The organism is Pseudomonas sp. v388 (genome assembly GCF_003935425.1).
Classification (GTDB): domain Bacteria; phylum Pseudomonadota; class Gammaproteobacteria; order Pseudomonadales; family Pseudomonadaceae; genus Aquipseudomonas.
Genome location: NZ_RHQN01000006.1, coordinates 283,748 through 394,457, shown reverse-complemented (window position 1 = coordinate 394,457; position 110,710 = coordinate 283,748). Strand labels below are relative to the sequence as shown.

Sequence of the window (110,710 nt, the reverse complement as noted above, 5' to 3'; positions counted from 1 at the left end):
GCGTCATCGTCGTGGTCTTCCAGTGCGCGGTCAGCGTACCAAGACTAACGCGCGTACTCGCAAAGGTCCGCGTAAGCCGATCCGCAAGTAATCGCTCCAGCGCAACGACAGGAATTTAGTCATGGCAAAACCTGCTGCTCGTCCTCGTAAAAAAGTTAAAAAGACAGTGGTTGATGGCATCGCCCACATCCATGCGTCTTTTAACAACACCATCGTCACCATTACCGATCGTCAAGGTAACGCTCTTTCCTGGGCTACCTCCGGCGGTTCGGGTTTCCGTGGTTCCCGCAAGTCCACGCCGTTCGCTGCTCAGGTAGCCGCTGAACGTGCTGGTCAAGCCGCGCTGGAGTACGGTCTGAAGAACCTCGACGTTAACGTCAAGGGTCCAGGCCCAGGTCGTGAATCCGCTGTCCGTGCATTGAACGGCTGTGGCTATAAGATCGCCAGCATCACCGACGTGACGCCAATCCCGCACAACGGGTGCCGTCCGCCGAAGAAGCGCCGCGTGTAATCCAGGAGACTGTAAGAAATGGCTCGTTACATTGGTCCAAAATGCAAACTTGCTCGTCGTGAAGGCACCGATCTCTTTCTGAAGAGCGGCGTTCGCGCTATCGAATCCAAGTGCAACATCGAAGCAGCTCCAGGCATCCACGGCCAGCGCCGCGGTCGCCAGTCCGATTACGGTACTCAGCTGCGTGAAAAGCAAAAAGTCCGTCGTATCTACGGCGTTCTCGAGCGTCAGTTCAGCGGCTACTACAAAGAAGCCGCCGGCAAGAAAGGCGCAACAGGTGAGAACCTGCTGCAGCTGCTCGAATGCCGTCTGGACAACGTTGTATACCGTATGGGCTTCGGCTCGACTCGTGCCGAATCGCGTCAGCTGGTTTCGCACAAGTCGGTCAGCGTCAACGGCAAAACCGTTAACGTTCCTTCTTACCAAGTTCGTGCTGGTGACGTCGTCGCTATCCGCGAAAAGGCTAAGAACCAACTGCGTATTGTCCAGGCTCTCGATCTGTGTGCCCAACGTGGCCGCGTAGAATGGGTAGAAGTAGACACTGAGAAGAAATCGGGCGTTTTCAAGAACGTTCCAGCTCGCAGTGATCTGTCCGCCGACATCAACGAAAGCCTGATTGTCGAGCTCTACTCCAAGTAAGGGCTAGAAAATAGGTGCATCCATGCAGATTTCGGTAAATGAGTTCCTGACACCCCGCCACATTGATGTGCAGGTTGTCAGTCCAACCCGCGCCAAGATCACACTCGAGCCTCTCGAGCGTGGTTTTGGCCATACCCTGGGCAACGCGCTTCGCCGCATTCTGTTGTCCTCCATGCCCGGCTGTGCAGTAGTCGAGGCCGAGATTGACGGTGTACTCCATGAGTACAGCGCCATCGAAGGTGTACAGGAAGACGTCATTGAAATCCTGTTGAACCTTAAAGGTCTGGCTATCAAGCTGCACGGTCGAGACGAAGTTACGCTGACCTTGTCGAAGAAGGGTTCGGGGGTGGTTACCGCTGCCGATATTCAGCTGGATCATGATGTCGAGATCGTTAATCCCGATCACGTAATCGCTAACCTGGCGTCTAACGGCGTCCTGAACATGAAGCTCACCGTAGCTCGTGGTCGTGGTTATGAGCCGGCAGACTCGCGTCAAAGCGATGAAGACGAGAGCCGCAGCATTGGTCGCTTGCAGCTCGATTCTTCGTTCAGCCCGGTTCGCCGTATCGCATACGTGGTGGAAAACGCCCGTGTCGAGCAGCGCACCAACCTGGACAAGCTGGTTATTGATCTGGAAACCAACGGTACTCTGGATCCTGAAGAGGCAATCCGTCGCGCTGCAACCATCCTGCAACAGCAGTTGGCTGCGTTCGTCGACCTCAAAGGTGACAGCGAACCAGTGGTAATCGAACAGGAAGACGAGATCGATCCGATCCTGCTCCGTCCGGTTGACGATTTGGAACTGACTGTACGTTCGGCTAACTGCCTTAAGGCGGAGAACATCTACTACATCGGCGACCTGATTCAGCGCACCGAAGTAGAGTTGTTGAAAACTCCAAACCTTGGGAAGAAGTCTTTGACTGAGATCAAAGATGTTCTGGCCTCCCGTGGTCTGTCCCTCGGCATGCGCCTCGACAACTGGCCGCCGGCAAGTCTTAAGAAGGACGACAAGGCTACGGCCTGATCGTCGTAATCACCGAACGTGAGTTTGGTAAGGAATGAACCATGCGTCATCGTAAAAGTGGACGTCACCTGAGCCGTACCAGCTCGCACCGCAAGGCCATGTTTCAAAACATGGCGGTGTCGCTGTTCGAGCACGAGCTGATCAAAACTACTCTGCCAAAAGCCAAGGAACTGCGCCGCGTTGCCGAGCCGCTGATCACCCTGGCCAAGGAAGACAGCGTAGCTAACCGCCGTCTGGCTTTCGACCGTACTCGTTCGAAAGAAGCCGTAGGCAAGCTGTTCAACGATCTGGGCAAGCGCTATGCAACCCGTCAGGGCGGCTACCTGCGCATCCTCAAGTGCGGTTTCCGCGCTGGCGACAACGCGCCTATGGCGTACGTCGAGTTGGTTGATCGTCCTGTCGGTGGTTCTGTAGAAACCGCTGAATAAGACATCAGTTCGAACAAAGAACCGGGCCCTAGGCCCGGTTTTTTGCTTTTCAGGATTGTAAAAATCTATAGCTTAAAAAAACTTAATGAATTTGTAGGCTGTAATAGTTCTGGACAATACTCTCGCTCAAGCCGGGTCACCCGGCAGCACAGCCTGAGGAAGAGAACGCATGAGTCAGAACAAAACCCTTACGACTGCCAGTGGTGCGCCAGTCGCCGACAACCAGAACTCCCGCTCGGCGGGTCCTCGCGGTCCTTTGCTGCTGGATGATTTTCATCTGATCGAAAAGCTTGCCCACTTCAACCGGGAGAACATCCCGGAGCGTCGTGTGCATGCGAAAGGCTCGGGTGCCCACGGTACCTTCACCGTCACGCGCGACATCAGTGCCTACACCAGCGCCAAGCTGTTTGACACCGTTGGCAAGCAAACTCCAATCTTTCTGCGTTTTTCCACTGTCGGTGGCGAGCGTGGTTCTGCCGATACCGAGCGTGACCCGCGCGGCTTCGCGATCAAGTTTTACACCGAAGAAGGTAACTGGGACATCGTTGGCAACAACACGCCGGTGTTCTTCATTCGCGACCCTCTGAAGTTTCCTGACTTCATCCATACGCAGAAGCGTTTGCCGCAGACCAACCTCAAAAGCGGCCAGATGATGTGGGATTTCTGGTCCCATTCGCCGGAAGCATTGCACCAGGTCACCATTCTGTTCTCGGACCGAGGCATTCCCGATGGCTACCGTCACATGCACGGCTTCGGTAGCCATACCTATAGCCTGATCAGTGCCAAGGGTCAGCGTCATTGGGTCAAGTGGCACTACAAGACTCGGCAGGGTATCAAGAACCTGTCGCCCGCCGATGCAGCCCGTATTGCCGGTACGGACCCCGATTACGCACAGCGCGACCTGTTTACCGCAATCGAGCGTGGGGATTTCCCTAAGTGGCAGGTCTGCATCCAGTTGATGACCGAGGAGCAAGCGGCTAATCATCACGAGAACCCGTTCGACGTGACCAAGACCTGGTCGCAAAAGGAGTTCCCTCTGATCGAGGTGGGTGAACTGGAGCTCAACCGCAACCCGCTCAACTATTTTGCGGAAGTCGAGCAGGCTGCGTTTGGCCCAAGCAATATGGTTCCAGGCGTAGGGCTGTCCCCGGATCGTATGCTGCAGGGACGTGTGTTTGCTTATGCCGATGCCCATCGCTATCGCGTAGGTACCAACCACCAGCAGCTGCCGATCAATTCGCCGAAGAATCCGGTCTTCAGCTACCAGCGTGACGGTGCCATGGCGTTCGGCACCAACGGCGGTTCGGCGCCAAACTACGAGCCGAACAGCTACGCCGACGCACCCAAGCAGGACCCGCGTTACGCTGAGCCTGAGCTGGCTCTGAGTGGTGGCGCAGGTCGTCATGACCATCGTGAAGACACTGACTACTACAGTCAGGCGGGCAAGCTGTTCAACCTGATGAATGCCGACCAGAAAGCGCTGCTGATCAGCAACATCGCCGGAGCGATGGCTGGCGTATCGAGTGATGTAGTCCAGCGTCAGTTGCAACACTTTTACAGGGCCGACGCTGCTTATGGCCAGGGTGTCGCCGATGCGTTGGGCGTCAACCTGGGTTGACTCTAAGTGAGAAACAGAACCGCCCTCATTAGGGCGGTTTTTCGCGTCTGGATGGCCGAAAATCGATGCTCTTTGTCTGTTTATTGCGTTTTTCCCAGTGACCTCTGGCGGCGCATGGTTCAAACTATCGCCTTTCAGCAGGGAGATCTGGTGCGATGCAAGGCCATCCAGACGTAATTGATTACCTCAACACATTGCTCACTGGCGAACTGGCTGCGCGTGACCAATATTTCATTCATTCGCGCATGTACGAGGACTGGGGCTTTGCCAAGCTCTATGAGCGTATCAATCACGAAATGGAAGAAGAGGCGCAACATGCCGATGCATTGATGCGCCGGATCCTCATGCTCGAAGGCACGCCACGTATGCGGCCTGACGATCTGGATATCGGCACCACGGTGCCTGAGATGCTCGCCAGCGATCTGCGTCTCGAATATAAGGTTCGTGCTGCGCTCTGCAAAGGCATCGAGCTGTGTGAACTGCACAACGACTACATCAGCCGCGACATCCTGCGGGTGCAGTTGGCTGACACCGAGGAAGATCACACCTACTGGCTTGAACAGCAGTTGGGCTTGATCAAGTCGATCGGTTTGCCGAACTACCTGCAGTCCCAGTTCTGATCGCAGACCGGTGAAAACGAAAAGCCCCCGCACTTACGTGACGGGGGCTTTTTATTTGGCCGGCTACGCGTTGTAACAGCGGGCTTGCCCGCGAGCGGCATACGCAACAGCGTCATGCGTCGCGGGCAGGCACGCTCTGCATCTCTATCAGGCTTTATCTCGGAGCAGCAGCGGCTTCAGATAATGGCCTGTGTAGGACTGCTTCATCTCGGCAACCTGTTCAGGCGTCCCTGTGGCGATGATCTGCCCGCCCCGCGAGCCACCTTCCGGACCGAGGTCCACCAGCCAGTCGGCTGTCTTGATGACATCGAGGTTGTGCTCGATCACCACCACGGTATTGCCGTGGTCGCGAAGACGATGCAGCACGTCCAGTAGCTGCTGGATATCGGCGAAGTGTAATCCGGTCGTCGGTTCATCCAGGATATACAGCGTCTTGCCGGTATCGCGCTTGGAAAGCTCGCGGGAGAGTTTGACCCGCTGCGCTTCGCCGCCCGACAGGGTAGTCGCCGACTGGCCCAGCTTGATGTACGAAAGCCCGACATCCATCAGCGTCTGCAGCTTGCGCGCCAGTGCCGGAACGGCATCGAAGAACGCTCTGGCTTCCTCGATCGTCATTTCCAGCGTTTCATGGATGTTCTTGCCCTTGTATTTGATCTCCAGGGTTTCGCGGTTGTAGCGCTTGCTCTTGCACACGTCGCACGGCACATAGATGTCCGGCAGGAAATGCATCTCGACCTTGATCAGGCCATCGCCCTGGCACGCTTCGCAGCGTCCACCCTTGACGTTGAACGAGAACCGGCCCGGGCCGTACCCGCGCGAACGGGATTCCGGCACACCGGCGAACAGTTCGCGAATCGGCGTGAACAACCCGGTATAAGTCGCCGGGTTGGAACGCGGTGTCCGGCCAATCGGGCTTTGGTCAATGTCCACGACCTTGTCCAGATGCTCCAGGCCCTTGATGCTGTCGTGGGTGGCCGCTTCCAGCGTGGTTGCGCCGTTGAGCGCAGTTGCACTGAGCGGAAACAGCGTGTTGTTGATCAGTGTCGACTTCCCGGAACCGGAAACCCCGGTCACGCAGGTCAACAAGCCGATCGGGATCTCCAGGTTCACATCACGCAAGTTGTTGCCGCGTGCGCCCTTGAGGCTCAGCGACAGCTTCTTGTTGCGCGGCGTGCGCTTGGCCGGCACCTCGATCTTGACGCGCCCGGACAGGTACTTGCCTGTCAGGGAGTCAGGGTGAGACATGACCTCGTCCGGCGTACCTTCAGCGACGATATGACCGCCATGCACGCCCGCGCCAGGACCGATGTCGACCACATAGTCCGCGAGGCGGATAGCGTCTTCATCGTGCTCGACGACGATCACCGTGTTGCCGATGTCCCGCAGGTGTTTGAGGGTGCCCAGCAAACGGTCGTTGTCGCGCTGATGCAGGCCGATGGACGGTTCATCGAGGATGTACAAGACGCCCACCAGGCCCGCGCCGATCTGGCTGGCGAGGCGGATGCGCTGAGCTTCACCGCCCGATAGCGTGTCCGCGCTGCGATCCAGCGTCAGGTAGTCCAGGCCGACGTTGACCAGAAACTGCAGGCGCTCGCGGATCTCTTTAAGAATCTTGTCAGCGATCTCGCCACGGCGGCCGGTCAGTTTGAGTACGTCAAAATATTCGGTCGCGTCACCGATCGGCAGGCTGGTCACCGCAGGCAAGGTTTTCTCTCCAACCCACACATGCCGCGCTTCGCGGCGCAGGCGGGTGCCGCGGCAATCCGGGCAAGGCTGGGTGCCGAGGAATTTGGCCAGCTCTTCACGCACGGTCGCCGACTCGGTTTCCCGGTAGCGGCGCTCAAGGTTCGGCACGATGCCTTCGAACGGGTGAGCGCGTTTGACGATGTCGCCACGGTCGTTCAGATACCGGAAATCAACATTCTGACTGCCGCTGCCGCTGAGCAGGACTTTCTGCTGATCGGCCGGCAGCTCCTTGAACGGAACCTCCAGGCTGAAACCGTAGTGCTTGGCCAGTGAGCCGAGCATCTGGAAATAGTAGACATTGCGTCGGTCCCAGCCGCGTATTGCGCCTTCGGCCAAGGTCAGCTCGGCGTTTACCAGGCGCTTGATGTCAAAGAACTGCTTCACACCCAGCCCATCGCAGGTTGGGCAGGCGCCCGCCGGGTTGTTGAAGGAGAACAGCTTGGGCTCCAGCTCGCTGATGGCATGGCCGCAGATCGGGCACGCAAAACGCGCGGAAAAGATCGTTTCTTCGCCGGGCTCGTCATCCATCGGCGCCACCAGCGCAATGCCATCGGCCAGCTTCAAGGCGGTCTCGAAAGACTCCGCCAGACGCTGTTGCAGGTCGGCCCGGACTTTGAAACGGTCCACCACCACGTCGATGGAGTGCTTCTTTTGCTTGTCCAGCTTGGGCAGCTCATCAAGCTCGCACAACTTTCCATTGACTCGCGCCCGCACGAAACCCTGGGCGCGCAGCTCTTCGAACACTGACAAGTGCTCGCCCTTGCGCTCGCGAATCACTGGCGCCAGCAACATCAGCTTGCTGCCTTCAGGCTGGGTCAGCACCAGGTCGACCATCTGACTGACGGTCTGGGCTTCCAGGGGAATGTCGTGATCCGGGCAGCGCGGCTGGCCCACTCGCGCGTAGAGCAGGCGCAGGTAGTCGTAGATCTCGGTGATGGTGCCCACTGTGGATCGTGGGTTGTGGGAAGTGGACTTCTGTTCGATGGAAATCGCCGGCGACAAGCCTTCGATGGTATCGACGTCCGGTTTCTCCATCATCGAGAGGAATTGTCTGGCGTATGCAGAAAGCGATTCTACGTAGCGCCGCTGACCTTCCGCATACAGCGTGTCGAATGCCAGCGATGATTTGCCAGAACCGGACAACCCGGTGATGACGATCAGCTTGTCGCGTGGCAGGGTCAGGTCGATGTTCTTCAGGTTGTGGGTTCGAGCCCCACGAATCAGGATCTTGTCCAAAATGGCCTCGCACGGCGGGCGTCGAAAACGTAGGAGTATACGGTCAAACACTGGATGGATGCACACTATCCAGTCCGCGTCGTATCCGTAGATGAAGACTCTGTCATCTACACGCGTCAAAGCGTCGCGATATACCCCGTCAATCGATGGGACTGGTAGAATCGCCGCCGGTTCACACGAGGTTTCTTCATGCACGATCCCCTCAGCGAACGCATGAGTAGCGGTGAGACGCGCGCGGCAGGCGGTCTGGCCCTGGTGTTCGCTTTCCGCATGCTCGGCATGTTCATGGTTTTGCCGGTCCTGGCCACTTACGGGATGGACCTGGCAGGCGCCAGCCCTGCCTTGATCGGTCTGGCCATCGGCGCCTATGGCCTGACCCAGGCCGTGTTGCAGATTCCGTTCGGGATGATTTCCGACCGGATAGGACGTCGCCCGGTCATTTACCTGGGTTTGATCGTCTTCGCCATCGGCAGTGTCGTGGCCGCGAACGCGGACTCGATCTGGGGAGTCATCGCCGGCCGCATCCTGCAGGGCGCCGGGGCCATTTCCGCCGCAGTCATGGCGCTGTTGTCCGATCTGACGCGTGAACAGCACCGCACCAAGGCCATGGCCATGATCGGGATGACCATCGGCCTGTCGTTCGCCGTTGCGATGGTGGTCGGCCCGCTGATCACCGGCACGTTCGGATTGTCAGGACTGTTCATGGCGACCGGCGGCATGGCGCTGCTGGGCATCCTGATCGTGGCGTTCGTCGTCCCGAAGGCCAACGGGCCGTTGCTGCACCGCGAGTCCGGCGTGGCCAGGCAGGCGTTGGGGGCGACCCTGCGTCATCCGGACCTGCTGCGTCTGGATCTGGGTATCTTCGTGCTGCATGCGATGCTGATGTCCAGTTTCGTCGCGCTTCCGCTGGCGCTGGTCGAAAAGGCCGGTCTGCCCAAAGAGGAGCACTGGTGGGTTTACCTCACCGCGCTGCTGATCTCATTCTTTGCCATGATCCCGTTCATCATTTACGGGGAAAAGAAGCGCCAGATGAAGCGCGTGCTGCTCGGTGCCGTGTTCGTTCTGCTGCTCGCCGAGCTATTCTTCTGGGCATTTGGTAACACGTTGCGGGCACTGGTCATCGGGACAGTGGTATTCTTCACAGCGTTCAATTTGCTGGAAGCTTCACTGCCGTCACTGATCAGCAAAGTGTCGCCGGCCGGCGGAAAAGGCACTGCCATGGGAGTTTATTCCACAAGTCAGTTCCTTGGCTCGGCAGCAGGTGGGATACTGGGTGGCTGGTTGTTCCAGCATGGCGGGCTCGATGTGGTGTTCCTCGGTGGAGCAGCCATGGCCGCTATCTGGTTCGCTTTTGCGATGACCATGCGTGAACCGCCGTACGTGACGAGCCTACGCCTGCCGTTGTCGCCACAGGCGCAGCGTGATGCAGGCCTGGCAGAAAGATTGAAGTCCGTAACAGGCGTGACGGATGCCGTGGTGGTTGTCGAAGAGGCAGCCGTCTATATCAAACTGGATACAAAATTATTGGATCGTGCGTCTCTTGAACAGCTGGTCAATCCAGCGCCGCAAGCGTGCGAAGCCTAGGAGAACGTTATGGCCCGTGGGGTTAACAAAGTCATATTGGTCGGCACTTGCGGCCAGGATCCCGAAGTTCGCTACTTGCCTAACGGTAACGCCGTGACCAACCTGAGTCTGGCCACCAGCGAACAATGGACCGACAAGCAGAGCGGCCAGAAAGTCGAAAAGACCGAATGGCACCGCGTGTCGATGTTCGGCAAGGTTGCCGAGATCGCCGGCGAGTACCTGCGCAAGGGCTCTCAGGTCTACATCGAAGGCAAGCTGCAGACCCGCGAGTGGGAAAAAGACGGCATCAAGCGTTACACCACTGAAATCGTCGTCGACATGCAAGGCACCATGCAGCTGCTCGGTGGCCGTCCTCAGCAGGGTGATGCCCAGCAAGGTCAGGGCGGCGGCTACGGTAATGCTGCACCGCGCCCTCAGCAATCGCGTCCCCAGTCGGCTCCGCCTCAGCAGCAGTCGTATTCGCAGCCACAGCGCGACTCGCGTCCGGCTCCGCAACAGCAGGCTCCACAGCCGGCGGCTGATTTCGACAGCTTCGATGACGATATTCCGTTCTGACGGACCGCTCGCCACCAATAGCACCCAAGGCCCTCAAGTCATGACTTGAGGGCCTTTTGCTTTATGGGCGTACCCCTCGAGGTGTTACCCATAGGGACAATCCTGCCGGCAAAACCTTAATCCCGTATTTGCGCGCGCCGCCAGGCCATCGGACTCTGGCCGGTCTTGCGGGTGAAAGTGCGCGTGAAGTGCGACTGGTCGGCAAATCCGCACTCCAGGCTGACCTGGGTGATGGGCATGCCTGATTCGAGCAGTTGCTTGGAGCGTTCTATCTTGGCGTGCAGAAACCAGTCCTGTGGTGAGTAACCGGTGTTCTTCTTGAAGGCGCGGGAAAAATGGCTGCGGGAGAGCGAACATCCCTGCGCGACCTGGCTGATGCTCAGGGGGCGGGTGATGGAGTTCATCATCAGTTCCTTGGCGCGGCGCTCCTGCCAGGGCGCCAGTGCTACGCGTTGTGCAGGATTGCGCTCGGGCGGGCAGAGCGCCAGCAGCTGCACGCCCAAGGCGACGCATTTTTGATACGCCGTTGCCGGGTGCGAGTGCAGCAGGGTGTTTTGCAGGTTGTGTAGTTGAACAAGAAACTGAGGGTCCAGAGACTCATCGGGGGCGGTAACCGTGGGGTGCATGGCGACTCTCCTGAAAAGTGGCAGGAGAAGTCTGACGACCGGCCGTAGCCGAAGTCCTTTGGCAAAGCTTAATAATCCTTAAGCGCAGGAACTTCGAAGGCGCGGCGTAAGGCGTTACGGCTTTTCGGGGCGTGGCTGATGATGCAGAGCGCTTTCGATGGCGCTCAGCAGTACCTCGCCGGTGAACGGTTTGTGCAGGCAGTCGCAGGCGCCGTTACCCTTGGCTTCGACCAGCGACGCTTCGTCCCAGTGGGCCGACATGCAAATCACTGCCGGACGGGTGCCCGCGGCGTTCAGCGCGATCTGCACGTCCGGGCCTTGCAGGCCTTTCATGCGCAGATCCAGAAGCACGCAGGCGGCGGCGTCCAGCTCATCGCATACCAGCAATTCTTCACCGGACACAAAACCCAAGGCACGATAACCGGCCGATTTCAGCAGGTTGACCAGGCTCTTGCGCACCGACAGGTCGTCGTCCACCACACACACGGTAATCATGGCAGCCACGCGAGGGCCGAGTGCTCGGTCAGCGATTGCAACAGGCTCATCGGTAACCCGCGTTCATGAGGTAAGGGCGTGGGCAGGCAGCGCATCGGCCCGCTGACATTGGTTGACCAGATCGATCAGGGTGCGGGCCTGCATTTTCGCCATGACATGCTTCTTGTGTACCTTGGCGGTCACTTCGCTGATGCCCAGTTCATTGGCGAGCTGTTTGTTGCTGATACCGGTCACCAACAGACCGAGCACTTCATGTTCGCGCGGCGTCAGGGATTCGAGCCGTCGTTGCACCGCCTTCAGCTCGCTCCATGCGTCACGCTGGACATGGGCCTGGTGCATGACCTGTCGCAGGGTGCTCAGCAATTGCTCGTCATTGAACGGCTTGGTCAAGAACTCCACCGCACCGGCCTTTATTGCCTGCACCGACATGGGAATGGTGCCGAAGCCGGTCATGAACACGATCGGCCAGGGCCTGCCGCGACGTACCAGCTCGGCTTGCAGTTCAAGCCCGGTTGCCGCCGGCAGGCTGACATCCAGCAACAGGCAGGCCGGGGCGCAGGGCAGGGTGGTTTGCAGGAAGTCTTCTGCCGAGCCGAACAGGACATGTGGAATGCCTTCCGCCCGCAGCAAGCGGCTCAACGCCGTACGTACCGCTGCGTCGTCATCGATGATGTACACCGTGGTGGGCGCGTCGAAGCGTGGCGGCAGTGGCGACAGCGGCGCCTCGCTCACCGGCGGCAAGGCTGGGACTGTCGACAGGAAACCGGAAGACGGCGGTGCGCTCTCGGCCAGCAAGCGGTAGCCACGGCGCGGAACGGTCTGAATGAAGTCCTTGCCGCCCAGCAACTTGCGCAGGTGGGAAATGTGGACTTCCAGATTGTTGTTCTCGACGATGGTGTTCTGCCACACCTGGCTGATCAGCGTGTCTTTGCTGACGATACGACCTTCGGCGCGAATGAGCGTGGCGAGAATATCGAATGCCCGACCACCCATGCGCAGCATCTGCCCGTCACGAAAGGCTTCCCGGCGCTCGAGAGAGACTGAAGCGAGGCCTACTCGGATCATGATGTCGTTTCCTTGCCGGTGCGGAGGCCGTGCCGTCGGTCTCATGTCGGGGGTACAAACTAGATGAAGCCTGTGGGTCGCGCAATTATCCCGGCGTATAGGAGTGATATCAATCCGCCGCCTGGAAACCTGCGGCTTTGGCAAAAGCAGACGCCTTCGCGGAGCAGTCCGCTTCCAGGTCAAGGTGGAAGCGGACCGGGGGCTGGATCAGTCGGCGATGAACGCCAGCAGATCCTCGTTGAGTTGCTGGCCGTGGGTTACGGCGAAACCGTGGGGCGCACCTGGGTAAACCTTCAGCGTCGCGCCCTGGATCATTTCAGCGGCCAGTTTGCCGGTGGCCTCGAATGGCACGATCTGGTCGGCATCACCGTGGATGACCAGCGTCGGAACGTCGATCCTGGCCATGTCCGGACGGAAGTCGGTTTCCGAGAAGGCGGTCACGCAGTCTACGGTCGCCTTGAGCGAAGCCAGCAGGGCGACGTTCAGAGTCTGGGTCATGACGCCGTCGGACACTTTCTGACCTTGCCCAATGCCGTAGAACGCACTGGAGAAATCAGCGATGAACTGCGCACGGTCTTGCAGCAGGCCGGCCTTGATGCCGTCGAACACGGACTTCTCCACACCTTGCGGGTGGTCTGCAGTCTTGAGGAACAGCGGGGTGACCGCACCCAGCAAAGCCAGCTTGGCGACGCGCTCGCTGCCGTGACGGGCAATGTAGCGCGCCACATCGCCGCCGCCCATGGAGAACCCCACCAGGGTCACGTCGCGCAGGTCGAGGTGCTCGATCAGGGCGGCAATGTCATCGGCAAAGGTGTCGTAGTCGTAGCCGGTCCACGGCTGATCCGAACGCCCAAAGCCTCGGCGGTCGAAAGCGATGGTGCGATAGCCGCGGCTGCTCAGGTATTCCATCTGGTATTCCCACATGTCCGCATCCAGCGGCCAGCCGTGGCTGAACAGCACCGGCTTGCCGGTGCCCCAGTCCTTGAAATAGATTTCAGTGCCGTCGCGCGTCGTAAAAGTGCTCATGCGGGTTCCTTTGTCAGTAAGTCATGGGGGCATTGATCGTACGGTAGGTGCGCGGGTTACGGTGCGCCCAGGCAGTATTGACCCAAACAGGCCATGGGAATTGCGCGAATGTGCTTTTCTCAACGGCGCAGACGAATCCAGCACATGCGAACAATTTCCCGCACCGGGCCTTGCGCATACTGTCGTTCGCCCATCCCACAAGAGAGCTGCCGGACATGGCACCTTGCGCATCACGCCTCGATTACCTCCCGAACACCACCGCCGTTCCGGCCACGCTTGCCTGGGGCCTGCTGTTCATGCGCATCAGCGTCGCGGTGCTGCTGTTATGCGTGCATGGCTTGCCCAAGCTGCTGCACTGGAGCCTGGAAGTGCAGCGCATCGAAGACCCGTTCGGCCTCGGCGCCGGCCTGACCCTCGGGCTGGCGGTGTTCGCCGAAGTCGTGTGTCCGCTGTTGTTGATCCTGGGGCTGTACGCTCGGTTGGCCTGTCTGCCGGTTCTGGCGGTGTTGGTTGTCGCGGTGGCGGTCGTGCATCCCGAATGGACGCTTGAACAGGGGCAGTTCGCCTGGCTACTGATCATCCTTTTCGCCGGCCTTGCGCTGACCGGCCCAGGTCCGTTGGTAATCGGTCGACTGCGCTTGCGCAACTGAAACATCGGACACGTATTTTCCTGCCAAACCGAACTTGCCGCGTGATCGGGACTCAGTTTCTTGGGGCCGGGTCGTGCCCGCTGTTCAAACGAGGAGGAAGCTGCGTGGTACCACAGTTGAGAACCCTGATCCTGATAGGCGTGATGTTGTGCGCCGGCAGCTTCCAACTTCAGGCGGCCGATGTTCCTGCGCTGCCAATGGCTGCCGGAGCGCCGGTCGACGACAAGGCCGCTGAAAAGGGCGATGCCAAGGATTCCGCCAAAGAACCTGCCAAGGAGCAGGCAGAAGCGCCTGCGGAAGCCGCGCCGGAACTTATCGTGCAGGGCGGTCTGTTGGGTGCCATCAGTTCAAGCATCGATGACGTTCAAGAGAAACTGAACCTCGATGACAACCTGTGGGATGCCTGGCGCCTGCGCGCCGACCGGGCCGCGGATGAATTGGGCAAACTGGTCAACAAGCGCACCTCGCGTTCGCAATGGAGCGTGATCGGCGATTTCCTTGTGCTTTCAGTGGTGTGGATGGGCGCCTTCGCGGTGCTGACTTCGCTGGGTCGCTTCGTCGCCGTGCGCCTGTGCCGACGGCCGTTCTTTGCAGCCCGCCAGCGTAGCCAGGATCTGCTCAAATACGTCCTGCCGTTCACCTTGCCGGCAGTGGTCTGCCTGCCGTTGACGCTGTACGTCAGTCATTTCATGCCCACGTCCGTGGGCCGTGCGCTGGCGCTGTGCTTCGCTTACGCCACCAGTAGCGGCATTGTCTCGACCTCGGTGTTGCTGTGCGTGATCGTCATGTTCAACGCCGGCCACAAGCGACCGGCAGTAGCCGTGATTCGCCGGTATGCGCCCCGACCGTTGTTCGTCATCGGCTTTCTGGCCGCATTGAGCGATGCCCTCACCAGCCCGCAGATCGCCCGTCAGCTCGGCAGTAACGTGACCACCAGTGTCGCGGTGTTCACCGGTCTGTTCGCCTCGGTGGTGTTCTGCGTGCTGGTGATCAAGATGCGTCGCCCGATCGCGCACCTGATCCGCAACCGTTCCTTGAGCAGCCGGATGGCGCGTCCGGCGCTGCAAAAGTCACTGCAGATATTCTCCAACCTCTGGTACCTGCCGATCCTGCTGATGATTCTGGTCTCGGCAATCAACCTGATCGGCGCGGGCGAGGACAGCCAGGAAGCGCTGCGCTGTGCGCTTTATACAACCATCCTGCTGATCGCCACGGTGTTCCTGAGCACTGTGTTCCAGCAGATCTTCAAACCGGTCGAAGAAGGCGCCGGGCGAGGAGGGCACGTCTACAAGGCTCGCCTGTTGAGCTTGTTGTACGCAGTGCTGCGCATCGTCCTGGCGATTTCCTTCATCGAGATCCTGGGCCGTATCTGGGGCTTCTCGATGTTCGAGTTCGCCCAGCGCAACACCTTGGGCCGAGTCATCAGCGATTCGTTGAGCAGTATCGGTCTGATCTTCATGGTGACGTGGCTGCTGTGGGTCGTGCTCGACACCGCGATTCAGGAAGCGCTCAAGCCACCGGTCAATCATCGCCATGCACGTCAACCCAGTACGCGGATCAAGACCATCCTCCCGCTGCTGCGCAACGCGATCAAAATCATTCTGGTGGTGATCTGTGCGATCACCACCATGGCCAACCTGGGTATCAACGTCGCACCGCTGTTGGCCGGTGCCGGTGTGGTCGGCCTGGCGATCGGTTTCGGTTCCCAGCAACTGGTGCAGGACGTGATCACCGGCCTGTTCATCATCATTGAAGACACCTTCTCGGTGGGCGATTGGGTCGTGCTCAGCACCGGCCACGCGGGTACAGTGGAAAGCCTGACGATTCGCACCGTTCGGCTGCGCGACGGCAAGGGCTTCGTGCATTCGGTGCCGTTCGGCCAGATCAAGGCGGTGACCAACCAGTCTCGACAGTTCGCCTACGCGTTCTTCTCGGTGCAGTTCACCTATGACTCCAATATCGACGATGCGCTGGCGCTCATTCGTGAAACCGGCCAGTCGATCACTGAAGACATCCTGCTCAAGAACAACCTGCAAGGTCCGCTCGAAGTGTTTGGCGTGGACAAGATGGACCTCAACGGCGTGGTGCTCACGGGTCAGTTCCGCACCTCGTCCGGGGGGCAATACGCGGTAGGGCGCGCCTTCAACGAGCGGCTCAAGCGTCTTGTGGATAAGAATCCGAACGTGCGCTTCGCCCAGACTTATCCACAGATGGTGATGAACCCCGCGGCCCTGCAAGGCCAGCCGGCGATTGCGCCACCTGATGGCGCGCCGCCTGCTGGTACCCCGGCGCCGCAGCCGGCTCCGCCAACTCCCGCGCCAGGCACTCCACCCCTGACCAAGCCGAACGGAGCCTGAATCGACCGGCCCTGGCCTGCCAGGGCTTGCAGCGTGGGCCTTCCTCCGTGCGACTGTTGGGAGATAGCGACCAACGTGTTATGTTTGCAGGCGTTTTTCACCCGATTATTCGACTCTGATACCGAGCCTGCTGACCTTATGCGAATGCGCCTTATGCTGTTGGGCGGCGGGAATGCCCTCGGGCAGGCGCTGATTCGTCTGGGTGCCGAGGAAGACATTGGATTCCTCGCACCACGTCCGCCAGAAGATGGCTGGGACGCAGCGAGCCTGACGCAACTGCTCGACGACACCCGCCCCGATGCCTTGATCAACCTTGCCTACTACTTCGACTGGTTCCAGGCGGAGACCGTAAGCGAGACGCGACTGACACACCAGGAACGCTCCGTCGAGCGCCTGGCCGAACTGTGCCAGCACCACAACATCATTCTGCTCCAGCCTTCCAGCTACCGCGTGTTCGATGGTTCGCGGGCCACGGCCTACAGCGAAAAGGATGAACCGGTTCCCCTGGGCTTGCGTGGCCAGGCGCTATGGCGCATTGAACAGAGTGTGCGTGCCGCTTGCCCGCAACACGTGCTGCTGCGCTTCGGCTGGTTGCTCGACGACAGCCGCGAGGGCGTATTGGGGCGCTTCCTGACCCGCGCCGAACGCGCCGAAGAACTGCTGCTGGCCGATGACCGCCGTGGCAATCCGACGCCGGTCGACGATGCCGCTCGCGTGATTCTTTCCGTGCTCAAACAGCTCGATTGCGAGGCGCCCTTGTGGGGCACTTACCATTACGCCGGCCATGAAGCGACCACACCTGTGGCGCTGGGCCAGGCTGTCCTGACCGAGGCGCGGCTGATGCATCCGCTGGCCATCGAGTCGCCCACGCCGCAAGCCCACGCCGCACGCCCCGACGCGGCCGAAGAGCCGCAACACGCGGTGCTGGCCTGCAAGAAAATTCTTCACACTTTCGGCATCAAGCCCCGCGCCTGGCGCGCAGGACTGCCGAGCCTGCTGGACCGGTACTATCGACATGGCTGACGCTCCAATTCTCATCACTGGCGGAGCGGGTTTCATCGGCTCGCACCTGACCGACGCCTTGCTCGCCGAAGGCCATGCGGTTCGCATCCTCGATGACCTGTCGACCGGCAAGCCCGGCAACCTGCAGATGGACCACCCGCGCCTCGAATTGCTCGAAGGCGATGTGGCCGATGCCGCGCTGGTACGCCGCGCCGTCAACGGCTGCAAGGCCGTGGTGCATCTGGCCGCAGTGGCCTCGGTGCAGGCTTCGGTGGATGATCCGGTTCAGACTCATCAAAGCAATTTCATCGGCACGCTCAATGTCTGCGAAGCCATGCGTGACGCAGGCATCAAGCGCGTGGTGTTTGCTTCCAGCGCGGCGGTGTATGGCAACAACGGCGAAGGCGAGTCCATCACCGAAGACACCACCAAGGCGCCGCTGACACCCTATGCGTCAGACAAGCTGGCCAGCGAGCAGTACCTGGATTTCTACCGCCGCCAGCATGGCCTTGAGCCGGTAGTGTTCAGGTTCTTCAATATCTTCGGCCCGCGCCAGGACCCTTCGTCGCCGTATTCCGGGGTGATCAGCATCTTCGCCGAGCGCATTGAGAAGGGTTTGCCGATCACCGTGTTTGGCGATGGCGAACAGACCCGTGATTTCTTCTATGTGGGTGATCTGGTCAAGTTGCTCACCCAGGCGCTGGCGCTACCTGAGGCGGGTGAAGGGGCGATCAACGTCGGCCTGAATCAGGCCACTTCGCTCAATCAGCTGCTGTCGGAACTATCAGCGGTGGTCGGCAAGCTGCCCGATGTGACGTATGCCGAACCACGTTCCGGCGATATCCGTCATTCCCGAGCCGACAACCAGCGCTTGCTGGCGCGGTTCAGACTGGATGAGCCGACCCCGCTGCGGGTTGGGTTGGCACGTTTGTTGGAGCGTTAGTCAACTCATACCTACCCTTGCGACCTGCAGGCAAGACCCGGTGTAATAGCTTTTATAGTTCTGATGGAAGGACAAGCCGGGATTTACTCCCGGTTGTCTGTAGGAAAGTTCAGCGCTATCTGTAATCGTTGTTTTTAAGATTCAAATAGGAAAGAGCAGCTATTAGTATCCGGCGTTCCTTGGCGTGGATAGTTTCGTATGCAGCTCGAAGACGATGAAGAGGTAAGCAGGACAGTTGCGGTCGATAAACTACCCTGCGAATTTCATGTGGATGGATTTGCGGATGAATATGCACTGCATCTGGAGATCCATAACTCTGCACCGGCAAGCGTTGGTGCCCTGATCTGCTGCGCGATACTGCTCATCGTCGGTGCGCTGATAGCACTGCTCGGTGGTTTGACCATCGTGTTCGGCCCCCGTACCGTGACGTACAACGCGCTGACCGGCCCCAGCCTGTCGCAGTTCATTCAACTCTTTCCTGGTCCCATATTCACGGTAGGTGGGCTGATGGTGGGAGTCGCAGCGTTCATCGACAACCATAATGGGAAACCGCCGTTCGCGCCCGAAGTTTACCTGCTGCTCTTCTATGAATTGCAGTTTGCCGAAATGCCGGATGATCCTTCCCGGATTTCCATCGAATACTTGGATGATGGGAAGTTTCGAATAAGTCTGAGTTGCACGTGATCGAAAACGACAAAGGCACCGCGAGGATGCCTTTGTGCGTTTATGGCTTGGTTGTTAGAACTTATAACCCACGCCCACCATATAAACCCATGGATCGATATCCACATCAACCTTCGTCTTGCCAACGCTCAGCGCAGACGGGCCGTCAACTGTGGCTTTGGTGTCGATGTCGACGTACCAGACCGAAGCGTTGAGCAGGACGTTATCGGTGAGCATGTAGTCCATGCCCAACTGGCCGGCGAAGCCAACCGAGTCTTTCAGCTTGAGATCGCTGAACCCTTGGTCTTTGCGAGTGCCGGTCAGGTCGGTATCGAAGAACGTGGTGTAGTTGATGCCCACGCCGGCGTAGGGCTGAAAGCGGGAGGACGGTTCCATCGGGTAGTACTGCAGCGACAGTGTCGGTGGCAACTGCTTGACGTCGGCCAGTTTGCCGTCCAGGCCAGGCCCCAAACCTTTGACCGAAATGGTGTGGCTGAACGGCGTAGCAGCGAGCAGTTCGATGCCGACATGTTCGGTGAGCATATAGGCGAACGTCAGCCCGAGCTGGTTTTCGCCATCGGCTGTGGCTTTGGTGCCGGAAACCCTGGTGCCGTCCAGTTTTACTTCACTGCTGTCTTCGTTGGGCTCTACATGCGCGACGCCCGCGCGAACGATGAAGTCCCCGGGCTGGTAGGCGTGTGCAACAGTGGGGGCAGCGATGGCAAGCGCGATTACCGACGCGCGTAGCAGTAGCGAATTCATGGAGGGCTCCAATGGTCATAAAGTTATGACGCGATGTTAAAGCCCTGTATTTGCAGCCATCTTGATATAGCTCAATGAATGGCCGGAACTGAGGCGATTCAGGATTCGGGTAGCTCGTAGACCAGAATCTTGTCCGCCTGCATCTGGTAACCGGCTTCGGCCAGTTCGCTGGTCGACGATTTGGCCTGCATCGGCCCTTCGATCCAGTAAGGCTGATACAACTCATCCACCTTCACGCCCAGCTCGCTGGTGACATGCACGATCTGGTTCGACGGCGGCGGCGGCACATGGATGCAGGCGCCGAAATAAGGCACCAGGAGAAACTCCGTTACCCGGCCCTCCTCACTGACCTCCAGCGGCACGATGTAGCCTGGCAAGCGTACCTGTTTGCCATCCAGCGCCTTGACCACCGGCGCGTGCGGCTCCGATTGCCTGGCAGCGGGTGCGGCCTCCATGGCCAATGCGTCGGACAGCTTCGACATATCGTGGATGGGAGCGGTCACCGGTGCGACCGCCGGTGCATCGGGCGGGATCATCTCTTCCCAGGTCAGCAGCCGTGGCTCGGCCGCCCATAGTGACGGGCTGGCCGACAGCAGCAGGATGAACAGCAAGCGCCGCATGTTGAAACTCCTCATAAACGGATCGACAAGCCATCGGCCAGCGACTGTCGATAGGCCCGCCATGCTGGCACGATTCCCATCACCAACGCAGCAGCCAGAATACCGGCCAGCAGTGTCCACTCGTATTGGGTGGGTGCCGACAGTGCGAGGGACAAACCGTAATTGTTCTGCACATAGTCATGAGCGGCGAAGATACCCATGTACAGCAGCGCCACGCCATTGACAACGCCGGCCAGCGCCAGGGCGAATGCTTCCAGGACCAGCAGGCTCGCGATGTGCCAAGGGCGCGCACCGACAGAACGAAGAATCGCCATTTCCCGCCGACGCTCATTGAGACTGGTGAGAATCGCGGTCAGCATGCCGATCAGCCCGGTCAGCACCACGAACAGCGAGATCACGAACAAGGCTTTTTCAGCCGTGCCCATCAGGCTCCAGAGTTCCTGTAACGCCACGCCTGGAAGGATGGCCAGCATCGGTTCGCCGCGAAACTCATTGATCTGACGTTGCAGGCCGAAGATTGAAATCTTGCTGTTCAAACCCAGCATGAAGGCGGTGATCGCCTGGGGTTGCAGGTCCATGTTGCGCGCCTGGTCGGCGGAAATGCGCTCGTTGCCTCGGGCGGGCGCGCCGTTGTGCCAGTCGATATGAATGGCTTCCATGCCGCCCAGGCTGATGTGCAGCGTGCGATCCACCGGCGTGCCGGTGGGCTTGATGATCCCGACCACCGTGAACGGTTTGTCGTCGTGCTTGACCAGGCTGATCGCCGCCACGCCATGGGCCAGCACCAGCTTGTCACCCAGCTTGTAATGCAGCGCCTTGGCGACTTCGGAGCCCAGCACGACCTCGAACGGATCGGTCTGGAATTGGCGGCCCTCAGCCAGTTGCAGATGTTGCTGGCGGCCGAACTGGTAATGCTCGAAATAAGCGCTGTTAGTGCCCATTACCCGGTAGCCTCGGTGCGAATCGCCAAGGGAAATAGGAATGGCCCATTTGACCTGTTCGTTCTCGGCAAAATGCTCGTAGCTGTCCCAGCGGATGTTGTTAGTGGCATTGCCTATGCGAAACACCGAGTACAACAGCAGGTTGATCGAGCCGGAGCGGGCGCCGACGATCAGATCAGTGCCGCTGATGGTGCTGGCGAAACTGTTGCGCGCCTCGGTGCGGACCCGCTCGACGGCCAGCAACAGGCACACCGACAAGGCAATGGCGAATGCGGTCAGCAAAGCGGTGAAACGGCGATTGGACAAACTGGCCAGGGCCAAGCGGAACAGATACATCTCAAATCTCCACGGCGACGGCGGCACGGTTGAGTTCAGCCAGCGACAGGTGGCGGTCGAACAGCGGCGCCAGGCTCTGGTCGTGGCTGACGAACAGCAGGCTGGCGCCCGCTTCACGGCATTCGGCGAACAGCAACTGGATGAAGGCTTCGCGCGCATCGGCGTCCAGCGCTGAGGTCGGCTCGTCAGCGATGACCAGTTCGGGCTGGCCGATCAGTGCACGAGCCGCGGCGACCCGTTGTTGTTGGCCGATCGATAGCGCATCGGCACGCCGGTCAAGCAACGCTGCATCTCTCAACCCCAAATGGGCGAGCAATGTTGTCGTCGCGGTTTCGACGCTGCCATGGCGCTGTTTCGCACGTTCGGCGCGGACCTTTGAGAAGTGACAGGGAAGCTCGACGTTTTCCCGAACCGAAAGGAACGGCAGCAAGTTGAACTGCTGAAAGATGTAGCCAGTGTGGTCGACGCGGAAACGGTCACGGGCGCCTGCGGACAGTTGCGACAGATCCTGACCGAGCAGGCGAATGCTGCCTTGAATCGGCTGCTGCACGCCACCCAGCAGACCCAGCAACGTGGTCTTGCCGCTGCCACTGGGGCCTTTGAGGAACAGCGTCTCGCCGGGTTGCAGCTCAAAGCTCGGAATATCCAGCAGCTGCGGATGCCCCGGCCAGTTGAACGTCAGGTCCGACAATTCGATAAGTGCTTGGGTCATGGCCTGTCCAGGGTGTCGGTTGGAAAGTAAAAGACCGGGCAAGGCCCGGTCGGTGCAGCACCGCTGGTGATCAGAACTTCAGCGTGGGATTGGCCGCAATGACTTCAGCGCCGGACTGACCGCCTGGCGAGATCAGCTGAACCTGCAATTTTTTGGTGTCCGGGAAGGTCTTGAAGATGTTGGACAGATCCAGATTCTTCAGAATGGCCGGCGCGTCGCAGACGAACGCATACGAGCCGTGGATTTCGCTGTGCTCGTGGTCGTGTTCCTCGCCTCTGGCATCCTCATGTTCATCCCTGTCGCCGAACAGCGGGCTGGACAGCTTGACCGAGGTCGCCGAGCAGTTTGCCGCATCGGGAATGTTGAACAGCGCATTGGGCTTGAGCAACAGTTCGCGCGCCTGGGTGACCTTGGCTTTGTCCTCGGCGGAAGTGGCCTGGTGCTCGAAACCCACGATGTTCATGGCCGGGCTGTCGAACTGGAATTCCAGCTTCTTGCCTTCCAGCACGACGTCCAGGCGGCCCACGCCATGTTCATGAGCGCCCAGGCTGGCGTGCTCTTCGCCATGATCGTGGTCGTGATCATGCTCAGCGGCATGTGCGACGGCCATTGGCAGCCAGGCGAAGGGAAGGGCGAGAAGCAGACGACGCATAACGAACTCCGGACAAGGACGAAAACTGTAATGTGATCTTATAACAATTATTCTTCGGGAAGATGGCTTTTTTGTTTTCGTTCAGCCTGGAGATTTAGCAGGGTTCCACCTCCGGTCGTCAGAACTCCAGCATGTCGGGCCGATGCCCGGCCGCACTTGCGCGCTTCAGCGTAGCTCCTACGCTCAGGAAGGGGCGCCGAAGCAGGATGCCGGGTGCGTTCCTCGTTACTGGAGCTTCAGGGCACTGCATGTGCCGCATCAAGGAAGAATTCTCATGAGCCACGATCATCGAAACGCGCAGACACTGCGCACCCTCTATCAAGACCTGACCCGGATCGATGAATTCGCCGATCCCGCCATCGTCCTGCACAAGGCCGACCGTGGCGCCGGCGGCGGTCTGTCCATGGCCATCGGCAGGCGGGCAGTGCGCGACCACGAGCTGAATCTGGTCGACAAGGCCCATCAGACGCTGCAAATGGAAGTGCATGACATCATCGCCGACGACCATTTCGGCGCCGTGCTCGGCACCCTTCACGCCACCTGCGAAGGCCAGACCATCGGCATGCCGTTCTGCGGGCTGTGGCGCTTTCGCGACGGCAAGGTCGTCGAACACTGGGAGAACGCCTATGACGCCAGGGTGTTGAACGGTTTCCTGATGGGCGATGAATCCACCGCCATGCGCTGGATCAGTGCATGAGCGTGGGATTACCGCGCCGCCTGTGGGAGCATGTGCGCCTGACAGTCTGCAGGTAGAGATCACATGTTGCGTATCCGTGGAACCGTGGGCCAGTGGCCGGTCGATCTGACCCTGGAGCTGGATGACGAAGACTGGGCGAAGCTGGGCGCGCAGCTCAAACCCGTTGCACCGCAAACCGCTGCAACCCAGGTGCCGGACGGCAAACCCGCCATTCAGGACGACACCGCCTGGCACACGGCAGTGAGCATCCTGCAAGGCGCGGGGCGCATGAGCGGTCCGCAGCTGCTTGCCCAGCTGGAAGGATTGACCGGCAGCACCGCAGCGGGCAAACGCCTGTTGGTGCGTTTGCGCCACAGCGCCCATGTGAAGGTCGACAACGGAGCCGACGCTCCGCTTTACAGCTGGGTCGAATAAGCGGGTTCAGTACAGCGCGGCGAACAGCTTGCGGCGATAAGTGGTGACCAGCGGGTGATCGTTGCCCAGCAGATCGAACACTTGCAGCAGCGTCTTGTGCGGCAGGCCATCGGAGTAGCTGCGGTTGCGGATGAACAGCTTGAGCAGGCCGTCCAGTGCTGCATCGTACTGCTGACGCGACAGTTGCAGGATCGCCAGCTGATGGGAGGCTTCGTCGTCTTGCGGATTCTGCGCCAGGCGCGTCTTCAACTCGGCGGCCTCGGGCAGCGAGGCGGCTTCGGCGAGGAAGGTCAACTGCGCGCGGGCACCGGCCAGTTCGGCCTTGTGCGCATCGCTCTTGACCGCATCCAGCACCGCGCCGGCTTCGCTCAACTCGCCGCGCTCGGCCAGGCAGCGCGCGTACAGGATCAACGCCGCGGCGTTGGTGTTGTCTTCGCCCAGCAAACCCTTGAGCACCGCTTCCGCGTCGGCAAAGCGGCTGTCGGCGAACAGCTCCTGCGCCTGCTTGAGCGGATCGGCGGCCGGCGGTGGTGGCATCACGACGTGCTGATCCAGCAGCTTGCGGATTTCCGACTCGGGCTGCGCTCCGGCGAAGCCATCGACCGGTTGGCCGTCCTTGAACAACACCACGGTCGGCAGACTGCGAATGCCGAAGCGGGCCACGATGTCCTGCTCGATGTCGCAGTTGACCTTGGCCAGCAGCAATTCGCCCTGGTAGCTCTCGGTAATCTGCTCAAGCAGCGGCATCAGCACCTTGCACGGTGCGCACCACTCGGCCCAGAAATCCACCAGCACGGGCTGGTCGAATGACTTCTCGATCACCAGTTGATCGAAGGTCGCGGCGGTTGCTTCGAAAATGTAAGCAGTGTCCTGGCTCATTACGCGTCTCGCAGAATCTGAATGGCATCAACTATAAAGCCCGCGAGGCTTTGCTGAAAGCGATGCCGAGTGTAGCAGGGCGTTTGCCTGCGACAAGGCTGGTACAGACGCAACAGGGCCACGTAGGAACGGACTTGTCCGCGAAGCGGTTGGTGCTTATGCAACAGGGCCATGTAGGAGCGGAGATGATGTATTCAGCGGGTTGCGTGATAAAGACTCACATCCCGAAACTCGTGAGGCTCGGCCAGGTCGGGCAGGGTGTGGGCGTGAAGCATCGCCAGGCGTCGGTAGGCCGGATGCTTGAAATCGCGCACCCGCGAATCGGCCACCAGCGCTTGCCGACCGCGAGTGAGGAACTGGTCGAGCAGTGGCAGGTTGGCCCGGTCGTAAAGCACATCGGCGACCAGAATCAGGTCGAAGCGGTCAGCCTCGGTGAAGAAGTCCGTCGAGTAACCCAGCGTCACGCGGTTGAGCTTGGCGTTGGCGCGGCAGGCGGCAATGGCAAGCGGGTCCAGATCACACGCCACCACCTCTGCCGCTCCGGCACGCAGCGCGGCAATACCTGCCACGCCCGAACCCGCGCCGAAATCCAGCACACGGCGGCCGGCGACCCACTCTGGATGCTGAGCGAGGAATCGCGCCAGGGCCAATCCGCTCGCCCAGCAGAAACTCCAGTAAGGCGGTTCGTCGAGAATGCGCCGGGTCTCATCGGGACTGAAAGCCCGGTCCATGTTGTGGGCATCGATCAGCCACAATTTCAGGTCCGTTCCCGGCAGCTCGGTAGCCACCAGGCGCGCGTCGCCCAGCAGTTCACTGAGAGCGTGCTGAAGCTGTGGCGCAGCGGTCACGGTGCGCTAACGAACTGCAGCGGTCCGAGTGCCTGGGTGGTCGCCTGCTGAATGCGCATCGACGGCAAATGCAGGATCAGTTGCCCGGACTTGCTGGCGCGGCCCCGCAACTCGACCGCTCCGCTGGCTGGAAACGCTTCAGGGTTGAAGCGCAACTGGAAGGGCAGCGACTGACCGTTGCCTTGCAGCGTGGTGCTGGTAAGCAGTTTTTGCGGTCGGCCACGTTCATCGACCACCAGCATGGCCATTTCCACTTCGGCACCGGCAGGCACGCCGAGCAGTTGGCCGCTGATTTCACGCTGGTAGGGTTGCAGCGGACCTGGGCCTGCCGGGACCTTGAGCACCGGTGCGGCAGGTTTGGCTGCTACGGGTGGCGGCGTATCGTTGCTGCTGCAGGCGGCCAGCAGGCCGAACAGACCTAGCAGAACAAGGGGGCGTAGCGTCATGAGAGCTCCACAGAACAAAAAACGAAAGGCTGAGTGACGCCAGAGATGCAGTATTACCGAGCCCGGGTAATTTCACACCGCTTCGATGCGCGTTTATATACCGCAAAGCCCAAGTCTTGTCTTGCGAGCGGGATGCGCTACCATGACGCTCCTCATTTTTTGTTGCCTGCCACCATGCACTGTCCCTTCTGCGGTGCCAATGACACCAAAGTCATCGACTCCCGCCTTGTCGCCGAAGGCGAACAGGTACGTCGCCGTCGCGAATGCCTGGCTTGCGGTGAGCGCTTCACCACGTTCGAAACCGCCGAGCTGGTATTGCCCCGCCTGATCAAACAGGACGGCAGCCGTCAGCCGTTCGACGAAGAAAAGCTACGCGCCGGCATGCAGCGCGCCCTGGAAAAACGCCCGGTCAGCGTCGAGCGCCTGGAAGCGGCGCTGGTGCACATCAAGCACAAGCTGCGGGCCACCGGCGAACGGGAAGTCAAATCCCTGGTGGTGGGTGAACTGGTCATGACCGAGCTGCAAAAGCTCGACGAAGTGGCTTACATCCGTTTCGCTTCGGTCTATCGCCGCTTTCAGGATCTCAACGAGTTTCGTGAAGAGATCGAGCGGCTGGCTCGTGAGCCGGGCAAGGAATGAACGGTTCGCTGACCGAGCAAGGCGCTCTCGACGTCCATTACATGGCGCGGGCGCTGGAGCTGGCGCGCAAGGGTATCTACTCCGCGCACCCGAATCCGCGGGTCGGCTGCGTCATCGTGCGCGGCGGCCGTATCGTCGGTGAAGGCTGGCATGCGCGGGCCGGTGAGCCACATGCCGAGGTTCATGCCCTGCGTCAGGCCGGCGACAAAGCCCGTGGCGCGACCGCTTACGTCACTCTCGAACCCTGCAGTCACCACGGGCGCACGCCACCGTGCGCCGACGCGCTGGTCAATGCCGGGCTTGGCCGGGTCGTCGCCGCCATGCAGGACCCCAATCCCGAAGTAGCGGGGCGTGGTCTGCTGAGGCTGATGAGCGCCGGGATCGTCACCCAGAGTGGCGTGCTGGAAGCCGAAGCGCGGGCGTTGAACAAAGGTTTTCTGAAGCGCATGGAAAAGGGCCTGCCTTACGTGCGGGTCAAGCTGGCGATGAGCCTGGACGGTCGCACGGCCATGGCCAGCGGCGAAAGCCAGTGGATCACCGGCCCCGAAGCGCGCTCCGCCGTGCAGCGCCTGCGCGCGCAGTCCAGCGTGGTGCTGACCGGCGCCGATACGGTGCTGGCCGATAACGCCCGGCTGACCGTTCGCCCTGACGAGCTGGGCCTCAACGCCGAGCTGACCGCTCTTGCGGCCCTGCGTCCGCCGCTGCGGGTGTTGATCGATGGTCGCCTGCGCGTGCCGCTCGACGCGCCGTTTTTCCAGTCGGGCTCGACGCTGGTGGCCACCCAGGCCGCCGCTTCTGCGCGTAGCCGTTATCAGGATGAGGGCCATGAAATCCTGGCGCTGGCCGACAGCTCGGGTCATGTGGATCTGCACAAGTTGCTGCTGGAGCTGGCCTCCCGCGGCGCCAACGATGTGCTGGTGGAGGCCGGGCCGCGTCTGGCCGGCGCCTTCACTCGCCAGGGGCTGGTGGACGAGTTCCAGATATTCATCGCCGGCAAGTTTCTCGGTTCCTCGGCACGACCGCTGCTCGATCTGCCGCTGGCGCAGATGAGCGAGGCGCTGGAACTGAACATCGTAGAAATGCGCGCCGTGGGCAATGACTGGCGAGTCATCGCTCTCCCAGTCAGCGCGTCCGGCGTATAATTCCCGGCTTTCGCCTAGCGCGCAGGCCTTGTTCTCCTGGAGGACCCATGTTTACCGGCATTATCGAATCCATCGGCAGCATCCGCGCCCTGACTCCCAAAGGCGGCGACGTCCGCGTCCACGTGGCCACCGGCAAACTCGACTTGAGCGACGTCAAGCTCGGCGACAGCATTGCGGTCAACGGCGTGTGCCTGACGGCGGTCGAACTGCCGGGTGATGGCTTCTGGGCCGATGTCAGCCGCGAAACCCTGGATGTCACCGCGTTCGTGGACCTCAAAGTCGGCAGCCCGGTCAATCTGGAAAAAGCCCTGACGCCGACCACTCGCCTGGGCGGCCATCTGGTCAGCGGCCATGTCGACGGGGTCGGCGAAGTGATCTCCCGCGAAGAAAATGCCCGCGCCATCCAGTTCCGCGTGCGCGCACCGCGCGAGCTGGCCAAGTACATTTCCCACAAGGGTTCGATCACTGTCGACGGCACCAGCCTGACCGTGAACGCCGTCAATGGCGCCGAGTTCGAGCTGACCATCGTGCCGCACACCCTGGCTGAAACCATCATGGCTGACTACCGTCCGGGCCGTAAGGTCAATCTGGAAGTGGACCTGCTGGCGCGCTATCTGGAGCGCCTGCTGATGGGCGACAAGGCGGCCGAGCCGACCAAGGGCGGGATCACCGAAAGCTTTCTGGCCGAAAACGGCTACCTCAAATCCTGAATTGAAGGGGGTGCCGAGTGGCGCTCAACACTGTCGAAGAACTGGTTGAAGACATCCGCCAGGGCAAGATGGTCATCCTGATGGATGACGAAGACCGCGAGAACGAAGGCGACCTGATCATGGCCGCCGAATGCGTGAAGCCGGAGCACATCAACTTCATGGCGCGCTACGCCCGTGGCCTGATCTGCATGCCCATGACCCGCGAGCGCTGCGAAGCCCTCAAGCTTCCGCTCATGGCGCCGCGCAATGGCTCCGGCTTTGGCACCAAGTTCACCGTCTCCATCGAAGCCGCCGAAGGTGTCACCACCGGCATCTCCGCCGCCGACCGCGCCCGTACCGTTCAGGCGGCTGCCGCCAGGGATGCGAAAGCCGAAGACATCGTCAGCCCGGGCCACATCTTTCCGTTGATGGCCCAGGCCGGCGGCACGCTGGCTCGCGCCGGTCACACTGAAGCCGCGTGCGACCTGGCGCGCATGGCCGGTTTCGAGCCAAGCGGCGTGATCTGTGAAGTGATGAACGACGACGGCACCATGTCCCGCCGCGCCGAACTCGAAGCCTTTGCGCTGGAGCACGACATCAAGATCGGCACCATTGCCGACCTGATTCACTACCGGATGATCCACGAACGTACCGTTCAGCGGATTGCCGAGCAGCCGCTGGACAGCGAACTGGGCAGTTTCAACCTGGTGACCTATCGCGATTCGGTCGAAGGCGATGTCCACCTGGCCCTCACTCTCGGCACCATCAGCGGCGACGAGCCGACCCTGGTCCGGGTGCATAACATGGACCCGTTGCGCGACCTGCTGATGGTCAACCAGCCCGGCCGCTGGAGTCTGCGGGCCGCGATGAGCGCGGTGTCCGAGGCTGGGAGCGGCGTCGTGCTGCTGCTCGGTCACCCTCTCGACGGCGACGTCCTGCTGGCGCATATTCGCGAAACCGCAGGCCAGTTGCCGATCAAGACGCCGACCACTTACAGCACCGTCGGTGCCGGCTCGCAGATCCTGCGCGACCTGGGCGTGCGCAAGATGCGGCTAATGAGTTCGCCAATGAAGTTCAATGCGATATCCGGTTTCGATCTGGAAGTTGTAGAATACGTGCCCTCCGAATAAATACCGGCAGGACCGGCCATGCGAGCGCCGAGTGTTCGCATGGTCCGGCCTGGCAGTTCCGATTCGTGGCCTAAACTCCCTCAAAGTCCGCCGCAGGCTGGCTTGCTCTTTAATACGAGACTCACCCGAATGACCTTGAAGACCATCGAAGGTACTTTCATCGCCCCCCAAGGCCGCTACGCCTTGGTAGTTGGCCGTTTCAACAGCTTCGTCGTGGAAAGCCTGGTAAGCGGTGCGGTGGATGCCCTCGTTCGCCATGGCGTGCGCGAGAGCGACATCACCATCATCCGCGCTCCGGGTGCGTTCGAACTTCCGCTGGTCGTGCAAAAAGTTGCCGAGCGCAAGGAATTCGCAGCCATCGTGGCACTGGGCGCAGTCATCCGTGGCGGCACCCCGCACTTCGAATACGTGGCCGGCGAGTGCGTCAAAGGCATTTCCCAGGTGGCGATGCAGTTCGGTGTTCCGGTTGCATTCGGCGTGTTGACGGTCGACTCGATCGAGCAGGCCATCGAGCGTTCCGGCACCAAGGCCGGCAACAAAGGCGCTGAAGCTGCCTTGTCTGCTGTTGAAATGGTCAGTCTGCTGTCGCAGCTGGAGGCCAAGTGATTTCCGACGATAGCGATCAGTTCAACCCGCGTGATGCCAAGTCGCCCGAGGCTGCCAAAGGCAAGAGCGCCAAGCGCCGCGAAGCGCGTCAGCTGGCGACCCAGGCTTTGTACCAGTGGCACATGGCGGGTCATTCGCTGAATGAAATCGAGGCGCAATTTCGCGTCGACAACGATTTCAGCAACGTCGACGGCGCCTATTTCCGTGAGCTGCTGCATGGCGTGGCCACCAACAAGACCGAGATCGATACCGCTCTGACGCCTTGCCTGGACCTGACCATCGACGAACTCGATCCGGTTGAACTGGCGGTTCTGCGCCTGTCCACGTTCGAGCTGCTCAAGCGCATCGACGTGCCTTACCGCGTTGTCATCAACGAAGGCATCGAGCTGGCTAAAGTCTACGGCTCCACCGATGGCCACAAGTTCGTCAACGGTGTGCTGGACAAGCTGGCTCCGCGTCTGCGCGAAGCTGAAGTGAAGGCTTACAAGCGCTAGGTCGCGCTGTCCTTCCATGGGCGAGTTCGAGCTGATCCGCAATTACTTCGCCGCCGCGCCCTGTGCGCAGGCTGGCGGAGACGTTGCACTGGGGATCGGCGACGACTGCGCCTTGCTGGCGCTGCCAGCCGGTGAGCAGTTGGCGATCTCCACCGATACCCTGGTTGCCGGGGTGCATTTCCCTCAGGTATGTGACCCGTTTCTGCTGGCCCAGCGGGCTCTGGCCGTATCTGCCAGCGATCTGGCTGCCATGGGTGCTCGTCCTGTCGGCTTTACTCTTGCTCTGACGCTTCCGGATGTCGATGCCGACTGGCTGCAGGCGTTCGCCCAGGGTTTGAACACGATGGCGCAAGCGTGCGAGCTGCGCTTGATCGGCGGCGACACCACGCGCGGGCCGCTCAGCCTGACACTTACCGTGTTCGGCGCGGTTCCGGCGGGGCTGGCCCTGACACGCGCCGGCGCACGTGAAGGCGACTTGCTGTGCGTGGGTGGCAATCTGGGTGAAGGCGCCGGTGCGCTGGCGCTGGTGCTGGAACAGCACACGGCGCAGGCGTCTGTCACTGATTTTCTGCTGGCTCGCTACTGGTCGCCGCAACCGCAACTGGCTTTAGGTCAGGCTTTGCGGGGCAAGGCCACGGCCGCGCTGGATATCTCCGACGGCCTGCTGGCGGACTGCGGGCATATTGCCAGGGCGTCGAATGTTCGGCTGGTCGTCGAGCGCGACAAACTGCCTTTGTCGGCGCAACTGCTAACGTTGTTCGACACTTGTGCCGCACAGCAAGCGGCGTTCAGTGGCGGCGACGATTATGTCCTGGCGTTTACATTGCGACACGAAGCGCTGGCCGGGCTGCTCGCGGCGGGCTGGCCGGTGCATGTGATTGGCCGCGTGGAAGCCGGGCAGGGCGTGGCGGTGGTCGACGCGGCCGGGTGCGACGTCACGCCGACGGCGCGCGGTTACCAGCATTTCGGAACGGCGCCTTGACACCGGGGCCGGCCCGACACATCGATTTTCACTATCACAATGGTCAATACTTCACGCTGAGCGTCTGTAGGAACCTGCTGTTACAATGCAGGCCTTGCCAGTCTTCATACTGATTAGGAGCACCCGGTGCCCGTCGTCTTTGTCGCCGCTTCCAAGCTGCCTACCCCTTTTGCGCAATTCACCATGCATGGCTTTCTTGAGTCGGCCACCGGCCGTGAGCACGTTGTCCTGAGTCTGGGTGATATAGCGGATGGTGCCCCTGTTCTTGGCCGCGTGCATTCCGAATGCCTTACTGGCGATGCGCTGTTCAGTCAGCGCTGCGATTGCGGTTCCCAGCTCGAAGCCGCTCTGCGCGCCATTGCCACCGAAGGTCGCGGCGTGCTGCTTTATCTGCGTCAGGAAGGTCGTGGCATTGGGCTGATGAACAAAATCCGCGCCTACGAATTGCAGGACGGTGGTGCCGATACCGTCGAAGCCAATGAACGTCTGGGTTTCGCCGCCGATCAGCGCGACTACGCCATCTGCCTGCCGATGTTGCAGCACCTGGGTGTCGAATCCCTGCGGCTGATGACCAACAATCCGCGCAAGGTAAAAGCCCTGACCGAGATGGGCATAAAAGTGGCTGAGCGCGTGCCGCTGCACACTGGCCAGAATCCGCATAACAAGCTGTACCTGGCGACCAAGGCCGGCAAGCTTGGGCACATGATGGGCAACGAGCATCAGAGCGAGGTCGACCCCGCGTGACACGCGGCCAGGTCCGGCGTCGGCTGGGAGTGGCCTGGTGGCAACTGCTGGGCCTGGCGCTTGCGCCGCTGTTGGTGGTGTGTGTGTTTTTTGATCTGGAGGAACCGCTCATCCCGATGCTGGCGATGCCGATATTCCTCGCCGGCATTGGCTCGATGTTTCTCAGTCTCAAGCCGTTTGGGGCCTACAAGCGGGCACTGAGTGCGACGGGTTCCGCACTGGGCACGACGGAAGAACTTCCGGCCTGGTTGAGGCTGGCGGCAGTGCGCCGAGTCGCTCTGCTGTATGCCGGGCTCCCCGCCTGGATCGCAGCATTCGCCGCTTTCATCGGACTGGAAGCAGTGCCAGTGTGGTTACTGGCGCTTTCGAGTGTGGTGCTGTTTTATCTCTACCGAGTTCCTCGGCAGCTGGGTTGACTGTGTCGCGCCCTATTCGCCAGCAAGACGGATCGCCGCCCGCTGGCGAAGAGTTCTGAGATCAATCAGCCGATCAACACCAGCCGCTCATTGATCGCCGCTTCGATACCGGCGGCATCCAGCCCGCATTCGGCCAGCATCTGTGCCGGCTTGGCATGTTCGACGTAGACGTCCGGCAAGCCCAGGTGCAGCACGGATTTCAGGATGTTTTCCCGAGCCAGGAACTCGCTGACCGCCGCACCGGCGCCGCCCATGATGGCGTTTTCTTCGAGGGTGACCAGCAGCTCGTGGTTGGCCGCTGCATCGCGCACCAGTGCTTCGTCCAACGGTTTGACGAAACGCATGTCGATAACAGTGGCATCGAGCTTTTCAGCCACCACCAGCGCATCGGTCAATTGCACACCAAACACCAGAATGGCGACACCCTGGCCTTCGCGACGGACAATGCCCTTGCCGATTTCCAGCGGGTCCAGACTCTCGTCGATGCTTGCGTTCGGGCCGGTGCCGCGCGGGTAGCGTACGGCAGCGGGACCAGCATGCAGGTAACCGGTGCTGAGCATCTTGCGCAACTCGTTCTCATCGCTCGGAGCCATGATGACCATGCCGGGGATGCAGCGCAGGTACGACAAATCGAAACTGCCGGCGTGGGTCGGGCCGTCTTCCCCCACCAGACCGGCGCGGTCGATGGCGAACAGCACGTCCAGATTCTGGACCGCGACGTCGTGCACCAACTGGTCATAGCCGCGTTGCAGGAAGGTCGAGTAGATGGCAACCACTGGCTTGCTGCCCTCACAGGCCATGCCGGCTGCCAGGGTGACAGCGTGTTGCTCGGCGATCGCGACGTCGAAGTAACGCTTGGGAAAGCGCTCGCTGAACGCCACCAGGTCCGAACCTTCCTTCATGGCAGGCGTGATGCCGACCAGTCGAGCGTCGGCCTTGGCCATGTCGCACAGCCACTGGCCGAACACCGCAGAATACTTCGGGCCACCGGCTTTTTTCGGGGCCGCCACCGGCGCGTCGAGGGGTTCCAGCTTGGTGATGGCGTGGTAGCCGATCGGATCGACTTCCGCCGGCGCGAAGCCTTTGCCTTTCTTGGTCACCACGTGCAGGAACTGCGGCCCCTTGAGATCGCGCATGTTGCGCAGCGTGGCAATGAGCGTCGGCAGGTCGTGGCCGTCGATAGGGCCAATGTAGTTCCAGCCCAGTTCTTCGAACAGCGTGCCGGGAACCAGCATGCCTTTGGCATATTCCTCGGTGCGACGGGCAATTTCCCAGGCACCGGGCAGCCGCGACAGCACCTTCTTGCTGCCTTCACGCATGCTGCTGTAGGTGCGGCTGGAAAGGATCTTGGCCAGATAATTCGACAGTCCGCCCACGTTGCGCGAAATCGACATGTCGTTGTCGTTGAGGATCACCAGCATGTCGGCGGCGACTTCCGGCGCATGGTTGAGCGCCTCGAAGGCCATGCCGGCGGTCAGCGCACCGTCACCGATCACGGCGATGGACTTGCGTTCGCTGCCCTGCAATCGCGCGGCGATCGCCATGCCGAGGGCGGCGCTGATCGAGGTGCTGGAGTGTCCAACGCCGAACGTGTCGTACTCGCTCTCGCTACGGCGCGGGAACGCCGCGACACCGTCCTTCTGGCGCAGTGTCGGCATCCGATCGCGGCGGCCGGTGAGGATCTTGTGCGGATAGGCTTGATGGCCAACGTCCCACACCAGACGGTCATCCGGGGTGTCGAACACGTAGTGCAGAGCGATGGTCAGCTCGATGACGCCGAGGCCGGCACCGAAATGCCCTCCTGTCTGGCCAACGGAGTAGAGGAGTTCCAGGCGCAGTTCATCGGCCAGGGTCTCCAGCTCGGCTTCGCCCAGGCGGCGCAGCCCGTCCGGCGTATTTGCGCGGTCGAGCAACGGCGTAATCGGGCGCTCGCGGGGAATCTCTTTGAACGTCGTGGGCATCAGGCGAATCGTTATAAGTAAAAGAGGCGGCAGTTTACCTTATGCATCGTAAGCTGCCCATGAACCGCGTCAGTACAACGCGCGGGGAGTATCAAGGGTGCAATGTCTGTGACAGGACGGAAGCCGGTTGATTCATCCTGTCTCCGGCAACGGGTCATGATCAGTTACGGCGCTCGACGATATAGCGCGCCAGCTGGCGTAAAGGTTCCGCAGCTTCGTCAAAGGCACTCAGGGCATGCAGCGCCTGATCACGCAATTCCACAGCATAGTCTTTGGCGGCAGCCAGGCCCAGCAACGCCGGGTAGGTTGGCTTGTCGCGTGCGATGTCCGCTCCCTGACGCTTGCCCAGGGTTGCAGTGTCGCTTTCCACATCGAGGATATCGTCCTGCACCTGAAACGCCAGGCCCACGGCGCGGGCGTAAACCTGCAAGGCTTCCAGGCGGATCGGGTCTGCCCGTCCGCTGGCCAGGGCGCCCAGGCGCACACTGGCCTCGATCAGCGCGCCGGTCTTGTGCCGATGCATGTATTCGAGCGCGGTCTGATCCAGCTTGACGCCGACCGAGCCAAGGTCGATGGCCTGACCGCCCACCATGCCGGCCGGTCCGGCGGCTTGCGCCAAGGCGTGCACCATCGCCAGCCGGGTTTCGGCGTCGCGGGAGCTCAGATTCGGGTCGAGCAGGGCACTGAAGGCCATGCTCTGCAGCCCGTCGCCCGCCAGAATCGCGCAAGCCTCATCGAACGCCTTGTGGGTCGTGGGCTGGCCGCGACGCAGATCGTCGTCGTCCATGGCCGGTAGATCGTCATGAACCAGCGAGTAGGCATGAATCAGTTCCACCGCGCAGGCCGCACCATTGGCGTCCTCGGCGACGCCGCCCAGCGCCTCGCATGCCGCATAGGCCAGCAACGGGCGAACGCGCTTGCCGCCATTCATCACGCTGTAGCGCATGGCGTCATAGAGACGATCGAGTTCCGGGCTGGGAGCTGTGAACAAACCATCGAGCGCTGCATTGACACGGTTCTGGCTCAGGGCCTGATAGCTTGCAATCATTCGGGTTGTTCCGCGTCGAAAGGCTCTTCGGCCAGCTCGCCGTCGCGCTCCAGCAGCACCTGAACCTTCTGCTCGGCCTGCGCCAGCGCGTTCTGGCAATCGCGGGTCAGGCGCACGCCTTGCTCGAAAGCGGTCAGGGAGTCTTCCAGCGACAGCTCGCCGTTCTCCAGACGCTCCACCAGCGTTTGCAGATCAGCGAGGGACTGTTCGAAATCCAGTGCAGGTTTCTTGCGGGCCATGGGGGCAATTCCGGTAGAGACTAAACCGCGCGACACTAGCAGAGCCAAGGCTTTGGGGCAAACGACGACTAGCGTGCTGCCGCCGCCGCGAAGCCTTGCTGCAGGTCGGCGATCAAGTCTAGCGGGCTTTCCAGCCCGATCTGCAGGCGCAACATGGGTCCGTAACGATTTGTAAGGCCGTGATGTTCCACTTCGGTGACCAGGCTCTCGAAACCACCCCACGAATAGCCGATGCCAAACAGCTTCAGCGCGCCGACGAAACGGTCCAGCACCTCTCGTTCGCTGGTTTTGAACTCGAAGCTGAGCAAGCCGTTGCAACCATGGAAGTCACGCTTCCAGAGAGCGTGCCCAGGGTGGCTTGGCAATGCCGGGTACAACACCCGCGCGACCTGATCCTGGGCCTGCAGCCATTCAGCCACCAGCATCGCATGACGCTCATGCATGTCCATGCGTGCGGCGAGGCTGCGGGCGCCGCGCAGTACCAGATAGGCATCGTCCGGGCTCACGGTATTGCCGACGGCGGTGCCCATGGCTTTGAGCACCGGCCAATGGGTTTCGGTGGTGCTGACGCTGCCCATCATCACATCCGAATGGCCGGCGATATATTTGGTCAGCGCCATCAGCGAGATATCCGCGCCCAGTTCCAGCGGCTTGAACAGCACACCTGAGCCCCAGGAGTTGTCCACAGCCAGGAGCAAATCTCGCGACTTGCACAGGCGCGACAGCGCGGGCAGGTCGCACATGGTGTAGGTCTGTGAGCCCGGTACCTCGGCGTAGATCATGCGGGTGTTGGGTTTGAGCAGTGTTTCGATGTCGCTGCCATCGGCCGTGTAGTAGTCGAATTCGATGGCGAAAGCAGTCAGCATCGTACGCGCCAGGCGCCGTACCGGCCCGTATACCGAATCAGTGATCAGAACATGATCTCCAGGGCGCAGGAAGGCCTGAAACATTTGCGCAACCGCCGCCAGACCTGTCGGGTACAGGCAGGTGCCGTGGGCGCTTTCCAGTTCGGTGATCAGATCCTGCAAGGCGAACGCCGTCGGGTTGCCGTTGGCGCCGTAGGTCAGTGACCGCTGCGGGCCTGCGGTCCGCGCTTCGGCTTGCCGCAAACTCTCCAGACTGTCGAACAGCACCGTGCTGAGGCGAACCACCGGCGGGTTGACCGCCAGCCCAGGCCCGCTGCTGGCGCTACGGCCGAGTTGCGACAGAGCGGTGTGAGCGCGGGGATCTTTGTCTTGGGGCATGGGCGGCTCCGGCTGTGCAAAGGCTGTCAGGCAGGTGAGAAGGAAGCAAGCGTAAGGCATCTGCGCCGCTTTTACTCCTGCGCCGTGTTCAAGGCGTAGAACTCATGCAGCTTGGCCTGCAGCAGTTCCTTGTCCGGCAGCCGTGTCTGGTACTCGGCGATCAGTGCAGGCGACAGCGAACGGTTGAGCGCGAATTCCACCACTTCGTCTTCCTTGCTGGCGCACAGCAGCACGCCGATGGCCGGGTTTTCATGAGGCTTGCGTTCGGTCTGGTCCAGCGCTTCGAGATAGAAGCCCAGTTTCCCGAGGTATTCGGGCTCGAAACGGCCCACTTTGAGTTCGATAGCGATCAGGCAATTGAGCCCACGATGGAAGAACAACAAATCCAGCGCAAAATCCCTGCCGCCGACCTGTACAGGGTATTCGGAACCAACAAAGCAGAAATCCCGGCCCAGTTCGTTCAGGAAATCCTTGAGGCGATGCAACAGCCCTCGATGCAGATCGGCTTCGGCGTGGCCGGTGGGCAGATCCAGAAACTCCACCATGTAGGCATCACGAAACACCTCGAGCGCCGACGGCCGCGTTTGCTTGAGCACCGCCGAGGCGCGCACGGGCTGGGTGACGCTGCGCTCGAACAGGGCCGCCTTGAACTGGCGTTCCAGTTCGCGGCTTGACCATTTTTCCTGAATCGCCATGCGCATATAAAACTCACGCTCTTCCGGCCGTTTGCTCTGTCCGACGATGATCAGATGGTGGGTCCATGGCAATTGTGTCAGCACTGCTGACACTTTCTCGTCGCCACGATAAGTCTCGTAGAATTGCCGCATGCGGAACAGGTTGCGACGGGTAAACCCCCGCAATCCCGGTTGTGTGTAAGCCAGGTGCTCGGCCAGTTGGGCGACAACCGCGTCCCCCCATTCAGCGTTCTCGATCTTGCGGCTATGTAGCCGCCAACCTGCCAGTACAGCTCGATCAAGTGAGTATTGACCGCTTGCACCGCTCGCTGTCGAGCGCTGTGGATCAAGGCAATTACTTCATCGAAGCGATTGAGTTGAGGTTCGTCAGCCATGGAAACGCGTCCGTCAGAGAGGAGGCGACCATTTTATTCCTCTCTGTTTTCACTGGATCGGTAGATATGTATCGCTTTTACGACCTGTTGTATCCATGCGTTGAAACATCTTGCTTGGAACCCACGGCCTTTGGGTCTTCAACATACCTCGACAGCAAGCTGGCTACGAGGTCGCGAATAGGCAGGGGCATACGGCGAAAACGATCGAAATGGCAGGCATTAAAAAGCCGGCTTGTGGCCGGCTTCTCAAGGACGGTCTTGGTTTATTTTTGGTAAACCGCAATCGCCTTTAACAGGTGCATCCGCAAGGGACGCCGGAAAAGAACAGGGCAAATGTGTCGTTCGCCGTGTTTGGCATCGGGGCGGGGCGCCGATGCCGTGGGTGGGCAGAGGATACTGGGGTTTTTCCAGGATGCCCAGTATTGAAGTGGTTTGTAACATTTGCTGGCGCAGGGTCAGCGCAGCAGCAGGGTGTTGCGGCGCTGGTTGAAGGTTGACCACCAGAAGACCCAGCCCAGCATGTTCAGGTGTTGTTGCTCCATTTCCTGAGCGGTAAACAGCTCGTCCGGGTATTCGCTATGGTTGTGACTGCGCAGGCGCAGGCCACCGTTGGGCAGGCGATAGACGTAGCGCACGCGCAGGATGCCGCCGTGCTCAAGTGCGTACATTTCCCCGTCGATGACCTGGGTCTGGCTACGGTCCACGGCCAGCAATGAGCCGTCCTGGATTTTGTCGGCCATGCTGCTGCCGACCATTACCACGCACAAGCAGTTTTTCGGGTCGATGCCCAGGGTTTGCAGCGGCTGCAGAGGCAGGCGGATTTTCTGGCCGGGGGCTTCGGTCAGTACGGTTCTTCCGGCACCGGGTGTGGATTCCACTTCCTTGAATATCTGGATTTCCACGTCGCCGCGCGCCAGATGGCGACCTTGGTGGATGGCGACCTGAGTATCGCCGCCGGTGTTTTCGTTGGCCGGGTCTGTCGGGTGCTTGGGGCCTTCGCCCGTTCGCAGCCAGCGAGCGTTGACGGTCAACAGTTCAGCCACCTCATCGAGCCGCGCCATGGGCACGCCGCGCTTGAACCAGTTGTTCACGTGCTGCGGCGTGATCTTGCGATTGGCCGCAAAATCCGTCGCGCTGAGATGGCACTCCCGCAGGAGGATGCGTAGTCGATCACCTGATGTATTCATGGACCGAATTTTACGGAGGCAGCGAGCCCGTTTAAATGAACGAGGCGTTCAAAGCGGCGGTGTCTTTCGTGGGCACGGTTTAGCGGACTACAGAGAAGGCGAATCTCGTGTAGGCAGTTTCCTGAATTTTCATTTCACAGCAGACATGTCTGTGGGCGTGGGCGCGGTGTTGCCGTAGTAACGCAGTGTTTATTCAGCGTTGCGACTGCCGGCGGATGCAAACGCATTTTTAATCGTGAAGGGATGGATGGCGGCAGGCGCAGGTAAACGCTGTTCTTCGTTCAGGGTGCCGCGCGGGGGATGGTGCGGAGGTGAGCGGGGCGTTGCAGGACACCTGGGGTCAGGCATCCCGAACGGTAAAACCGGGAATCAGCCTTTGTAGGCTTCAACCGATTTCAGGATCTCGGCGCGGGCCGCTTCAGCGTCGCCCCAACCTTCGATCTTCACCCATTTGCCTTTCTCGAGATCCTTGTAGTTCTCGAAGAAGTGCTTGATCTGCTCCAGCAACAGTGGAGGCAGGTCGGTGTACTCTTTCACGTCGACGTACAGCTGCGACAGCTTGTCGTGTGGAACTGCGATGACTTTGGCGTCGCCGCCGCCGTCGTCGGTCATGTTCAGGATGCCGACCGGACGAGCGCGGATCACCGAGCCTGGAGCGACCGGGTAAGGGGTCACGACCAGCACGTCGAGCGGGTCGCCGTCGTCAGCCAGAGTGTTGGGGATGAAACCGTAGTTGGCCGGGTAGAACATCGGGGTGGCCATGAAACGGTCAACGAACAGGCAATCGGATTCTTTGTCGATTTCGTACTTGATCGGCGCGTGGTTGGCCGGGATTTCGATCGCGACGTAGATGTCGTTCGGCAGGTCTTTGCCCGCAGGAATCTTGCTGTAGCTCATTGGGCATTGCCCCCATAGTTGACCAGACAAAGATTGGCGCTAACCGCCAAAAAGTGGCCCGGATTATAGGCATATTCCGTCGGTGATGCCACGCACCGCGTTGGCTCAGTGCTGGCCCTGATGATGGCTCGGGTCGTGGCCGGCGTAGTCCGGATCGACTTGCTGCAAGGCATGCAGTCGGGCCAGCGTGTCCTGTCGATAGAACGCCCGCAGCTGCTGGTAAACCCTGGGGTAGGCGTCGTGCAGCAGGTCCGGCGCGCTGAAGAAGTATTCGCTGGTCACGGCGAAGAATTCGGCCGGATCTTCGGCGGCGTAAGGATCGATGACGGTTTCGACGTCGGGATGGGCGTCCAGTTGATGGTTGAGATCGTCGAAGGCAGCCTGCATCACGCTGGCCCATTCGGTGATCTTCATATCGCTGTGCAGCGGCGGCAGGCCGTTGGCGTCGCCGTTGAGCATGTCGAGCTTGTGCGCCAGTTCGTGGATCACCAGGTTGTAGGCGTCCCAGCCTCCGCTGGACAAGACGCCCGGCCAGGCGAGGATCACCGGCCCCTGCAGCCAGGCTTCACCGCTGTGCTCGCCGTCCCACTCATGCTCGACGCCGCTGGCATCGCGGTAGCGTTGCGGGCTGCGGAAGTCGTCAGGGTAGAGCACGATTTCATGAAAACCCTGATACCAGTCGAGGTCCTCCAGGCCAAGCAGCGGCAATTGAGCCTGGGCCGCGAGAAACAGCCGCTGCTCGTCGTCCAGCTCCACGCCGGGCAGCGCGGTGAGGTGCTTGTCATGCAGGAAAAGCACGCACGCATCACGCAGCCGCGCGAGCTGCTCATCGCTCAGGCCATCCAGCATCGGCAGGCGCTGGCGAATCCTGCGCCACAGCTCAGGGGCGACCGGATTCCTCGCCAGCATCCGTTGCCGGCGCCAGGTGCGCAGCGACCACATATTTCAGAGCACGTCGACGGAGCGGCTGGTGCGGCTGCGGATCACGCCGATGATCATCGGCAGCAACGACAGCAGGATGATGACCAGCACCAGCAAGGTCAGGTTCTGCTTGATGAAGGGCACGTTGCCGAAAAAGAACCCCAGGGTCACGAGGCTGCCGACCCACAGGATTGAACCCAGCACACTGAACATCAGGAAACGCGGGTAGTTCATCCGCCCGACGCCTGCCACGAATGGTGCGAAGGTGCGGATGATCGGCAGGAAGCGCGCCAGGGTCACGGTCTTGCCGCCATGTCGGGAGTAGAAGTCGTGGGTGCGCAGCAGGTAATCGCGGCGGAAGATTTTCGACTGAGGGTTGTTGAACAGTTTCTCCCCGATGGTGCGCCCGACGACGTAGTTGGTGCTGTCACCAAGGATCGCCGCCAGCATCAGCAGGCCGGCCAGCAGTACCGGGTCCATGCCGCCGCCCGCGGCCACTGCGCCGGCGATGAACAGCAACGAATCGCCCGGCAGGAAAGGCATGACCACCAGCCCGGTTTCGCAAAAGATCACCATGAACAGGATCGCGTAGATCCACGGGCCGTAGTTGGTCACCAGCAGGTCGAGGTAGACGTCGAGATGCAGGATGAGGTCGAGCGGGTTGAAATCCATTGGCACACCTGAGGCGATAACCCGGAGCCGGGTCGCGAGCGGAAAATACGACTGGTCGATACGCGCGGCATTATAGAGGGGAAATGCCGGTCGGGTGTGCGCCGGTTGTGGTGGGAAGCGGCTGCTCCGTTGCGTCAGCAGCCGCCGATGGCTCAGTTGATCGGCAGGACGTAGTTCTTGAATTGGGTATCTTCCTTGAAGCCGATGGACTCGTAGACCTTCTGAGCGATCTCGTTGCTGCTGCTGGTGGCAACCCGCATGCGAATCGCGTGGGTTTCCTTGGCCATTTTCTTGGCATGCTTCATCAAGTGATCGGCCACCAGCTGGCGACGGGACTCTTCGATGACGTAGATGTCATTGAGGATCCACACGCGCTTGAGCGAAAGCGAGGAAAAGCTGGGATACAACTGGCAGAACCCCAGGACTTTCCGGTCGTCATCCTTGGCAAGCGCCAGATAGATGACCGATTCATCCCGGCGCAGGCGTTTTTCCAGAAAATCCCGGGAGGCTTCCGGGTACGAGAGTTCACCGTAGAACTCACGGTATTTGATGAACAGAGGGGTCAGCAGGTCCAGATGTTCAAGCGTGGCTTTGATGATCCGCATGTTGGGCCTCAACTTCACTATGGGGGCTGTTCACTGCGCGCCGGGCGATTCGATGCTGGCCGACCGGGTTAGAAAGCGCAATCTAAAGCACGTCGGCAGGCCCGTTGAGCAGGAAATTTCCTTTTTTGACGGCTGCGGTGTCCGGTTCAATGGTCTTCATTTCGGCTTCGTCCTTGAGATGTACGCCGGAAAGCTGCCTGCGGCAGGCTTCACGCATCAGATACAGCAGACGATGCGCGGCCATTGCGTAGCTCAAGCCTTCCAGCCTGATGTTGGAAATGCAGTTGCGATGAGCATCGTTCAGGCCCACTTTGGGCGAGTAGGTGAAGTATAGACCCAGGCTGTCGGGCGAACTCAGGCCTGGCCGTTCGCCAATCAGGATCACCACCATCCTGGCGCCCAGCAACTGGCCGACCTCATCGGCAACCGCTACCCGGCCCTGCTCGACCAGCACGATCGGGGACAGGCTCCAGCCATCGGCCGCTGCCTGTTCCCGCACATGCAGGAGAAACGGCACGGCATGGCGGTGCACGGCCAGCGCGGACAGCCCATCGGCGATGACGACGGCCAGATCGCAGCCACCGGGGTGGGTGTCGGCGTGGTCACGCAGCTGGCGAGCGGAATCATCATTGAGGCGCCGCCCCAGATCGGGGCGCTGAAGATAATTGTCGCGATCCGCTGCCGCACTGTGCAGCAGCAGGGTTTCCTGACCTTGTTCTGCAAGTTGCGCGCTGATTGCGGCGTGATCGAATGCCAGATGCACGGCGTCACGCGCTTGCGCGTGGGCGAGCTGGAAGTCCAGTTGCGCGGTGGTCGGCAGGCTGGTGCCGGTACGGCCCAGAGCGATGCGCGCGGGCGTCAGGCGCCTCAACGCCTGCCACGGATTGGCGGGCAGGCCGAGGGTGTCGTTGTCGTTTTCCGGAATTTCACTCATGCGATATGCCCCAACGCCTGGCGAAAGGCCGGTGGCAGGCTGTCGCCAAAGCGCACATGGCCGTCCGCCTGGGTGAAGATGCCCATTTTTTCCAGCCAGGCCTCGTACTCGGGTGCCGCTCGCAGGCCCAGTGTTTGTCGCGCGTAGAGCGCGTCGTGAAAGGACGTGGTCTGGTAATTGAGCATGATGTCGTCGGAGCCCGGAATGCCCATGATGAAGTTAATCCCGGCCACGCCCAGCAGCGTCAGCAGCGTGTCCATGTCGTCCTGATCGGCTTCGGCATGGTTGGTGTAGCAGATGTCGCAACCCATCGGCACGCCCAGCAACTTGCCGCAGAAATGATCTTCAAGGCCGGCGCGGATGATCTGCTTGCCGTTGTACAGGTATTCCGGGCCGATGAAGCCGACCACGGTGTTGACCAGAAACGGTTTGAACTGCCGCGCGACACCGTAAGCGCGGGCCTCGCAGGTCTGCTGATCCACGCCGTGATGGGCATTGGCCGACAGCGCGCTGCCCTGGCCGGTCTCGAAGTACATCAGGTTGCGGCCCAACGTTCCGCGGTTGAGGCTCAGGCCCGCATCATAGCCTTCCTGCAACAGTTGCAGATTGATGCCGAAACTGGCGTTTGCCGCTTCGGTGCCGGTGATCGACTGGAACACCAGGTCCACCGGCACGCCGCGATTGATGACCTCGATGGACGTGGTGACGTGGGTCAGCACGCAGGATTGAGTCGGGATTTCATAACGCTGAACGATGGCGTCGAGCATTTCCAGCAGCGCAACGATCGACGAGGTGCTGTCGGTTGCGGGATTGATGCCGATCATGGCATCGCCGTTCCCGTACAGCAGGCCATCGAGGATGCTGGCCGCGATGCCGGACGGGTCGTCGGTCGGATGATTGGGCTGCAAGCGCGTCGACAGGCGCCCGCGCAGGCCGACGGTGTTGCGAAAGCTGGTCACGACGCGGATTTTCTGTGCGACCAGTACCAGATCCTGTACACGCATGATCTTGGAAACCGCCGCAGCCATCTCCGGCGTCAGGCCCGGCGCCAGAGCACCCAGGCTGGCTTCGTCCGCGCTGTTGCTGAGCAGCCAGTCGCGAAAACCGCCTACCGTGAGGTGGCTGACCGGCGCGAATGCCTGGGCGTCATGGGTGTCGAGAATCAGCCGGGTGACTTCGTCGCTTTCATACGGAATCAGGGCTTCCTGAAGGAAATGCTTGAGAGGAATATCGGCCAGCGCCATTTGCGCCGCAACCCGTTCAGCATCGCTCTGCGCTGCGACGCCGGCCAGAAAGTCGCCCGAGCGGGCGGGACTGGCCTTGGCCATGACATCCTTGAGGCTGTCGAATCGGTAGGTTTGCACACCCACTGCGCGGGAAAAGCTTGCCATTCAAATCCTCCATGAAGGTTTATGGGCATTCACGCAAGCAATTAGTACGCCATACCCTCGTGGGAGCGGGCTTGTCCGCGAAGAGGTCGGCTCAGCTGACCCATGTTTTGTCAGCCAAGCCCCTTCGCGCACAAGCGGATCGCCGCCCGGTCCGCTCCCACTGGTTCCGCTCCTACAGGGTTAGCTTAGAAGAACCCCAACGGATTGATGTCGTAGCTCACCAGCAGGTTCTTGGTCTGTTGATAGTGCTCCAGCGCGATCTTGTGGGTTTCGCGGCCGACACCGGACTTTTTGTAACCGCCAAACGCCGCATGCGCGGGGTAGAGGTGGTAGCAATTGGTCCACACGCGGCCAGCCTTGATTGCCCGGCCCACGCGGTAAGCGCGGTTGATGTCGCGGGTCCAGACGCCGGCGCCGAGGCCGAATTCAGTGTCATTGGCAATCGCCAGGGCTTCGGCTTCGTCCCTGAAGGTCGTGACGCTGACCACCGGGCCGAAGATTTCTTCCTGGAACACCCGCATCTTGTTGTTGCCCTTGAGCAGGGTTGGCTGAATGTAATAGCCGGTGGCCAAATTGCCTTCCAGCGCCTCGACCTTACCGCCGGTCAGCAATTCGGCGCCTTCATTTTTGGCGATGTCCAGATACGAGAGGATCTTGTCGAATTGTTGCTGCGAGGCTTGCGCGCCAACCATGGTGTCGGTGTCCAGCGGGTCGCCACGCTTGATCTTCTCGATCTTGGCCATCACCGCTTCCATGAACTGCGGATAGATCGATTCCTGAACCAGCGCCCGCGAAGGGCAGGTGCACACTTCGCCTTGATTGAAGAACGCCAGCACCAGCCCTTCGGCGGCCTTTTCGATGAACTCCGGCTCGGCGCTCATGATGTCTTCAAAGAAAATGTTCGGTGACTTGCCGCCCAGCTCCACGGTGGACGGAATGATGTTGTCCGCCGCCAGTTTCATGATGTGCGAACCCACTGGCGTCGAGCCGGTGAAGGCAATCTTGGCGATGCGCTTGCTGCTGGCCAGCGCTTCACCGGCCTCTTTGCCGTAGCCCTGAACGATGTTCAACACGCCGGGCGGCAGCAGATCGCCGATAAGCTCAACCAGCACGCTGATGCCCAGCGGCGTCTGTTCAGCGGGCTTGAGCACCACGCAGTTGCCCGCCGCCAGCGCCGGGGCAAGTTTCCACGCGGCCATCAGGATCGGGAAATTCCACGGGATGATCTGGCCGACCACGCCCAGCGGCTCATGGATGTGATAGGCCACGGTGTTGCCGTCGATCTCGGCGGCGCTGCCTTCCTGGGCGCGCAGGGCACCGGCGAAGTAGCGGAAGTGGTCGGCGGCCAGGGGAATGTCGGCGTTCAGGGTTTCGCGAATCGCCTTGCCGTTGTCCCAGGTCTCGGTGATGGCCAGGGTTTCCAGATTGGCTTCGATGCGGTCGGCGATTTTCAGCAGGATCAGCGAGCGCGCCTGGGCCGAGGTCGAACCCCATTGCGCGGCTGCCGCGTGGGCAGCGTCCAGCGCCTTGTCGATGTCTTCGGCACTGGAACGGGGGAATTCGGCAATCGGCTTGCCGTTGACCGGCGAGGTATTGGTGAAGTATTCGCCTTTGACCGGGGCGACGAATTCGCCGCCGATGTAGTTACCGTAGCGCTCCTTGAAATTGACGATAGCGCCTTCGGTACCGGGATGTGCGTAACGCATGGTGATGTCTCCTGATTCTTGTTGGTGGAGGGAGTCTGTATCGTTCTCGCGTTTCAGATTCGGCAGGGAATACTCAAGCGTAGGTCATTTATGGGTTTCCCGACGCTTGAACTTTAGCCTCAGGCGTCTGGCCGCTTCGGCATCCTGCAATGATTTCCGGACAAACACCGGGTGCCATTTCACTGTCCCTGAGCTAACCTGCGCGCATGTTCTAAGAGGTAGTCATGCATATTCATATCCTTGGTATCTGCGGCACATTCATGGGTTCGCTGGCGGTGCTCGCCAAAGCGCTGGGGCATCGGGTCACAGGCTCCGACGCCAACGTCTACCCACCGATGAGCACCCAGCTGCAAGCGCAGGGCATCGAGTTGACCCAGGGCTACGATCCGGCGCAGCTCGACCCGGCACCGGATCTGATCGTGATCGGCAATGCGCTGTCGCGCGGCAACCCGGCGGTGGAATATGTCCTGAACAAGGGCCTGCCTTATGTCTCCGGTCCGCAATGGCTGGCTGACCACGTATTGCAGGGACGCTGGGTGTTGGCGGTTGCCGGTACCCACGGCAAGACCACCACCAGCAGCATGCTGGCCTGGGTGCTGGAGCACGCGGGCATGAGCCCCGGCTTTCTGATCGGTGGCGTGCCGCAGAACTTTGCCGTGTCGGCCCGTCTGGGCGATACCCCGTTCTTCGTGGTCGAGGCCGACGAGTACGACAGCGCGTTTTTCGACAAGCGCTCCAAGTTCGTGCACTACCGCCCGCGCACCGCGATTCTCAACAACCTCGAATTCGACCACGCGGATATCTTCCCGGACCTGCCGGCCATCGAGCGCCAGTTCCACCATCTGGTTCGCACCATCCCCAGTGAAGGTCTGGTGATTCATCCGACTACCGAGCCTGCGCTGTCACGGGTCATCGATATGGGGTGCTGGACGCCGGTGCAAACCACCGGCCAGGGCGGCCAGTGGCAAGCGCGGCTGTTGAGCGAAGACGGATCGCGCTTCGAAGTGATTTTCGAAGGCGAGGTTCATGGGGTGGTCGAGTGGGACATGACCGGCCAGCACAACGTCGCCAACGCCCTGGCAACCCTGGCTGCGGCTCGCCACGTCGGCGTGGTGCCGGCCTTGGGCGTCCAGGCCTTGAGCGCGTTCAAGAGCGTCAAGCGGCGCATGGAAAAAGTCGCGCAAGTGCGCGGCATCACCCTCTATGACGACTTCGCTCACCACCCGACGGCCATTGCTACCACGCTGGACGGGTTGCGCAAGAAAGTCGGCGATGCGCCGATCATCGCCGTGATCGAGCCGCGTTCCAACTCCATGAAGCTCGGTGCCCACCGCGACGGTTTGCCGGAAAGCGTGCGTCAGGCGGATCAGGTGGTCTGGTACGCACCGGCCAATCTGGGCTGGGATCTGGGTGCGACCGCAGCCGAATGCAGCGTGCCGGCAGTGGTCTGCGATTCCCTGGAAGGCATCATCGCTCGCGTCCAGAGCCAGGCGCAGCCCGGCACGCACATCGTGATCATGAGCAACGGCGGCTTCGGCGGCCTGCACGGCAAGCTGGCCGAGGCGCTGCAATGAGCGGTCCGGAGCGCATTACCCTGGCCATGACCGGCGCGTCCGGCGCGCAGTATGGTTTGCGGCTGCTCGATTGCCTGGTGCGCGAAGACCGGGAAGTGCATTTTCTGATTTCCAAGGCCGCCCAACTGGTGGTGGCAACGGAAACCGACGTGCGCCTGCCGCCCAAGCCAACCATGCTGCAGGCGTTTCTCACCGAATACACCGGCGCGTCGGCCGGGCAGATTCGTGTGTACGGTCGCGATGACTGGATGTCGCCAGTGGCCTCCGGCTCCGGTTCGCCCAGCGCCATGGTGGTCGTGCCGTGTTCCACCGGAACGCTGTCGGCCATTGCCTCAGGCGCTTGCAACAACCTGATCGAACGCGCCGCCGATGTGACCTTGAAGGAACGTCGCCAGCTGATTCTGGTGCCGCGCGAGGCGCCGTTTTCCAGCATCCACCTGGAGAACATGCTCAAGCTGTCGAACATGGGGGCGGTAATCCTGCCGGCTTCGCCCGGTTTCTATCATCAGCCGCAGACCATCGATGATCTGGTGGATTTCGTGGTCGCGCGGATTCTCAACCTGCTCGACATTCCACAGGACATGTTGCCGCGTTGGGGCGAGCATCATATGGGCAGCAATGACTAGGGTTCTGGTATTGGTGCTGGCGTTAACCATGACCGGCTGTGCCACGGTCAGAACGCTGAATGCCGGCAAGCCCGGCGCGCCGGTGGTCTACGCCGGTACGCGGCTGGATTGGTATGCGATCGAAGGCGGTTGCTGCGCGATGGACCGCTTCGGTGCGCAAGCGCCGCGCTATCCCGGTCTAGACCTGCCGGGCAGTGCGTTGCTCGATACCCTGCTGCTGCCGCTTTCGTTATTGACCGCAGCAGGGGTCGGGTTCCAGGCGCAGGGCGGGTTGTAGGAGCGCGCTTGTTCGCGACAGAGGTAGAACGCAAGGCGCTACTTCCCCAACTTCCTCAACTCATCGGACTCCACAACCCGCACGCCGTCCTGTTCTTCCAGCGCCAGCCGCCACAGGGCGCGGGCCAGCTGGCAGGCTTCGATGGCGCCATATTTACCGGGAATCAGTTTGGCGATCGGCGCGGCCAGTTGTTCGGCCCAGCGGGTTTCGGGGCGGTTGCCGACCAGCAGGGAAGGGCGCGCCAGGGTCAGTTGCGGCCAGTCCTGCGCTTGCAAGGCCAGCTCCATTTCGCCTTTGACGCGGCTATAGAACACGCTGGAGTCCGGGTCCGCATTCACCGCGCTGATCACCAGCAGATGGCGGGCGCCGAGCTCACGCGCACGCTTGCCGAATGCCACCACCAGGTCAAGGTCCACCGCCTTGAATGCTTCTTGAGAGCCCGCCTGCTTGATGGTGGTGCCCAGGCAGCAGAATGCGATATCGACCTGGCCGCCCAGCGACGGCAGCAGTGCCGGTAGATCGCCCACCGGGTTTTCCAGATGAGGATGTTCGGCCAGCGGCCGCCGAGTGGGCGCCAGCACACGGCTGACGGTAGGTTCGTTGAGCAGGCGATCCAGCAGATGTTCGCCCGTGAGTCCCGTGGCTCCTGCGAGCAGGATGTGTTGTGGCGTCAAGTACATAGTGTTTCTCCCTTGATACTGAACAGCCTAGCGGCTGGTCGAGGACTTCGCTTCCTTGCGAGTCAACGTCGTGTTCAGCGCGCGCTCAGCCTGATTCTTGCGCAACAGTTGCCAGCGTGCGAGCACCCCGTCGGGCGCCCATATCTGTGGCTCGGAGGCTTCGAAGTTATCTTCTTGCTCGCGTTGCGCCACATACGCCTTGGCGCTGCTGAAAGCCTGCTGCAAGTCATCGGTTTCGACCAGTGCCCTGCTGAATAGTGCATCGCCAAAGTAAGTGAAGTCCGCTTCCTCGGAACAACCGAACGACACCCGGTCCGCCCGCGAGGCCGTGATGACCACGGTTCGCTCGTCCTTGAGGTTGGGGATAAAGCCTCCGGAGTAGCAGGCAGAGATCACCACGATCTTGTCCCGCTTCTTGAGCGGCGCAAGGGCGTCGGCCAGCGCGTCCGTGGAAAGATCGGCAAGGGAGAGCCGTGGTTGATCGAGCACCAGTTCGTGCTCTTCAGTGCCGTGGCTGGTCAGGTAGATGAACACCAGGTCTTCAGGTCCGGTGCGCTGGGCCAGGGTCTGGACCGCGCGGCTGATGGTTTCGCGGGTCGCCAGCGGGCGATCATCCATGTGGTCGCGGTGGTTGGTCAGGACGATTTGCCCGTGGGCGCCGAAGCGGGTCGCCAGCAGATCGCTGACGTAGTCGGCTTCGCGCAGAAACACGCTCTGCTTGCCGTCACCGGCCACCACCAGGCTGTAGAGTTCGGGGGCGGGCGACGAAGCCGGCACCGCTTGCAAGGCTTTGTCCAGCAAGGGGCCTTGGGCGAGAAGGCCGGTTTCCAGCGGGTCCGGCAACAGTTTGCCCTTGGCGTCACGTACCCGCTGTCCGTTGACCCAGACGCCTTTCTGCACGCTGCCATCGGCGGCCGTCAGCGTGCCGTTTCCATGATAAGTGTCGTTGGCAAACTCACCTTCGTAACGACTGCCGTCGGGCAACTGCAGATGGCCTTCGCCCATGAACTGCCCGTTGGCGAAGCGACCCTGATAACGGCTGCCATCGGCGCCAATCAACTCGCCTGCTCCGGTCAGCGCACCTTCCTTGAACTCTCCGCTCCAGACGTCGCCGTCGCTGTTCTCGTAGCGGCCTTTGCCGTCGATCTGGTTGTTGCGGAAGCCGCCGACATACTGGTCGCCCTCGGCGCTGCTGAAGCTGCCGATACCTTGCAACTGGCCGTCGACGAATCTGCCGCTGTAGGAATTGCCGTTGGCATCGCTGCGCACACCTTCACCGTTGGGCTGTCCGTTGGCGAATTGCCCCTGGTGCTGGCTGCCGTCCGCCAGTTCGAGGCGGCCGGGGCCATGGTACAGGCCGTCCTTGAACTGGCCGCGATACAGCACGCCGGTTTCCTTGAGCGTGCCTTCGCCGTCGCGTCGTCCCAGCTTGAAACCGCCGACGTAACTGCCGCCCGCACGGTTGGTGAATTTGCCCTGGCCGTGGAACAGGCCGTTCTCGAAACCGCCGATGTAGATGTCGCCATTACTGGCGTGCCACTCGCCACGGCCCTGCCGCTGACCGCGCTCGAATTCCCCTGCGTACCAGCTGCCGTTGGGGTAATCGATCCGGCCTTGGCCTTGCAGCATCCCATTGACCAGGTCGCCGCGATAGCGTCCGCCATCGGCGAGCAGTCCATCGGGAGGCAACAGGGATTCACTGTCGCCGCAACCGGCGAGCAGGAGGGTCAGAGCCAGAGAAGCGAGCGCGCGCATGTAGGGTCCCGGAATGAGTTGATCAGCGTGAGACACCCCGGCAATGGCGGGTTCGTTCAGCCGTAGGGAAGTATGCCGCAGCGAGTAAGCGGGACGAAACAGTCTGTTACGACTGTTTCGTGTCAGGTGGGCGTTACACGAAGCAAAGGGACAGCGGTTCCGCCACGAACGCCGGCTTTTCCTCGCCTTCGATTTCCAGGGTGGCGATGACTTTGAGCAGCCACTGACCAGGTTTCTTCTCGGTCACGTCGCCCAGCTCGACCTTGAGTCGGACCCGCGAATTCACCTTGACCGGCTGGACGAAACGCACACTGTCCAGGCCATAGTTGACCGCCATTTTCAGGCCTTCAGGCAGTACCAGCAGATCCTCCATCAGTTTGGGGATCAGCGACAGCGAGAGAAAACCGTGGGCGATGGTGCCACCGAAGGGCGTTTTTGCAGCCTGTTCGGGGTCGACATGAATGAACTGATGGTCGCCGGTGGCTTCGGCGAACAGATTGATGCGTTCTTGATCGATGGTCAGCCAGTCGGAACATCCCAGTTCCTTGCCGACATAGTGCGCAAGCTCTGTAGCAGGTACAAAAGGCATATCACTCTCCTTGTCGTCTTGTTGTTTCACATGATGCCTGGCCCGAGCAGAGCGTTGCCTGCCCGAGCGAACTGAAGATCAGCAGAGGGTTGGAGGTTGGTCAAGGCGCCTGGAGCGCGCGAATACCTGCTCATGACCCTTGGCGCGGCGTGTTTATAATGCGCGCTGTTTTATCCGGTCCGTTCATTTCGCTGGAGTTCTCATGTTGCTACGGGGTCTGACATGGCTGGTGCTGTTCCAGTTGCTGGGAACGGCGCTCAACCATCTGTTCTTGTCGATGCTTCCGGGGCCGATCATCGGTCTGGTATTTCTGCTGGGTTATCTGATGCTGCGCGGCGAAGTGAGCGAGCCGGTCAGCCTGGCCGCCACCAGCCTGCTGCGTTACCTGCCGCTGCTGCTGGTGCCGCCCGCCGTGGGCGTGATGGTCTGGGCCGCAGCGATCGCCGAAGACTTCTGGGCCATCTTCGGCACCCTGGCCTTGTCGTTGATGATCTCGGTGACCTTCGCAGGCTGGCTGATGCAGAAACTGATCGAGCGCCAATCGCGTCGCGGGGAGCGCTCATGACCCTGGACTGGCATGGCGCCTGGATGTCGGTGATCCATCACCCGCTGTTCGGCATCGCCATCACTTTGGGCGCTTATCAGCTGGCCATGGCGGCATACGAAAAGACTCGCTGGCTGTTTCTGCAACCGGTACTGGTCTCGATGCTGGTGGTGATCGCGATCCTGCTCGCATGTGGCCTCGATTATGTCGAATATCGCAGCAGTACCGAGATTCTGGGCGTACTGCTGGGGCCTGCGACCGTTGCCCTGGCCGTACCGCTTTATCTGAATTTGCGGCGGATTCGCCAGTTGCTGTGGCCAACCTTAACTACGCTGGTGATTGGCGGAGTGTTTGCGACGGGGCTTTGCGTGGCGCTGGGCCTGTTGTTCGGGGCCGATCAAATGATCCTGATGACCATGGCGCCCAAGTCCGTGACCTCGCCGATTGCCATGCTGGTGGCCCAGCAGATCGGCGGCGTTGCGGCCCTGGCCGCGGTGTTCGTGCTGATCACGGGCGTATTCGGTGCGATATTCGGGCCCGGCCTGTTGTCACTGGCCGGCGTGACCCATCACGCAGCCCGGGGTATGGCGCTGGGCCTGACCGCGCACGCGGTAGGCACTTCGGTGGCTTTGCAGGAAGGTGAGGAAGCGGGAGCGTTCGCGGCGCTGGCGATGAGCCTGATGGGCGTGGCGACCGCGCTGTTCCTGCCGTTGGCTGTGTCTTTGACCGTTTAAGGGTACTTTTTATGACGTTGCCTCTGTTTCCACTCAACGCTGTGCTTTTTCCAGGATGCGTGCTTGACCTGCAACTTTTCGAGGCGCGCTATCTGGACATGATCGGCCGCTGCATGAAACAGGGCGAGGGGTTCGGCGTGGTGTGCATCACCGAAGGCAGCGAAGTGGGCGTGGTGCCGGGCGGCTACTCACTGATCGGCTGCGAAGCACTGGTGCGCGATTTCCAGCAGCAGGACAACGGCCTGCTCGGCATTCGCGTGGTGGGCGGGCGGCGTTTCCGGGTGCTGAGCACCGAAGTGCAGCGCGATCACCTGCTGGTGGCGCAGGTTCAATGGCTCGAAGAACCTCATGAGCGCCCGTTGCAGGAAGAAGATGCCGATCTGGTCGCGCTGCTCGAAGCGCTCGCCGAACATCCCATGGTCGCCTCATTGAATATGGGCGTCAGCGCCGAGGGCCAGCAGTCGCTGTCCAATCAGTTGGCTTACCTGTTGCCGTTCACTGAACAGGACAAGATCGAGCTGCTGGAGATCGACGATCCTGAAGAACGTCTGGACGCCATTCAGGAGTTGCTCGACGAAATGCAGGGTGACCTGCAGGCCTGATCCTCAACCGCGCGGTAAATACTGATAGAGCACCAGGCCATGGGACATGGCGTTGACCGCGAAGGCACCAAACAGCGCGGTCAGTAACGGCACGACCAGCCACCAGACCTTGGCCGACATTGCCGGCAGCGGCTGCCGGTACTGAATGACCGCCAGGCTGGTGGCACACAGACAGAATGCCAGGACCATCCCGGCCAGAATATCGGTCGGCCAGTGCACGCCCAGGTAGACGCGCGACAGCGCAATGGACAGGGCCGGGATTCCACCCACCAGCATCCAGGTCAGGCGCAGGCGAACCGGTTGCCCACGACCGGCGAGCACCGCCAGGGTCATGAACAGCGCGAAGGCCGCGGAGCTGTGGCCACTGGGCATGCTGTAGGTGGTCAGCGGTTCGACCAGCACGTCCGGGCGCGCCCGGGCAAAGAGAGCCTTGAGCGTACCGTTGGCCATCGCCGTACCCAGCGTCGTGGCGAGCGCGAATGCGGCGTGCCGCCATTGGCGGGCGATCAGCAGCGCAAGAATCAGCACGCCGGCGGCCAGCAGCTGCGCCTTGAAGTCACCAATACTGGTCACCAGAATCACGATGTTGTGCGCCGCTTCGCTGCGATGCTCCTGGACCAGCGTCATCAAGCCTTGATCGAAATCCGCCAGGTACGGCCAGCCGGCAAACAGCGCGCCCACTATGACCAGACTGAGCACAGCGATCACCTTGGTGGCGTAGCGTTTCTTGCGCATGCTGCTCTGGATGCTCAGGCCCAGCAGCAGGGCCAGACCTGCACCGACCACCGCCGCCTCGCTCCAGAAACCTTCCGGCAGTGGCAGGCGAATCGCCGCGCCCGCAGCCCAGCCGGGCAACAGATAGGCGATCGACCAGCCCGCTGCGGCAATCACACTCACGGCGGCGAAACGCGGGAACGGCATGTCGCACATGCCGGCGATCATCGGCAACATGGGCCGCAACGGACCGATGAAACGTCCGACCAGCAGGCTGGCGATGCCATAGCGGTGAAAGTAGGCTTCGGCTCCGGTCATCCATTCCGGATGCGAGCGCAAGCCTGGCAATTGCCGAATGTTCTGGTGGAAGCGCCTGCCCAGGAAGTACGACACCGCATCGCCGAGCAGACCGCCCAGGAATCCCAGCAGCAGAACCTCGCTCAACGGCAAAATGCCGCTGCCGGCCAATGCAGCGATGGCGAACATGACGACGGTGCCCGGTACGATGATGCCGACGATGGCCACGCACTCGACGAACGCCACCACAAAAATCGCCACGGCGACCCATGACGGGTTCGCGGTCAGCCAGCCGGTAATGCCCGAGAGCCATTCGCCCATGGGTCAGCTTCCTTGTTCAAGAAATAGATAATCGCGGCCTTCGACCTGGCCGCGTCTGAGAGGGTTCCGTGTACAGAAACGGGCATATTCGGCGTCGACGAATCGATACAGCAGATGCTCGTCACGCCCGACTGGAATACCCAGGCGAGTGGTCTGGATGACACGCTCAGGCGTCTGGCCAACATCCTCGACCCGTATTCGCTGAGGGTCGAAACGCTTGGCGTCCCACATCGGGACTTTCAGGCCCAGTGCCTTGCACAGCAACGTTTGCCCGGCGCACAAGCGTTCCGGCGCGCGAACCGCTCCACTGGCATCGGGATTGTTCAGCTGCATTTGCGCCAGCGCGTTCTCGTCACTCAGGGCGTCGACCCAGGGAAAGGCGGATTTGATCAGCACGGCATTGCCCGGGCCTTCGGCGCTGAAGTTCAGCGAATCACCGCCCCGGGCGTAGTACATGTAGATATGGCCGCCTTCGAGGAACAGCGCCTTGCGCTTTTCGGTATAGCCCAGCGACGCATGACTGCCTTTGTCCGCCAGGTAGTACGCTTCGGTTTCGATGATGCGAGCCGCCAGCCACAACTCACCGACCTTGTGGCGAATCACTTTGCCGAGCAGGTCGCGAGCCAGTACCTGAGCGTCACGGTGGAAGAAACTGTCGGGAAGAGCTGAGTGCATGGGCTGGCATAAGAAAGTGGAAGGCCGCAGATCATAACAAGCGTTGTGTTAATTGCAGCTGAATGTGTCGGGCCACGGCATTTTCTTGTTTCTGGAAATGACGGTGCGTCTGTGGCGGCACCGCCATGATCATTGCGCAGGCCCTGTGGGAGCGGACCGGGCGGCGCTCCGCTTGTCCGCGAAGACGTATTGCCAGGCGACACACACATATCGACTGTACCGACCTCTTCGCGGACGGGTCCGCTCCCGCAACTGTTTGGTGGGAAACCTGGACTGTTATCGACCATCCGCCTGTCTGCGCTGTCGTTCGGGCGGCCGGACCGCTATAATCGGCCGCTTTCCTCTCCGCCAAGACCTCTGAGACCATGACTGAGTCCGTTCTTGACTACATGACCCGCCTGGGTCGCGCCGCTCGCGAAGCCTCGCGGGTGATCGGTCGTGCGAGTACAGCGCAGAAAAACCGCGCCCTGCAGGCCACTGCCGCTGCGCTGGACGCCGCCCGCGCCGAACTGTCCGCGGCCAACGAACAGGATTTGGCCAACGGTCGCGCCAACGGGCTCGAACCCGCCATGCTCGAACGCCTGGCCCTGACCCCCGCACGGATCGACAGCATGATCGTCGGGTTGCGTCAGGTTGCCGGCTTGCCCGACCCGGTCGGCGCCATTCGCGACATGAGCTATCGGCCATCGGGTATTCAGGTCGGCAAGATGCGCGTGCCGTTGGGCGTTGTCGGCATCATCTACGAATCGCGTCCGAACGTGACCATCGATGCCGCCAGCCTGTGTCTGAAATCGGGCAACGCGACCATTCTGCGCGGCGGCTCCGAGGCCATTCACTCCAATCGTGCGATTGCCGCCTGCATCGAGCGCGGCCTGGCCGAAGCCGGGTTGCCCGCTGCGGTGGTGCAGGTGGTCGAGACGGTCGACCGTGCGGCGGTCGGCGCGCTGATCACCATGCCCGAATACGTGGACGTGATCGTTCCGCGCGGCGGCAAAGGGCTGATCGAACGCGTCAGCCGTGACGCCCGCGTGCCGGTCATCAAACATCTGGACGGCATCTGCCATGTCTACGTCAGTGCCCATGCGGATCTGGCCAAGGCGCAGGACATCGCGTTCAACGCCAAGACTTACCGCTATGGGATATGCGGCGCCATGGAAACGCTGCTGGTCGACCAGACCGTCGCCGCCGACTTCCTGCCGCCGATGGCTGCCCGCTTCCGTGAAAAGGGGGTCGAGCTGCGTGGCTGCGAGCGTACCCGCGAGCTGATCGAAGCCGTTGCCGCCACCGAAGAGGACTGGCACACCGAGTATCTGGCGGCGATCCTGTCGATTCGCGTGGTGACCGGCCTCGATGACGCCATCGAACACATCAACCATTACGGCTCGCATCACAGCGACGCCATCGTTTCGGATCACCAGGGCCAGGTTCGGCGTTTCATGGCCGAGGTCGACTCCAGTTCGGTCATGGTCAATGCGCCGACCTGCTTTGCCGACGGCTTCGAATACGGATTGGGTGCCGAGATCGGCATCTCGACTGATAAGCTGCACGCCCGTGGCCCGGTCGGCCTGGAAGGTTTGACGTGCGAGAAGTACATCGTGATCGGTGATGGCCAATTGCGCGGGCAAGCCTGACTTGAGCAAGCCCATTGCAGCGGTGCCCAGACGTATCGGCATGCTCGGGGGCACGTTCGATCCGGTCCACATCGGCCATTTGCGCGGTGCGCTGGAAGTGGCCGAACTGCTTGAACTCGATGAGTTGCGCCTGATGCCCAGCGCCCGGCCGCCGCATCGTGATCTGCCGGGAGTGACCGCGCTGGATCGTCTGGCAATGGTGCGTTGCGCCGTTGCGGGCGTTGCACCGTTGACGGTGGATGACCGTGAGCTGAAGCGCGACAAGCCTTCGTATACCATCGACACACTGGAATCGATGCGCGCCGAACTGGCCGCGCATGATCAACTGTTCCTGTTGCTGGGTTGGGACGCCTTTTGCGGGCTTCCAGGCTGGCATCGATGGGAAGAATTGCTGGAGCACTGCCATATCGTGGTGCTGCAGCGCCCGGACGCAGACAGCGAGTCGCCGGATGCCATGCGCAACCTGCTGGCGGCACGCGCAGTCAGCGATCCGAAGGCCCTGAAAGGGCCGGGCGGACACATTACATTCGTCTGGCAGACCCCGTTAGCGGTGTCTGCCACCCAGATCCGTCAACTGCTGGCCAGCGGGAAGTCGGTACGTTTTCTGGTGCCAGACGCGGTACTGGCCTATATCGAAGTGCACGGGTTTTACCGTGCGCCGAACACCGATGGAGCGTCCTGAAACAGCTTTGATCAATAAGCGTTTGGGCGTTTCCACACATATGAGCTGAATGAGTTTTTTATGACAAAGCAAAAAATGAGTAGTGAAGAAGTCGTCGCGCTGGCAACAGCTGCCCTGGAAGATGTCAAGGGTGCCGATATCCTGGCCATCGACGTTCGCGAGAAAACCAGCATCGCCGACTACATGCTGATCTGCACCGGTACTTCCAACCGCCAGCTCAACGCACTGGTCGACAACGTTCGCGAGAAGGTCAAGGCTGCTGGCCTGATGCCGTTGAGCGAAGAAGGCAAGGGCGACAGCGACTGGGTTCTGCTGGACCTGGGCGATGTGGTCGTGCACGTGATGACCGCCGCCGCACGCCAGTTCTATGACCTGGAGCGTCTGTGGCAGGGCGCCGAGCAAAGCCGCGCCGCCAGCGCTGCGCATCACACCCCGGGTCACGAATAAGGCATTACTGTGCGTTTGCGTCTGATCGCCGTCGGGTCCCGTATGCCCAAGTGGGTGGAAGAAGGCTGGCATGAATATGCCAAGCGGATGCCATCGGAGCTTGCCCTGGAACTCGTGGAAATTCCGCTCAACACGCGTGGCAAGAACGCCGACGTGGCCCGCTTCATCCGTCAGGAAGGCGAAGCCATGCTGGCCAAAGTGCAGCCGGGCGAGCGGATCGTCACCCTCGAAGTGCACGGCAAGCCCTGGAGCACCGAGCAGCTGGCGGTCGAACTCGATCGCTGGCGGCTGGATGCGCGCACGGTCAACCTGATGGTCGGCGGCCCCGAAGGGCTGGCGCCGGAAGTGTGTGCCCGCAGCGAGCAGCGCTGGTCGCTGTCGCCGCTGACCTTGCCGCATCCCTTGGTGCGTATCCTGATCGGCGAACAGATGTATCGCGCCTGGACGGTCCTGTCCGGGCACCCTTATCACAAGTAGCATCGCTTTTATTGTGAATACGGCCTAAATGTCTCAACCGATCCGTCTCAAAGACCACGAGAAAGACGCACGCCTGGTGCGCGGACGGGTCGTGGTCGGTGCCGTGGCGATCATGTTTCTGGTGTGCGTGCTGATTGCCCGGCTGTATCTGCTGCAGGTAATCCAGTACGACTACCATTCCACTCTCTCCGAGAACAACCGGGTCCACGTTCAGCCGATCCCGCCTAGCCGCGGACTGATCTTCGACCGCAACGGCGTAGTGGTGGCGGACAACCGGCCCAGTTTCAGCCTCAGCGTGACCCGCGAGCGTTCTGGCGAGTGGTCCAAGGTGCTCGACACCATCGTCGAAGTGCTGCAACTCACCCCTGACGACCGGGTGATTTTCGAAAAGCGCATGAAACAGGGGCGCAGGCCGTTCGAGCCGGTACCCATCCTGTTCGAGCTGACCGAAGAACAGATCGCGCTGATTGCAGTGAACCAGTTCCGGCTGCCCGGCGTGGAAGTGGTCGCCCAGCTGGTGCGTCACTATCCGCAGGGGCCGCACTTTGCGCACTCGGTGGGTTACATGGGGCGCATCAACGAGAAAGAGCTCAAGTCGCTGGACCCGGTGGCCTACAGCGGTACTCACCACATTGGCAAGACCGGCATCGAGCGTTTCTACGAGGCCGAGCTGCATGGTCAGGTGGGTTACGAGGAAGTCGAGACCAACGCCCGCGGCCGCGTACTGCGCGTGCTCAAGCGCACCGATCCGGTACCGGGCAAGGACATCGTCCTGAGCCTGGACATCAAATTGCAGGAAGCGGCCGAGGCCGCGCTCGCCGGGCGTCGGGGTGCCGTCGTGGCGCTGGACCCGGCCACCGGCGAGGTGCTGGCGATGGTCAGCGCGCCAAGCTTCGATCCGAATCTGTTCGTCACCGGCATCAGCTTCAAGGCCTACGCCGAATTGCGCGATTCCATCGACCGGCCGCTGTTCAACCGTATCCTGCGTGGCCTGTATCCGCCGGGCTCGACCATCAAGCCCGCCGTCGCCATCGCCGGCCTTGATGCCGGTGTCGTCACGCCCGGCTCACGAGTCTTCGACCCCGGCTTCTACCAGTTGCCCAACTACGATCACAAATACCGCAACTGGAACCGCAGCGGCGACGGCTGGGTTGATCTGGACACCGCGATCATGCGTTCCAACGACACCTACTTCTACGATCTGGCCCACAAGCTGGGCATCGACCGGCTGGCCGGCTACATGAACAAGTTCGGCCTGGGACAAAAGGTGTCGCTGGACATGTTCGAAGAATCGCCCGGCCTGATGCCGTCGCGGGACTGGAAGCGTGCGACCCGCCGTCAGGCGTGGTTCCCCGGCGAGACCCTGATTCTGGGTATCGGCCAGGGCTACATGCAGGCTACGCCGCTTCAGCTGGCGCAGGCCACCGCGCTGGTGGCGAGCAAGGGCAAGTGGAACCGCCCGCACCTTGCCAAGAGCATCGAAGGCAAGTCCCCTGTGGATGAGAACCCGATGCCGGACATCATCCTGCGCGATCCGGCCAACTGGGCGCGGGTCAACCACGGCATGCAGGAAGTCATGCACGGCGCGCGCGGTACGGCGCGCAAGGCGGCTATCGGTGCGCAATACCGGATCGCCGGGAAAAGTGGTACCGCGCAGGTCGTGGCGATCAAGCAGGGTGAGAAATACGACCGCACCAAGGTTCAGGAACGCCACCGCGACCACGCCTTGTTCGTGGGCTTCGCACCGGCGGACAACCCCAAGATCGTCGTCGCGGTGATGGTCGAGAACGGTGAATCCGGCTCCGGCGTTGCGGCACCGGTGGTTCGCCAGGTGCTGGACGCCTGGCTGCTCGACGAGAATGGCGCGCTCAAGCCTGAGTACGCCGGTTCCCTCAATCTGGAGGCTGCGGCCCGTGAAGAGTAGTTTTGACCGCGTCCTGTCCAGTGAAGACGTGATGCGCCGCCGCGCAACGTTCCTGCAGCGCATCCATATCGACGGCCCGCTGCTGATCCTGCTGCTGACTCTGGCGGCCGGCAGCCTGTTCGTGCTGTATTCGGCCAGCGGCAAGAACTGGGACTTGCTGCTCAAGCAGGCCAGCTCGTTCGGCATCGGCATGGTGGCGATGGTGATCATCGCCCAGTTCGAGCCGCGCTTCATGGCCCGCTGGGTGCCGGTGCTGTATGTCATCGGCGTGCTGTTGCTGGTGGTGGTGGACGTCATGGGCCACAACGCCATGGGGGCGACCCGCTGGATCAACATTCCCGGCGTGATTCGTTTCCAGCCTTCGGAATTTCTCAAGATCATCATGCCGGCGACCATTGCCTGGTACTTGTCCAAGCGCACGCTGCCGCCCGATCTCAAGCATGTTGCGGTCAGTCTGGCGCTGATCGGTGTGCCGTTCGTGCTGATTGTCCGCCAGCCGGACCTGGGCACCTCACTGCTGATCCTGGCGTCGGGCGCCTTCGTGCTGTTCATGGCCGGTTTGCGCTGGCGCTGGATCATCAGCGTACTGGCCGCTGCCGTGCCGGCTGCCGTGCTGATGTGGTTCTTCTTCATGCACGACTACCAGAAGCAGCGGGTACTGACCTTCCTTGATCCGGAGAGCGATCCGCTGGGCACCGGCTGGAACATCATCCAGTCCAAGGCCGCCATCGGTTCGGGCGGGGTCTTCGGCAAGGGCTGGCTGCTGGGCACTCAGTCGCACCTGGACTTTCTGCCGGAAAGCCACACCGACTTCATTATTGCGGTGCTGGGTGAAGAGTTCGGACTGGTGGGCATCTGTGCGCTGCTGATCATTTACCTGCTGCTGATCGGGCGCGGGCTGGTGATCACCGCCCAGGCGCAGACGCTGTTCGGCAAGTTGCTGGCCGGCGCTCTGACCATGACGTTTTTTGTTTATGTTTTCGTCAACATCGGTATGGTCAGTGGCCTGCTGCCGGTCGTGGGCGTGCCGCTGCCCTTCATTAGCTATGGCGGAACTTCGCTCGTGACGCTGCTGTCAGCGTTTGGGGTTTTGATGTCGATCCATACACATCGTAAATGGATCGCTCAGGTTTGATTAAGGTGAACTACTCAATGCAAGCAATGCGCAACTGGGCTCGATATGCTCCGGTGGTCGGCCTGGTGGGCATCCTTGGATCAGTGCAGGAGGCGGTGGCCGGCGATTACGAAGGCTCGCCGCAGGTGGCCGAATTCGTCGGGGAAATGACCCGCGACTATGGCTTTGCCGGTGAGCAGCTGATGGACGTGTTCCGTGAGGTCGAGCGCAAGCAGGCCATTCTCGATGCGATTTCCCGCCCCGCAGAACGGGTCAAGCAGTGGAAAGACTATCGCCCCATGTTCATCACCGACGCCCGCATTGCGCGTGGTGTGGATTTCTGGCGTCAGCACGAGGCGGCGCTGGCGCGTGCGGAGCAGGAATATGGCGTGCCGGCGCAGATCATTGTCTCGATCATCGGCGTTGAAACCTTCTTCGGGCGCAATACCGGCAACTATCGGGTCATGGACGCGCTGTCCACATTGGGCTTCGACTATCCGCCGCGCGCTCCTTTCTTCCGCAAGGAACTGCGCGAATTCCTCCTGCTCGCCCGCGAGCAGCAGCTGGACCCTCTGACGCTCAAAGGCTCCTACGCCGGGGCCATGGGCCTGCCACAGTTCATGCCGAGCAGCTTTCGCGCCTATGCGGTCGATTTCGACGGTGACGGCCATATCAACATCTGGACCGATCCCGACGACGCCATCGGCAGCGTTGCCAGCTACTTCAAGCGCCACGGCTGGGTGGCTGGAGAGCAGGTGGTCAGCCGCGCCTCGGCCAGTGGCGAGCAGGTCGACCAGGGTTTGAGCCCTGGTCTGGACCCGGTTATGTCGGTTGGGGAGTTGCGGGCGCTGGGCTGGGCGAGTCATGATGCGCTGCCCGCCGGCTTGCCTGTCACGGCGTTTCGCCTGGAAGGGGCGAGCGGCTCCGAATACTGGATGGGATTGAACAATTTTTATGCAATCACCCGTTATAACCGCAGTGTGATGTACGCCATGGCCGTGTATCAGCTGTCTGAATCGTTGGTTCAAGCTCGAGGCGTCAAGTAATGCGGGCAGTGCCGATCGTTAAAACCCTTAAATTGCTGGCCGTGACCGGGCTTGCGCTGCTGGTCGCCAGTTGTTCGTCGCCTTCGCGCACCACCCAGCCGGGCAAAGCCGGGCCCGTGGTGCGTGCCACGCCGGGGCTGGATATCAACCGTGCCCACAAGGACGGCGCGCCGTGGTGGGACGTTGACGTATCGCGCATCCCCGACGCGACGCCGACCCTGCACACCGGCGCCTACAAGGCCAACCCCTACACCGTGCTGGGCAAGACCTACTTCCCGATGAGTGAATCCAAGCGCTACGTCGCTTCGGGCACCGCATCCTGGTATGGCACCAAATTCCACGGCCAGAACACCGCCAACGGCGAGGTGTACGATCTGTACGGCATGAGCGCGGCGCACAAGACGCTGCCGCTGCCCAGCTATGTGAAAGTCACCAACCTGGACAACAACCGGACCGTGATCCTGCGTGTCAATGACCGTGGGCCGTTCTACTCCGACCGCATCATCGACTTGTCCTACGCGGCCGCCAAGAAACTCGGGTATGCCGAAAGCGGCACGGCGCGGGTCAAGGTCGAAGGGATCGATCCGCAGGAATGGTGGGCACAACGCGGCCGTCCGGCGCCGTTGCTGCTTAATCAGCCGCAGGTGGCGCAGGCTTCGGCCCCGGCAATCAGCGCGTCGACCGGCACCGTCGAACAGTACACTCCGCCGCCCCAGCAGCATGCGGCCCCGGCCGCCCCGTTGCAGGTCGAGGCAAAAAAAAACGTTTCAGGATCAGCCGCTGGGCTGTTTCTCCAGGTGGGAGCGTTCGCCAACCCGGACGCTGCGGAACTCCTGAGATCCAAGCTGAGCGGGATGGTTCGGGCACCGGTGTTCGTCAGCTCGATCGCGCGCAACCAGCAGACACTCTATCGAGTGCGCCTGGGGCCGATCGACACGCAGGGTGAAGCCCAGCAATTGCAGGACAGCGTCAGGTCGGCCAATCTTGGTCAGCCCAGCGTCGTGACGTCGGATCAGTAACCGTTACGTTCAATAACCGCCTCTCGGCAACGATGAGAGGCGGCAGCGGTCGACGGCAGCGCGCACTTGCCAGCAGAGCAAGCGCTGCGGACGAACGCTCACAGGATCGTGTGTCGGACAGGCGATCCTGTCAGCCAGGGCCATAGCCTGGCGCCGTAAGCCGTACCGGAGTCCCGCGCTTCGCCGGCCTGTTCAGTTTTGCCCGCAAGGGCATGTTTGCCCATTAGCAATTTCGAGAGACGGATGAACATCACCACCTTTGCAAAACGTTTGTGCCTGCTTGTGCCACTGGTCATCGCCCCCAGCGCCTGGGCCGTAGAACAAATGACGCCGGCGGCCCCGCAACTGGCTGCCAAGTCCTACGTACTGATGGACGCCACCAGCGGCAACGTTCTGGTCGAGAACAACGGTGACCAGCGTCTGGCTCCCGCGAGCCTGACCAAGCTGATGACCGCCTACATCGCGACCCTGGAAATCCGTCGCGGCCAGATCGGTGAAAACGATCCGGTCACGGTCAGCGAGAACGCCTGGCGTACCGGTGGTTCGCGGATGTTCATCAAGGTCGGCAGCCAGGTCACGGTCAGCGACCTGCTGCACGGCATCATCATCCAGTCGGGCAACGACGCCAGCGTCGCGGTCGCCGAGCACATCGCCGGCAGCGAAGACGCCTTCGCCGACATGATGAACAAGACGGCCGCAGACCTGGGCCTGACCAACAGCCACTTCATGAATCCGACCGGCCTGCCGAACCCGGAGCACTACTCGTCGGCCCATGACATGGCCAAGCTGGCACGCGCCATCATTCATGAAGACCCGGCTCACTATGCGATCTACTCGCAGAAGGAGTTCTTCTGGAACGGCATCAAGCAACCCAACCGCAACCTGCTGTTGTGGCGCGACAAGACCGTTGATGGTCTGAAAACCGGCCACACCGAAGAGGCCGGCTACTGCATGGTTTCTTCAGCGGTACGTGACGGCATGCGTCTGATCGCGGTCGTGTTCGGCACCAACAGTGAGCAGGCTCGTGCGGCCGAGACCCAGAAGTTGCTGACTTACGGTTTCCGTTTCTTCGAAACCCAGAACTTCTATCAGAAGGGCACCGAACTGGCCCAGGCTCCGGTCTGGAAAGGTACCACCCGTCAGGTCAAGGCCGGTCTGGCCGAAGACCTGAGCATGACCATGCCCAAAGGCGAGATGAAGAAGCTCTCGGCCAGCATGACCATGAACCCGCAACTGACCGCACCTATCGCCAAGGGCGACGTGATCGGCAAGGTGGAAGTGAAGCTGGAGGAGAAAGTGGTTCACACTGCCAACCTCATCGCACTGGAGCCGGTTGAAGAAGGTGGTATTTTCCGCCGCCTGTGGGATAGCATTCGCCTGTTCTTCTACGGCTTGTTCAACTGACTTTCTAGTAATCAATGCCGACCTTCTCGCGGCCCGCTCATGATCTGAGCAGGTCGCGTGTCCGTCGTCACGGCTTGTGAGACCTTTACTGCCATGACAGATACCGACGTCAAGTCGCACAAAATCGAATTTCCCTGCGATGACTACCCGATCAAAGTGATCGGTGACACCAGCGTGGGCTTCACCGCTGCCGTGATCGAGATCCTGAGCAAGTACGCCCGGATCGACATCGCCACCCTGGCCGAGCGCCAGAGCAGCAATGGCAAATACACCACCGTGCAGCTGCACATCGTCGCCACTGGCGAAGATCAGCTGCGCGATATCAACAGTGCCCTTCGCGCAACCGGCGTCGTGCACATGGTGCTTTGATGGCCCAGGTTCTGGGCTTTCGTGATCTCGGCTTGCTGGATTACGAACCTGTCTGGCATGCCATGCAGCGGTTTACCGACGAGCGTGGCAGGGAAGCGGCGGATGAGATCTGGCTGGTCCAGCACCCGTCGGTTTTCACCCAGGGGCAGTCCGGCAAGGCGGAACATTTACTGCTGCCGGGTGATATTCCCGTCGTACAGGTCGATCGTGGCGGCCAAGTGACCTATCATGGCCCGGGCCAGTTGGTGGCGTACCTGATGCTGGACGTCAGGCGCCTGGGTTTCGGCGTTCGTGATCTGGTTACCCGGATGGAGAACGCCTTGATCGCCGTGCTGGCCAGTTACGGCGTAACGGCGGCGGCCAAGGCCGACGCGCCCGGCGTCTATGTCGACGGCGCGAAGATCGCGTCGCTCGGCCTGCGCATTCGAAACGGTTGCTCGTTTCACGGTCTGGCGCTCAATGTCGACATGGACCTGGCACCGTTTCACCGGATCAACCCCTGTGGCTACGCCGGGCTGGCAATGACCCAGCTTCGCGATCATGCAGGGCAGATAGAATTTTCCGAGGTAAGTGCCCGGCTGCGTGCGCAGCTCGTCAACCACCTCGACTACGCTGAGCAGGCGACCCTTACGGGCGGAATACATTCTCATGACTGACACCGTGCAAACCCTGATCCCGACGCTCGACGTTTCCGAGCGAAAGGCCCGTCCGAAAGTCGAAGCCGGCGTGAAGCTGCGCGGTGCGGAAAAAGTCGCGCGCATCCCGGTGAAGATCATTCCGACCGTCGATCTGCCGAAAAAGCCCGACTGGATCCGGGTGCGGATTCCGGTGTCCCCGGAAGTCGACCGCATCAAGCAGTTGCTGCGCAAGCACAAGCTGCACAGCGTCTGCGAAGAGGCATCCTGCCCGAACCTGGGCGAATGCTTCTCCGGCGGCACCGCCACGTTCATGATCATGGGTGACATCTGCACCCGTCGCTGCCCGTTCTGCGACGTGGGTCATGGTCGTCCGAAAGCCCTGGACACCGACGAGCCGAAGAATCTGGCAGTGGCCATCGCCGACCTGCGTCTCAAGTACGTGGTCATCACCTCGGTTGACCGCGACGACCTGCGTGATGGCGGTGCCCAGCATTTCGCCGACTGCATCCGTGAAATCCGCGCCTTGTCGCCGGGCGTGCAGCTCGAAACGCTGGTTCCGGACTACCGTGGCCGCATGGACGTTGCACTGGAGTTCACCGCTGCCGAGCCGCCGGATGTCTTCAACCACAACCTGGAAACCGTGCCGCGCCTGTACAAGGCCGCGCGCCCGGGTTCGGACTACCAGTGGTCGCTGACCCTGCTGCAACGCTTCAAGCAGATGGTGCCTCACGTACCGACCAAGTCCGGCTTGATGCTGGGCCTGGGCGAGACCGACGACGAGGTGATCGAGGTCATGCAGCGCATGCGTGAGCACGACATCGACATGCTGACGCTGGGCCAGTACCTGCAGCCGTCGCGCAACCACCTGCCGGTGCAGCGCTTCGTGCACCCGGACACCTTCGCCTGGTTCGCCGAAGAAGGCTACCGGATGGGCTTCAAGAACGTCGCGTCCGGCCCGCTGGTGCGTTCGTCCTACCACGCCGACGAACAGGCCAAGATCGCCAAGGCCAGCCTGGTCTGATCCAACGCTTGCGCTGCACATGAAAACGGGCCGGATATCACTATCCGGCCCGTTTTTTATTTTGAAGCGCTCAAGGCTTTTTGGCGTTTGTGGGAGGGAGCGCTAGCTCGCGACGGCGTCGGTATGCCTATGCTGCGTCGTCTGGCTGACAGCAATCGCGAGCTGACGCTCCCTCCCACAGATTCAATGCGCCTTTACGGCTGCCGCAACTGCTTCAACAGCTCATGAGTCGGGTAGCCATCCGCCGGCCAGCCCAGTGACTGCTGCGCGCTGCGGATTGCCTTGCGCGTATTGGCGCCGATGATGCCGTCAGGAGCGCCGGCATCGTATTGGCGGGCCGAGAGCAGGGTTTGCAGTTCGATGCGCTCAGAGCGGCTTAGCGGCGCGTCTGTGCGCGGCCAGCTGCCGACGACATAACCGGCACCCTTGAACCGATCGGACAGCAGGCTGATCGCCAATGCGTAAGACGTCGAGTTGTTGTACTTGAGGACGGCGCGGAAATTATCCAGCACCAGGAATGCCGGACCGCGATAACCCGCTGGCAGGAGCAACGTCGCTTGCTGCTGGGTGGCGGCAACCGGAATTGCCGAGCCGTCGGGCTGTTTCAGGCCAAGCTGTTGCCATTCGGCCAGGCTCTTGCGGGTGGTCGCATCCGCCAGGGCGTAATCGAAGCCGGAACCGAGTACCACTTCCAGGCCCCATGGCTGACCACGCTGCCAGCCTGAGCTTTGCAGGTAGTGAGCCGTGGAGGCCAGGGCGTCGGCAGGCGTGGTCCAGATATCACGGCGGCCATCGCCGTTGAAGTCTACGGCGTGGGTGTTGTAGGTGGTGGGAATGAACTGGGTCTGCCCCATGGCGCCTGCCCAAGAGCCAAGCATCTTGTCCGGCGTGATATCACCTTGCTGGAGGATTTCCAGGGCGGCCAGCAATTGGCTCTGTGCAAAACCCGGACGCCGACCTTCATAGGCCAGCGTGGCCAGGGAGCGGATTACCGATTGCGAACCCTGAAGGCTGCCGAAATTGCTTTCCATTCCCCACACCGCGACCAGTGTCTGCCGATCTACACCGTACTGCTGCTCGATCTTCTGCAGATCGTCGGCATACTCCGACAGCAGTGCCTGGCCTTTACGCACTCGTGCTGCGGAAATCGCACCGTCGAGGTATTCCCAGACCGGCCGACTGAATTCCGGCTGGCTGCGGTCGGCCTTGATCACGCTCATGTCCGGCGTGACACCGGCAAACGCCCGGTCGAACACATCGGCGCGGATACCGGCCTTCAACGCCTGGTTGCGGAAGTTGGCTTGCCACTCGGCGAAGCTGACGGCGGGCTGGATCGACAGGTTTTCATCGACGATCAGGGTCGGCGTGGGCGCCGCGACCGGGGTCACCGCTGGCGGTTTGTTGGCTTGGAGGGGCGTGGCGTCAGCGGCAGTGGGTTTTTCTGCGCAGGCTACCAGGACGATCAGGCTGGAAGCGGCGAGGAGTTGGCGCAACTGCGGGCGCTGGGTAAAACAAGAAGGCATGCTTGGGTCCAGGAGGATTACCGACAGATGCAGACCTTAACACGGCAGAGTGGTCGAAAGCGCCCCGCAAACGTAGCGGGATATCAGGCAGCCAGAAAGCAAGAAGCCTCCCAGCTTTTAGACTGGAAGGCTTCGCGGCGGTAGCTGCCCTTGCCTTTGGCCGGTCGTTCCTGGCGGCTGCGGAACAATGGCTGGGCGACGATGGATTTGGCCTTGTTGGGCCGCTTTGGCTTGCTCATTGGCAATGGCTCCAGAGGGGAAATTTGCGCAGCGAATGTTCGGCCAAAGTGTGGGAGCTGTCCAATAGATGTGAGCTATGGATGGAGCTCCCGAAACCTTAGAAGCGGACGGGCTCCAGACGACACACGCTGTTGCGTCTGTACAGGCCGCTTCGCCAGCAAGCTGGCTCCTGGAAATCTGCGGTTGGCCGGGTATTTGTAGTAGCCAGCTTGCCGGCGGAGGCGTACTGGCAGGCGACACATCTACCACGGCCGATTCTACGGGGTCATTCCGATGGTAATGCGAGTCGCTGGCCGGCCATCAACAAGGCGAGACGACTGAGGCTGCTCCAGGGAGAGCCGGTAGCCTGGCCTTTGATCTGCGCGTCGATGCGTTGCGCATCCATCAGCAGTTGGCTCCAGCGTTTGGCCGAGTGGCGTTGCAGGGCTTTGCTCATCAACGGCTTGCGCTTGTCCCAGACCGGCGGCCGCGCCGAGCTGAAGACCTTGTCCAGCGGCATCCCTTGGCTGACCTGCAGCGACATGGTCGCCAGGGCGCGCAACTCACGGGTCAGCGCCCAGAGAATCACCGGCGTCTCGACACCTTCGCCGCGCAACCCTTCAAGGATACGCAACGCATGAGGCGCTTCCCCGTTGAGTACCGCATCGGTCAGGCCGAAAACATCGAAGCGGGCGCTGTCGGCCACGGCTGCCTGGACGGTCTCGACGGTGATCTGACCGTCTTCGGCCATCAGCTTGAGTTTTTCGATCTCCTGCGCGGCCGCCAGCAGGTTGCCCTCGACCCTCGCGGCAATCAGCTCGACCGCATCCTGGGTCGCCGCCAGCCCGGCCTTGGACAGCCGCTGGCGAATCCATTGTGGAAGCTGGCCGATGTCCACCGGCCAGATCTGCACGAACTGAGTCTGAGCGCCTTCGACGAGGGCTTTGCCCCACTTGGTCTTTTGCGCGCTGCCGTCGAGCTTGGGCAGACTGATCAACAGCAGCGTGTCCTCGGCAGGCCGGGCGCAATATTCCATCAGCGCAGCCGCGCCCTTGTCGCCGGGCTTGCCGGACGGCAGGCGCAACTCAAGCAGGCGCCGCTCGGCGAACAACGACATGCTGGCACCGGCTTGCAGCAGCGTGCCCCAATCGAAACTGGCGTCGGCGCTGAACACCTGGCGCTCGTCAAAACCCTGGCTGCGGGCCGCGTTGCGGATCGCGTCCGCGGCTTCCTGACACAACAGCGGGTCATCGCCGCTGACGATGTAGACGGGCGCAAGCGTGCCTTGCAGGTGCTTGTCGAGTTGGGCGGGGGCGAGTTTCATGATCAGAGATACCGGGGCCAGTTGCCTGGCCCCTGATGCTTACCTGCCCGGGATTTCGATCGGCGACTGTTGCGGGGTTTCATCGCGAACCCGTTGCGCGGCATCCAGCGCGTCCTGCTCGGCCTTGGCCACTGCGTCAGCTTGCTGCTGCAGTTGATCCAGACGGCTTGGGGTCAACTGTTGCAGGCGTGCGATCAGACGCTGTACCAGGTCGTTGCGCATTTCCAGGCGGACTTGCGCGGCTTCCTGATCGGAACCGGTCAGGTTGTTGCCGTCGTGGTTGTAGGATTTCTCAACGACCACATCGTCGCCCGCCAGCAGCCGGTCACGATCGCCACGGATTTCGTACTTCAGCGTGGTGGTCAGCTGATATTCGGTTGCCCGACCCGAACCGGAAGTGGTGAGGGCGCGCTGGTTTTCCCGCTCGCTTACCAGTACCAGCTTGTAAGGTGCGCCGGTGTAGACCTTCACGCCGGAGTTGTTCAGTGTGCGGGTCAGTTGCGTAACGGTTTCGCCGTAGGCGTTGCGTGCGCTGACGTCCAGTTCCTTGATCGCCAGTTCGTTGGTGCCGGTGCCACGCAGCTGGAAGCCGCAGGCGCTCAGCATCACCGCCAGGCCGATTACCAGCAGATTGCGTTTGATCATCTTGTTGCTCCCCTTGAATCCGTTTGGGCCGCCTTTGCGCACCCAGGAAATATGTTCAGCGCCCGACGCTCGCCGGGCGCCTGATCCAATCAGCTTGCGACGATATTGACCAGCTTGCCGGGCACGACGATTACCTTGCGAATCGTCAGGCCGTCGATGAAGCGCAGCACGTTTTCGTTGACCCGTGCGGCGGCCTCGATTTCTTCGCGGCTGGCGCTGGCCGGCATTTCGATCTGGCCACGCAGCTTGCCGTTGACCTGAATCACCAGTTGCAGGGTGTCCTGCACCAGCGCGTTCTCATCGAGCACCGGCCAGCCGGCATCGATGATCGGCCCTTCATGGCCCAGCGCGTTCCACAGTTCATGGCTGATATGCGGCGTGATCGGGGCCAGCAGCAGAGCGACCGTTTCCAGGCCTTCGTGCAGCAGAGCACGGTCCTGAGCCGTTGCCTGTGGTGCTTTCTCCAGCACGTTCATCAGCGTCATCACCTGGGCGACGGCGGTGTTGAACTTCTGGTGCTGGCCAATATCCTGGCTGGCCTGCTTGATGGCCTGGTGAATGGCACGGCGAATGACTTTCTGCTCATCGCTCAGCGCGGACAGGTCGAGGCTGCCGACGGCGCCTTGCGTCGCGTGGGCCTGAGCCAGACGCCACACGCGGCGCAGGAAGCGGTGCGAACCTTCGACGCCGGAGTCGGACCATTCCAGGCTCATGTCGGGCGGCGAGGCGAACATCATGAACAGGCGGCAGGTATCAGCGCCGTACTGATCGATCATGGTTTGCGGGTCGATGCCGTTTTTCTTGGACTTCGACATCTTTTCAGTGCCGCCGATTTCCACCGGCAGGCCATCGCTGGTCAGCCTGGCGCTGATGACCTTGGCCTTGGCGTCGCGCTCGAGGGTCACGTCGGCAGGGTTGATCCAGGTCTTCTTGCCGCTGGCTTCCATGCGGAAATACGTTTCGGCGTTGACCATGCCCTGGGTCAGCAGGTTCTTGAACGGTTCGTTCGAAGTCACCAGGCCTTCGTCGCGCATCAGCTTGTGGAAGAAGCGTGCGTAGAGCAGGTGCAGGATCGCGTGTTCGATACCGCCGATGTACTGATCGACCGGCAGCCAGTGGTTCGCGGCGTCGGGCTCGACCAGGCCACCTTCATAGTGCGGCGAGGCGTAGCGTGCGTAGTACCAGGACGATTCGACGAACGTGTCCATGGTGTCGGTTTCACGCTTGGCCGGTGCGCCGCATTTCGGGCAGCTGCACTCGTAGAATTCAGGCATGCGCGCCAGCGGCGAACCGGCGCCGTCGGGCACCACGTCTTCGGGCAACACGACCGGCAGCTGGTCTTCCGGGACCGGCACGTCACCACAGGTTTCGCAGTGCACGATCGGGATCGGGCAACCCCAGTAGCGCTGGCGGCTGATGCCCCAGTCGCGCAGGCGGAACTGGGTACGGGACTGACCAAGGTTCTTCTTGGTCAGCGCCGCTTCGATGGCATCGAACGCCGCCTGGAAATCCAGGCCGGTGAATTCGCCGGAATTGATCAGCTCACCGTGTTCGCCGTAGGCCGCCTGCCATGGGGCAGGGGTCTGGTCGCCGGCGCTGGTACGCACCACGGCCTTGATCGGCAGGTCGTACTTGGTGGCGAATTCGAAATCGCGCTCGTCGTGAGCCGGTACGGCCATGACCGCGCCGTCGCCGTAATGCATCAACACGTAGTTGGCGACCCAGACCGGCAGCTTTTCGCCCGTCAGCGGGTGCTCGACGAACAACGAAGTCGGCAGGCCTTTCTTCTCTTGAGTGGCAACGTCGGCTTCAGCCACGCTGCCGCCCTTGCATTCTTCCATGAAGGCTTGCAGCTCGGGGTTACCCTGCGCCGCCAGAGTCGCCAGCGGGTGCTCGGCGGCAACGGCCACATAGGTCGCGCCCATCAGCGTGTCGGGACGGGTGGTGAAGACTTTCAGCGCGCCGGCTTCGCCGATGGAGGCCTGGTCGTAGGGGAACTGCACTTCCATGCCACGGGATTTGCCGATCCAGTTGCGCTGCATGGTCTTGACCTGTTCAGGCCAGCCCGGCAGTTCATCGAGGCTCTCCAGCAGCTCATCCGCGTAAGCGGTGATCTTGAAGTAGTACATCGGGATTTCGCGCTTTTCGATCACCGCGCCCGAACGCCAGCCGCGGCCGTCGATGACCTGCTCGTTGGCCAGCACCGTCTGGTCGATCGGGTCCCAGTTCACCGTGCCGTTCTTGCGGTAGATCACACCCTTTTCGAACAGGCGAGTGAACAGCCACTGTTCCCAGCGATAGTAATCCGGCTTGCAGGTGGTGATTTCCCGCGACCAGTCGATGGCCAGGCCCAGGCTCTTGAGCTGGTCCTTCATGTAGGCGATGTTTTCGTAGGTCCACTTGGCGGGCGCGACATTGTTGTCGATGGCGGCGTTCTCCGCCGGCATGCCGAAAGCGTCCCAGCCCAGCGGCTGCAGGACGTTCTTGCCCAGCATGCGCTGGTAGCGCGAGATCACGTCACCAATGGTGTAGTTGCGCACATGGCCCATGTGCAGCTTGCCGCTGGGGTAAGGAAACATGGACAGGCAGTAGTAGGTTTCCTTGCCTGGCTGTTCACTGACTTCAAAAGACTTTTGCTCTTCCCAGAAGGTCTGGGCGGCGGCTTCGATTTCGCGGGGCTGATAGAGTTCGTGCATGGCTACTTTTTACTAAAGATTGGTGACCCTTGACCTCTTCGTAGCTTCGCCGAGTCACGTTGCCACCATGTGCCGGGCAATGTTGCCACCCTGGCGGTGCATCCGGGCTCAAGAGAGCGGAAGTGGAATTACAGGAAGCGCCGTAGCATACATGAGCGCCGCCGACCGAGGGAAACGCTGATTGCGCCACGTCCCGCGAAAGCCCGTGCCAAAGGGGGCCATCTGCCCGTTGGTCGCAGTTTCAGGCCGGTTCGTGCAGCAGCGCTAAGCTCATTGACGAGGGTATGTTTATCTTCAATGAGGTGAGCGGATGACAGAGTTGCAGCACATAGAAGGCACTCCTGAGCTGTATGAACGTTTGATCAATCGTCTGGGGCTGGCTCTTGAAATGGCGAGTACCGCGGTCCGGCTCCGAAACGAGTCGCCGGCGGAACTTGAGCTCAAAGGGTTGAGCAGTGCCGAGTTCGAGCTGATTGAGGCCTACCTTGAAAAAGGCGCGAGGGCGGCAAACGGGGCTGTTAAGGGTAAGTCAGAGGGCCGTTTCAGCGTCGCGCTGGAACAGGCTGATTCGGTAGCCATGCCGAGCGATTGCGCCAGGGTCATCTGGCTCAAGGACAAGCGTCGGGCCAAAACATCGGAACGGATGAGCCGCTACAGTTCAAACAGCACTTTCAAGCTTTAAAACCGTCACAGGGCCAGTCCTGTTTATAAGCATTGTTGCTTAGCACCATTTCCTCTTAGGCTTCGGGCATCTATGGAGATGCCCAATGCCGTTTCGTTATCTGTTCAAGACCCTCCTGATGCCGCCGGGCATTCTGTTTGTGCTGCTGATCGCCGCGTGGTGGCTGCGCAAGTCGCGCCCGCGTCTGGCCACCTTGTGCTTTGCGGCAGGCTTGGGCGGGCTGTGGTTGATGAGCCTGCCGGTGGCGGTCGAACATGCCGCCCGCTGGCTTGAACGGGAACCACCCCTGCCGAGGACGCAATGGTCGACACTGGCCGGGCAGGCGGATGTGATCGTCGTGCTGGGAAGCGGTCGGGAGCGCCATGATCCGGTCTGGGGTGAGGATGTCTCCACCGGCATCGGCCTGGAGCGGCTGCGCCTGGCGGCGCGCCTGTCCAGAGAGTCCGGTTTGCCGATCCTGACCTCCGGCGGCCTGCATTATGGCGAGCCGCCCAGCGAAGCCGGGATCATGGCCCGCTCGTTACAAGAGGATTTCGCCACGCCGGTGCGCTGGCAAGAAGGGCAGAGCCGCACCACTTGGGAAAACGCCACCATGACCGCCGACATGCTTCGCCCGCTGGGCATCAAGCGCGTGCTGCTGGTAACCCAGGCCTGGCACATGCCCCGCGCGCGCTGGAGTTTCGAGCAGGCAGGACTGACGGTAGTGGCTGCACCGGTCGGGTTCTTGGGAGTGGATAATGCCAGGCCGTTCGGCGGCTGGCTGCCGGAGGCCCGCGCCATGATGCACAGCGGCATGCTGCTCAACGAAGCGGCCGGATTGCTGGTTTATCCCTGGGCCTATCCGTGAGTGTGCCACCGGCCGGTGATGAACCGGCCGGAGACGCGTAAGCGGATCAGACCGCCTTGGAAATCCGCGCGGCCAACAGCGCCCAGCCGAAAATCAACAGGCTGAGGATTGCCAGTGGCCAGGAACGCCAGCGCAGATAGGGCGTGAGTTCATGCATGGGCACGACTTCGCCGTAGAGAATGCCGCGCTGGAATTGCGGGATCTGCACGGTGATCTTGCCGAAAGGATCGATCAGCCCGGTCACGCCATTGTTGGTGGCGCGAATCATCCAGCGGCCGGCTTCCAGCGCCCGCATCTGCGCCATCTGCAAGTGTTGCAGCGGCCCGATGGAGGTGCCGAACCAGGTGTCGTTGCTCACCGTCAGCAGCAGATCGCTGCGTGCTGACAGGCCGGCCGCAAATTCCGGGTACACCACTTCATAGCAAATGAACGGCGCAATCTGATAACCCTTGGCCTGCAACAGCGCCTGATCGTTGGGGCCGCGAGCGAAGTCGGACATGGGCAGATCGAAGAAAGCGATCAAGCCGCGCAGCAGATCCTGCAGCGGCACATATTCGCCGAACGGCACCAGCTTCTGTTTGTAGTACAGGCCGTCGCCCTGGCCGGTCACGGTGATGCCGTTGTAATAACGGTTCTCGCCGCGCTCGTTGCGGTCGCGCACCGGTACGCCGGTAATCAGCGCCGCGCCACGGTCGGCAGCGAAGCGGCCCATCATGGTCAGGTAGCCTTCGGCGTTTTCCTTGAGCACCGGCACGGCCGTTTCCGGCCAGACGATCAGATCGGCCTGCTTTGAACTGAGAGTCATGTCCCGGTACAGCTCCAGCTGGGCGCTGAGCTGCTTGGGGTCCCACTTCATGCTTTGCTCGATGTTGCCCTGCATCACCGCCACTTTCAGCGGGTTGCCCGAGGGAGACGTCCAGGCGTGATCCTTGAGCATCACGCCCGCGATCCAGGGCGCGAGCAGCAAGGCTACGCCCATCGCCAGGAAAGACTTGCGCGTGCCCAGCCGATGCAGATTGCACAGCAGCGCCGCCGTCAGGCCCAGAACGAAGGAAATCAGCCACACGCCGCCCAGCGGTGCCAGTCCCGCAAGCGGGCCGTCAAGCTGGCTGTAGCCGGAATAGAGCCAAGGAAAGCCGGTAAGGAACCAGCCACGAAACGCTTCCTGCAACAGCCACAGCGCCGCGAACGCCAGCGCGTCGGCCAGCGGTGCTTCGTTGCGCCTCAGCCAGCGCGCCCATAGCCAGGCGGGCAGGGCAAAGAACAGGGCAATCGCGGCGATGAACGCCAGCATCAGCAACCCCGCCAGCAGCACCGAAGCGCCGCCGTAGGTGTGGATGCTGACGTAGATCCAGCTGGTGCCGGCGCCGAACAGGCCGAAGCCGTAGCACCAGCCGCGTCCGAAGGCCTGACGGGGCGTCAGCTCGCGCAAGCCGAGATAGAAGATCGCCACCGCCACCAGCGCCAGAGGCCAGAAGTCGAACGGTGCCAGGGCCAGCGTGGTGATGCCACCGGCCGCCACGGCCAGCAGATTACCGGGCCAGCCGGGACGGGTTATCCAGCGCATGTCATTTCCTTGATGCGGACTACGGACGTGAGATAGGGCTCAGGCGCAGCAGGTGAATGCGACGGCTGTCCGCGCTCAGTACGCGGAAACGATATGCACCGATTTCGGTCGTTTCGCTGCGCTTGGGCAGGTGGCCGAAAGCGTTCATCACCAGGCCGCCGACGGTATCGAACTCGTCGTCGGAAAACTGGCTGTCGAAGAACTCGTTGAAGCTCTCGATGGGCGTCAGTGCCTTGACCAGGAAGTCACCGCTGGGCAGCGGCTTGATGTAGCTGTCTTCCTCGACGTCGTGTTCGTCTTCGATGTCGCCGACGATCTGTTCCAGCACGTCTTCAATGGTCACCAGGCCCGCCACGCCGCCGTATTCGTCGATGACGATGGCCATGTGGTTGTGGTTGGCGCGGAATTCACGCAGCAGGACGTTCAGGCGCTTGGACTCGGGCACGAAGGTGGCCGGGCGCAGCAGGGTCTTGACGTCGTCGCTGTCGCCGCCTTCCTTGAGGATCAGCGGCAGCAGATCCTTGGCCAGCAGCACGCCGAGCACGTCATCATGGCTTTCGCCGATGACCGGGTAGCGCGAGTGTGCCGCGTCGATGACGGCGGGCAGGAATTCGCGGGGCGTCTGGCTGGCCTTGATGCTGATCATCTGCGAGCGCGGCACCATGATGTCGCGTACCTGCAGGTCAGCCACTTGAATGGCGCCTTCGACGATCGCCAGCGCTTCGGTGTCCAGCAGTTTGTTCTGGTGGGCTTCGCGCAGCAGCTCAAGCAGCTCCTGGCGGTTTTTGGGCTCATGGACAAAAGCCTGGGTCAGTTTACCCAGCCATGACTTTTGTCCGTTGCTCGATCGGTCTTCGCTCATAGCCCTTACTCGTGTTCCTTGCCTGGTATTTCAGAATGTGGAAGGTCGGTGCTTTCGTCGTCCGCATACGGATCGGGAAAGCCCAGTTCTTGAAGCAACGTTCGTTCCAGCGCTTCCATTTCCTCGGCTTCCTCATCATCGATGTGGTCGAAGCCCAGCAGATGGAGGCAGCCGTGAATGACCATGTGCGCCCAATGTGCCTCAACGGCCTTGCCCTGTTCCTGCGCTTCGCGGTTGACGACCGGTACGCAAATGACCAGATCACCCAGCAGCGGGATGTCCAGCATGTCGTCAGGTACGTCGGCAGGGAAGGACAACACGTTGGTGGCGTAATCCTTGTGTCGCCATGTGTGATTGAGCTCGCGCCCTTCGGTTTCATCCACCAGTCGAATGGTCAACTCCGAATCGGCACTGCGCTGGCGCAGGCCCATTTCACACCAAAGGCGGAACTGGGCTTCGCTGGGCGCGTCGGTCTGACTGGCAATCTGCAGGTCCAGCTCAAGCATCGCGGTTGTAGCCCCGTGCATGGCTGCTGCTGCTCGACTGGCTGTCGCTGAAACGGTCGTCGAATCGCTCGTAGGCTTCGACGATGCGTTGCACCAGCGGGTGGCGAACCACATCTTTTGGTTTGAAATGCGTGAAGCTGATGCCCGGTACGTCCTTGAGCACGTCGATGACATGGGTCAGGCCCGACTTGGTGCCCTTGGGCAAGTCGACCTGAGTGATGTCACCGGTGATCACGGCGGTGGAACCGAAGCCAATACGGGTCAGGAACATCTTCATCTGCTCGACGGTGGTGTTCTGACTCTCGTCGAGAATGATGAAGCTGTTATTAAGGGTGCGTCCGCGCATGTAGGCCAGCGGTGCAACCTCGATCACCTGTTTCTCGATCAGTTTGGCGACGTACTCGAAACCGAGCATCTCGTACAGCGCGTCGTAGAGCGGGCGCAGGTACGGGTCGATCTTCTGGGCCAGATCGCCCGGCAGGAAACCGAGCTTTTCACCTGCTTCGACCGCTGGACGCACCAGCAGGATGCGGCGGATCTGCTCACGCTCCAGGGCGTCCACGGCGCAGGCGACCGCCAGGTAGGTTTTACCCGTACCGGCCGGGCCGATGCCGAAGTTGATGTCGTTGCCGAGAATCTCCTTCACGTACCGCTGCTGATTCAAGCCGCGAGGGCGAATCATGCCTTTCTTGGTACGCAGGGCAACGCCGACTTCGGCGGCAGGGTGGTTGTCCAGCCCGTCGACACCCGACTCCTGCAGGAACAGGTGAACCATGTCCGGCGTCAGGTCGGTACCTTTGGTTTCCCGGTACAGGCGACGCAGCAGGTTTTCGGCCGAGGTGGTGTGACGGGACTCGCCAATGAGTTCGAACTGATTGCCGCGGTTGCGGATCTCGATGTTCAGGCGTTGCTCGATCAGGCGCAGATGCTCGTCGAGTTGGCCGCACAAGTTGGCGAAACGATGGGCCTCGAAAGGTTCGAGGATAAAGCGATGAGGTTCTATGGTTGCGTTCAAGGTCGTTTTTTAGCCATCCGACGGCAAGTGAGATGAGTCGAAGAATACTCCTGGCGTCGGCCGTGCGAAAGGTCTGACTTGCAATTGGCCTAAACGGCCGGGAGGTATCTGCCTGTAGGAGCGGACTTGTCCGCGAAGAGGCCGGTACAGCCGCCAAACCTGTGGCGTCTGTAATGAAGCTTTCGCGGGCACGTCCGCTCCCACGGCCCCCCAAAGAAAATAGAGGGCTCTACTGCAACAAAGAACCGCGCAGCGAGTGGGGCTGGGCGTCGTCGATGTGGACGTCGGCGAACTGGCCGATCAGCTTGGGGTTGTCGCAGCGGAAGTTGACGATCCGGTTGTTCTCGGTGCGGCCTTGCAGCTCGCCGGGGTCTTTCTTCGAATAATCGGTCACCAGAATCCGCTGGATGCTGCCGACCATCTGTCGGCTGATCTCGAAACCTTGCTGATTCAACCGGTGCTGCAATGCGGCCAGGCGCTCTTTTTTCAACGCTTCGGGCGTGTCGTCCTTCAGGTCCGCCGCCGGCGTGCCGGGACGCGGGCTGTAGACGAACGAGAACGAGAAGTCGAAGCCGACGTCCTGCACCAGCTTCATGGTGTCGTTGAAGTCTTTTTCCGTCTCACCGGGGAAGCCGACGATGAAGTCCGAACTGATGCTGATGCCCGGCACCGCCGCGCGGAGTTTGCGCAGTCGCGATTTGTATTCGAGGGTCGTGTGGTTGCGCTTCATCGCTGCCAGGACGCGGTCGGACCCGGACTGAACCGGCAGGTGCAGGTGTTTCACCAGTTCCGGGACTTCCGCATGGGCCTGGATCAGGCTGTCGGAAAACTCCAGCGGGTGAGAGGTGGTGTAGCGGATGCGGTCGATGCCATCGACGGCCGCCACGACGCGAATCAGGTCCGCCAGATCGGCGACACGGCCGTCATGGGTCGTACCGCGATAGCCGTTGACGTTCTGGCCCAGCAGCGTCACTTCACGCACGCCGTGGTCGGCCAGGTGGATGACTTCGCTCAGCACGTCGTCGAACGGCCGGCTGACTTCTTCGCCGCGGGTATAAGGCACTACACAGAAGGTGCAGTATTTGCTGCAGCCTTCCATCACCGACACGTAGGCGCTCGGGCCATCGACGCGCGGCTCGGGCAAATGGTCGAACTTCTCGATCTCGGGGAACGACACATCGACTTGCGGCAGCCGCGTCACGCGAGCCACGTCGATCATCTCCGGCAGGCGGTGCAGCGTCTGCGGGCCGAAGACCACGTCGACATACGGCGCGCGATCACGGATGGCCGCGCCTTCCTGACTGGCGACGCAGCCGCCGACGGCGATCACCATGTCCGGCTTGGCAAGCTTGAGCTCACGCCAACGTCCCAGCTGGGAATAGACCCGGTCCTGGGCGCGTTCGCGAATCGAACAGGTGTTGAGCAGGATCACGTCGGCGTCTTCCGCGCGAGCGGTGACTTCCATGGCCTGGTGTTCGCCCAGCAGATCGACCATGCGCGAGCTGTCGTACTCGTTCATCTGGCAACCGTGGGTTTCGATATAAAGCTTCTTGGCCATGCGTGATCATCAGCTGATTCAAAGAACCGCGCATTATAGGGACGAAGCGTCCGGCTTCCTAGCGTTGGCTGTCCAGCGGACATGCTATAGTTCGCGCCCTCTTTTTTATGCCTGAATCCTTACCTGCCAGATATGACAAAACGCGAAGCTCCAATCTACAAGGTGATTTTTCTCAACCAGGGCCAGGTTTTCGAGATGTATGCCAAGCAGATCTACCAGAGTGATCTGTGGGGCTTTCTTGAAGTCGAAGAATTCGTGTTCGGCGAACGCACCACGGTCGTGGTCGATCCGAGTGAAGAGAAGCTCAAGGCCCAGTTCGAAGGCGTGGTGCGCAGTTTCGTGCCGATGCATTCGATCGTGCGTATCGACGAAGTGGAACGCATGGGCACGCCCAAGATCAGCGAAGCCCGCGGCACCGGCAACGTGATGCCGTTTCCGATGCCGATGCCGGAAAAACCATGATAGGGCGGCACCACGGCACTTTCGCCAGCAAGCTGGCTCCTACAGGATTTGCGTTGGACCTGTAGGAGCCAGCTTGCTGGCGAATGGCAGATTCAGAGATTTATCAAGGCAACGGCGAAAATGGCGTGCGGCCTTCCGCCGTTTGCAGCTCCAGCAGATACTTGCGGAAAATCTGGCCCAGCACCTGGGTGGCGACCTCAAGCTCGGCGCGCTGCATGTTGGCCGACACTTCGTCGGCTGCGTCCAGCGCCTCTTCCGAGCCGTTGACCGCCGCCATCTTCAGCACGATATAGGCCTGGATGTTGTTGGCCTGGACGCCTTCGCCGCGACTGAACATCAAGCCCAGCTGATACTGCGCCTGAGCATGGCCCTGCAAGGAAGCCTGCTCGAAATAACTCAACGCCTGGGGCAGGTCGCGTTCGCCACCTTTGCCCTGGTAATAGAACTCGCCCAACTCGTATTGTGCCTGCGCATCCCCGGCCTGCGCGGCCTGCTGGCAGGTGCTGAGCGCAGCTGGCAGATTCTCCGGCGCAGTATTGAGGGTGCAGCGACCCACCGCTGGGATTAACAACGAGTTGCCGCCTGCATTCGCCAGCAGGGGAGAGATAAGCAACAGGCAGCCCAATGCAAGGGTGCGGCCGGTGCGGTTCATGGGAGTCGACTTACCTCTGAAAAAGGTGCGGGGGTGCCCGTCCAGCGAGACGTGCTGGCTGCGCATTATGAAATAAGCAGGGCCAACCTTACAAAGTCTTTACGGATTTTCTGCTGCACGGCTTGGAAAAGCCTTTATTTACGGGACGAAAGCCCTGTAGGAAAACTGCGAGTGTATCGGCATTGTGGCGATCATTCCTTCGAACGCCGCGGCGTTGGCTGAATAATTGCCGGTTATGGCAGCGCACGGGGGCATGCCTGAACGGCATAACGCCCGCAGGCCGGTAACGGCGCTGCGGGCGAACGCGGGGTTATTTCAGTGCGGCGAACGCTTTCTCGGCGGCGTCCAGCGTCAGTTGCAACTCGGCTTCACCGTGGGCGATGGACGTGAAACCGGCCTCGAAGGCGCTCGGCGCCAGATACACGCCACCGTCGAGCATGAGGTGGAAGAAGCGCTTGAAACGGTCGGCGTCGCTGGTCATCACGTCCTGGAAGGTCACGATCGACTTGGCTTCGCTGAAGTACAAACCGAACATGCCGCCCGCCTGGGTGGTCACGAACGGAATGCCGGCAGCATCGGCGCGCTGTTGCAGGCCATCGAGCAGGCGGGTTGTGAAATCGCTCAGTTCGTCGTGGAAGCCCGGGCGGCTGATCAGACGCAGAGTCGTCAGGCCCGCCGCCATGGCCAGCGGGTTACCCGACAGCGTACCGGCCTGGTAGACCGGGCCGAGCGGCGCGATGTGCGACATGATTTCGCGCTTGCCGCCGAAACAGCCGACCGGCATGCCGCCGCCGATGATCTTGCCGAAGGTGCTCAGGTCCGGCGTGACACCGTAGTAAGCCTGGGCGCCGCCCAGCGCCACACGGAAACCGGTCATCACTTCGTCGAAAATCAGCACTACGCCATGCTCGTCGCACAAGGCGCGCAAGCCTTGCAGATAACCGGGCGCCGGCGGTACGCAGTTCATGTTGCCGGCCACCGGCTCGACGATGATGCACGCCACCTCCTGGCCAACGTCGGCCAGCAGGTCACGGACCGCGTCCAGGTCGTTGAACGGTACGGTCAGCGTATGTTTGGCGAACGCCGCAGGAACGCCCGGCGAGCTTGGCACGCCCAACGTCAGTGCACCGGAACCGGCCTTGACCAGCAGGCTGTCGGAGTGACCGTGGTAGCAGCCTTCGAATTTGATGATGCTGTCGCGGCCGGTGTAGCCGCGAGCCAGGCGGATCGCGCTCATGGTCGCTTCGGTGCCGGAGCTGACCATGCGCACCATCTCCATTGATGGCACCAGCGAGCAGACCAGATCGGCCATCTCCGTTTCCATGGCCGTCGGCGCGCCGTAGGAAAGACCGTGCTCCAGCTGGCTACGCACCGCGTCGAGCACTTCCGGATGGCTGTGGCCCAGAATCATCGGCCCCCACGAGCCGACGTAATCGACGTAACGCTTGTCGTCTTCGTCAGTCACGTAGGCGCCGGCAGCGTGCTTGAAGAACAGCGGTGTGCCGCCCACGCTCTTGAAAGCGCGAACCGGCGAATTGACGCCACCGGGGATGTGTTTCTGGGCGTTGGCGAACAGTGTTTCGGAACGGGACATGATCGGGTCTCTGCTGTGCAACGGTAAGTCGTGGCTGCGCCGAATGTGCAGGAACAGGCGCGGCGCGGTAATACGCAAGGCCCGCACTATATCAAAAGCCGGTCGGCAGCCGGATGCACATGTCCGAATTCAGCCAGACTTTTGCCAGGCGCTGGAATACAGTCCTTCCCATGAACACTCTTGACCCGACCATTTGCTACGCGGCCTTTGTCGCCAGGGACCGCCGCTTCGACGGCTGGTTCTTCATGGGCGTCTCGTCGACCGGCATCTACTGCCGGCCGATGTGCCCGGTCCGTGCGCCCCAGGCCCGAAACTGCACGTTCTACACCTCGGCAGCGGCGGCCGAGCGCGCCGGCTTTCGCCCGTGCCTGCGTTGCCGTCCCGAGCTGGCGCCGGGCAACGGCTTGCTGGATATCTCCAGCCGCCTGGCCCAGGCGGCGGCACGACTGATTGAAGAAGGGTATCTGAATGGCCGAAGCCTCGACGATCTGGCGACCCGCGTCGGGGTGACCTCCAGGCATCTGCGACGCATCTTCGAGGCCGAGTTCGGCGTGACGATGATCGAGTTCGCCCAGACCCAGCGACTGCTGATCGCCAAGCGTTTGCTGACCGATACAGGCATGTCGATGACCGACGTGGCTTTGGCATCGGGCTTTGGCAGCGTTCGGCGCTTCAATGACGTGTTCCAGAATCGCTATGGCCTCAACCCCACGCGCCTGCGCAAGGCGACCCATGTGCCGGGCGCCGCAACCCTGCGTTTCGAACTGTCGTATCGCCCGCCGTTTTCCTGGGAGGGCGTGCTGGAATTTCTGGCCCATCGCTGCATCGTCGGCGTGGAGCAGGTGCGCGACGATGCCTATTGCCGGGTGATCGAAGTCGAACAGGGCGGCCGGCGCCTGGCCGGCTGGGTCCAGGTCACCCATGCGCCGGAGCGGCACGCGCTGGTGGTGACGGTGTCCGCCTCGTTGCAGTCCGCCATCGCCCAGGTGCTGGCGCGGGTGCGGCGTGTGTTCGACACCGGCTGCCGGCCGGACCTGGTGGATGCTCACCTTGGCCCGTTGATCGGCGATGTGCCGGGCATGCGGGTGCCGGGGGCGTTCGACGGTTTCGAAATTGCCGTGCGGGCGGTGGCCGGGCAGCAGATATCGGTGCTTAATGCCCGCGCCATCCTGAGCCGTATTGCTGAACGCTTCGGCCCGGCGGTGGCGGATGCGCCTGCCGGGCTGCACCACGGGTTTCCCGACGCCCAGGCGATGGCCGGGCTGGTTTACGAACAACTGATAAGTACCGGGCTGATCCGCATCCGTGCCGAGGCGATCATCGCCATCGCGAAGGAAGTCGCCGCAGGCCGCATTATCCTCGAGCCTCTGGTACCGCTGGATGAAACCCTCGCGGCGCTGCGGCACATTCGCGGAGTGGGCGAGTGGACGGTGCAATACATCGCCATGCGGGCGCTGGCCTGGCCCAATGCATTTCCCGAAGGTGACGCAGTGCTCAAGAAACACCTGGGTTTCACCTCGGCGGCGCAGCTCAATGAACACGCCAGCCGCTGGGCGCCCTGGCGCGCCTACGCGACGGTGCATGTCTGGCGTCAACGAGAAGAGGAGCTACGACAATGATTCACGGTTATCTGATCCCAAGCCCCTTGGGCGATATCGCCCTGCGCGCCGAAGACGACGTGTTGACTGGAGTGTTCTTCGTAGGTCAGAAGTATTATCCGACGCTGACCATGATGGAGGACGACCATTCGGTGCCGAGGGTGATTCGTCAGGCGCAAGAGCAACTGGCGGAGTTTTTCAGCGGTGAGCGACGGGAATTCAGCGTGCCACTGCGTCCGCGTGGTACGCCGTTCCAGGAACAGGTCTGGCACGAACTGGCGCGGATTCCCTATGGCGAGGTGGTGTCCTACGGCGCGATGGCCCGCAATATGGGCCTGAGCGCCGGTCATTCCCGGGCGGTGGGCATGGCCAATGGGCGCAATCCCATCTGCATCATCCTGCCGTGTCACCGGGTGATCGGCGCTGGCGGCGACCTGACCGGCTACGCCGGGGGCATGGACCGCAAGCGCGCCTTGCTCAAGCTGGAAAATGCCATGGGCGTGCCGTTCAGTCTCGCGTAGGAGTGGACTTGTCCGCGACGAGGCCGGTTGGCTCCCACAAGATCAGCGCTGAAAAAGTGCGTTGAACGCCTTGGCCCGGCGCGTGACTTCCTGCGCGTTTTCAACGCCGAACAAGCCATGGACCACGGCCAGCAAGTCTGCGCCGTGAGCCACCAGTTGCGGGGCGTTTTCCACGGTAATGCCGCCGATCACGGCGATGGGCAGTTTCACCTGGGCGCGTACTTGCGTCAGCAGGTCCAGAGGAACGGCCGGCGCGTCAGGTTTGGTCTGGGAGGTGAAGAATCGCCCGAACGCAACGTAACTGGCGCCGTCGGCCTTGGCCCGTTCGGCCAGTTCCAGTTTGCCATGGCAGGTCGCGCCGACAATCGCCTTGTGCCCCAGCAACGCGCGGGCATCCGGCAGTGAGCCGTCGGTTTGTCCCAGATGCACGCCAACCCCCAGGCGTGCCGCCAGCTCGGCGTCATCATTGATGATCAGCCAGGTCTTGTAGCGTTCGCACAGTTTGAGCAGTTCGCTGGCTTCGCGCAGGCGACGGGACTCGTCGTTGCTCTTGTCGCGGTATTGCAGCAAGGTCACGCCGCCGTCGAGGGCGGCCTCGACGTAAGACAGGAATCGACCGGCCAGCAACTGGCCGTCGGTAATGGCGTACAAGCCACGTAGTTTCATGATGGGAACCTCATGGCGTGGCGTTACGAGCAGAAATCCAGGGGCAGGCGGCGGGGAACGAATTGCCCTTTACCCAGCTGTTCGGCGTCGCGAAGCGTGCGCCAAGTGTAGTCCAGCGCCGACCTGACCGCGCTCACCAATGCCTCGCCCTGGGCAAGACGTCCGGCCAGGGCGCTGGCCAGGGTGCAGCCCGAACCGTGGTAGCTGCCGGGCAGACGCTGGCACTTGAAGGTGTGGGGCTGGCCGCCGCGACTGTACAGGCGATTGTGGATTTGCTCCTCCTCGCCATGGCCGCCGGTGATCAGCAGGTGCTCGCAAAACGGCAGCAGCTTCTCGGCGCACTCATCTGCCGTACCGGCTGGCAGCTCCGCGAGAATCCGCGCCTCGGGCAGGTTGGGCGTGGCAATGGTCGATAGCGGCAGCAGGCGCTCGCGCATTGCGTAGCCGACTTCGTCCTTGCCCAGCCGTCCGCCGCCACCTGCGCGCAGCACGGGGTCGCAGACCACCGGCAGATGCGGGTTGGCCAACAGCAGTTGGACGACGGTATCGACCATTTCCAGGGAACCGAGCATGCCCAGCTTGACGGCGGCGACCTCGGAATCTTCAAGCACCGCATGGGCTTGCGCCAGGACCCATTCACGATCCAGGACGCGGAAATCCCTGACGTCAACAGTGTCTTGAACGGTCAGCGCGGTGATGACGGGAGCTGCGTGGCAGCCTTGGGCCAGCAGCGCTTCGATATCTGCCTGCATGCCGGCGCCGCCACTGGGGTCGTGGCCGGAGAGGCAGAGGACAACGGGGCGGGAGCTATAAATATTCATGGTGCGCGAGCTTATCACTAAACCTTTCGCGGGCCGCCTGTCGTACCGGGATTTTTCTCACCGACGCGCGGCATGTCAGGTCGACAGACTCTGAAGACGGTTCATGTTCTGGCTGAAAGTGCCGAGATAGAGCTATTGCACTGATTTCAAAACGATATTGCTGGCGGCTGTTCCCGGCTATGCTTTATCGTTCCGAAAGCTCGCGCACGACAGCAGATTCGTTTGTCATTGCCGGTCAGCGGCACGCACGGGACCAGGAAAACACTGAAGCAGTAATTCGAACCACTCAGCCTGTTTCAAGGAAAGAAATAACTGCAGGCGTCGCCTTCAACGGATGAAATGACCGCGACGATCGACCTTGAGGCTTCAATGCGTTACTTGCTGATCATCCTGGCCGCGTTGCTGCCAATGCTGGCCCATGCCATTGAATTCGATGAGCACGTGCGCAGCCTGCCGCTGGGCGGTGCAATCCAGGTTTTCGAAGACGTAAGCGGGACTGCCACCATCGAAAGCGTCAGCGCCATGGCCAGTCGTGCAACCTTCCGCTCCATCGATACCGAAACCTTCAACGCCGGCTATTCGGACTCGGCATTCTGGCTCAGAGGCGAGCTGACCTACCGCCCAAGCGTCGCGGCCAAACCGATGGACTGGGTTCTGGAACTGGCCTATCCGCCTCTGGACCGGGTGGCGCTGTATCTGCCGGACGCGTCCGGGCAGCCCAGACTGGCGTTGCTGACCGGAGACACGCTGCCGTTCTCCAGCCGCCAGATCCGCCACGCCAACTACGTCTTCGATCTTGATCTTCCCGCCGGAAAGCCGGTTACGTTCTACATGCGCGTTGCCAGCCAGGGTCCGGTTCAGGCACCGCTCAACCTCTGGTCCAGCCATGCGTTCATCGAAGACCAGCCGGCACGATTGCACGTGATGGGGCTGATCTACGGCGTGCTGCTGGGAATGCTGGTCTACAACCTGTTCATCTATGCCAGCGTGCGAGACAAGAGCTATCTGTACTACATCCTCTACGTGGCCACGTTCGGGCTGTACCAACTGTCGATAAGCGGCACCGCCATCGAATACTTCTGGCCGGACAGCCCGCACTGGGCGAATTCGGCGACACCGTTTCTGATGGCCAGCGCGGTGCTGTTCACCAGCCTGTTTACTCGCCACTTTCTGCAAACGCCCCGGCTCGGGCGCTGGCTCGACTACCTGCTGACCGCGCTGATGGCCTGCGCTCTTGCGGTGATGTTCGTCGCCCTGTTCTGCGGTTACGGGTTGGCGTTGCGCTCGGCAGCGCTGCTGGTGGCAGGCTGCACCTGGGTCATGTTGACCTGCGGCGTGGCTGCCGTCCTGAAGGGTGTGCGCAGTGCGCGGTATTACCTGATCGCGTGGGCAGTGTTCTACATCGGGGCGACGATCAACGGCGTCATGTTGCTGGGCTATCTGCCCAACACCTTTTTCATCCTGTACATCGGCCACATGGGCGCAGTGCTGGAAATGGCCTTTTTGTCGCTGGCGCTGGCCGACCGTCTCAACCAGATCCGCGAACAGCAGGCGCAGACGCTGCTGGAGGCCGGTAAAGACCTGGAAGGCCTCAATCACCAGCTCGCTGCCAGCAACCGCCACAAGGACGAATTCCTGGCAACCCTGACCCATGAACTCCGCACCCCGATGAATGGCGTGATCGGCTCGCTGGAACTGATGCAGACCGTCGACATGGATGACGAACTCAAGATCTATCAGCAGACCGCCGCCAGCTCCGCGCAGGACATGATGGGCATGATCAATGGCATCCTGACCTTGAGCGAGTTGCAGGCCGGCGCCCTGTATACCGAATGCCGCAGCTTCAACCTCAACAGCGTGTTCGAACGGCTGCGCGACCGATTTGCGATTCCGGCCCAGGCCAAGGGGCTGATCCTACGGGTCGAGACGGATGACCATCTGCCCCGCGAGTTGCGTGGTGATGCCGCCAAGCTGGGCCAGTGTATCGAGTGCCTGCTGGACAACGCGGTCAAATTCACCCGCAAAGGCACCATCAGGCTCCGGGCCGACGGGCACTGGTTGAATGTCGAGCAGTTCGAGTTGCGGATCGAAGTGATCGATACCGGAATCGGTTTCGGGTGCCTGGACGAAGCGCGGCTGTATCAGCATTTCGTTCAGATCGACGGTTCGATGACCCGCGAACACGGCGGGCTGGGGATTGGCCTGGCGATCTGCCGCAAGCTGATCGAATTGCAGGGCGGTAGCCTGAGCCACACCTCCGAACCGGGCAAGGGCAGCTGTTTCACCCTGATTCTGCCGCTGCTGCTGGCCACACCCGCTGCGCTGCTCAAACCTGCGCCTGCCAGCGCACCTCGGGGCTGAACGAACTGTCGGCAAGGCAAAACCGCCGACAGTTCGTCATGAATGGCACTTTTTAAAGCCCGGCCCGCGTGATTCACTTCGGCACTCGATCTGTGTCGACTGACAGGCAGGAGACTTGTCATGAACCTGAATCAATTCGCTGAAACCCACCAGGTGACCAACCAGCCGCCACCGTTGGACGGCGCCAATCTCTATCGCATCGACCTGCCATTGCAGGAGTGGACCCGGCGCTTTGCCGCGCAGTGGGCGGCCTCCCGCATGGATGCCTACGGGGCGCTGGCCGGCGGCCCGCTGATGGAGGCCGGTTTTCTGGCCAACCGCAACAAGCCGGTGTTCGCCAGTCATGATCGTTACGGAAACCGGGTCGATCTGATCGAATTTCATCCCGCCTATCACCAGCTCATGGCGACCGCGATCGAACATGGCATTGCGTCCTTGCCCTGGACCGATCCGCAGCCCGGTGCCCACGTCGCCCGCGCCGCCCTGAGCTATCTGCATACCCAGGCCGAGCCGGGCACCGGTTGCCCGTTGACCATGACGTTCGCCAGCGTTCCCGCGCTCAGGTTGCAACCGGACCTGGCCGAAACCTGGCTGCCGAAAATCCTTTCCACCCGCTACGACCCGCGCAACATTGCCATCGCGCACAAGCACGGTGCAACCATCGGCATGGCGATGACCGAGAAGCAGGGCGGCACCGACGTGCGCGCCAACACCACCCGTGCTTATCCGGTGGGCGCTGGCGGGCCGGGGCAGGCCTATGAACTGGTCGGCCACAAATGGTTCTGCTCGGCGCCGATGTGCGATGCCTTTCTGGTGCTGGCCCAGACTGACAAGGGTTTGAGCTGTTTCCTGATGCCGCGCCACCGCCCGGATGACACGCGCAACGAGTTTTACATCCAGCGCTTGAAGGACAAGCTGGGCAATTGCTCCAACGCGTCGAGCGAAGTGGAGTTTCGTGGTGCGCTGGCCTGGATGATCGGTGAAGAAGGGCGTGGTGTACCGACCATCATCGAGATGGTCTCCATGACCCGCTTCGATTGCATGATCGGCTCCAGTGCATTGATGCGTCAGGCGTTGACGCAGGCGACCCATCATTGCGCGCATCGCAAGGTCGGCGGTCGAGTGCTGAACGAGCAACCCTTGATGCAGAACGTGCTGGCCGATCTGGCGCTGGAAAGCGAGGCCGCGCTGGCGCTGACGCTGCGCATGGGACGGGCGCTGGACAATCTGGACGATGCTCACGAAGCGCGTTTCGCCAGGCTGGTGACGGCGGTGGGCAAATACTGGATCTGCAAGCGGGCGCCGGCAATGATCAACGAGGCCGCCGAATGCATGGGCGGCGCAGGGTATGTGGAAGACAGCATCCTGCCACGGCTGTATCGCGAAGCGCCGGTCAATTCCATCTGGGAAGGTTCGGGCAACGTCCAGTGCCTGGATGTCCTGCGCGCCCTGTCCAAAGAGGACGGCATGCTCGATATGCTGTTCGCGGAATTGGATGACGGCCACGGCAGCCTTCACTTCACCGAGTACGTCAAAAACCTCAAGGCCTTGTTTGCCGACACTTCGGATCTGCAGTACCGGGCGCGGCATATCACCGAAGCGGTCGCCGTCGCGCTGCAAGCCAGGTTACTGCTGGATGCCGGAAATGCGGCGGTCAGCGATGCGTTCATTCTCAGTCGGTTGCACAGCGCAGGGAGCGTATACGGCACGCTGCCGACAGGTCTGGCGGTGGAGACATTGGTCGCTCGCGCATCGCCGCAGGTGGCATGAGCCTGCGAACCCGTTAGGATGCAGGTCTGCAATATCCAGAAAGGATCAGACCGTGACCCAAGCTTTTGTAGTGGTAGAAACCGCCGAGCAAGCCGTGGAGCGGCTTGCCGAACTGCATGAACGTGCGACCGGCGCCCTGAGCCGGGCGCTCAAGCTGTACCTGAAAGACCGTGTGGAGCCTGACGCCGAACAGCGTGCGCTGTTTCGCTACCCCGAATTGCGCCTGACCTACAAGTGCCACGGCGAAGTGCCGCTGACCACCCGTGCCTACGCCAAAGTCCAGCTGCCCGGCACTTACAGCGTCACCGTCACCCAGCCCGCCGCGTTCCGCAAATACCTGCTCGAACAGCTTGGCCCGTTGATGAGCGACTTCACCGTGTCGGTATCGGTGGGCGTCAGCGAGCAGAACATTCCGTATCCCTATGTGGTCGAGCAGGGCGACGAGCTGGCCGGGTCTGGTGTCACCGCCGCGGCGCTGGCGCGGGTTTTCCCCAGCACTGACCTGTCGGCCGCCACCGATGGCATCGCCGATGGCCTTTACGACTGGGCCAACGTCGATCCGCTGCCGCTGGCGCTGTTCGATGCCGCGCGGGTGGATTTCTCGCTGCGCCGCCTGGTGCATTACACCGGCAGCGACTGGCGGCATGTGCAGCCCTGGATCTTGCTGACCAACTATCACCGCTACGTTGACCAGTTCATCCTGCATGGCCTGGAAAAACTGCGCGAAGACCCGCGCTTCGTGCGCATGGTGTTGCCCGGCAATGTGGTGGTCGACAAGACCATGGGCGAAGAAGAAGCCCAGGCCATCGTGGCCAGCGTGGTCTGGCACCGCTACCAGATGCCGGCCTACCACCTGATTGCCGAAGATGGCCACGGTGTGACCTTGGTCAACATCGGCGTCGGCCCGTCCAACGCCAAGAACATCACTGATCACCTGGCAGTGCTGCGTCCGCATTGCTGGCTGATGATCGGCCACTGCGGCGGCCTGCGCCAGTCCCAGACCATCGGCGACTACGTGCTGGCTCACGCCTACATGCGCCGCGACGGCATTCTCGATCGTGTGTTGCCGCCGCATATCCCGATTCCGGCCCTGGCCGAAGTGCAGATGGCCTTGCAAGAGTCTGCGGCACAGATCACCGGCGAGCGGGGCGAGGAACTGAAAAAGCGCCTGCGCACCGGCACCGTCCTGACCTACGACGACCGCAATTGGGAACTGCGCTGGGCGCAGGAGCGACCACTGATCAACCTGTCCCGCGCCGTGGCGGTGGACATGGAAAGCGGCACCATCGCAGCTCAGGGTTATCGCCTGCGGGTGCCTTACGGCACGCTGCTGTGCGTTTCCGACAAACCGCTGCACAGCGAAATCAAACTGCCGGGCTCGGCCAACGCGTTCTATGAGCGGGCGGTCAGCCAGCATTTGAAGATCGGTATCGCCGCGCTGGACCTGCTGCGCACCCAGCTCAACTCGCTGCACTCGCGCAAGCTGCGCAGCTTCGACGAACCGCCGTTCCGTTAATAGCGTTTTCGTTTTGCAGCCGGGGCCACTAAAGTGGCCCTTTCTGTTTCCGATTAGCGCAGTCTATGTCCCGCATTCAACGCCCTGCCTCTCGCCGTCCTGCAACCAGCGTCAGTCCGCGACGCGTCGCCAAGGCTCCCCCGGCCGAGCCCAAACTTTATCTGTTCAACAAGCCATTCGATGTCTTGACCCAGTTCAGCGACGGCGAAGGCCGGGCCACGCTCAAGGATTTCATCGACGTCCCCGGCATTTACCCGGCCGGTCGCCTGGACCGAGACAGTGAAGGCTTGTTGCTGCTGACCAATGACGGCCAGTTACAGGCTCGCATCGCCGACCCCAGGCACAAGTTGCCCAAGACCTATTGGGTGCAAGTGGAAGGCGAACCGAGCGAGGAACAATTGCAGCAATTGCGTAACGGGGTTCAGCTCAATGACGGCCCGACCTTGCCCGCCCAGGCGCGGCAGCTGCAAGAACCGGAGTTGTGGCCACGCAACCCGCCGGTGCGGTTTCGCAAGAGCGTGCCGACCAGTTGGCTGGAACTGGTGATCAAGGAAGGCCGCAACCGTCAGGTGCGCCGCATGACTGCCGCCGTGGGTTTGCCCACACTGCGGTTGGTGCGGGTGCGGATTGGCGAGTGGACCCTTGAGGGGCTGGATCAGGGGCAATTTCGCGAAGTCCCCGCAAAGCTGTAAGTGTCAGGACCCGTTTTCGATCCAGGCGATCACCACGCTCTTGATCACGAACGCCAGGATGCCAAGCCCCAACACCAGAAACAGGATGAGGGTGCCGAAGCGCCCGGCCTTGGACTTTTTCGCCAGGTCCCAGACGATGAAGGCCATGAAGCCGATCAGCAGGGTGACGAAAAAGGTCATCATCCATTCTTCAAGCAGCGCCGGGTCCATCATGTGCTCCAGTTCGGCTTGGTGCGTTTAGCTGCGCAGGTGAGTCAAGGGTAGTTCAGTGCTGGCCAGCACTTGGTTGAGCACAAAGCTCGACTTGACGCTGGTCACGCCATCGATGCGGGTAAGATGCCCCAGCAGCAGTTTCTGGTAGTGATCCATGTCAGGCACCACCACTTTGAGCTGGTAATCCGCATCCATGCCGGTCACCAGGCTGCACTCAAGGACCTGCGGCAGATTGCGGATGTGCTGTTCGAAGTTTTCGAACCGCTCCGGCGTGTGACGGTCCATGCCGATCAGCACGTAGGCAGTCAGGCTCAGCCCCAGTTTCTTGCGATCCAGCAGGGCGACTTGCCGCACGATATAGCCGTCATCCTCCAGTTGCTTGACGCGCCGCGAACAGGGCGACGGCGACAGACCTATGCGTTCGGCCAGTTCCTGGTTGGATATACGCGCGTCCCGTTGCAGTTCCGCCAAAATGCTCAGGTCATATCTGTCGAGCTTGCTCACGATTTACCCCTTGATGATCTCGATTGCGCTGAATTATTCATCTGAAGCTAAAAATTGCGCAAGTGATGTTTTGCTGAGCAATCTTAGCAATCCATTGCCAGTCCTACAGGCCTATTCTTTTCAACAGAATCACTGCCCGGACATAGCGTCCAGTGCGGCTCGCCCAATCAGGCCAGCTGCGGCCAGCCATCCCACAGGGTGGACCAGGCCCCCGGGCTACATACTGTCCAGAAGACGGCATGAGGTGAGCCGGCGTCAAAAGCGTCGAGCCAGGACGAAGTATCCCAAGGGGGCCGTTTGGCCCCCTTTTCTGTGCGTCTGATAAAGTGCACAGAACGGCATTACGCCATCGCAGTCTTAAAGTGACGTGGATACGCGTCGGTGAGGAAAGCATGAAAACTGGCATCTGGCAGCTGACGGGGCTGAGCCTCCTGTGCATGAGCATCAGTGCCCAGGCGCTGGCCGGGGATCAGTCCCCGCGTGGCAATGTCAACGATAGCGGCCAACGTGATGTTCAGCAGCAGCTTTATCAGCAGCGCGGTGCCGAGCGTCAACAGCAACAGCAGATCAACCAGCAGCAACGCGAACAGCAGCGCGTCATCCAGAACCAGCAGGATCAGGTGCGCCAGGCCGAACGTCAGCAACAACAGCAGATCCAGCAGCAGGATATCCAGCTGCGCAATGTGGAGCGCCAGCAGCAACAGCAGATCAACCAGCAGCAACGCGAGCAACAGCGCCAGATTCAGCAACAACAGAATCAGGTGCGCCAGACCGAGCGTCAGCAACAGCGCCAGGCGCAGGACAACCTGCCGATCCAGAGTGGGCCGCGGGAGGTCTGGCAAACCCAGCAGCCGCGCCAGGGTTACTATCAGGACATCCCGCGCGGCAACCGCAACTGGAATGCCGGCCGCCCCGACGATCGCTGGGAAGGTCGGCCGGACGGGCGCGGTAACGGCTGGGGCCCTGGTCCGCAGTATCGCCCGGGCCACGCGATAGACCGGGTTCCCGGCGGTTACTCCAGGGTTCCCTATCGCGGGCAGGATTACTTTTACGCCGACGGCTACTGGTATCGCCCGCAGGGCCAGCGCTATGTCGTGGTCTCGCCGCCTTACGGCGCCCGTGTACGTGCCTTGCCGTCCTATTCGCAGGAAGTGTGGATCGGCAGTTCACTGCTGTTCCTGGCGGCCGGCACCTATTACACCTATCAGCCCAACACCCAGGAATATGTGGTGGTCACACCGCCAACCAGCGAGCCGGTGTACGGCACGGCGGAACAAGGCAATGGATACGATCCGGTCGCTTACCCGCAAAATGGGCAGAGCCAGCAACAGGTGGAACTGGATCATTATCAATGCTACCGCTGGGCCGCGGAGCAGAGCGGTTTCGATCCGGCTAACGTGACCTACCGACCGGCCCCGGAGGTTGTCGACCAATACCGCAGGGCGATGGGTGCGTGTCTGATGGAGCGTGGCTACAGCGTCCAGTAAAGCTGATCAGCTGCGGGTCTGCTTCACCACTTCCTGTGGATCGGCGTGGACCAGCACTTCAGCCTTCGGATACTGCCGATGAATGGCGTCGGCGACCTGATCGCACAAGCCGTGGGCGACCGACAGCGTCAGGCTGCCGGGCAACTCCAGATGCAGCTGCACGAACCAGTGATTGCCGGAAATCCGCGTGCGCAGGTCATGGGCACCGAGCACGCCGGGAACCGCGCAGGCCAGCACCAGCATCTGCGCGCTGACCTCCGAGGGCAGTTCTTCGTCCATCAATACCGACACGGTGTCTCGGGCGATGTGAACCGCGCTCCACAAAATATAGACAGCGATGCCCAGGCCGAAATAAGCATCCAGCTGTTCCCAGCCATACCAGGCCAGTACCAGCGCGAGCAGGATACTGGCGTTGAGCAGCAGGTCGGAGCGGTAGTGCAGCGAATCGGCCCGAATCGCCGCCGAGCCGGTTTCCTTGATCACCTTGTGCTGCAAGGTCAGCAGCCCGAGGGTCAGGACAATGGAGGCGATCATCACCAGCATCCCCAGCAGCGGGGCGCCAAGAGGCTGCGGATTCTGAATGCGCTCGTATGCCTGGAATGCGATGAGCACGCCGCTGACGGCAATGAACAGCGCCTGAGCCATGCCGGACAAGGCTTCTGCCTTGCCATGCCCGTAGCGATGATCGTCATCGGCAGGGCGCAGCGCGTAGTGCACCGCCAGCAGGTTGAGAAAGGAGGCCGCGCCATCGAGCAGCGAGTCGGTAAGCCCGGCCAGCAGACTCACCGAACCGCTCAGCCACCAGGCCACGCTTTTGGCGATGATCAGGGTGACGGCTACCGCCAGCGAAGCCCGCGTGGCCAGGCGCAGCAGGCGGCCGTGTTCAGTGCTGGTGCTCATGACGCTCCTGATTGATTACGCCGCCGGAATGATGCCCAGCGAAGCCAGCTGTTGGGCATTGCCCTTGTGCTGGATCAGGCGTGGATCGTCGAGGGGCAGGGTACGGCCCAGCTCGGCTTCGATAATCGCCTGCAATTTGAGGTTGTCGACGCTGCCGTCCGGGTTGACCGCCGGTTGCAGCTTTTGTGGATCGATCTGCGCGTGCTCGCCGGGTGCGTAATAAATGGCGCCCGTGGCAAAGTCCACGGCAAACGCGATCACGCCGGGGATGATGTAGAACAGCAGACCGAAGGCGTTGAGCGCAGCGATGGCCGGGTCGATCTTGCCGTCGATCTGACCACGACGATCAGGGTAGAAAATGCTGCCGCAGGCCGAAAGCTGGGTCAGCAACGTGGCGACCACAACACCGCCAATCAAACGGGAAGGAATGCGCATGGAAAGCTCCTGAAATGAAGTTGCCAACTATACAAGGCAAAGGACGCAAGGCTAAGACTATTGCGTGGGATGGTGGTTCTTACCGTAGGAACGTGTCGTTCGCACTGGTAGCAGCCAGCTTGCTGGCGAAGAGGCCGGTACAGACGCAGCAGATGTACCGCCTGGGAATATGTCGTCGCCCGCAAGCGGCTCCCACTGAAACGGGTTTCCTTGGCTGTACATCCGTATAATCGGCCGCCTGTTCTGGAGCCGTCATGAATTCACTGCCAATCGATGCCGTTCTGCCCGCCCTGCGCCAAGCTCTGTCCAGCCGCCACGAAGCCGTGCTGGAGGCGCCGCCCGGTGCGGGCAAGACCACTCGTGTGCCGCTGGCGCTGCTGGAGGAAACCTGGCTGGCCGGGCAGAGCATCCTGATGCTCGAACCACGCAGGCTGGCGGCTCGTGCAGCGGCTGAGCGGCTGGCCGCCGAGCTGGGCGAGAAGGTCGGCGAAACTGTCGGCTATCGCATCCGCCTGGAAAGCCGGGTCGGCCCCAAGACACGCATTGAAGTGGTCACCGAAGGCATCCTCACCCGGCGCTTGCAGGAAGATCCGGCGCTGGAGGGTGTCGGGCTGCTGATCTTTGACGAATACCACGAGCGCAGCCTGGACGCCGACCTGGCTCTGGCGCTGAGCCTCAATGGTCGGGAGCTGTTTCGCGACGACCAGCCGCTGAAGATTCTGCTGATGTCCGCCACGCTGGAAGGCGAGCGGCTCGCCGCGCTGCTGGACGATGCGCCGGTAGTGCGCAGCGATGGCCGCATGTTCCCGGTCACCATGAACTGGGGGCGGCCGTTCCAGCCCGGCGAATTCATCGAACCGCGCGTGGTGCAGACAGTGCTCGACGCGCTGGGCAACGAAAGCGGCAGCATTCTGGTGTTCCTTCCCGGCCAGGCCGAGATTCGTCGCGTCAACCAGCAACTGGCCGAAGCGCTGGGCGACCGCCCGGACGTTCTGCTCTGCCCGTTGCACGGCGAACTGGACCTCAATGCCCAGCGCGCCGCCATCGAACCCGCTCCCATGGGCATGCGCAAAGTGGTGATGGCGACCAACATCGCTGAAACCAGCCTGACCATCGACGGCGTGCGCGTGGTGGTGGACGCCGGGCTGGCACGGGTTCCGCGCTTCGATCCCGGTAGCGGCATGACCCGGCTCGACACCCAGCGTATCTCCCGCGCCAGCGCCACCCAGCGCGCCGGGCGGGCAGGGCGTCTGCAACCGGGTGTCTGTTATCGCTTGTGGTCCGAAGCCCAGCACGATCAGCTGGCCGCCTACGGCACAGCGGAAATGCTGCAGGCCGATCTCGCCGGTCTCGCCCTGCAACTGGCGCGCTGGGGCGTGCTTCCGGGGCAGTTGAAATGGCTCGATCTGCCACCCGCCGCCGCATTCGCTCAGGCCCGCGACCTGCTGCAACGCCTCGGCGCCCTGGAACCCGACGGTCGCTTGAACGCCCACGGGCAAGCCATGGCCGAACTGCCGGCGCACCCGCGCATTGCCCATCTGCTGCTGCGCGGCCACGCGTTGGGGTTGGGCGACATGGCGTGTGACGTGGCGGCGTTGCTCGGCGAACGGGACATCCTGCGCGGCGCCGGTGCCGACCTGCACAGCCGCCTGATGATGGTGTCCGGCGGGCAGCGCGGCAGCCAGGGCGCCGTCAATCGTGTGCGGCAATTGGCCCGCCAATATCGCGGCTATCTGCGTGGCCAGCCGACCCAGGCAGTGAGCGATCCCGATCATCCGCGCTGGCCGGGTTGTCTGCTGGCGCTTGCCTACCCGGACCGCGTGGCGCAGCAACGGCGACCGGGCGGCGCCGAATATCGGCTGGCTAACGGCCGCGCTGCGGTATTCAACGAAGCCGACGCGCTGATGAAACATGCCTGGCTGGTCGTCGCCGATCTCGGCAGCCGCCAAGGCCAGCGCGAGGAACGAATCTACCTGGCCACCGACCTCGATGCGGGCTTGTTCGACAGCGTGCTCGCCGAGCAGGTACGCGTGGTGGACGAGCTGGAATGGGATGAGCGTGAAGGCGTGCTGCGCGCCGAGCGCCAGCGCAAGGTCGGGGAACTGATACTGAGCACGGCACCCTTGACCGGTCTGGACGAAAACGCGCGGTCCAAGGCGTTGGTCAATCTGGTCCGGCGCAAAGGGCTGGAGCTGCTGCCCTGGACGCCCGCGCTGCGGCAATGGCAGGCAAGAGTCGCCCTGCTGCGCGCCATCGACTTGAGCCACAACGCTGAAAGCCCATGGCCGGATCTGAGCGACGCCGCGCTGCTTGTTTCGCTGGAAAGCTGGCTGCAGCCCTACCTGAACAACGTCAGCCGCCTGAGCCACTTCGGCCAACTGGACTTACCGTCCATCCTGCGCGGCATCCTGCCGTGGCCGCTGCCGCAGCAGCTTGATGAGCTGGCTCCTACGCATATTTCGGTGCCGTCGGGGTCGTCGGTCAAGCTCGACTACAGCGAAACGCCGCCGATCCTGGCGGTGCGCCTCCAGGAACTGTTCGGCCTGGCAGACACCCCGCGCATCGCCGGCGGCCGCCAGGTGCTGAAGCTGCATCTGCTGTCCCCGGCGCGCCGCCCGGTGCAGGTCACCCAGGATCTGGCCAGCTTCTGGCGCAACACCTACCTGGATGTGAAGAAAGATCTGAAGGGCCGTTACCCGAAACATTATTGGCCCGAAGATCCGCTGATCGCCGAGCCTACGGCGCGGATCAAGCCACGCGGGACCTAACGCTCAGAGTCCGGCTCGTGTCCCACCGGCAGCTGAAACCGGCCGATCACCGGTAGATGGTCGGAGATCAGCAGGGTGTCTTCGCGGCGCACCCTGGCTTCGACGCGTTTCAGGCTCGGGCTATGGAACAGGTAGTCCAGCGTCCGATCCGGTCCATCCACGCGGGTGTCGTTCGGGAAGTGGGTCAGCCATCGAGCGCGGTCGATGCCGCTGGCCTCGGCATTACTGGGAATCATCGGGTACTTGTCCCACAGCGGATGCAACGGGCTGTCGGCGTTGTAACCGGCGCGCTGCTCGGCAGGCAGGCGCTGATACTGGCCCAGCGGCAACAGATTGAAGTCACCGCCGATCAGCCATGGCGTGCCGCGAGCCTCCAGTTGGTCCAGCAGCTGGCTGGTCACGTTGATCTGGGTCTGGGCCTGCTCGCCTTTCGCCAGCTCGGTGTTGATCACTGCCAGCCTGCTGCCGTCGCGCAACGGCAGGTAACTCACCAGCAGGGCTTGCCTGGGCTGGAACTGACGGCTGATGAAATTGGCCTGCACTTCCGGCAATTGCAGGCGTTCGGCACTCTCGATGCGGTAGCGGCTCAAGGTCGCCAGTTTCATGCCGACGCTGCCCCAGATGTGCCGGTCGGGAACGAAGTCCGCTTTCCAGTAGAACGCCTGGGAGCTGCATGGATACAGATCAGTGACGCGCTCTTGGAGCAGCGCCAGCTGGTCGTGGTAATCGGTGTTCTTGGCGCCGTCGTTCACTTCCTGCAACAGCACGATGTCCGGCTGCTCGTCGCGGATGACCCTGGCGACCTCGTCCAGGTTATACGCCACATCTTCCGGAGTCGGTCGCTCGTCCTGGCCGCTGCCGTCGGCCATGTCGTACCAGAACACATAGCGCTTGCCCGCCAGGTACTGGATGTTCCAGGTCATCACCTTGAGTGCCTGGCCCGCTACCAGAGGCAACGGCGCACTGGCGGGGTTGCACGAAGCAGTCGCCGGCTCCCTGGCGGCGGGCCGCCAGGTCAGTTGGTAGACGAGAATCAGCAGCAGGCCCGCCAGGGCCAGGGCAAGCAACAGCACACGCAGCAGCAAACGGATCATTGGCTCGACTCGGAGCAGGTAATGCTTGATGACGGTTTCGCGACCAGCATAGCCGAGCGCTTCGGTGCCGCACGGTTCATGGTCAGTCCTGCCGTTGCGGCTCGCTGATGAGCATGAACAGGCGGAACATCACGACGCTGGTGAACAGTTGCAGGAAGCTGCCGATACTGCTGAGCGCCAGCGCCAAGGGCGCGCCCTGCGGTTCGGGAAACAGATAGAGACTCAAGGCTTCGAGCAAGGTCAGCGGAATGTAGATGCACAGCAGGCAGGTCAGGATGCGCACGAAATGGCCGTTGGTCATCTGCATGCTTTCGCGCATCGCCATGAAGGGCGTCAGTTTGCGCAAGACCAGCAGGTACTCGGCAAACGCCAGCTTGACCATCACCCAGATTCCGGGAACGGCGAACAGCGACAGCCCGAACAGGATCAGCAACGTGCTCATCGCCGACAGCAGGGCGAAGGCCGGCCACATCCGCACGGCCATGGCCAGCAGGTCGCGGGGCTGGGGTTCCTCGCCGCGGCTGCGGGCATCGAGAAACAGGATCAGCGCGCCGGTGTAGAGCGGATAGAAGAACAGGCTGACCACCAGCTCGTAGGCAGGCGAGGCGTCGGCCGCCATGGCGTGACTCAAGGCTTGTTTAGCCAGCGCTTCGAGCACCACCAGCGGCAGACACAACACCAGAATGCTGCCCAGATGGCTTCGGAAGAAATACAGCGAGTCCTGGAGAACGGTCAACGGGTTCATGCGGATAGGTCACAGGCTGAAAAGCAGGCCGACACTTTAGCCCATGCCTGAGCGCTGAACCAAGGTTATGCCGTGCCAGAGCCTTCATGACATTTTGTTCATGTCATTGAAGCGGGAGGATGCGGCCCCATTACTCAACGCAGGGTTCGCTCATTGAGCCGAACGAAGGTTTCCAACGGTTAACCAGCGAGGTCGCCATGAACAGCGAAGAGCAAAACCTGATCGACGGTCTTTTCTCCAAACTCAAGGACGCCGAATCCACGTCCACCCCGCGTGATGCCGCAGCCGAAGCGCGAATCAAGGAGCACCTGACCCGCCAGCCCGCCGCGCCGTACTACATGGCCCAGGCGATTCTGGTTCAGGAGGCGGCGGTCAACCAGCTCAATCGCCAGGTTCAGGAGCGTGACGCGCAGATTCAGACATTGCAGGCCGAGCTTCAGCAGGCGCGGGGCTCATCGGGGCAGGCCGGTGGTGGTTTTCTGTCAGGCATTTTCGGCGGCGGCGCGTCGAAACCTGGCCAGCCGGCTTCGGGTGGTTGGCGCGACGGCCCGGCCCAGCAACCGGGCTATGCCGCGCAGCAAGCGCCAAGAGGTAGCGGCTTTCTCGGCGGTGCCTTGCAGACCGCGGCCGGTGTGGCGGGCGGCGTGATGCTGGCCGAAGGCATCAGCAGCCTGTTCAGTCACCACGACCAACCGCAGGAAATCGTCGAGGTCATTCACGACCAGCCGATGGATCAAGGCGAAGGATCGCAATACGTGGGCGATGACGGTTTCGACGACAGCGGCAGCGACCTGTTTTCGGATGATGATTCGTTTGTTTGATACCTGATACCTGATACCGCCGATATGCGCCGTTCTTATGGGAGGCAGCGGACGGCGACCTCCCACAGAACGAGCATCAGGACCAGCGCGACGCCGCTCAATCGGACTTACGCCCCCGCGCCACCCCAAGCTGTCATACTGCCCTGCGATTCACGTCCCGAATCGACGTCACCCGCTGGCGGGTTGCTTGCCCTTGAGGAGTTGCGGTGAAGAAGATCGCGGTATTCGCCGATGTACAGAATCTCTATTACACCGTGCGCCAGGCGCATGGCTGCCATTTCAACTACGCCGCGCTGTGGGCGGATATCAGCAAGGGCGGGCAGATCGTCGAGGCGTTCGCCTATGCCATCGATCGCGGTGACAGCAAGCAACAGCAGTTCCAGCAGATCCTTCGCAACCTGGGTTTTACCGTAAAACTCAAACCGTACATCCAGCGCAGCGACGGTTCGGCGAAAGGTGATTGGGATGTGGGCATCACTATCGATATCATGGACGTCGCGCCGCAGGTCGACGAAGTGGTGCTGGCTTCCGGCGATGGCGACTTCGATCTGCTGCTCGAACGCATCATCACCAAGCATGGCGTGGAAGCCGTCGCCTACGGTGTGCCGGGGCTGACTGCCAATTCACTGATTCGCGCTGCCACTCGCTACGTGCCCATCGAAGGCGCGCTGCTGCTCAAATGAAACCCTGAAAGGTCTGCATCCCGTGTTGGAACGTATCGCTGTCATCGACTTTGAAACCACGGGCATCACGCCCGGCCAGGGCTGCCGCGCGACTGAAGTCGCCGTGGTGATCATGGAACAAGGGCGCATCGTCGACCGCTACCAGAGCCTGATGAACGCCGGGGTGCGCATCCCGGCGTTCATCGAAGGCCTGACCGGCATCAGCAACAGCATGATCCGCACCGCGCCGCCCGCCGAGCGGGTGATGGGCGACGTCAGCGACTTTGTCGGCGCAACGCCGCTGGTGGCCCACAACGCCTCGTTCGACCAGAAGTTCTGGGACTACGAACTGTCGCGCATCCAGCGCACCCGCCAGCAAAGCTTCGCCTGTTCGATGCTGCTGGCGCGCCGCCTGATGCCCGGTGCGCCGAACCACAAGCTCGGCACGCTGACCAGCTACGCGCGCCTGCCCGACACCGGCAAGGCTCACCGGGCCATGGCCGATGCCGAAATGGCCGCCAACCTCACGGTCTACCTGAGCAACGAACTGCGCCAGACCCACGGGCTGCCTGGCGTGTCCCATCAGTTGCTGTGCTCGTTGCAGAAGATTCCCGCCGCGAAGATCAGCGAAGCCATCAAGCGTCAGCGCGGCTTTTGACCTGCACTTGCAGATGGTTGAGCGGCAGGCTGCGTTCCACTGAAGTCGACAGAATGATGGACGTCTTGCTGAACCCGAACTGAGCGATGCGGTTGATGAGGTCTTCCAGATGCGGCATCGAATCGACCGCCGCGCGCATGATCACGCAAGGGTCGCCTGTCACCCGGTAGCACTGGATCAACTCGGGGATTTTTGCCAGTTCGTCATACACCTGCTGGTTTCCGTGGCTGGCCATGCGCAGCTCGACGACGCATTGGATCGGCAACCCCACTTTCGACAGATCGACTTTGGCTTCGTAGCCGGTAATGACACCGCCCGCTTCCAGCTTGGCGACCCGCTCGGCCACGGCGGGCGCGGACAGGTTGACCAGTTTCGCCAGTTGAGCGAACGACGCCCGGCCGTTTTCCAGCAGCGCCTGGAGCAGAATTCGATCGTATTTATCCAGCGTCATGGCGGGTCTCCTCCGGCGCAGGTTCAGTATTTCGAATCAAAGGTCGGATCACGGAAATACCGTCAATTACAAGGTTCAAGGCGTATTGAAACACGTTTTACGGCTTAAGCTTCGCCGTTTGCCTTCATACAATAGCTTCCCATCACTCCCAATTCATAGAGCATGGACATGCCTGATTCCCGCCGTTTCCCGTTGCTGCTTGCCGGTGCCTTTTTTGCCCTCTACCTGATCTGGGGTTCGACCTATCTCGCCATTCGCATCGGAGTCGAATCCTGGCCGCCGTTGATGATGGCCGGCGTCCGTTTCCTGATTGCCGGCAGCCTGATGTATGGCTTCCTGCGCTGGCGTGGTGTGCCCGCGCCCACGTGGGCGGAGTGGAAAGCGGCGTTCGTGATCGGCTTTTTACTGCTGGCCTGCGGCAACGGCGGCGTGACCCTGGCCGAACACGCGGGCGTTGCCTCCGGTGTCGCCGCGCTGGCCATTGCCACCATGCCGCTGTTCACGCTGCTGTTCGGCTTGTTCTGGGGCAACCGCACCACGCATCTGGAATGGGCGGGCATCGTGCTCGGCCTGATCGGCATCGGCCTGTTGAACCTGGGCTCCAACCTGCAGGCCAGCCCCTACGGTGCGGCCATGGTGATATTCGCAGCCGCGGCCTGGGCGTTCGGGTCTGTGCTGAGCAAGCACTTGCCTTTGCCAGCTGGGCCGATGGCCAGCGGCGCCGAGATGATTACCGCAGGCGTGACACTGCTGATCGGCAGCCTGCTCAGCGGCGAGCGGCTGCAGCACATGCCCACCGCCGCCGGCTGGGGCGCGCTGATGTACCTGGTGGTCTTTGGCTCTATCGTCGCCTTCAGCGCCTACATGTACCTGCTCAAGAACGTCCGACCGGCTGCGGCGACCAGCTACGCCTACGTCAATCCGGCGGTGGCGGTGCTGCTGGGCGTGATGTTCGCCGGCGAGACCATCGGCACCGAAGAGTGCCTGGCCATGGTGGTGATCATCAGTGCCGTGGTGCTGATCGGCTTGCCGCAGTGGCGCAAACCACCGGAGCATGGAGCCGCAACCGCGCGCGCCAACTGACCGCGAGGGGCCGGACAGGGTAAACTGCGCGCCTTGCGCTGAATTTTCCCTACGGTACCCCCATGACATTCGCCTCTCTCGGCCTGATCGAACCCCTGCTGCGCGCTCTTGAAACGCTCGGCTACCAGACCCCGACGCCTGTGCAGACACAGGCGATTCCCCCGGTTCTGGCTGGCCGTGACCTGATGGCGGCAGCCCAGACCGGCACCGGCAAGACCGCCGGTTTCGCGCTGCCGCTGCTGCAACGTCTGACCATGGAAGGTCCGAAAGTGACGCCCAACTCGGTCCGCGCCCTGGTGCTGGCACCGACCCGCGAACTGGCCGAGCAGGTCCATGAGAGCATTCGCCAGTACGCCGAACACCTGCCGTTGAGCACCTATGCCGTGTATGGCGGGGTGAGCATCAATCCGCAGATGATGAAATTGCGCAAGGGCGTCGACGTGCTGGTCGCCACGCCGGGCCGCTTGCTGGACCTGCATCGGCAGAACGCGGTCAAGTTTTCGCAGCTGCAAACCCTGATTCTCGACGAAGCCGACCGCATGCTCGACCTGGGCTTTGCCGAGGAACTGCGCGGGATTTACGCCGCACTGCCTAAACGCCGCCAGACGCTGCTGTTCTCCGCGACCTTCTCCGACCCGATCCGCCAGTTGGCCTCGCAGATGCTCGACGACCCGCTGACCATCGAAGTCAGCCCGCGCAACGTGGCGGCCTCGTCGGTCAAGCAATGGGTGGTGCCGGTCGACAAGAAGCGCAAGGCCGAGCTGTTCATTCATCTGATGAAGAAGCACCGCTGGGGCCAGGTACTGGTGTTCGCCAAGACCCGCGTGGGCGTTGACCAACTGGTCGACCGCTTGCAGGCGCTGGGTATGAACGCCGACGGCATCCATGGCGACAAGCCGCAAGCCACTCGCCAGCGGGCGCTGGATCGCTTCAAGGCCAACGAAGTGCAGATCCTGGTCGCCACCGACGTGGCGGCGCGCGGCCTGGATATCGATGACTTGCCGACGGTGGTCAACCTCGACCTGCCAATCGTGGCCGAGGACTACATCCACCGTATCGGCCGTACCGGTCGCGCAGGGCTGACCGGCGAGGCGATCTCACTGGTCTGTGCGGATGAAGTTGAGCTGTTGTCGGCCATCGAAGTGCTGACCCGACAGACGCTGCAACGCCACGAAGAGCAGGATTTCGAGCCTGAACACCGCGTGCCGGCCACCGATGCCAGCGGCCAGATCCTGAAAAAGCCCAAGAAGCCGAAGAAACCCAAGGTATCGAGCAGCAAGCGCAACCTGGGCAAGTGGGTCGACAGCGGCGATTCCGAGCCGGACCCGGTGGTCAAACCGGTGCGCAAGGTGCCGGTATTCAACACCGGGCCACGCAAGAAAAAACCTTGATCACGATGCTTACTGCAGGAGCGAGCTTGCTCGCGGATAGGCCGGTGCAGCCTGATCATCTGTAGCGGTCGGTAGATCCGTCGTCGCCAGCAAGCTGCCTGTCACCGTTGTTACCGTGCGCATCCGGTACGGCGAAACACGCAAATCCTGCACATGACCGTGGTAGGCCGCGCCCCTGTGGGAAGGAGCTTGCTCGCGACAGTGGCGTATGTTGGTTCAGTTGCGCAGCCACTCCACCATCCCCAACCCCGCCGCGCGGCCGCTGGCGAAGCAGGCGGTGAGCAAGTAGCCACCGGTCGGCGCTTCCCAGTCGAGCATTTCCCCTGCGCAGAACACGCCCGGCAGTTGCTTGAGCATCAGGCGTTGGTCCATGGCCTCGAAGGTCACGCCACCTGCCGTGCTGATGGCTTCGTCGATTGGACGAGCCCTCACCAACTGTAAGGACAGCGCTTTGATGGCTTGGGCCAGCAGTGCCGGGTTCTCGAACGTTTCACGCGGGGCCAGTTCGCGGAGCAATGCCGCCTTGGCTCCGTCGATCCCCAACTGGCTGTTGAGATGCTTGGACATCGAGCGTGAACCTCGCGGCTTGCCCAGCGCTTTTTGCACGTCACCCAGACGCTTGCTCGGCAGCAGGTCAATCTGAACCGTCGCACGGCCTGTCTGATTGATTCGCTCACGGATTTGCCCCGACAGCGCATAAACCAGGCTGCCCTCGACGCCGGTTTCAGTCAGCACGCACTCACCCAGGCGCGGCGCTTGATCGGCCAGGCCCATGGCGATGTTCTTCAGTGGCGCACCGGCAAACTTGCTGCGCAGCAGGTCGCTCCAGGCCGTTACCTCAAAGCCGCAATTGGCTGCCTGCAACGGCGCTACTTCTATTCCGTGGTGCTTCAACAACGGCAACCACGCGCCATCCGAACCCAAGCGTGCCCAGCTGGCACCACCCAACGCCAGCAAGGTGGCCGCAGGCTTGAGGGACAATTCACCTTCTCCGTGAGCAATGCGCAGGTTGCCGGCCGCATCCCAACCCAGCCAGCGGTGGCGGGTATGAATCGCGACGCCCGCTTCGCGCAGGCGTTTGAGCCAGGCACGCAGCAGCGGCGCAGCTTTCATATCGGTGGGAAATACACGGCCCGAACTGCCGACGAAAGTGTCGATGCCCAATCCGTGAATCCAGGCGCACAGCGCGTCGGCGTCAAAATCCTGCAGCAGCGGATCGAGCCTTGACGAGCGTTCGGCGTAGCGCGACAGAAACGCCGGGTAAGGCTCGGAATGGGTGATGTTCATCCCGCCGACGCCAGCCAGCAAAAACTTGCGGCCCACCGAAGGCATGCCGTCATAGACATCGACCTTGAGCCCGGCCTGGCTCAACACCTCGGCCGCCATCAACCCGGCCGGACCGCCTCCGATAATGGCGACGGATGTAGCGGCGGGGGAGGCAAGGTCGGTCATGATGGGCTGAATATCGATAGCGAAGGGGTGGCGCATTCTACCTGAGAATTACAGCCCCAGATCCTGCCAGACCTTGTGCGCCGTGTGATGCAGAATCCCGTGGCGTCGCGCCAGGGCGTGGCGATCCTTGCTGTAGCCGCCGCCGATCACGCCCATCACGGGAATGTCACGGCCCAGGCAGTGGCGTAACACCGCTTCGTCTCGGGCGGCAACGCCCTGATCGGTCAGCTTCAGATAACCCAGAGCATCGTCCTTGTGCACGTCGACACCGGCGTCGTACAGCACCAGATCCGGCTTGTGGAACGGCAGCAGATAGTTGAGCAGGTCGTCGACCACCTTCAGGTAGTCGGCATCGCCCATGCCCATGGGCAGCGGAATGTCCCAGTCGCTCTGGGCCTTGCGCGCCGGGAAGTTCTTTTCGCAGTGCAGCGAAACAGTGACGGCTTCCTCGGTGTCGGCGAGGATTCGCGCTGTGCCGTCGCCTTGATGCACGTCGCAATCGAAGATCAATATCTTATCCACACGGCCGCTGGCCAGCAGGTAATGGCTGATGACGGCCAGGTCGTTGAAGATGCAAAAGCCCGCCGGATAATCGTAATGCGCGTGATGGGTGCCACCGGCCAGGTGGCAGGCCAGGCCGTGTTGCAGCGCTTGCTCGGCAGTGAGTATCGAGCCGCCCACGGCGCGAATGGTGCGGCGCGCCAGGTCTTCGCTCCACGGCAGGCCGAGCCGACGCTGGTCTTCACGCGACAGGTCGCCGCTGAGGTAACGGCTGATGTAGGAAGGGTCATGTGCCAGTGCCAGAATATCCGCCGGGCACAGCTCGGGACGCAGCAACATGGCGTCCTGGGTCAGGCCGCTGTCGACCAGGTGATCGCGCAGCAGACGGAACTTGTCCATCGGAAAACGGTGGTCCGGGGGAAATTGCGGACTGTAATCGTCGTGGTAGATGAGCGGCAGGGACATTTTTCGTCCGATCATGGGTCGAAGGCCGATAGTGCCAGTATTGTCGCCGGCCGCACAGCAGACTGACAGGCCATGCGGCTACACTGGCGGACACTCGACACGGCTGAAACACCTGACCTACGGCCTAACAGGGGAGAATCGATGGAGCCGATACTCAAACTCGACAGTGCCCGCTTGTTGATGCGGCAGTGGCGTGACGATGATTTGCCTGCTTTTGCACAGATGTGCGCGGACCCGCAAGTGATGCGCTATTTTCCGGCGCCCTTGAGCCGATTGGAGAGCGCTTCGATGATCGGGCGCATGCGCGGCCATTTCGCCGAGCTGGGTTTTGGTCTGTGGGCGCTGGAACGCAAGGACACCGGTGACTTCATTGGCTTCACCGGGCTGGGAGTGGTGGGGTTCGATGCGCATTTCACCCCGGCCGTGGAAATCGGCTGGCGGCTGGCGCGTGAACACTGGGGCCTGGGCTTTGCCAGCGAAGCGGCCTGGACGGTGCTGGGCTGTGGCTTCGAGCGGCTGGGTCAGGATGAAATCGTGGCCTTCACGGCGGTCAGCAACGAGCCTTCGCAGAAGGTCATGCAGGCGATTGGCATGCAGCGCGATCCGGCTGACGACTTCGATCATCCCAACCTGCCGGACGACCACCCCCTCAAGCCGCATGTGTTGTATCGGATTACCCGCGAAGAATGGCTCACCACCCTCAAACCTTGAGTGAGCCGCCGTCCTTAAATTCTGTATCATTTCCATCTGCCGGACAGGGCGCACGCCAGGCCCTGTGCAAAGTCTGATCGACCGCCGCTGCCCCGCACGCAGCGCGGTTTTGTACGAGGAACCGTGAATGAGCCAAGTGTTGGATGATCTGGTCGAGCTGCTGACCCTGGAATCGATCGAAGAGAACCTGTTTCGCGGCCGCAGCCAGGATCTGGGCTTCCGCCAGCTGTTCGGCGGCCAGGTGCTGGGCCAGTCGCTGTCGGCGGCCAGCCAGACGGTCGAGCAAGATCGCCATGTTCAT

The 110,710-nt window shown here is 61.7% G+C and carries 115 protein-coding genes and 1 pseudogene (2 of these 116 cut by a window edge); 61 read left to right on the top strand and 55 right to left on the bottom strand.

Annotation, left to right across the window (positions count from 1 at the left end; genetic code table 11):
• The 7 genes from rpsM to bfr all read left to right on the top strand — a co-directional run.
• Positions 1 to 91, top strand: the end of a protein-coding gene (rpsM, locus tag EGJ27_RS16760; RefSeq protein WP_004883692.1) for a 30S ribosomal protein S13. Its footprint begins 266 nt before the window's first position; 91 of the gene's 357 nt are visible here — the last part of the coding sequence; the start codon falls outside the window, past its left edge; it ends in the stop codon at positions 89 to 91.
• A gap of 30 nt (positions 92 to 121) precedes the next feature.
• On the top strand, positions 122 to 511 hold the full coding sequence (gene rpsK / locus EGJ27_RS16755; RefSeq protein ID WP_002555466.1) for a 30S ribosomal protein S11: 390 nt from the start codon (positions 122 to 124) through the stop codon (positions 509 to 511).
• An 18-nt stretch (positions 512 to 529) separates the two neighbouring features.
• On the top strand, positions 530 to 1,150 hold the full coding sequence (rpsD, locus tag EGJ27_RS16750) for a 30S ribosomal protein S4 (protein ID WP_002555465.1): 621 nt from the start codon (positions 530 to 532) through the stop codon (positions 1,148 to 1,150).
• Positions 1,151 to 1,172: 22 nt separating this feature from the next.
• Complete coding sequence (gene rpoA / locus EGJ27_RS16745) at positions 1,173 to 2,174, top strand: DNA-directed RNA polymerase subunit alpha (protein WP_002555464.1); 1,002 nt, start codon at positions 1,173 to 1,175, stop codon at positions 2,172 to 2,174.
• A 41-nt stretch (positions 2,175 to 2,215) separates the two neighbouring features.
• A complete protein-coding gene (gene rplQ / locus EGJ27_RS16740) occupies positions 2,216 to 2,602 on the top strand; it encodes a 50S ribosomal protein L17 (RefSeq protein ID WP_125831858.1) in 387 nt (128 codons plus the stop codon).
• 169 nt (positions 2,603 to 2,771) lie between these two features.
• Entirely contained in the window at positions 2,772 to 4,220 is a 1,449-nt protein-coding gene (locus tag EGJ27_RS16735; protein WP_125831857.1) for a catalase, read from the top strand.
• A gap of 155 nt (positions 4,221 to 4,375) precedes the next feature.
• On the top strand, positions 4,376 to 4,840 hold the full coding sequence (gene bfr / locus EGJ27_RS16730; protein ID WP_125831856.1) for a bacterioferritin: 465 nt from the start codon (positions 4,376 to 4,378) through the stop codon (positions 4,838 to 4,840).
• Between the two features lie 147 nt (positions 4,841 to 4,987).
• Here the strand turns inward: bfr and uvrA are convergent, their stop codons facing one another.
• Positions 4,988 to 7,822: an excinuclease ABC subunit UvrA gene (gene uvrA, locus EGJ27_RS16725; protein WP_125831855.1), complete on the bottom strand. Its 2,835-nt coding sequence runs from the start codon at positions 7,820 to 7,822 to the stop codon at positions 4,988 to 4,990.
• Between the two features lie 189 nt (positions 7,823 to 8,011).
• On the opposite strand from uvrA, the gene EGJ27_RS16720 reads away from it, so the two are divergent.
• Positions 8,012 to 9,406 (top strand): MFS transporter, encoded by a 1,395-nt coding sequence (locus EGJ27_RS16720; protein WP_125831854.1) that lies wholly within the window; start codon positions 8,012 to 8,014, stop codon positions 9,404 to 9,406.
• 9 nt (positions 9,407 to 9,415) lie between these two features.
• The gene (locus tag EGJ27_RS16715; RefSeq protein ID WP_125831853.1) at positions 9,416 to 9,961 is read left to right on the top strand and encodes a single-stranded DNA-binding protein; all 546 of its coding nucleotides are present in this window, start codon (positions 9,416 to 9,418) and stop codon (positions 9,959 to 9,961) included.
• A 116-nt stretch (positions 9,962 to 10,077) separates the two neighbouring features.
• On the opposite strand, the gene EGJ27_RS25100 is transcribed toward EGJ27_RS16715, so the two are convergent.
• From EGJ27_RS25100 to EGJ27_RS16695, 4 genes are all read right to left on the bottom strand, one after another.
• On the bottom strand, positions 10,078 to 10,587 hold the full coding sequence (locus EGJ27_RS25100; RefSeq protein WP_256672867.1) for an AraC family transcriptional regulator: 510 nt from the start codon (positions 10,585 to 10,587) through the stop codon (positions 10,078 to 10,080).
• Between the two features lie 114 nt (positions 10,588 to 10,701).
• Entirely contained in the window at positions 10,702 to 11,082 is a 381-nt protein-coding gene (locus tag EGJ27_RS16705; protein WP_125831852.1) for a response regulator transcription factor, read from the bottom strand.
• A 63-nt stretch (positions 11,083 to 11,145) separates the two neighbouring features.
• Entirely contained in the window at positions 11,146 to 12,147 is a 1,002-nt protein-coding gene (locus tag EGJ27_RS16700; RefSeq protein WP_125831851.1) for a response regulator, read from the bottom strand.
• Between the two features lie 207 nt (positions 12,148 to 12,354).
• The gene (locus tag EGJ27_RS16695) at positions 12,355 to 13,173 is read right to left on the bottom strand and encodes an alpha/beta fold hydrolase (RefSeq protein WP_125831849.1); all 819 of its coding nucleotides are present in this window, start codon (positions 13,171 to 13,173) and stop codon (positions 12,355 to 12,357) included.
• 296 nt (positions 13,174 to 13,469) lie between these two features.
• On the opposite strand from EGJ27_RS16695, the gene EGJ27_RS16690 reads away from it, so the two are divergent.
• The 5 genes from EGJ27_RS16690 to EGJ27_RS16670 all read left to right on the top strand — a co-directional run bounded on the left by EGJ27_RS16690 (position 13,470) and on the right by EGJ27_RS16670 (position 18,809).
• A complete protein-coding gene (locus EGJ27_RS16690; protein ID WP_256672869.1) occupies positions 13,470 to 13,823 on the top strand; it encodes a DoxX family protein in 354 nt (117 codons plus the stop codon).
• A gap of 143 nt (positions 13,824 to 13,966) precedes the next feature.
• A complete protein-coding gene (locus EGJ27_RS16685; protein WP_371920864.1) occupies positions 13,967 to 16,180 on the top strand; it encodes a mechanosensitive ion channel family protein in 2,214 nt (737 codons plus the stop codon).
• Positions 16,181 to 16,318: 138 nt separating this feature from the next.
• Positions 16,319 to 17,203, top strand: a complete 885-nt coding sequence (locus EGJ27_RS16680; protein WP_125831844.1) for a sugar nucleotide-binding protein — start codon at positions 16,319 to 16,321, stop codon at positions 17,201 to 17,203.
• A complete protein-coding gene (locus EGJ27_RS16675) occupies positions 17,196 to 18,125 on the top strand; it encodes an NAD-dependent epimerase/dehydratase family protein (RefSeq protein WP_125831843.1) in 930 nt (309 codons plus the stop codon). The genes EGJ27_RS16680 and EGJ27_RS16675 overlap by 8 nt, the downstream gene beginning before the upstream one ends.
• 198 nt (positions 18,126 to 18,323) lie before the next feature.
• On the top strand, positions 18,324 to 18,809 hold the full coding sequence (locus EGJ27_RS16670) for a hypothetical protein (RefSeq protein ID WP_125831842.1): 486 nt from the start codon (positions 18,324 to 18,326) through the stop codon (positions 18,807 to 18,809).
• Positions 18,810 to 18,863: 54 nt separating this feature from the next.
• Here the strand turns inward: EGJ27_RS16670 and EGJ27_RS16665 are convergent, their stop codons facing one another.
• From EGJ27_RS16665 to EGJ27_RS16645, 5 genes are all read right to left on the bottom strand, one after another.
• On the bottom strand, positions 18,864 to 19,550 hold the full coding sequence (locus tag EGJ27_RS16665) for an OmpW family protein (protein ID WP_125831841.1): 687 nt from the start codon (positions 19,548 to 19,550) through the stop codon (positions 18,864 to 18,866).
• A 98-nt stretch (positions 19,551 to 19,648) separates the two neighbouring features.
• On the bottom strand, positions 19,649 to 20,170 hold the full coding sequence (locus tag EGJ27_RS16660; RefSeq protein ID WP_125831840.1) for a DUF3299 domain-containing protein: 522 nt from the start codon (positions 20,168 to 20,170) through the stop codon (positions 19,649 to 19,651).
• A gap of 11 nt (positions 20,171 to 20,181) precedes the next feature.
• Positions 20,182 to 21,447, bottom strand: a complete 1,266-nt coding sequence (locus EGJ27_RS16655; RefSeq protein WP_125831839.1) for an ABC transporter permease — start codon at positions 21,445 to 21,447, stop codon at positions 20,182 to 20,184.
• Position 21,448: 1 nt separating this feature from the next.
• The gene (locus EGJ27_RS16650; protein WP_125831838.1) at positions 21,449 to 22,159 is read right to left on the bottom strand and encodes an ABC transporter ATP-binding protein; all 711 of its coding nucleotides are present in this window, start codon (positions 22,157 to 22,159) and stop codon (positions 21,449 to 21,451) included.
• Positions 22,160 to 22,229: 70 nt separating this feature from the next.
• Positions 22,230 to 22,811 (bottom strand): DUF2796 domain-containing protein, encoded by a 582-nt coding sequence (locus EGJ27_RS16645; RefSeq protein WP_125831837.1) that lies wholly within the window; start codon positions 22,809 to 22,811, stop codon positions 22,230 to 22,232.
• Between the two features lie 274 nt (positions 22,812 to 23,085).
• Here EGJ27_RS16645 and EGJ27_RS16640 point away from each other — a divergent pair, with 274 nt between their 5' ends.
• On the top strand, positions 23,086 to 23,508 hold the full coding sequence (locus tag EGJ27_RS16640; protein ID WP_125831836.1) for a nuclear transport factor 2 family protein: 423 nt from the start codon (positions 23,086 to 23,088) through the stop codon (positions 23,506 to 23,508).
• 63 nt (positions 23,509 to 23,571) lie between these two features.
• Entirely contained in the window at positions 23,572 to 23,922 is a 351-nt protein-coding gene (locus EGJ27_RS16635; protein WP_125831835.1) for a hypothetical protein, read from the top strand.
• Between the two features lie 6 nt (positions 23,923 to 23,928).
• Here EGJ27_RS16635 and trxA read toward each other — a convergent pair whose 3' ends face one another.
• The 3 genes from trxA to EGJ27_RS16620 form a co-directional block, all read right to left on the bottom strand.
• On the bottom strand, positions 23,929 to 24,801 hold the full coding sequence (gene trxA, locus EGJ27_RS16630) for a thioredoxin (protein ID WP_125831834.1): 873 nt from the start codon (positions 24,799 to 24,801) through the stop codon (positions 23,929 to 23,931).
• Between the two features lie 194 nt (positions 24,802 to 24,995).
• Entirely contained in the window at positions 24,996 to 25,649 is a 654-nt protein-coding gene (locus EGJ27_RS16625) for a methyltransferase (protein ID WP_125831833.1), read from the bottom strand.
• Entirely contained in the window at positions 25,646 to 26,095 is a 450-nt protein-coding gene (locus tag EGJ27_RS16620) for a hypothetical protein (RefSeq protein WP_125831832.1), read from the bottom strand. The genes EGJ27_RS16625 and EGJ27_RS16620 overlap by 4 nt, the downstream gene beginning before the upstream one ends.
• A 174-nt stretch (positions 26,096 to 26,269) precedes the next feature.
• Here EGJ27_RS16620 and nrdR point away from each other — a divergent pair, with 174 nt between their 5' ends.
• From nrdR to EGJ27_RS16575, 9 genes are all read left to right on the top strand, one after another.
• On the top strand, positions 26,270 to 26,734 hold the full coding sequence (gene nrdR / locus EGJ27_RS16615) for a transcriptional regulator NrdR (RefSeq protein ID WP_025262018.1): 465 nt from the start codon (positions 26,270 to 26,272) through the stop codon (positions 26,732 to 26,734).
• The gene (gene ribD / locus EGJ27_RS16610; RefSeq protein ID WP_125831831.1) at positions 26,731 to 27,876 is read left to right on the top strand and encodes a bifunctional diaminohydroxyphosphoribosylaminopyrimidine deaminase/5-amino-6-(5-phosphoribosylamino)uracil reductase RibD; all 1,146 of its coding nucleotides are present in this window, start codon (positions 26,731 to 26,733) and stop codon (positions 27,874 to 27,876) included. The genes nrdR and ribD overlap by 4 nt, the downstream gene beginning before the upstream one ends.
• A 47-nt stretch (positions 27,877 to 27,923) precedes the next feature.
• Positions 27,924 to 28,586, top strand: coding sequence for a riboflavin synthase (locus tag EGJ27_RS16605; RefSeq protein WP_125831830.1), 663 nt, complete (start codon positions 27,924 to 27,926; stop codon positions 28,584 to 28,586).
• A gap of 17 nt (positions 28,587 to 28,603) precedes the next feature.
• Entirely contained in the window at positions 28,604 to 29,695 is a 1,092-nt protein-coding gene (ribBA, locus tag EGJ27_RS16600) for a bifunctional 3,4-dihydroxy-2-butanone-4-phosphate synthase/GTP cyclohydrolase II (protein ID WP_125831829.1), read from the top strand.
• Between the two features lie 129 nt (positions 29,696 to 29,824).
• Positions 29,825 to 30,301, top strand: coding sequence for a 6,7-dimethyl-8-ribityllumazine synthase (gene ribE, locus EGJ27_RS16595; protein ID WP_125831828.1), 477 nt, complete (start codon positions 29,825 to 29,827; stop codon positions 30,299 to 30,301).
• Positions 30,298 to 30,795, top strand: a complete 498-nt coding sequence (nusB, locus tag EGJ27_RS16590) for a transcription antitermination factor NusB (protein WP_125831827.1) — start codon at positions 30,298 to 30,300, stop codon at positions 30,793 to 30,795. The genes ribE and nusB overlap by 4 nt, the downstream gene beginning before the upstream one ends.
• Positions 30,796 to 30,811: 16 nt before the next feature.
• Positions 30,812 to 31,777: a thiamine-phosphate kinase gene (thiL, locus tag EGJ27_RS16585; protein ID WP_125831826.1), complete on the top strand. Its 966-nt coding sequence runs from the start codon at positions 30,812 to 30,814 to the stop codon at positions 31,775 to 31,777.
• A gap of 126 nt (positions 31,778 to 31,903) precedes the next feature.
• Complete coding sequence (ribA, locus tag EGJ27_RS16580) at positions 31,904 to 32,521, top strand: GTP cyclohydrolase II (RefSeq protein WP_125831825.1); 618 nt, start codon at positions 31,904 to 31,906, stop codon at positions 32,519 to 32,521.
• Positions 32,518 to 32,937 carry an MFS transporter gene (locus tag EGJ27_RS16575; RefSeq protein WP_125831824.1) on the top strand — a complete coding sequence of 140 codons (420 nt, stop codon included), beginning with the start codon at positions 32,518 to 32,520 and terminating at the stop codon, positions 32,935 to 32,937. The genes ribA and EGJ27_RS16575 overlap by 4 nt, the downstream gene beginning before the upstream one ends.
• A 65-nt stretch (positions 32,938 to 33,002) precedes the next feature.
• Here EGJ27_RS16575 and dxs read toward each other — a convergent pair whose 3' ends face one another.
• The 13 genes and pseudogenes from dxs to EGJ27_RS16510 form a co-directional block, all read right to left on the bottom strand.
• Complete coding sequence (gene dxs, locus EGJ27_RS16570; protein ID WP_125831823.1) at positions 33,003 to 34,898, bottom strand: 1-deoxy-D-xylulose-5-phosphate synthase; 1,896 nt, start codon at positions 34,896 to 34,898, stop codon at positions 33,003 to 33,005.
• A gap of 160 nt (positions 34,899 to 35,058) precedes the next feature.
• Complete coding sequence (locus EGJ27_RS16565) at positions 35,059 to 35,946, bottom strand: polyprenyl synthetase family protein (RefSeq protein WP_125831822.1); 888 nt, start codon at positions 35,944 to 35,946, stop codon at positions 35,059 to 35,061.
• Positions 35,943 to 36,185: an exodeoxyribonuclease VII small subunit gene (locus EGJ27_RS16560; RefSeq protein WP_125831821.1), complete on the bottom strand. Its 243-nt coding sequence runs from the start codon at positions 36,183 to 36,185 to the stop codon at positions 35,943 to 35,945. Before EGJ27_RS16560 ends, EGJ27_RS16565 begins: the two co-directional genes overlap by 4 nt.
• A gap of 68 nt (positions 36,186 to 36,253) precedes the next feature.
• Positions 36,254 to 37,429, bottom strand: a complete 1,176-nt coding sequence (metC, locus tag EGJ27_RS16555; protein WP_125831820.1) for a cystathionine beta-lyase — start codon at positions 37,427 to 37,429, stop codon at positions 36,254 to 36,256.
• Between the two features lie 71 nt (positions 37,430 to 37,500).
• Positions 37,501 to 38,498, bottom strand: a pseudogene (locus tag EGJ27_RS16550) (YhcG family protein).
• Between the two features lie 455 nt (positions 38,499 to 38,953).
• On the bottom strand, positions 38,954 to 39,685 hold the full coding sequence (locus tag EGJ27_RS16545) for an XRE family transcriptional regulator (protein WP_125831819.1): 732 nt from the start codon (positions 39,683 to 39,685) through the stop codon (positions 38,954 to 38,956).
• A gap of 369 nt (positions 39,686 to 40,054) precedes the next feature.
• Positions 40,055 to 40,582, bottom strand: coding sequence for an inorganic diphosphatase (ppa, locus tag EGJ27_RS16540; protein WP_125831818.1), 528 nt, complete (start codon positions 40,580 to 40,582; stop codon positions 40,055 to 40,057).
• A 105-nt stretch (positions 40,583 to 40,687) separates the two neighbouring features.
• A complete protein-coding gene (locus tag EGJ27_RS16535; protein WP_125831817.1) occupies positions 40,688 to 41,524 on the bottom strand; it encodes a zinc-dependent peptidase in 837 nt (278 codons plus the stop codon).
• A 3-nt stretch (positions 41,525 to 41,527) separates the two neighbouring features.
• A complete protein-coding gene (locus EGJ27_RS16530; RefSeq protein WP_125831816.1) occupies positions 41,528 to 42,175 on the bottom strand; it encodes a DedA family protein in 648 nt (215 codons plus the stop codon).
• Positions 42,176 to 42,327: 152 nt separating this feature from the next.
• On the bottom strand, positions 42,328 to 42,780 hold the full coding sequence (locus EGJ27_RS16525) for a GNAT family N-acetyltransferase (protein WP_177523041.1): 453 nt from the start codon (positions 42,778 to 42,780) through the stop codon (positions 42,328 to 42,330).
• Positions 42,781 to 42,862: 82 nt separating this feature from the next.
• Positions 42,863 to 43,714 (bottom strand): ethanolamine ammonia-lyase subunit EutC, encoded by an 852-nt coding sequence (gene eutC / locus EGJ27_RS16520; protein WP_125831815.1) that lies wholly within the window; start codon positions 43,712 to 43,714, stop codon positions 42,863 to 42,865.
• On the bottom strand, positions 43,711 to 45,105 hold the full coding sequence (locus tag EGJ27_RS16515) for an ethanolamine ammonia-lyase subunit EutB (RefSeq protein WP_125831814.1): 1,395 nt from the start codon (positions 45,103 to 45,105) through the stop codon (positions 43,711 to 43,713). The genes eutC and EGJ27_RS16515 overlap by 4 nt, the downstream gene beginning before the upstream one ends.
• Positions 45,106 to 45,290: 185 nt before the next feature.
• Positions 45,291 to 46,811, bottom strand: coding sequence for an aldehyde dehydrogenase family protein (locus EGJ27_RS16510; protein ID WP_125831813.1), 1,521 nt, complete (start codon positions 46,809 to 46,811; stop codon positions 45,291 to 45,293).
• Positions 46,812 to 47,035: 224 nt separating this feature from the next.
• Between EGJ27_RS16510 and mpl the strand changes: the two genes are divergently transcribed.
• From mpl to EGJ27_RS16495, 3 genes are read left to right on the top strand one after another with little or no spacing between them, the layout of a single operon-like run.
• Entirely contained in the window at positions 47,036 to 48,385 is a 1,350-nt protein-coding gene (mpl, locus tag EGJ27_RS16505; RefSeq protein WP_125831812.1) for a UDP-N-acetylmuramate:L-alanyl-gamma-D-glutamyl-meso-diaminopimelate ligase, read from the top strand.
• Complete coding sequence (gene ubiX / locus EGJ27_RS16500) at positions 48,382 to 49,011, top strand: flavin prenyltransferase UbiX (protein WP_125831811.1); 630 nt, start codon at positions 48,382 to 48,384, stop codon at positions 49,009 to 49,011. The genes mpl and ubiX overlap by 4 nt, the downstream gene beginning before the upstream one ends.
• Complete coding sequence (locus EGJ27_RS16495; protein WP_125831810.1) at positions 49,004 to 49,288, top strand: YceK/YidQ family lipoprotein; 285 nt, start codon at positions 49,004 to 49,006, stop codon at positions 49,286 to 49,288. The genes ubiX and EGJ27_RS16495 overlap by 8 nt, the downstream gene beginning before the upstream one ends.
• Before the next feature lie 38 nt (positions 49,289 to 49,326).
• Here EGJ27_RS16495 and EGJ27_RS16490 read toward each other — a convergent pair whose 3' ends face one another.
• The 3 genes from EGJ27_RS16490 to EGJ27_RS16480 form a co-directional block, all read right to left on the bottom strand.
• Positions 49,327 to 49,968: an oxidoreductase gene (locus tag EGJ27_RS16490; protein WP_125831809.1), complete on the bottom strand. Its 642-nt coding sequence runs from the start codon at positions 49,966 to 49,968 to the stop codon at positions 49,327 to 49,329.
• Positions 49,969 to 49,995: 27 nt separating this feature from the next.
• The gene (locus EGJ27_RS16485) at positions 49,996 to 51,723 is read right to left on the bottom strand and encodes a C13 family peptidase (protein WP_125831808.1); all 1,728 of its coding nucleotides are present in this window, start codon (positions 51,721 to 51,723) and stop codon (positions 49,996 to 49,998) included.
• A gap of 133 nt (positions 51,724 to 51,856) precedes the next feature.
• Positions 51,857 to 52,312, bottom strand: coding sequence for a MaoC family dehydratase (locus EGJ27_RS16480; RefSeq protein WP_125831807.1), 456 nt, complete (start codon positions 52,310 to 52,312; stop codon positions 51,857 to 51,859).
• 202 nt (positions 52,313 to 52,514) lie between these two features.
• Between EGJ27_RS16480 and EGJ27_RS16475 the strand changes: the two genes are divergently transcribed.
• From EGJ27_RS16475 to EGJ27_RS16465, 3 genes are read left to right on the top strand one after another with little or no spacing between them, the layout of a single operon-like run.
• Positions 52,515 to 52,877 (top strand): CidA/LrgA family protein, encoded by a 363-nt coding sequence (locus EGJ27_RS16475; RefSeq protein WP_125831806.1) that lies wholly within the window; start codon positions 52,515 to 52,517, stop codon positions 52,875 to 52,877.
• A gap of 2 nt (positions 52,878 to 52,879) precedes the next feature.
• Positions 52,880 to 53,590 (top strand): LrgB family protein, encoded by a 711-nt coding sequence (locus EGJ27_RS16470; RefSeq protein WP_177523051.1) that lies wholly within the window; start codon positions 52,880 to 52,882, stop codon positions 53,588 to 53,590.
• Between the two features lie 11 nt (positions 53,591 to 53,601).
• Positions 53,602 to 54,192, top strand: a complete 591-nt coding sequence (locus EGJ27_RS16465; protein ID WP_125831804.1) for an LON peptidase substrate-binding domain-containing protein — start codon at positions 53,602 to 53,604, stop codon at positions 54,190 to 54,192.
• Between the two features lie 3 nt (positions 54,193 to 54,195).
• Here the strand turns inward: EGJ27_RS16465 and EGJ27_RS16460 are convergent, their stop codons facing one another.
• Positions 54,196 to 55,524: a bifunctional DedA family/phosphatase PAP2 family protein gene (locus EGJ27_RS16460; RefSeq protein ID WP_125831803.1), complete on the bottom strand. Its 1,329-nt coding sequence runs from the start codon at positions 55,522 to 55,524 to the stop codon at positions 54,196 to 54,198.
• 3 nt (positions 55,525 to 55,527) lie between these two features.
• Positions 55,528 to 56,199, bottom strand: a complete 672-nt coding sequence (locus tag EGJ27_RS16455; protein ID WP_125831802.1) for a DNA-3-methyladenine glycosylase — start codon at positions 56,197 to 56,199, stop codon at positions 55,528 to 55,530.
• 365 nt (positions 56,200 to 56,564) lie between these two features.
• Here EGJ27_RS16455 and EGJ27_RS16450 point away from each other — a divergent pair, with 365 nt between their 5' ends.
• The 12 genes from EGJ27_RS16450 (at position 56,565) to lipA (ending at position 67,971) form a co-directional block, all read left to right on the top strand.
• Complete coding sequence (locus EGJ27_RS16450; protein ID WP_125831801.1) at positions 56,565 to 57,830, top strand: glutamate-5-semialdehyde dehydrogenase; 1,266 nt, start codon at positions 56,565 to 56,567, stop codon at positions 57,828 to 57,830.
• 22 nt (positions 57,831 to 57,852) lie between these two features.
• Complete coding sequence (nadD, locus tag EGJ27_RS16445) at positions 57,853 to 58,512, top strand: nicotinate-nucleotide adenylyltransferase (protein WP_177523050.1); 660 nt, start codon at positions 57,853 to 57,855, stop codon at positions 58,510 to 58,512.
• A 60-nt stretch (positions 58,513 to 58,572) separates the two neighbouring features.
• On the top strand, positions 58,573 to 58,959 hold the full coding sequence (gene rsfS, locus EGJ27_RS16440) for a ribosome silencing factor (protein ID WP_125831800.1): 387 nt from the start codon (positions 58,573 to 58,575) through the stop codon (positions 58,957 to 58,959).
• A gap of 9 nt (positions 58,960 to 58,968) precedes the next feature.
• On the top strand, positions 58,969 to 59,436 hold the full coding sequence (gene rlmH / locus EGJ27_RS16435) for a 23S rRNA (pseudouridine(1915)-N(3))-methyltransferase RlmH (RefSeq protein ID WP_002555336.1): 468 nt from the start codon (positions 58,969 to 58,971) through the stop codon (positions 59,434 to 59,436).
• Positions 59,437 to 59,464: 28 nt separating this feature from the next.
• Positions 59,465 to 61,360 carry a penicillin-binding protein 2 gene (mrdA, locus tag EGJ27_RS16430; protein WP_125831799.1) on the top strand — a complete coding sequence of 632 codons (1,896 nt, stop codon included), beginning with the start codon at positions 59,465 to 59,467 and terminating at the stop codon, positions 61,358 to 61,360.
• Between the two features lie 31 nt (positions 61,361 to 61,391).
• Entirely contained in the window at positions 61,392 to 62,495 is a 1,104-nt protein-coding gene (gene rodA / locus EGJ27_RS16425) for a rod shape-determining protein RodA (protein WP_177523049.1), read from the top strand.
• A gap of 17 nt (positions 62,496 to 62,512) precedes the next feature.
• Complete coding sequence (gene mltB, locus EGJ27_RS16420) at positions 62,513 to 63,520, top strand: lytic murein transglycosylase B (protein ID WP_125831797.1); 1,008 nt, start codon at positions 62,513 to 62,515, stop codon at positions 63,518 to 63,520.
• A complete protein-coding gene (locus EGJ27_RS16415; protein WP_125831796.1) occupies positions 63,520 to 64,539 on the top strand; it encodes a septal ring lytic transglycosylase RlpA family protein in 1,020 nt (339 codons plus the stop codon). The genes mltB and EGJ27_RS16415 overlap by 1 nt, the downstream gene beginning before the upstream one ends.
• 243 nt (positions 64,540 to 64,782) lie before the next feature.
• Complete coding sequence (locus EGJ27_RS16405) at positions 64,783 to 65,943, top strand: D-alanyl-D-alanine carboxypeptidase family protein (RefSeq protein WP_125831795.1); 1,161 nt, start codon at positions 64,783 to 64,785, stop codon at positions 65,941 to 65,943.
• 93 nt (positions 65,944 to 66,036) lie between these two features.
• Positions 66,037 to 66,312 (top strand): DUF493 domain-containing protein, encoded by a 276-nt coding sequence (locus EGJ27_RS16400; protein WP_125831794.1) that lies wholly within the window; start codon positions 66,037 to 66,039, stop codon positions 66,310 to 66,312.
• Positions 66,312 to 66,968 (top strand): lipoyl(octanoyl) transferase LipB, encoded by a 657-nt coding sequence (gene lipB / locus EGJ27_RS16395; RefSeq protein ID WP_125831793.1) that lies wholly within the window; start codon positions 66,312 to 66,314, stop codon positions 66,966 to 66,968. The genes EGJ27_RS16400 and lipB overlap by 1 nt, the downstream gene beginning before the upstream one ends.
• A complete protein-coding gene (gene lipA, locus EGJ27_RS16390) occupies positions 66,961 to 67,971 on the top strand; it encodes a lipoyl synthase (protein WP_125831792.1) in 1,011 nt (336 codons plus the stop codon). Before lipB ends, lipA begins: the two co-directional genes overlap by 8 nt.
• A gap of 194 nt (positions 67,972 to 68,165) precedes the next feature.
• On the opposite strand, the gene EGJ27_RS16385 is transcribed toward lipA, so the two are convergent.
• The 5 genes from EGJ27_RS16385 to leuS all read right to left on the bottom strand — a co-directional run bounded on the left by EGJ27_RS16385 (position 68,166) and on the right by leuS (position 74,378).
• Positions 68,166 to 69,494: a lytic murein transglycosylase gene (locus tag EGJ27_RS16385; protein ID WP_125831791.1), complete on the bottom strand. Its 1,329-nt coding sequence runs from the start codon at positions 69,492 to 69,494 to the stop codon at positions 68,166 to 68,168.
• 83 nt (positions 69,495 to 69,577) lie between these two features.
• Entirely contained in the window at positions 69,578 to 69,733 is a 156-nt protein-coding gene (gene arfA, locus EGJ27_RS16380; RefSeq protein WP_125831790.1) for an alternative ribosome rescue factor ArfA, read from the bottom strand.
• A 266-nt stretch (positions 69,734 to 69,999) separates the two neighbouring features.
• Complete coding sequence (gene holA, locus EGJ27_RS16375) at positions 70,000 to 71,037, bottom strand: DNA polymerase III subunit delta (RefSeq protein WP_125831789.1); 1,038 nt, start codon at positions 71,035 to 71,037, stop codon at positions 70,000 to 70,002.
• 39 nt (positions 71,038 to 71,076) lie between these two features.
• Positions 71,077 to 71,682, bottom strand: a complete 606-nt coding sequence (lptE, locus tag EGJ27_RS16370) for an LPS assembly lipoprotein LptE (RefSeq protein WP_125831788.1) — start codon at positions 71,680 to 71,682, stop codon at positions 71,077 to 71,079.
• 89 nt (positions 71,683 to 71,771) lie between these two features.
• A complete protein-coding gene (leuS, locus tag EGJ27_RS16365; RefSeq protein ID WP_125831787.1) occupies positions 71,772 to 74,378 on the bottom strand; it encodes a leucine--tRNA ligase in 2,607 nt (868 codons plus the stop codon).
• Between the two features lie 310 nt (positions 74,379 to 74,688).
• On the opposite strand from leuS, the gene EGJ27_RS16360 reads away from it, so the two are divergent.
• Together EGJ27_RS16360 and EGJ27_RS16355 are read left to right on the top strand one after the other, a co-directional pair.
• Positions 74,689 to 75,060 carry a hypothetical protein gene (locus tag EGJ27_RS16360; protein WP_125831786.1) on the top strand — a complete coding sequence of 124 codons (372 nt, stop codon included), beginning with the start codon at positions 74,689 to 74,691 and terminating at the stop codon, positions 75,058 to 75,060.
• Positions 75,061 to 75,145: 85 nt separating this feature from the next.
• Entirely contained in the window at positions 75,146 to 75,907 is a 762-nt protein-coding gene (locus EGJ27_RS16355) for a YdcF family protein (protein WP_125831785.1), read from the top strand.
• 46 nt (positions 75,908 to 75,953) lie between these two features.
• Here the strand turns inward: EGJ27_RS16355 and lnt are convergent, their stop codons facing one another.
• The 5 genes from lnt to miaB all read right to left on the bottom strand — a co-directional run bounded on the left by lnt (position 75,954) and on the right by miaB (position 81,415).
• On the bottom strand, positions 75,954 to 77,474 hold the full coding sequence (gene lnt, locus EGJ27_RS16350; protein ID WP_125831784.1) for an apolipoprotein N-acyltransferase: 1,521 nt from the start codon (positions 77,472 to 77,474) through the stop codon (positions 75,954 to 75,956).
• 19 nt (positions 77,475 to 77,493) lie between these two features.
• Positions 77,494 to 78,336 (bottom strand): HlyC/CorC family transporter, encoded by an 843-nt coding sequence (locus EGJ27_RS16345; RefSeq protein WP_125831783.1) that lies wholly within the window; start codon positions 78,334 to 78,336, stop codon positions 77,494 to 77,496.
• Positions 78,337 to 78,341: 5 nt separating this feature from the next.
• On the bottom strand, positions 78,342 to 78,842 hold the full coding sequence (ybeY, locus tag EGJ27_RS16340; RefSeq protein ID WP_125831894.1) for an rRNA maturation RNase YbeY: 501 nt from the start codon (positions 78,840 to 78,842) through the stop codon (positions 78,342 to 78,344).
• Positions 78,835 to 79,857 (bottom strand): PhoH family protein, encoded by a 1,023-nt coding sequence (locus tag EGJ27_RS16335; protein ID WP_125831782.1) that lies wholly within the window; start codon positions 79,855 to 79,857, stop codon positions 78,835 to 78,837. The genes ybeY and EGJ27_RS16335 overlap by 8 nt, the downstream gene beginning before the upstream one ends.
• Before the next feature lie 229 nt (positions 79,858 to 80,086).
• Complete coding sequence (gene miaB / locus EGJ27_RS16325) at positions 80,087 to 81,415, bottom strand: tRNA (N6-isopentenyl adenosine(37)-C2)-methylthiotransferase MiaB (protein ID WP_125831780.1); 1,329 nt, start codon at positions 81,413 to 81,415, stop codon at positions 80,087 to 80,089.
• Positions 81,416 to 81,547: 132 nt separating this feature from the next.
• On the opposite strand from miaB, the gene EGJ27_RS16320 reads away from it, so the two are divergent.
• On the top strand, positions 81,548 to 81,877 hold the full coding sequence (locus EGJ27_RS16320; protein WP_125831779.1) for a DUF1820 family protein: 330 nt from the start codon (positions 81,548 to 81,550) through the stop codon (positions 81,875 to 81,877).
• A 103-nt stretch (positions 81,878 to 81,980) separates the two neighbouring features.
• On the opposite strand, the gene EGJ27_RS16315 is transcribed toward EGJ27_RS16320, so the two are convergent.
• Positions 81,981 to 82,529, bottom strand: a complete 549-nt coding sequence (locus EGJ27_RS16315) for a tetratricopeptide repeat protein (RefSeq protein ID WP_125831778.1) — start codon at positions 82,527 to 82,529, stop codon at positions 81,981 to 81,983.
• Between the two features lie 310 nt (positions 82,530 to 82,839).
• The gene (gene hemL / locus EGJ27_RS16310; protein WP_125831777.1) at positions 82,840 to 84,123 is read right to left on the bottom strand and encodes a glutamate-1-semialdehyde 2,1-aminomutase; all 1,284 of its coding nucleotides are present in this window, start codon (positions 84,121 to 84,123) and stop codon (positions 82,840 to 82,842) included.
• Between the two features lie 170 nt (positions 84,124 to 84,293).
• Here hemL and EGJ27_RS16305 point away from each other — a divergent pair, with 170 nt between their 5' ends.
• Complete coding sequence (locus EGJ27_RS16305; protein WP_125831776.1) at positions 84,294 to 85,742, top strand: DNA-3-methyladenine glycosylase 2 family protein; 1,449 nt, start codon at positions 84,294 to 84,296, stop codon at positions 85,740 to 85,742.
• Positions 85,739 to 86,242, top strand: coding sequence for a methylated-DNA--[protein]-cysteine S-methyltransferase (locus EGJ27_RS16300; RefSeq protein ID WP_125831775.1), 504 nt, complete (start codon positions 85,739 to 85,741; stop codon positions 86,240 to 86,242). The genes EGJ27_RS16305 and EGJ27_RS16300 overlap by 4 nt, the downstream gene beginning before the upstream one ends.
• 42 nt (positions 86,243 to 86,284) lie before the next feature.
• Here EGJ27_RS16300 and thiE read toward each other — a convergent pair whose 3' ends face one another.
• Both thiE and EGJ27_RS16290 read right to left on the bottom strand, forming a co-directional pair.
• Entirely contained in the window at positions 86,285 to 86,908 is a 624-nt protein-coding gene (gene thiE, locus EGJ27_RS16295) for a thiamine phosphate synthase (protein ID WP_125831774.1), read from the bottom strand.
• A 23-nt stretch (positions 86,909 to 86,931) separates the two neighbouring features.
• The gene (locus EGJ27_RS16290) at positions 86,932 to 87,729 is read right to left on the bottom strand and encodes a hydroxymethylpyrimidine/phosphomethylpyrimidine kinase (RefSeq protein ID WP_125831773.1); all 798 of its coding nucleotides are present in this window, start codon (positions 87,727 to 87,729) and stop codon (positions 86,932 to 86,934) included.
• Positions 87,730 to 88,098: 369 nt separating this feature from the next.
• Here EGJ27_RS16290 and EGJ27_RS16285 point away from each other — a divergent pair, with 369 nt between their 5' ends.
• From EGJ27_RS16285 to EGJ27_RS16270, 4 genes are all read left to right on the top strand, one after another.
• Entirely contained in the window at positions 88,099 to 90,090 is a 1,992-nt protein-coding gene (locus EGJ27_RS16285) for a sensor histidine kinase (protein WP_125831772.1), read from the top strand.
• Between the two features lie 120 nt (positions 90,091 to 90,210).
• On the top strand, positions 90,211 to 91,860 hold the full coding sequence (locus tag EGJ27_RS16280; RefSeq protein WP_125831771.1) for an acyl-CoA dehydrogenase family protein: 1,650 nt from the start codon (positions 90,211 to 90,213) through the stop codon (positions 91,858 to 91,860).
• Between the two features lie 52 nt (positions 91,861 to 91,912).
• Positions 91,913 to 93,376: an AMP nucleosidase gene (gene amn / locus EGJ27_RS16275; RefSeq protein ID WP_125831770.1), complete on the top strand. Its 1,464-nt coding sequence runs from the start codon at positions 91,913 to 91,915 to the stop codon at positions 93,374 to 93,376.
• A gap of 65 nt (positions 93,377 to 93,441) precedes the next feature.
• Positions 93,442 to 94,068, top strand: a complete 627-nt coding sequence (locus EGJ27_RS16270) for a pseudouridine synthase (protein WP_125831769.1) — start codon at positions 93,442 to 93,444, stop codon at positions 94,066 to 94,068.
• Positions 94,069 to 94,071: 3 nt separating this feature from the next.
• Here the strand turns inward: EGJ27_RS16270 and EGJ27_RS16265 are convergent, their stop codons facing one another.
• The 3 genes from EGJ27_RS16265 to EGJ27_RS25095 form a co-directional block, all read right to left on the bottom strand.
• On the bottom strand, positions 94,072 to 94,278 hold the full coding sequence (locus EGJ27_RS16265) for a DUF2788 domain-containing protein (protein ID WP_125831768.1): 207 nt from the start codon (positions 94,276 to 94,278) through the stop codon (positions 94,072 to 94,074).
• Positions 94,279 to 94,305: 27 nt separating this feature from the next.
• Positions 94,306 to 94,785, bottom strand: coding sequence for an Lrp/AsnC family transcriptional regulator (locus EGJ27_RS16260; protein ID WP_125831767.1), 480 nt, complete (start codon positions 94,783 to 94,785; stop codon positions 94,306 to 94,308).
• Between the two features lie 341 nt (positions 94,786 to 95,126).
• Positions 95,127 to 95,627 carry a hypothetical protein gene (locus tag EGJ27_RS25095; RefSeq protein ID WP_371920859.1) on the bottom strand — a complete coding sequence of 167 codons (501 nt, stop codon included), beginning with the start codon at positions 95,625 to 95,627 and terminating at the stop codon, positions 95,127 to 95,129.
• Here EGJ27_RS25095 and EGJ27_RS16255 point away from each other — a divergent pair.
• Positions 95,547 to 96,272: a DUF6515 family protein gene (locus EGJ27_RS16255; RefSeq protein ID WP_177523048.1), complete on the top strand. Its 726-nt coding sequence runs from the start codon at positions 95,547 to 95,549 to the stop codon at positions 96,270 to 96,272. The two genes, EGJ27_RS25095 and EGJ27_RS16255, sit on opposite strands and share 81 nt — an antisense overlap.
• A 6-nt stretch (positions 96,273 to 96,278) precedes the next feature.
• On the opposite strand, the gene EGJ27_RS16250 is transcribed toward EGJ27_RS16255, so the two are convergent.
• Both EGJ27_RS16250 and EGJ27_RS16245 read right to left on the bottom strand, forming a co-directional pair.
• Positions 96,279 to 97,172, bottom strand: a complete 894-nt coding sequence (locus EGJ27_RS16250) for a cation diffusion facilitator family transporter (protein ID WP_125831765.1) — start codon at positions 97,170 to 97,172, stop codon at positions 96,279 to 96,281.
• A gap of 15 nt (positions 97,173 to 97,187) precedes the next feature.
• A complete protein-coding gene (locus EGJ27_RS16245; protein WP_125831764.1) occupies positions 97,188 to 97,607 on the bottom strand; it encodes a polyribonucleotide nucleotidyltransferase in 420 nt (139 codons plus the stop codon).
• A gap of 254 nt (positions 97,608 to 97,861) precedes the next feature.
• On the opposite strand from EGJ27_RS16245, the gene hrpB reads away from it, so the two are divergent.
• Positions 97,862 to 100,375 (top strand): ATP-dependent helicase HrpB, encoded by a 2,514-nt coding sequence (gene hrpB / locus EGJ27_RS16240; protein ID WP_125831763.1) that lies wholly within the window; start codon positions 97,862 to 97,864, stop codon positions 100,373 to 100,375.
• Here the strand turns inward: hrpB and EGJ27_RS16235 are convergent.
• Together EGJ27_RS16235 and EGJ27_RS16230 are read right to left on the bottom strand one after the other, a co-directional pair.
• A complete protein-coding gene (locus EGJ27_RS16235; RefSeq protein ID WP_125831762.1) occupies positions 100,372 to 101,469 on the bottom strand; it encodes an endonuclease/exonuclease/phosphatase family protein in 1,098 nt (365 codons plus the stop codon). The two genes, hrpB and EGJ27_RS16235, sit on opposite strands and share 4 nt — an antisense overlap.
• Positions 101,470 to 101,551: 82 nt before the next feature.
• On the bottom strand, positions 101,552 to 102,214 hold the full coding sequence (locus EGJ27_RS16230) for a YciC family protein (RefSeq protein WP_125831761.1): 663 nt from the start codon (positions 102,212 to 102,214) through the stop codon (positions 101,552 to 101,554).
• Positions 102,215 to 102,411: 197 nt separating this feature from the next.
• On the opposite strand from EGJ27_RS16230, the gene EGJ27_RS16225 reads away from it, so the two are divergent.
• The 3 genes from EGJ27_RS16225 to EGJ27_RS16215 all read left to right on the top strand — a co-directional run bounded on the left by EGJ27_RS16225 (position 102,412) and on the right by EGJ27_RS16215 (position 104,355).
• Entirely contained in the window at positions 102,412 to 103,035 is a 624-nt protein-coding gene (locus tag EGJ27_RS16225; RefSeq protein WP_125831760.1) for a DUF2076 domain-containing protein, read from the top strand.
• Between the two features lie 206 nt (positions 103,036 to 103,241).
• Positions 103,242 to 103,718, top strand: coding sequence for an NYN domain-containing protein (locus EGJ27_RS16220; protein WP_125831759.1), 477 nt, complete (start codon positions 103,242 to 103,244; stop codon positions 103,716 to 103,718).
• 25 nt (positions 103,719 to 103,743) lie between these two features.
• Positions 103,744 to 104,355 carry a PolC-type DNA polymerase III gene (locus tag EGJ27_RS16215; protein WP_177523047.1) on the top strand — a complete coding sequence of 204 codons (612 nt, stop codon included), beginning with the start codon at positions 103,744 to 103,746 and terminating at the stop codon, positions 104,353 to 104,355.
• On the opposite strand, the gene EGJ27_RS16210 is transcribed toward EGJ27_RS16215, so the two are convergent.
• Entirely contained in the window at positions 104,333 to 104,806 is a 474-nt protein-coding gene (locus EGJ27_RS16210; RefSeq protein WP_125831757.1) for an Lrp/AsnC family transcriptional regulator, read from the bottom strand. The genes EGJ27_RS16215 and EGJ27_RS16210 overlap by 23 nt on opposite strands.
• 168 nt (positions 104,807 to 104,974) lie before the next feature.
• Here EGJ27_RS16210 and yedA point away from each other — a divergent pair, with 168 nt between their 5' ends.
• Positions 104,975 to 105,889, top strand: a complete 915-nt coding sequence (gene yedA, locus EGJ27_RS16205; RefSeq protein ID WP_125831756.1) for a drug/metabolite exporter YedA — start codon at positions 104,975 to 104,977, stop codon at positions 105,887 to 105,889.
• Positions 105,890 to 105,951: 62 nt separating this feature from the next.
• Positions 105,952 to 107,280 carry a DEAD/DEAH box helicase gene (locus EGJ27_RS16200; protein ID WP_125831755.1) on the top strand — a complete coding sequence of 443 codons (1,329 nt, stop codon included), beginning with the start codon at positions 105,952 to 105,954 and terminating at the stop codon, positions 107,278 to 107,280.
• Positions 107,281 to 107,496: 216 nt separating this feature from the next.
• Here EGJ27_RS16200 and EGJ27_RS16195 read toward each other — a convergent pair whose 3' ends face one another.
• Together EGJ27_RS16195 and EGJ27_RS16190 are read right to left on the bottom strand one after the other, a co-directional pair.
• Positions 107,497 to 108,732 (bottom strand): TIGR03862 family flavoprotein, encoded by a 1,236-nt coding sequence (locus EGJ27_RS16195; RefSeq protein WP_125831754.1) that lies wholly within the window; start codon positions 108,730 to 108,732, stop codon positions 107,497 to 107,499.
• Between the two features lie 48 nt (positions 108,733 to 108,780).
• A complete protein-coding gene (locus EGJ27_RS16190) occupies positions 108,781 to 109,698 on the bottom strand; it encodes a histone deacetylase (protein WP_125831753.1) in 918 nt (305 codons plus the stop codon).
• Between the two features lie 141 nt (positions 109,699 to 109,839).
• Here EGJ27_RS16190 and EGJ27_RS16185 point away from each other — a divergent pair, with 141 nt between their 5' ends.
• Together EGJ27_RS16185 and tesB are read left to right on the top strand one after the other, a co-directional pair.
• On the top strand, positions 109,840 to 110,409 hold the full coding sequence (locus EGJ27_RS16185) for a GNAT family N-acetyltransferase (protein WP_125831752.1): 570 nt from the start codon (positions 109,840 to 109,842) through the stop codon (positions 110,407 to 110,409).
• 127 nt (positions 110,410 to 110,536) lie between these two features.
• Positions 110,537 to 110,710, top strand: partial view of an acyl-CoA thioesterase II gene (gene tesB / locus EGJ27_RS16180; RefSeq protein ID WP_125831751.1) — the beginning only. 696 nt of this gene lie beyond the right edge of the window; the window shows 174 of its 870 coding nt (coding positions 1-174); it begins with the start codon at positions 110,537 to 110,539; its stop codon lies beyond the right edge, outside the window.

Coding starts and splice junctions, on each gene's coding strand:
- nrdR (WP_025262018.1), top strand. CDS start 26,270: ATGCACTGTCCCTTCTGCGGTGCCAATGACACCAAAGTCATCGACTCC.
- miaB (WP_125831780.1), bottom strand. CDS start 81,415: ATGGCCAAGAAGCTTTATATCGAAACCCACGGTTGCCAGATGAACGAG.
- bfr (WP_125831856.1), top strand. CDS start 4,376: ATGCAAGGCCATCCAGACGTAATTGATTACCTCAACACATTGCTCACT.
- EGJ27_RS25100 (WP_256672867.1), bottom strand. CDS start 10,587: ATGCACCCCACGGTTACCGCCCCCGATGAGTCTCTGGACCCTCAGTTT.
- lipB (WP_125831793.1), top strand. CDS start 66,312: ATGGCCCAGGTTCTGGGCTTTCGTGATCTCGGCTTGCTGGATTACGAA.
- EGJ27_RS16680 (WP_125831844.1), top strand. CDS start 16,319: ATGCGAATGCGCCTTATGCTGTTGGGCGGCGGGAATGCCCTCGGGCAG.
- ribD (WP_125831831.1), top strand. CDS start 26,731: ATGAACGGTTCGCTGACCGAGCAAGGCGCTCTCGACGTCCATTACATG.
- EGJ27_RS16195 (WP_125831754.1), bottom strand. CDS start 108,732: ATGACCGACCTTGCCTCCCCCGCCGCTACATCCGTCGCCATTATCGGA.
- EGJ27_RS16690 (WP_256672869.1), top strand. CDS start 13,470: ATGCGCATCAGCGTCGCGGTGCTGCTGTTATGCGTGCATGGCTTGCCC.
- EGJ27_RS16315 (WP_125831778.1), bottom strand. CDS start 82,529: ATGAACCGCACCGGCCGCACCCTTGCATTGGGCTGCCTGTTGCTTATC.
- EGJ27_RS16300 (WP_125831775.1), top strand. CDS start 85,739: ATGATTCACGGTTATCTGATCCCAAGCCCCTTGGGCGATATCGCCCTG.
- EGJ27_RS16250 (WP_125831765.1), bottom strand. CDS start 97,172: ATGAGCACCAGCACTGAACACGGCCGCCTGCTGCGCCTGGCCACGCGG.
- EGJ27_RS16320 (WP_125831779.1), top strand. CDS start 81,548: ATGACAAAACGCGAAGCTCCAATCTACAAGGTGATTTTTCTCAACCAG.
- rpsK (WP_002555466.1), top strand. CDS start 122: ATGGCAAAACCTGCTGCTCGTCCTCGTAAAAAAGTTAAAAAGACAGTG.
- EGJ27_RS16385 (WP_125831791.1), bottom strand. CDS start 69,494: ATGCCTTCTTGTTTTACCCAGCGCCCGCAGTTGCGCCAACTCCTCGCC.
- holA (WP_125831789.1), bottom strand. CDS start 71,037: ATGAAACTCGCCCCCGCCCAACTCGACAAGCACCTGCAAGGCACGCTT.
- EGJ27_RS16230 (WP_125831761.1), bottom strand. CDS start 102,214: ATGAACCCGTTGACCGTTCTCCAGGACTCGCTGTATTTCTTCCGAAGC.
- EGJ27_RS16265 (WP_125831768.1), bottom strand. CDS start 94,278: ATGGACCCGGCGCTGCTTGAAGAATGGATGATGACCTTTTTCGTCACC.
- EGJ27_RS16685 (WP_371920864.1), top strand. CDS start 13,967: ATGTTGTGCGCCGGCAGCTTCCAACTTCAGGCGGCCGATGTTCCTGCG.
- mpl (WP_125831812.1), top strand. CDS start 47,036: ATGCATATTCATATCCTTGGTATCTGCGGCACATTCATGGGTTCGCTG.
- leuS (WP_125831787.1), bottom strand. CDS start 74,378: ATGCACGAACTCTATCAGCCCCGCGAAATCGAAGCCGCCGCCCAGACC.
- EGJ27_RS16285 (WP_125831772.1), top strand. CDS start 88,099: ATGCGTTACTTGCTGATCATCCTGGCCGCGTTGCTGCCAATGCTGGCC.
- arfA (WP_125831790.1), bottom strand. CDS start 69,733: ATGAGCAAGCCAAAGCGGCCCAACAAGGCCAAATCCATCGTCGCCCAG.
- EGJ27_RS16280 (WP_125831771.1), top strand. CDS start 90,211: ATGAACCTGAATCAATTCGCTGAAACCCACCAGGTGACCAACCAGCCG.
- EGJ27_RS16515 (WP_125831814.1), bottom strand. CDS start 45,105: ATGGCAAGCTTTTCCCGCGCAGTGGGTGTGCAAACCTACCGATTCGAC.
- hrpB (WP_125831763.1), top strand. CDS start 97,862: ATGAATTCACTGCCAATCGATGCCGTTCTGCCCGCCCTGCGCCAAGCT.
- EGJ27_RS16640 (WP_125831836.1), top strand. CDS start 23,086: ATGAGCCACGATCATCGAAACGCGCAGACACTGCGCACCCTCTATCAA.
- EGJ27_RS16225 (WP_125831760.1), top strand. CDS start 102,412: ATGAACAGCGAAGAGCAAAACCTGATCGACGGTCTTTTCTCCAAACTC.
- EGJ27_RS16705 (WP_125831852.1), bottom strand. CDS start 11,082: ATGATTACCGTGTGTGTGGTGGACGACGACCTGTCGGTGCGCAAGAGC.
- trxA (WP_125831834.1), bottom strand. CDS start 24,801: ATGAGCCAGGACACTGCTTACATTTTCGAAGCAACCGCCGCGACCTTC.
- EGJ27_RS16695 (WP_125831849.1), bottom strand. CDS start 13,173: ATGAGCACTTTTACGACGCGCGACGGCACTGAAATCTATTTCAAGGAC.
- metC (WP_125831820.1), bottom strand. CDS start 37,429: ATGCCCCAAGACAAAGATCCCCGCGCTCACACCGCTCTGTCGCAACTC.
- EGJ27_RS16700 (WP_125831851.1), bottom strand. CDS start 12,147: ATGATCCGAGTAGGCCTCGCTTCAGTCTCTCTCGAGCGCCGGGAAGCC.
- EGJ27_RS16545 (WP_125831819.1), bottom strand. CDS start 39,685: ATGAATACATCAGGTGATCGACTACGCATCCTCCTGCGGGAGTGCCAT.
- EGJ27_RS16650 (WP_125831838.1), bottom strand. CDS start 22,159: ATGACCCAAGCACTTATCGAATTGTCGGACCTGACGTTCAACTGGCCG.
- EGJ27_RS16530 (WP_125831816.1), bottom strand. CDS start 42,175: ATGGATTTCAACCCGCTCGACCTCATCCTGCATCTCGACGTCTACCTC.
- ybeY (WP_125831894.1), bottom strand. CDS start 78,842: ATGCTTGAGCTGGACCTGCAGATTGCCAGTCAGACCGACGCGCCCAGC.
- lipA (WP_125831792.1), top strand. CDS start 66,961: ATGACTGACACCGTGCAAACCCTGATCCCGACGCTCGACGTTTCCGAG.
- EGJ27_RS16345 (WP_125831783.1), bottom strand. CDS start 78,336: ATGAGCGAAGACCGATCGAGCAACGGACAAAAGTCATGGCTGGGTAAA.
- EGJ27_RS16270 (WP_125831769.1), top strand. CDS start 93,442: ATGTCCCGCATTCAACGCCCTGCCTCTCGCCGTCCTGCAACCAGCGTC.
- EGJ27_RS16305 (WP_125831776.1), top strand. CDS start 84,294: ATGAACACTCTTGACCCGACCATTTGCTACGCGGCCTTTGTCGCCAGG.
- yedA (WP_125831756.1), top strand. CDS start 104,975: ATGCCTGATTCCCGCCGTTTCCCGTTGCTGCTTGCCGGTGCCTTTTTT.
- EGJ27_RS16190 (WP_125831753.1), bottom strand. CDS start 109,698: ATGTCCCTGCCGCTCATCTACCACGACGATTACAGTCCGCAATTTCCC.
- EGJ27_RS16670 (WP_125831842.1), top strand. CDS start 18,324: ATGCAGCTCGAAGACGATGAAGAGGTAAGCAGGACAGTTGCGGTCGAT.
- EGJ27_RS16355 (WP_125831785.1), top strand. CDS start 75,146: ATGCCGTTTCGTTATCTGTTCAAGACCCTCCTGATGCCGCCGGGCATT.
- EGJ27_RS16510 (WP_125831813.1), bottom strand. CDS start 46,811: ATGCGTTACGCACATCCCGGTACCGAAGGCGCTATCGTCAATTTCAAG.
- EGJ27_RS16360 (WP_125831786.1), top strand. CDS start 74,689: ATGACAGAGTTGCAGCACATAGAAGGCACTCCTGAGCTGTATGAACGT.
- EGJ27_RS16560 (WP_125831821.1), bottom strand. CDS start 36,185: ATGGCCCGCAAGAAACCTGCACTGGATTTCGAACAGTCCCTCGCTGAT.
- ubiX (WP_125831811.1), top strand. CDS start 48,382: ATGAGCGGTCCGGAGCGCATTACCCTGGCCATGACCGGCGCGTCCGGC.
- rsfS (WP_125831800.1), top strand. CDS start 58,573: ATGACAAAGCAAAAAATGAGTAGTGAAGAAGTCGTCGCGCTGGCAACA.
- EGJ27_RS16635 (WP_125831835.1), top strand. CDS start 23,572: ATGTTGCGTATCCGTGGAACCGTGGGCCAGTGGCCGGTCGATCTGACC.
- EGJ27_RS16720 (WP_125831854.1), top strand. CDS start 8,012: ATGCACGATCCCCTCAGCGAACGCATGAGTAGCGGTGAGACGCGCGCG.
- EGJ27_RS16460 (WP_125831803.1), bottom strand. CDS start 55,524: ATGGGCGAATGGCTCTCGGGCATTACCGGCTGGCTGACCGCGAACCCG.
- EGJ27_RS16535 (WP_125831817.1), bottom strand. CDS start 41,524: ATGTGGTCGCTGCGCACCTGGCGCCGGCAACGGATGCTGGCGAGGAAT.
- mltB (WP_125831797.1), top strand. CDS start 62,513: ATGCAAGCAATGCGCAACTGGGCTCGATATGCTCCGGTGGTCGGCCTG.
- EGJ27_RS16210 (WP_125831757.1), bottom strand. CDS start 104,806: ATGACGCTGGATAAATACGATCGAATTCTGCTCCAGGCGCTGCTGGAA.
- thiL (WP_125831826.1), top strand. CDS start 30,812: ATGGGCGAGTTCGAGCTGATCCGCAATTACTTCGCCGCCGCGCCCTGT.
- lptE (WP_125831788.1), bottom strand. CDS start 71,682: ATGATCAAACGCAATCTGCTGGTAATCGGCCTGGCGGTGATGCTGAGC.
- lnt (WP_125831784.1), bottom strand. CDS start 77,474: ATGCGCTGGATAACCCGTCCCGGCTGGCCCGGTAATCTGCTGGCCGTG.
- dxs (WP_125831823.1), bottom strand. CDS start 34,898: ATGCCCACGACGTTCAAAGAGATTCCCCGCGAGCGCCCGATTACGCCG.
- EGJ27_RS16525 (WP_177523041.1), bottom strand. CDS start 42,780: ATGCGGATCATCAAAGCCACGCTTGAACATCTGGACCTGCTGACCCCT.
- rodA (WP_177523049.1), top strand. CDS start 61,392: ATGCGCCGCCGCGCAACGTTCCTGCAGCGCATCCATATCGACGGCCCG.
- rpsD (WP_002555465.1), top strand. CDS start 530: ATGGCTCGTTACATTGGTCCAAAATGCAAACTTGCTCGTCGTGAAGGC.
- EGJ27_RS16715 (WP_125831853.1), top strand. CDS start 9,416: ATGGCCCGTGGGGTTAACAAAGTCATATTGGTCGGCACTTGCGGCCAG.
- EGJ27_RS16200 (WP_125831755.1), top strand. CDS start 105,952: ATGACATTCGCCTCTCTCGGCCTGATCGAACCCCTGCTGCGCGCTCTT.
- EGJ27_RS16415 (WP_125831796.1), top strand. CDS start 63,520: ATGCGGGCAGTGCCGATCGTTAAAACCCTTAAATTGCTGGCCGTGACC.
- EGJ27_RS16450 (WP_125831801.1), top strand. CDS start 56,565: ATGACTGAGTCCGTTCTTGACTACATGACCCGCCTGGGTCGCGCCGCT.
- EGJ27_RS16645 (WP_125831837.1), bottom strand. CDS start 22,811: ATGCGTCGTCTGCTTCTCGCCCTTCCCTTCGCCTGGCTGCCAATGGCC.
- EGJ27_RS16660 (WP_125831840.1), bottom strand. CDS start 20,170: ATGCGGCGCTTGCTGTTCATCCTGCTGCTGTCGGCCAGCCCGTCACTA.
- thiE (WP_125831774.1), bottom strand. CDS start 86,908: ATGAAACTACGTGGCTTGTACGCCATTACCGACGGCCAGTTGCTGGCC.
- EGJ27_RS16655 (WP_125831839.1), bottom strand. CDS start 21,447: ATGTATCTGTTCCGCTTGGCCCTGGCCAGTTTGTCCAATCGCCGTTTC.
- EGJ27_RS16605 (WP_125831830.1), top strand. CDS start 27,924: ATGTTTACCGGCATTATCGAATCCATCGGCAGCATCCGCGCCCTGACT.
- EGJ27_RS16485 (WP_125831808.1), bottom strand. CDS start 51,723: ATGCGCGCGCTCGCTTCTCTGGCTCTGACCCTCCTGCTCGCCGGTTGC.
- EGJ27_RS16665 (WP_125831841.1), bottom strand. CDS start 19,550: ATGAATTCGCTACTGCTACGCGCGTCGGTAATCGCGCTTGCCATCGCT.
- mrdA (WP_125831799.1), top strand. CDS start 59,465: ATGTCTCAACCGATCCGTCTCAAAGACCACGAGAAAGACGCACGCCTG.
- ribE (WP_125831828.1), top strand. CDS start 29,825: ATGACCTTGAAGACCATCGAAGGTACTTTCATCGCCCCCCAAGGCCGC.
- EGJ27_RS16235 (WP_125831762.1), bottom strand. CDS start 101,469: ATGATCCGTTTGCTGCTGCGTGTGCTGTTGCTTGCCCTGGCCCTGGCG.
- EGJ27_RS16495 (WP_125831810.1), top strand. CDS start 49,004: ATGACTAGGGTTCTGGTATTGGTGCTGGCGTTAACCATGACCGGCTGT.
- hemL (WP_125831777.1), bottom strand. CDS start 84,123: ATGTCCCGTTCCGAAACACTGTTCGCCAACGCCCAGAAACACATCCCC.
- EGJ27_RS16675 (WP_125831843.1), top strand. CDS start 17,196: ATGGCTGACGCTCCAATTCTCATCACTGGCGGAGCGGGTTTCATCGGC.
- EGJ27_RS16455 (WP_125831802.1), bottom strand. CDS start 56,199: ATGCACTCAGCTCTTCCCGACAGTTTCTTCCACCGTGACGCTCAGGTA.
- EGJ27_RS16490 (WP_125831809.1), bottom strand. CDS start 49,968: ATGTACTTGACGCCACAACACATCCTGCTCGCAGGAGCCACGGGACTC.
- EGJ27_RS16400 (WP_125831794.1), top strand. CDS start 66,037: ATGACAGATACCGACGTCAAGTCGCACAAAATCGAATTTCCCTGCGAT.
- EGJ27_RS16565 (WP_125831822.1), bottom strand. CDS start 35,946: ATGATTGCAAGCTATCAGGCCCTGAGCCAGAACCGTGTCAATGCAGCG.
- EGJ27_RS16290 (WP_125831773.1), bottom strand. CDS start 87,729: ATGAATATTTATAGCTCCCGCCCCGTTGTCCTCTGCCTCTCCGGCCAC.
- EGJ27_RS16405 (WP_125831795.1), top strand. CDS start 64,783: ATGAACATCACCACCTTTGCAAAACGTTTGTGCCTGCTTGTGCCACTG.
- EGJ27_RS16245 (WP_125831764.1), bottom strand. CDS start 97,607: ATGCGCATTCCTTCCCGTTTGATTGGCGGTGTTGTGGTCGCCACGTTG.
- eutC (WP_125831815.1), bottom strand. CDS start 43,714: ATGAGTGAAATTCCGGAAAACGACAACGACACCCTCGGCCTGCCCGCC.
- EGJ27_RS16185 (WP_125831752.1), top strand. CDS start 109,840: ATGGAGCCGATACTCAAACTCGACAGTGCCCGCTTGTTGATGCGGCAG.
- EGJ27_RS16480 (WP_125831807.1), bottom strand. CDS start 52,312: ATGCCTTTTGTACCTGCTACAGAGCTTGCGCACTATGTCGGCAAGGAA.
- EGJ27_RS16735 (WP_125831857.1), top strand. CDS start 2,772: ATGAGTCAGAACAAAACCCTTACGACTGCCAGTGGTGCGCCAGTCGCC.
- EGJ27_RS16465 (WP_125831804.1), top strand. CDS start 53,602: ATGACGTTGCCTCTGTTTCCACTCAACGCTGTGCTTTTTCCAGGATGC.
- rplQ (WP_125831858.1), top strand. CDS start 2,216: ATGCGTCATCGTAAAAGTGGACGTCACCTGAGCCGTACCAGCTCGCAC.
- EGJ27_RS16475 (WP_125831806.1), top strand. CDS start 52,515: ATGTTGCTACGGGGTCTGACATGGCTGGTGCTGTTCCAGTTGCTGGGA.
- ppa (WP_125831818.1), bottom strand. CDS start 40,582: ATGAGCTACAGCAAGATTCCTGCGGGCAAAGACCTGCCGAACGACATC.
- rpoA (WP_002555464.1), top strand. CDS start 1,173: ATGCAGATTTCGGTAAATGAGTTCCTGACACCCCGCCACATTGATGTG.
- EGJ27_RS16620 (WP_125831832.1), bottom strand. CDS start 26,095: ATGACGCTACGCCCCCTTGTTCTGCTAGGTCTGTTCGGCCTGCTGGCC.